The 90,830-nt window shown below is 73.0% G+C and carries 80 protein-coding genes, 2 rRNA genes and 1 pseudogene (1 of these 83 cut by a window edge); 59 read left to right on the top strand and 24 right to left on the bottom strand.

All coding sequences use genetic code 11. From position 1 onward, the window contains the following. The 4 genes from QC282_RS16445 to QC282_RS16430 all read left to right on the top strand — a co-directional run. Positions 1-105 (top strand): 23S ribosomal RNA (locus tag QC282_RS16445); the annotation flags it as partial. 106 nt (positions 106-211) lie between these two features. Next, positions 212-328: ribosomal RNA gene (rrf, locus tag QC282_RS16440) — 5S ribosomal RNA — on the top strand. A gap of 199 nt (positions 329-527) precedes the next feature. Next, positions 528-1,607, top strand: coding sequence for a hypothetical protein (locus tag QC282_RS16435; RefSeq protein WP_279550165.1), 1,080 nt, complete (start codon positions 528-530; stop codon positions 1,605-1,607). A gap of 23 nt (positions 1,608-1,630) precedes the next feature. Next, complete coding sequence (locus QC282_RS16430; RefSeq protein ID WP_279550168.1) at positions 1,631-2,395, top strand: tetratricopeptide repeat protein; 765 nt, start codon at positions 1,631-1,633, stop codon at positions 2,393-2,395. A gap of 130 nt (positions 2,396-2,525) precedes the next feature. Here the strand turns inward: QC282_RS16430 and QC282_RS16425 are convergent, their stop codons facing one another. Continuing rightward, on the bottom strand, positions 2,526-3,818 hold the full coding sequence (locus tag QC282_RS16425) for a DUF1015 domain-containing protein (protein WP_279550164.1): 1,293 nt from the start codon (positions 3,816-3,818) through the stop codon (positions 2,526-2,528). A 73-nt stretch (positions 3,819-3,891) separates the two neighbouring features. On the opposite strand from QC282_RS16425, the gene QC282_RS16420 reads away from it, so the two are divergent. The 4 genes from QC282_RS16420 (at position 3,892) to QC282_RS16405 (ending at position 8,020) form a co-directional block, all read left to right on the top strand. Next, positions 3,892-4,920 carry an HAD hydrolase-like protein gene (locus QC282_RS16420; RefSeq protein ID WP_279550163.1) on the top strand — a complete coding sequence of 343 codons (1,029 nt, stop codon included), beginning with the start codon at positions 3,892-3,894 and terminating at the stop codon, positions 4,918-4,920. 138 nt (positions 4,921-5,058) lie between these two features. Continuing rightward, on the top strand, positions 5,059-6,102 hold the full coding sequence (locus QC282_RS16415; RefSeq protein WP_279550162.1) for an iron ABC transporter permease: 1,044 nt from the start codon (positions 5,059-5,061) through the stop codon (positions 6,100-6,102). Next, positions 6,099-7,136: an iron chelate uptake ABC transporter family permease subunit gene (locus QC282_RS16410; RefSeq protein WP_279550161.1), complete on the top strand. Its 1,038-nt coding sequence runs from the start codon at positions 6,099-6,101 to the stop codon at positions 7,134-7,136. The genes QC282_RS16415 and QC282_RS16410 overlap by 4 nt, the downstream gene beginning before the upstream one ends. Next, positions 7,133-8,020: an ABC transporter ATP-binding protein gene (locus QC282_RS16405; protein ID WP_279550160.1), complete on the top strand. Its 888-nt coding sequence runs from the start codon at positions 7,133-7,135 to the stop codon at positions 8,018-8,020. The genes QC282_RS16410 and QC282_RS16405 overlap by 4 nt, the downstream gene beginning before the upstream one ends. Here the strand turns inward: QC282_RS16405 and QC282_RS16400 are convergent. Next, positions 8,004-8,351, bottom strand: a complete 348-nt coding sequence (locus QC282_RS16400; protein WP_279550159.1) for a sterol-binding protein — start codon at positions 8,349-8,351, stop codon at positions 8,004-8,006. The two genes, QC282_RS16405 and QC282_RS16400, sit on opposite strands and share 17 nt — an antisense overlap. A 42-nt stretch (positions 8,352-8,393) precedes the next feature. On the opposite strand from QC282_RS16400, the gene QC282_RS16395 reads away from it, so the two are divergent. The 6 genes from QC282_RS16395 to QC282_RS16370 all read left to right on the top strand — a co-directional run bounded on the left by QC282_RS16395 (position 8,394) and on the right by QC282_RS16370 (position 14,581). After that, positions 8,394-8,744: a hypothetical protein gene (locus QC282_RS16395; RefSeq protein WP_279550158.1), complete on the top strand. Its 351-nt coding sequence runs from the start codon at positions 8,394-8,396 to the stop codon at positions 8,742-8,744. Between the two features lie 7 nt (positions 8,745-8,751). Beyond that, entirely contained in the window at positions 8,752-9,567 is an 816-nt protein-coding gene (locus tag QC282_RS16390) for a TlyA family RNA methyltransferase (protein WP_279550157.1), read from the top strand. Next, positions 9,564-10,469 (top strand): NAD kinase, encoded by a 906-nt coding sequence (locus QC282_RS16385; protein ID WP_279550156.1) that lies wholly within the window; start codon positions 9,564-9,566, stop codon positions 10,467-10,469. The genes QC282_RS16390 and QC282_RS16385 overlap by 4 nt, the downstream gene beginning before the upstream one ends. 196 nt (positions 10,470-10,665) lie before the next feature. Next, a complete protein-coding gene (gene recN, locus QC282_RS16380) occupies positions 10,666-12,408 on the top strand; it encodes a DNA repair protein RecN (protein WP_279550155.1) in 1,743 nt (580 codons plus the stop codon). 85 nt (positions 12,409-12,493) lie between these two features. After that, complete coding sequence (locus tag QC282_RS16375; protein WP_279550154.1) at positions 12,494-13,273, top strand: hypothetical protein; 780 nt, start codon at positions 12,494-12,496, stop codon at positions 13,271-13,273. 171 nt (positions 13,274-13,444) lie between these two features. Next, positions 13,445-14,581, top strand: coding sequence for a glycosyltransferase family 4 protein (locus tag QC282_RS16370; protein WP_279550153.1), 1,137 nt, complete (start codon positions 13,445-13,447; stop codon positions 14,579-14,581). 25 nt (positions 14,582-14,606) lie between these two features. Here QC282_RS16370 and QC282_RS16365 read toward each other — a convergent pair whose 3' ends face one another. Together QC282_RS16365 and QC282_RS16360 are read right to left on the bottom strand one after the other, a co-directional pair. Continuing rightward, the gene (locus tag QC282_RS16365; protein ID WP_279550152.1) at positions 14,607-16,259 is read right to left on the bottom strand and encodes a PucR family transcriptional regulator; all 1,653 of its coding nucleotides are present in this window, start codon (positions 16,257-16,259) and stop codon (positions 14,607-14,609) included. Between the two features lie 163 nt (positions 16,260-16,422). After that, positions 16,423-18,225, bottom strand: coding sequence for a glycoside hydrolase family 15 protein (locus QC282_RS16360; RefSeq protein ID WP_279550167.1), 1,803 nt, complete (start codon positions 18,223-18,225; stop codon positions 16,423-16,425). Positions 18,226-18,684: 459 nt separating this feature from the next. Here QC282_RS16360 and QC282_RS16355 point away from each other — a divergent pair, with 459 nt between their 5' ends. The 12 genes from QC282_RS16355 to QC282_RS16300 all read left to right on the top strand — a co-directional run bounded on the left by QC282_RS16355 (position 18,685) and on the right by QC282_RS16300 (position 32,826). Continuing rightward, entirely contained in the window at positions 18,685-20,334 is a 1,650-nt protein-coding gene (locus QC282_RS16355) for a CTP synthase (protein ID WP_279550151.1), read from the top strand. 82 nt (positions 20,335-20,416) lie between these two features. Further along, positions 20,417-21,043: an NUDIX hydrolase gene (locus QC282_RS16350; RefSeq protein ID WP_279550150.1), complete on the top strand. Its 627-nt coding sequence runs from the start codon at positions 20,417-20,419 to the stop codon at positions 21,041-21,043. Positions 21,044-21,386: 343 nt separating this feature from the next. Then, positions 21,387-23,588, top strand: a complete 2,202-nt coding sequence (locus QC282_RS16345) for a tetratricopeptide repeat protein (protein ID WP_279550149.1) — start codon at positions 21,387-21,389, stop codon at positions 23,586-23,588. Between the two features lie 135 nt (positions 23,589-23,723). Next, on the top strand, positions 23,724-24,848 hold the full coding sequence (gene ald / locus QC282_RS16340; protein WP_279550148.1) for an alanine dehydrogenase: 1,125 nt from the start codon (positions 23,724-23,726) through the stop codon (positions 24,846-24,848). A 412-nt stretch (positions 24,849-25,260) separates the two neighbouring features. Then, positions 25,261-26,397, top strand: coding sequence for a ParA family protein (locus tag QC282_RS16335; RefSeq protein WP_279550147.1), 1,137 nt, complete (start codon positions 25,261-25,263; stop codon positions 26,395-26,397). Further along, on the top strand, positions 26,382-26,942 hold the full coding sequence (locus tag QC282_RS16330; protein WP_279550146.1) for a hypothetical protein: 561 nt from the start codon (positions 26,382-26,384) through the stop codon (positions 26,940-26,942). The genes QC282_RS16335 and QC282_RS16330 overlap by 16 nt, the downstream gene beginning before the upstream one ends. 18 nt (positions 26,943-26,960) lie before the next feature. Beyond that, positions 26,961-28,127, top strand: coding sequence for a ScpA family protein (locus QC282_RS16325; RefSeq protein WP_279550145.1), 1,167 nt, complete (start codon positions 26,961-26,963; stop codon positions 28,125-28,127). Further along, complete coding sequence (scpB, locus tag QC282_RS16320) at positions 28,124-28,798, top strand: SMC-Scp complex subunit ScpB (RefSeq protein ID WP_279550144.1); 675 nt, start codon at positions 28,124-28,126, stop codon at positions 28,796-28,798. The genes QC282_RS16325 and scpB overlap by 4 nt, the downstream gene beginning before the upstream one ends. Beyond that, complete coding sequence (locus QC282_RS16315) at positions 28,798-29,868, top strand: pseudouridine synthase (RefSeq protein ID WP_279550143.1); 1,071 nt, start codon at positions 28,798-28,800, stop codon at positions 29,866-29,868. The genes scpB and QC282_RS16315 overlap by 1 nt, the downstream gene beginning before the upstream one ends. Before the next feature lie 412 nt (positions 29,869-30,280). Next, positions 30,281-31,042 (top strand): NUDIX domain-containing protein, encoded by a 762-nt coding sequence (locus QC282_RS16310; RefSeq protein ID WP_279550142.1) that lies wholly within the window; start codon positions 30,281-30,283, stop codon positions 31,040-31,042. Further along, the gene (locus QC282_RS16305) at positions 31,039-32,061 is read left to right on the top strand and encodes an ADP-ribosylglycohydrolase family protein (protein WP_279550141.1); all 1,023 of its coding nucleotides are present in this window, start codon (positions 31,039-31,041) and stop codon (positions 32,059-32,061) included. The genes QC282_RS16310 and QC282_RS16305 overlap by 4 nt, the downstream gene beginning before the upstream one ends. Positions 32,062-32,064: 3 nt before the next feature. Next, positions 32,065-32,826 carry a nucleotidyltransferase domain-containing protein gene (locus QC282_RS16300; RefSeq protein ID WP_279550140.1) on the top strand — a complete coding sequence of 254 codons (762 nt, stop codon included), beginning with the start codon at positions 32,065-32,067 and terminating at the stop codon, positions 32,824-32,826. Here the strand turns inward: QC282_RS16300 and QC282_RS16295 are convergent. Together QC282_RS16295 and QC282_RS16290 are read right to left on the bottom strand one after the other, a co-directional pair. After that, on the bottom strand, positions 32,743-33,504 hold the full coding sequence (locus QC282_RS16295) for a nucleotidyltransferase domain-containing protein (protein ID WP_279550139.1): 762 nt from the start codon (positions 33,502-33,504) through the stop codon (positions 32,743-32,745). The two genes, QC282_RS16300 and QC282_RS16295, sit on opposite strands and share 84 nt — an antisense overlap. Positions 33,505-33,526: 22 nt before the next feature. Next, positions 33,527-33,940, bottom strand: a complete 414-nt coding sequence (locus tag QC282_RS16290) for a Rieske (2Fe-2S) protein (protein WP_279550137.1) — start codon at positions 33,938-33,940, stop codon at positions 33,527-33,529. A gap of 254 nt (positions 33,941-34,194) precedes the next feature. Between QC282_RS16290 and aroH the strand changes: the two genes are divergently transcribed. The 5 genes from aroH (at position 34,195) to der (ending at position 38,655) form a co-directional block, all read left to right on the top strand. Further along, positions 34,195-34,557, top strand: coding sequence for a chorismate mutase (gene aroH / locus QC282_RS16285; RefSeq protein WP_279550136.1), 363 nt, complete (start codon positions 34,195-34,197; stop codon positions 34,555-34,557). After that, entirely contained in the window at positions 34,554-35,639 is a 1,086-nt protein-coding gene (locus QC282_RS16280; RefSeq protein WP_279550135.1) for a prephenate dehydrogenase, read from the top strand. The genes aroH and QC282_RS16280 overlap by 4 nt, the downstream gene beginning before the upstream one ends. Positions 35,640-35,747: 108 nt before the next feature. After that, positions 35,748-36,425: a (d)CMP kinase gene (gene cmk / locus QC282_RS16275; protein ID WP_279550134.1), complete on the top strand. Its 678-nt coding sequence runs from the start codon at positions 35,748-35,750 to the stop codon at positions 36,423-36,425. Continuing rightward, positions 36,383-37,132, top strand: a complete 750-nt coding sequence (locus QC282_RS16270) for a lysophospholipid acyltransferase family protein (protein ID WP_279550133.1) — start codon at positions 36,383-36,385, stop codon at positions 37,130-37,132. The genes cmk and QC282_RS16270 overlap by 43 nt, the downstream gene beginning before the upstream one ends. A 47-nt stretch (positions 37,133-37,179) precedes the next feature. Continuing rightward, on the top strand, positions 37,180-38,655 hold the full coding sequence (gene der / locus QC282_RS16265; RefSeq protein ID WP_279550132.1) for a ribosome biogenesis GTPase Der: 1,476 nt from the start codon (positions 37,180-37,182) through the stop codon (positions 38,653-38,655). A gap of 73 nt (positions 38,656-38,728) precedes the next feature. Here the strand turns inward: der and QC282_RS16260 are convergent, their stop codons facing one another. Continuing rightward, on the bottom strand, positions 38,729-39,148 hold the full coding sequence (locus tag QC282_RS16260) for a hypothetical protein (protein WP_279550131.1): 420 nt from the start codon (positions 39,146-39,148) through the stop codon (positions 38,729-38,731). An 86-nt stretch (positions 39,149-39,234) separates the two neighbouring features. Further along, a complete protein-coding gene (locus QC282_RS16255; RefSeq protein WP_279550130.1) occupies positions 39,235-40,035 on the bottom strand; it encodes a hypothetical protein in 801 nt (266 codons plus the stop codon). 260 nt (positions 40,036-40,295) lie between these two features. Between QC282_RS16255 and QC282_RS16250 the strand changes: the two genes are divergently transcribed. Beyond that, positions 40,296-40,919: a transglycosylase family protein gene (locus tag QC282_RS16250; protein WP_279550129.1), complete on the top strand. Its 624-nt coding sequence runs from the start codon at positions 40,296-40,298 to the stop codon at positions 40,917-40,919. A gap of 84 nt (positions 40,920-41,003) precedes the next feature. On the opposite strand, the gene ctaD is transcribed toward QC282_RS16250, so the two are convergent. After that, the gene (ctaD, locus tag QC282_RS16245) at positions 41,004-42,695 is read right to left on the bottom strand and encodes a cytochrome c oxidase subunit I (protein ID WP_279550128.1); all 1,692 of its coding nucleotides are present in this window, start codon (positions 42,693-42,695) and stop codon (positions 41,004-41,006) included. A 437-nt stretch (positions 42,696-43,132) separates the two neighbouring features. On the opposite strand from ctaD, the gene QC282_RS16240 reads away from it, so the two are divergent. Beyond that, complete coding sequence (locus QC282_RS16240; protein ID WP_279550127.1) at positions 43,133-43,348, top strand: I78 family peptidase inhibitor; 216 nt, start codon at positions 43,133-43,135, stop codon at positions 43,346-43,348. Between the two features lie 99 nt (positions 43,349-43,447). On the opposite strand, the gene QC282_RS16235 is transcribed toward QC282_RS16240, so the two are convergent. Continuing rightward, positions 43,448-44,482 carry a phosphatase PAP2 family protein gene (locus tag QC282_RS16235; protein WP_279550126.1) on the bottom strand — a complete coding sequence of 345 codons (1,035 nt, stop codon included), beginning with the start codon at positions 44,480-44,482 and terminating at the stop codon, positions 43,448-43,450. Positions 44,483-45,159: 677 nt separating this feature from the next. On the opposite strand from QC282_RS16235, the gene QC282_RS16230 reads away from it, so the two are divergent. Next, the gene (locus tag QC282_RS16230; protein ID WP_279550125.1) at positions 45,160-46,773 is read left to right on the top strand and encodes an MFS transporter; all 1,614 of its coding nucleotides are present in this window, start codon (positions 45,160-45,162) and stop codon (positions 46,771-46,773) included. Positions 46,774-46,860: 87 nt separating this feature from the next. Beyond that, on the top strand, positions 46,861-48,051 hold the full coding sequence (locus tag QC282_RS16225) for an acyl-CoA dehydrogenase family protein (protein ID WP_279550124.1): 1,191 nt from the start codon (positions 46,861-46,863) through the stop codon (positions 48,049-48,051). A gap of 43 nt (positions 48,052-48,094) precedes the next feature. On the opposite strand, the gene QC282_RS16220 is transcribed toward QC282_RS16225, so the two are convergent. Continuing rightward, the gene (locus tag QC282_RS16220) at positions 48,095-48,532 is read right to left on the bottom strand and encodes a cell division protein SepF (protein WP_279550123.1); all 438 of its coding nucleotides are present in this window, start codon (positions 48,530-48,532) and stop codon (positions 48,095-48,097) included. Between the two features lie 290 nt (positions 48,533-48,822). Here QC282_RS16220 and QC282_RS16215 point away from each other — a divergent pair, with 290 nt between their 5' ends. From QC282_RS16215 to QC282_RS16205, 3 genes are all read left to right on the top strand, one after another. Then, complete coding sequence (locus QC282_RS16215) at positions 48,823-50,019, top strand: DUF5685 family protein (RefSeq protein ID WP_279550122.1); 1,197 nt, start codon at positions 48,823-48,825, stop codon at positions 50,017-50,019. A gap of 313 nt (positions 50,020-50,332) precedes the next feature. Beyond that, positions 50,333-51,241, top strand: coding sequence for a S1 family peptidase (locus QC282_RS16210; protein ID WP_279550121.1), 909 nt, complete (start codon positions 50,333-50,335; stop codon positions 51,239-51,241). Positions 51,242-51,822: 581 nt separating this feature from the next. Then, positions 51,823-52,905, top strand: a complete 1,083-nt coding sequence (locus tag QC282_RS16205) for a S1 family peptidase (protein ID WP_279550120.1) — start codon at positions 51,823-51,825, stop codon at positions 52,903-52,905. Between the two features lie 79 nt (positions 52,906-52,984). Here QC282_RS16205 and QC282_RS16200 read toward each other — a convergent pair whose 3' ends face one another. Further along, complete coding sequence (locus tag QC282_RS16200) at positions 52,985-54,019, bottom strand: DUF3533 domain-containing protein (protein WP_279550119.1); 1,035 nt, start codon at positions 54,017-54,019, stop codon at positions 52,985-52,987. A 165-nt stretch (positions 54,020-54,184) separates the two neighbouring features. Here QC282_RS16200 and QC282_RS16195 point away from each other — a divergent pair, with 165 nt between their 5' ends. The 3 genes from QC282_RS16195 (at position 54,185) to QC282_RS16185 (ending at position 59,743) form a co-directional block, all read left to right on the top strand. After that, positions 54,185-57,700, top strand: a complete 3,516-nt coding sequence (locus QC282_RS16195; protein ID WP_279550118.1) for a DNA polymerase III subunit alpha — start codon at positions 54,185-54,187, stop codon at positions 57,698-57,700. Next, positions 57,697-58,671 carry a hypothetical protein gene (locus tag QC282_RS16190; protein ID WP_279550117.1) on the top strand — a complete coding sequence of 325 codons (975 nt, stop codon included), beginning with the start codon at positions 57,697-57,699 and terminating at the stop codon, positions 58,669-58,671. Before QC282_RS16195 ends, QC282_RS16190 begins: the two co-directional genes overlap by 4 nt. Before the next feature lie 211 nt (positions 58,672-58,882). Next, complete coding sequence (locus QC282_RS16185) at positions 58,883-59,743, top strand: triacylglycerol lipase (RefSeq protein ID WP_279550116.1); 861 nt, start codon at positions 58,883-58,885, stop codon at positions 59,741-59,743. Between the two features lie 86 nt (positions 59,744-59,829). Here the strand turns inward: QC282_RS16185 and QC282_RS16180 are convergent, their stop codons facing one another. Next, positions 59,830-60,867: a lytic polysaccharide monooxygenase gene (locus QC282_RS16180; protein WP_279550115.1), complete on the bottom strand. Its 1,038-nt coding sequence runs from the start codon at positions 60,865-60,867 to the stop codon at positions 59,830-59,832. 199 nt (positions 60,868-61,066) lie between these two features. Here QC282_RS16180 and QC282_RS16175 point away from each other — a divergent pair, with 199 nt between their 5' ends. Then, a complete protein-coding gene (locus QC282_RS16175) occupies positions 61,067-61,612 on the top strand; it encodes a GNAT family N-acetyltransferase (RefSeq protein ID WP_279550114.1) in 546 nt (181 codons plus the stop codon). Between the two features lie 26 nt (positions 61,613-61,638). Here the strand turns inward: QC282_RS16175 and QC282_RS16170 are convergent, their stop codons facing one another. After that, on the bottom strand, positions 61,639-61,773 hold the full coding sequence (locus tag QC282_RS16170) for a hypothetical protein (protein ID WP_279550113.1): 135 nt from the start codon (positions 61,771-61,773) through the stop codon (positions 61,639-61,641). 139 nt (positions 61,774-61,912) lie between these two features. Between QC282_RS16170 and QC282_RS16165 the strand changes: the two genes are divergently transcribed. After that, positions 61,913-62,524 (top strand): class I SAM-dependent methyltransferase, encoded by a 612-nt coding sequence (locus tag QC282_RS16165; RefSeq protein WP_279550111.1) that lies wholly within the window; start codon positions 61,913-61,915, stop codon positions 62,522-62,524. A gap of 216 nt (positions 62,525-62,740) precedes the next feature. On the opposite strand, the gene QC282_RS16160 is transcribed toward QC282_RS16165, so the two are convergent. Together QC282_RS16160 and QC282_RS16155 are read right to left on the bottom strand one after the other, a co-directional pair. After that, a complete protein-coding gene (locus QC282_RS16160; protein ID WP_279550110.1) occupies positions 62,741-63,241 on the bottom strand; it encodes a DUF402 domain-containing protein in 501 nt (166 codons plus the stop codon). After that, positions 63,222-64,151 carry a GNAT family N-acetyltransferase gene (locus QC282_RS16155; RefSeq protein WP_279550108.1) on the bottom strand — a complete coding sequence of 310 codons (930 nt, stop codon included), beginning with the start codon at positions 64,149-64,151 and terminating at the stop codon, positions 63,222-63,224. Before QC282_RS16155 ends, QC282_RS16160 begins: the two co-directional genes overlap by 20 nt. A 70-nt stretch (positions 64,152-64,221) precedes the next feature. Between QC282_RS16155 and QC282_RS16150 the strand changes: the two genes are divergently transcribed. Further along, positions 64,222-64,590, top strand: coding sequence for a GntR family transcriptional regulator (locus QC282_RS16150; protein ID WP_279550107.1), 369 nt, complete (start codon positions 64,222-64,224; stop codon positions 64,588-64,590). A 189-nt stretch (positions 64,591-64,779) separates the two neighbouring features. On the opposite strand, the gene QC282_RS16145 is transcribed toward QC282_RS16150, so the two are convergent. The 3 genes from QC282_RS16145 to QC282_RS16135 form a co-directional block, all read right to left on the bottom strand. Next, positions 64,780-65,559 carry a DUF72 domain-containing protein gene (locus tag QC282_RS16145; RefSeq protein WP_279550105.1) on the bottom strand — a complete coding sequence of 260 codons (780 nt, stop codon included), beginning with the start codon at positions 65,557-65,559 and terminating at the stop codon, positions 64,780-64,782. A gap of 20 nt (positions 65,560-65,579) precedes the next feature. Next, positions 65,580-66,674: a DUF5925 domain-containing protein gene (locus QC282_RS16140; protein ID WP_279550103.1), complete on the bottom strand. Its 1,095-nt coding sequence runs from the start codon at positions 66,672-66,674 to the stop codon at positions 65,580-65,582. A 212-nt stretch (positions 66,675-66,886) separates the two neighbouring features. Then, positions 66,887-68,092, bottom strand: coding sequence for a S8 family peptidase (locus QC282_RS16135; protein ID WP_279550102.1), 1,206 nt, complete (start codon positions 68,090-68,092; stop codon positions 66,887-66,889). 327 nt (positions 68,093-68,419) lie between these two features. Here QC282_RS16135 and QC282_RS16130 point away from each other — a divergent pair, with 327 nt between their 5' ends. Beyond that, positions 68,420-69,226 carry an SGNH/GDSL hydrolase family protein gene (locus QC282_RS16130; RefSeq protein WP_279550100.1) on the top strand — a complete coding sequence of 269 codons (807 nt, stop codon included), beginning with the start codon at positions 68,420-68,422 and terminating at the stop codon, positions 69,224-69,226. Between the two features lie 4 nt (positions 69,227-69,230). Here QC282_RS16130 and QC282_RS16125 read toward each other — a convergent pair whose 3' ends face one another. Next, positions 69,231-70,847: a serine/threonine-protein kinase gene (locus tag QC282_RS16125; RefSeq protein ID WP_279550099.1), complete on the bottom strand. Its 1,617-nt coding sequence runs from the start codon at positions 70,845-70,847 to the stop codon at positions 69,231-69,233. Positions 70,848-71,309: 462 nt separating this feature from the next. Here QC282_RS16125 and QC282_RS16120 point away from each other — a divergent pair. After that, a pseudogene (locus tag QC282_RS16120) lies at positions 71,310-71,784 on the top strand (anti-sigma factor); the annotation flags it as partial. Between the two features lie 115 nt (positions 71,785-71,899). Then, entirely contained in the window at positions 71,900-72,169 is a 270-nt protein-coding gene (locus tag QC282_RS16115) for a hypothetical protein (protein ID WP_279550097.1), read from the top strand. A 420-nt stretch (positions 72,170-72,589) separates the two neighbouring features. On the opposite strand, the gene QC282_RS16110 is transcribed toward QC282_RS16115, so the two are convergent. The 3 genes from QC282_RS16110 to hmgA all read right to left on the bottom strand — a co-directional run bounded on the left by QC282_RS16110 (position 72,590) and on the right by hmgA (position 76,004). Next, entirely contained in the window at positions 72,590-73,756 is a 1,167-nt protein-coding gene (locus tag QC282_RS16110) for a type ISP restriction/modification enzyme (RefSeq protein ID WP_279550096.1), read from the bottom strand. Positions 73,757-73,874: 118 nt separating this feature from the next. Beyond that, positions 73,875-74,624, bottom strand: a complete 750-nt coding sequence (locus QC282_RS16105) for a GntR family transcriptional regulator (RefSeq protein ID WP_279550095.1) — start codon at positions 74,622-74,624, stop codon at positions 73,875-73,877. Positions 74,625-74,651: 27 nt separating this feature from the next. Further along, entirely contained in the window at positions 74,652-76,004 is a 1,353-nt protein-coding gene (gene hmgA, locus QC282_RS16100; RefSeq protein WP_279550094.1) for a homogentisate 1,2-dioxygenase, read from the bottom strand. Positions 76,005-76,213: 209 nt separating this feature from the next. Here hmgA and QC282_RS16095 point away from each other — a divergent pair, with 209 nt between their 5' ends. The 12 genes from QC282_RS16095 to QC282_RS16040 all read left to right on the top strand — a co-directional run bounded on the left by QC282_RS16095 (position 76,214) and on the right by QC282_RS16040 (position 90,426). After that, positions 76,214-76,753: a hypothetical protein gene (locus tag QC282_RS16095; protein WP_279550092.1), complete on the top strand. Its 540-nt coding sequence runs from the start codon at positions 76,214-76,216 to the stop codon at positions 76,751-76,753. Between the two features lie 81 nt (positions 76,754-76,834). Continuing rightward, a complete protein-coding gene (locus QC282_RS16090) occupies positions 76,835-77,452 on the top strand; it encodes a TetR/AcrR family transcriptional regulator (RefSeq protein ID WP_279550166.1) in 618 nt (205 codons plus the stop codon). A 145-nt stretch (positions 77,453-77,597) separates the two neighbouring features. After that, the gene (locus tag QC282_RS16085; RefSeq protein WP_279550091.1) at positions 77,598-79,850 is read left to right on the top strand and encodes a molybdopterin oxidoreductase family protein; all 2,253 of its coding nucleotides are present in this window, start codon (positions 77,598-77,600) and stop codon (positions 79,848-79,850) included. A gap of 135 nt (positions 79,851-79,985) precedes the next feature. Beyond that, the gene (locus tag QC282_RS16080; RefSeq protein WP_279550089.1) at positions 79,986-81,500 is read left to right on the top strand and encodes a citrate:proton symporter; all 1,515 of its coding nucleotides are present in this window, start codon (positions 79,986-79,988) and stop codon (positions 81,498-81,500) included. Positions 81,501-81,531: 31 nt separating this feature from the next. Continuing rightward, positions 81,532-82,773: an MFS transporter gene (locus QC282_RS16075; protein WP_279550088.1), complete on the top strand. Its 1,242-nt coding sequence runs from the start codon at positions 81,532-81,534 to the stop codon at positions 82,771-82,773. A gap of 99 nt (positions 82,774-82,872) precedes the next feature. Next, positions 82,873-83,445 carry a hypothetical protein gene (locus QC282_RS16070; protein ID WP_279550087.1) on the top strand — a complete coding sequence of 191 codons (573 nt, stop codon included), beginning with the start codon at positions 82,873-82,875 and terminating at the stop codon, positions 83,443-83,445. A 16-nt stretch (positions 83,446-83,461) separates the two neighbouring features. Beyond that, positions 83,462-84,214, top strand: a complete 753-nt coding sequence (locus QC282_RS16065; protein ID WP_279550085.1) for a class F sortase — start codon at positions 83,462-83,464, stop codon at positions 84,212-84,214. 171 nt (positions 84,215-84,385) lie between these two features. Further along, positions 84,386-85,720 (top strand): ABC transporter ATP-binding protein, encoded by a 1,335-nt coding sequence (locus QC282_RS16060; protein WP_279550084.1) that lies wholly within the window; start codon positions 84,386-84,388, stop codon positions 85,718-85,720. Positions 85,721-85,740: 20 nt separating this feature from the next. Beyond that, a complete protein-coding gene (locus QC282_RS16055) occupies positions 85,741-86,217 on the top strand; it encodes a DUF3574 domain-containing protein (protein WP_279550082.1) in 477 nt (158 codons plus the stop codon). Positions 86,218-86,325: 108 nt separating this feature from the next. Then, positions 86,326-87,714 (top strand): aldehyde dehydrogenase family protein, encoded by a 1,389-nt coding sequence (locus QC282_RS16050; protein WP_279550080.1) that lies wholly within the window; start codon positions 86,326-86,328, stop codon positions 87,712-87,714. A gap of 47 nt (positions 87,715-87,761) precedes the next feature. Next, positions 87,762-88,847 carry a Zn-dependent alcohol dehydrogenase gene (locus QC282_RS16045; RefSeq protein WP_279550079.1) on the top strand — a complete coding sequence of 362 codons (1,086 nt, stop codon included), beginning with the start codon at positions 87,762-87,764 and terminating at the stop codon, positions 88,845-88,847. 235 nt (positions 88,848-89,082) lie between these two features. Beyond that, a complete protein-coding gene (locus tag QC282_RS16040; protein ID WP_279550078.1) occupies positions 89,083-90,426 on the top strand; it encodes an MFS transporter in 1,344 nt (447 codons plus the stop codon). 252 nt (positions 90,427-90,678) lie between these two features. On the opposite strand, the gene QC282_RS16035 is transcribed toward QC282_RS16040, so the two are convergent. Continuing rightward, a protein-coding gene (locus QC282_RS16035) for a winged helix-turn-helix domain-containing protein (RefSeq protein ID WP_279550077.1) crosses the window boundary here: on the bottom strand, positions 90,679-90,830 show its 3' end. Its footprint extends 562 nt past the window's final position; 152 of the gene's 714 nt are visible here — the last part of the coding sequence; the start codon falls outside the window, past its right edge; it ends in the stop codon at positions 90,679-90,681.

Raw genomic sequence — 90,830 nt, 5'->3', positions numbered from 1 at the left:
TAGAGAGGGTAAGGCTCCCAGTAGACGACTGGGTTGATAGGCCGGATATGGAAGCCCAGTAATGGGTGGAGTTGACCGGTACTAATAGGCCGAGGGCTTGTCCTCAGTTGCTCGCGTCCACTGTGTTAGTTCTGAGACAACGAACAGTTGTCGGCTTTTGAGCTGAACTCACAATTGAAGAGTGTGCTTGTTCGCTCGAAACCATTAGGGTTTCGGTGGTCATAGCGTAGGGGAAACGCCCGGTTACATTCCGAACCCGGAAGCTAAGCCTTACAGCGCCGATGGTACTGCAGGGGGGACCCTGTGGGAGAGTAGGACACCGCCGAACAATCTTTGGAAAGGACCCCTGGTCACCAGCGTACAGCTGGGACCAGGGGTCCTTTTGTTGTTCTGAAACAAGCACAGCCCGGAGCGCGCCGGGTACCCGGCTGCGCGAGAATGACTTGCGGTACCGATGACAGGAGTCACCATGTCCACCAACTCTCCCGACGACCGACCGGAGCGCGACCAGCGGCGACGGGACAGTGGTGACCGCGGCGACCGCAACGACCGTGGAGGTCAGCGCGGAGACCGTGGCGGCTTCCGTCGCGACAACGACCGCCGTGACAATGACCGTGGTGGCTACGTCCGTCGGGAAGGCGACCGCGGCGGTTTCCGCCGTGACGACCGGCGTGACGACCGGCGCGGAGACGACCGTCGAAGCGATGACCGCCGTGGCGACGACCGTGGTGATCGGGGCGGCTTCCGGCGCGACGACAACCGTGGCGGGGGATTCGGCCGGCGTGACGACCGGGACCGTGGCCCGCGCCGCGACGACCGGGGCCCGCGCACCGGCTTCCGCCGCGATGACCGCCGTGACGACAGGCGAGACGATCGCCCCCACGAGAGGCGCGACGACCGTCGGGACGATCGCGGTGACCGCGGTGCGCGGGGCGACCGTCCCACCTTCCGGCGTGACGACAACCGTGGCGGGGGGAGCGGGGGTTACGGCCGCCGTGACGACCGCCGGGTGGACGACCGACGTGGCGACGATCGTGGGTCTCGCGGTGGCTTCCGCCGCGACGACCGCCGCGATGATCGGCGTGACGAGCGTCGTGATGACAGGCGGGACGTCCGTCGCGACGACCGACGTACCGACGACCGGCGCGATGACCGGGACCGTGGTTTCCGGCGCGACGACCGTGGCGGCTTCCGTCGCGATGACCGCCGTGACGACAGGCGTGACGACCGGCGTACCGACGACCGGCGCGATGACAGGCGTGACGACCGTCGCAGTGACGACCGCGGGCCTCGCGGTGGTTTCCGTCGTGACGACAACGGCGGTGAGCGTGGTGGTTTCCGTCGTGACGACGACCGCGGTGAGCGTGGTGGTTTCCGCCGTGACGACAACCGTGGCGAGCGCGGTGGGTTCCGGGGCCGGGACGACCGTGGTGGCCGTGGGCCCCGTCGGGACGACCGGGGTGGGCGTCCCGGTGGGTTCCGGGGCCGGGACGACCGGCGCGACGACCGTCGGGAAGACCGGCGTGGTGGCGGCGGTGGCCGGTTCCGTGACGAGCGGGACCGGGACCGCGAGCCGATCAAGCGGCTGCCGATCCCCGAGGACGTGACCGGCGACGAGATCGACAAGGACGTGCGGCAGGAGCTGCAAAGCCTGCCGAAGACGCTCGCGGAGGACGTCGCCAAGAACCTGGTGATGGTCGCCCGGCTCATCGACGAGGACCCCGAGGGCGCCTACGGCTACTCCAGGGTGGCCCTGCGTCTGGCCTCGCGGGTCGCCGCCGTACGGGAGGCGGCCGGGTTCGCGGCGTACGCCAACCAGAAGTACGGCGAGGCGCTCGCCGAGTTCCGGGCGGCGCGGCGGATGACGGGCAGCGTGGAGCTGTGGCCCGTCATGGCCGACTGCGAGCGTGGGCTCGGCCGGCCCGAGAAGGCGCTGGACATGGCCGGGGCTCCCGAGGTGCACAAGCTCGACAAGGCCGGGCAGGTCGAGATGCGGCTCGTCGCGGCCGGCGCCCGGCGTGACATGGGGCAGCTGGACGCGGCCATCGTGACGTTGCAGAGCCCCGAGCTGGCCTCCAACTCCGTTCAGCCGTGGACCGCGCGGCTGCGCTACGCGTACGCCGACGCCCTGCTCGCGGCCGGTCGCAGCGGTGAGGCGAGGGAGTGGTTCGCGAAGGCCGTGGAGTCCGACCGGGACGGCAGCACGGACGCCTCGGACCGGCTCGCCGAGCTGGACGGTGTCGAGTTCGTCGACGCCCTCGACGAGAACGAGGCGGAGAACGAGGCCGAGGACGAGATCGGCAACGAGGCCAAGGCCAAGGCCGAGGCTGAGGTCGAGGAAGAGGTCGAGGACGGCGGCACGGACGTCGCCGTTCAGCGTGGCGACGAGGACTGACGTCCGCGGCGCACTGGCCGGCACGGACGAGCGGTAACGCGTGAGCGAAGGGGCGGGAATCCGGCAGGGTTCCCGCCCCTTCGCGTTGGAGCCGTGTGCCGTGTGCCGTGTGTCCTTGTGTCGCCGGGTGTCAGACGTCCAGCGCCCGAAGGACCAGGCCCGAGGCCGGTTTCGGGCCGAACGACGTCGACTTGCGGGGCATCGTGACGCCCTGGCGGGCCAGGTCGCGGACGACGTCCTCGCGGACCGGGTGCATCAGGACGGCCGTACCACCGTCGTGTTCGGCCTTGCGGACCGTGGCGGCCGTGTCGTGGATGTACGCGATGTGGGCCGGGGAGTCCTCGGGGATGCGCCAGACGTGACCGAGGAGCGTGGCGTGCAGGACCGTCGCGTCGAGGGTGCGCCACGCCACCGGCCGGTCCACGGGGATCGTGCGGGCCAGCAGCTCCGGGTCGGGCCGGTCCACGAGGTGGAAGGCGCCGTCGCCCCCCAGCAGGAACGCGTTGCCGGTCTCCACCGCGTCGGCCAGGGCCGCCATGGCGTCGGACAACGGCACGTCCAGGCGGCGTACCCGGAACCGGCCGTCCAGGGCGGCCAGCGCGTCCGCGACCGGCAGGCCGTGCAGGAGCCGGTGGATGGCGCGGACGCGCAGCGGGTAGCGGGCCGTGTCGACCAGCAGGACCAGGCCGTGGTCCCAGGGGCTGGGGGAGGGCTGCTCGGCGCGCAGCCGGCGGTAGGTGGCCCAGCGGTGGTGGCCGTCGGCGATGAGGGCCTGGTGCTGGGCGAGGTCGGCCTGGACCTTCGCCACGTCGGCGGGGTCGGTGACCGACCAGAGGCGGTGGTGGTAGCCGTCCTCGGTGGTCGTGGCGAGCAGCGGGGGCCGGCCGGCGGCCTGCTCGATCAGCTGGGCCGTGGCGGAGTCCGGGCCGTTGCCGCGGTAGGTCAGGAGGAGCGGCTCCAGGTTCGCCGAGGTGGCCCGCATCAGGTCGGCACGGTCGGCGACGATGTGCGGCATGACGTCCTCGTGCGGCAGGACCACCTGGTCCGCCGGGTCGGACACGCGCAGCGTGCCGATGATGCCGCGCTGGACCAGGCCGTCGCCGTCGCTCTGCTCGTAGACGTACAGGCCGGGCTCGGGGTCCGTGGTCAGGATGCCCTCGGAGCGCCAGCGGCGCAGGGTGTCGGCGGCCTGTTCGTTGCGGGCGCCGGACGTGGCGGCCTGCGGGAGGATCAGCCGGACGATGTTGTGCGGGTCGGCGGACTGCAGGTGGTGCACGCCGTCGGGGCGGACGACGACGTCGTAGGGCGGGGACGTCACGGCGGCCAGACTGCCGACCCGGTCGGGGTCGTAGCGCAGGCCTCGGAACGGGGTGAGTTCCAGGCCCCGGCGCGTCGTTGCTTCCGAGTGACCTGCTGTGTCCATCCCGGCATCGTACGTGTGTCAGTGGCATGCGGGATGATCGGGGGAAAGGCGAGCGAACGAGGAGCGATGCGGGATGAGCCGGAGCGTCAGGACGAGGCCCGACGCCAGTGGGCAGGCCCTGAGCGTGGCGTACGACACGGCGCTGCTCGACCTGGACGGGGTGGTGTACGCGGGGGGCGACGCGATCGCGCACGCCGTCGGGTCGCTCGCGACGGCGCGGGCCGGCGGGATGCATCTCGCCTACGTCACCAACAACGCGCTGCGGACCCCGGAAACGGTCGCCGCGCATCTGACCGAGCTGGGCATACCGACGGGTGCCGCCGACGTCATCACGTCGGCGCAGGCGGTCGCCCGGCTGATCGCGGAGCAGGTGCCCGCGGGGGCGCGCGTGCTGGTGATCGGAGGTGAAGGGCTGCGGGTGGCGCTGCGCGAGCGCGGTCTGGAGCCCGTGGAGTCGGCGGACGACGATCCGGCGGCCGTGGTGCAGGGGTTCGGCGGCCCCGAGCTGCCGTGGGGGCGGTTCGCCGAGGCCTGTTACGCCATCGCGCGCGGGGTGCCGTGGTTCGCGTCCAACACCGACCTGACGATTCCGAGCGCGCGGGGCATCGCGCCGGGCAACGGCGCGGCGGTGGAGGTCGTGCGGATCGCCACGGGGGCCGAGCCGCAGGTGGCGGGCAAGCCGCTGCCTCCGATGCACCGGGAGAGCATCCTGCGCACGGGGGCGGAGCGGCCGCTGGTGGTCGGGGACCGGCTGGACACGGACATCGAGGGCGCGTTCAACGGGGGCGTCGACTCGCTGCTCGTGATGACCGGCGTGACGGACGGCGCGCAGTTGCTCGCCGCGCCGCCGCGGCACCGGCCGACGTACGTCGACGCCGATCTGCGGGGTCTGCTCACCGGGCAGCCGGAGGTGTCCGCCGTCGACGGGGGCTTCCGGTGCGGTGGCTGGACGGCGCGGGCCGGCGCCGAGCGGCTGGAACTGGACGGTGACGGCACCGCGCCGGACGGGCTGCGGGCGTTGTGCGCGGCGGCCTGGACGGCGGCCGGGGACGGTGTGTGCGGGCTCGACGCGGGCAAGGCGCTGGCGCGGCTGGGGATGTGAGCGGGCGTCGGGTCCCGAGGGCGGCGAAGGGCTGCGGGGTGTCCCTTGTGCGGGCTGAGCTGGGCGGTGGTGCCCGGGGCCGGAGATGACGGCGCCTCGGGATCGTGGTCACTTGCGAGGGTAGGCTAACCTAACTGCGTGTTGGTCGACAGTCCTCCCGAACAGCGCGCGGAGCCCGCCCCCGCGCCCCCAACCCGCCGGGCGATACGTTCCTTTGGGTTGCTCGTTTCCGTCCTGATCCTGTTGCTCGTCGCGGTGGCGAGCATCGCGGTCGGCGCGAAAGAGCTGTCCCTGGAACAGGTCTGGCACGGCCTGTTCGAGAGCTCGGGCACCTACGGCGACGTCGTCGTCGACGAGCGGCTGGCGCGCACGATCCTCGGCCTGCTCGCCGGTGCCGCGCTCGGCCTCGCCGGTGCGGTGCTCCAGGCGCTCACCCGCAACCCGCTGGCCGACCCCGGACTGCTCGGCATCAACGCCGGCGCCTCGGCCGCGGTGGTCACCGCCATCACGTACTTCGGCGTCACGAGCCTGAGCGGCTACGTGTGGTTCGCCTTCTTCGGTGCCGCCGCCGTGGGCGCGCTGGTGTGGTTCCTGGGCGGCAGCCGCGGTGCCACGCCCGTGCGGCTCGCGCTCGCGGGCACGGCGATCAGCGCCGCGCTGTACGGCTACCTCCAGGCCGTGATGATCATGGACAGTGCGGCGCTCGGCAAGATGCGCTTCTGGACGGTGGGTTCGCTGTCGTCCGCGACCGACTCGACCATCAGCCAGGTGCTGCCGTTCCTCATCGTCGGCACGGTCCTGGCCCTGTTCCTGGCCCGGCCGCTCAACGCCATGGCCATGGGCGACGACACCGCCAAGGCCCTCGGCGCCAACCTGAACCGGACCCGGGCGCTGTCCATGCTGGCCGCGACCGTACTGTGCGGGGCGGCGACCGCCGCGTGCGGGCCGATCGTGTTCGTCGGGCTGATGGTGCCGCACGTCGTGCGCTCCTTCACCGGCCCCGACCTGCGCTGGATCCTGCCGTACGCCACGATCCTGTCGCCCGTGCTGCTGCTCGGCGCCGACGTCCTCGGCCGGATCGTCGCCCGGCCCTCGGAACTGCAGGTCGGCATCGTGACCGCGATCCTCGGCGGACCGGTCTTCATTCTTCTGGTACGACGGCGGAGGGCGGCGCAGCTGTGAGGACCAACCGTGCGGTGCGCACCCCGGGTGGCCTGTCCCTCCGGCTCGACGTGCGCGCCCTGACCGTCGTCGCCCTGCTGCTGGTGACCGCGCTCGCCGTGAGCATCGTGCTGATCGGCACCGGCGACTTCCCCATCGGCGCCGCTGACGTGCTGAAGACGCTCGCCGGGCAGGGCAACGCGGGCCAGGAGTTCATCGTCAACGAACTGCGGCTGCCGCGGGTCCTGGTGGGACTGCTGGTCGGCGCCTCGCTCGGGCTGGGCGGCGCGCTGTTCCAGTCCATCTCCCGCAACCCGCTGGGCAGTCCGGACATCCTCGGCCTCGGCCAGGGCGCGACGGCCGGCGCCCTCGTGATGATCGTGCTGTTCTCCGGCAGCGCCGCCGAGGTCACGATCGGCGCGCTCGTCGGCGGTCTGGCGACCGGCCTCGCCATCTACCTGCTCGCCTGGAAGCAGGGCGTGCACGGCTACCGCCTCGTCCTGGTCGGCATCGGTGTGTCCGCGATCGTCACCGCCATCAACGGCTATCTGCTCACCAAGGCCGACCTGGTCGACGCGGCCCGCGCCGTCGTCTGGATGACCGGCTCCCTCAACGGCCGCGGCTGGGACCAGGTCTGGCCGCTGCTCGCGCTGTGCGCCGTCCTCGTGCCGTTCGTCCTCGCCAACGCGCGCGGGCTGCGGATGATGGAGATGGGCGACGACGTCTCGTACGCCCTCGGGGTGCGCGTCGAGCGGGTGCGGGCGCTGCTGATGGTCGCCGCCGTCCTGCTCACCGCGTCCGCCACCGCCGCCGCGGGCCCGGTCAGCTTCGTCGCGCTCACCGCGCCCCAGCTCGCCCGGCGCCTGACCCGCTCGCCCGGCCCGAACCTGCTGCCGGCCATGTGCATGGGCGCCACCCTCCTCGTCACCGCGGACTGGGCCTCGCAGCGGGCCTTCGGCGCGGACCAGCTGCCGGTCGGCGTGGTCACCGGCGTCCTCGGCGGCGTCTACCTGCTGTGGCTGCTGACCACCGAGCGCAAGGCCGGCCGGATATGAGCGCCGCCGGCACCACCGGCACCGGGCCGAACAACCCAAGGAGCACCGTGAACCGCCTGTCCGCCGAGAAGGTCACCCTCGCCTACGACCAGCGCGTCATCGCCGAGCAGCTGTCGGTGGAGATACCCGACAACTCCTTCACGGTGATCGTCGGCCCCAACGCCTGCGGCAAGTCCACCCTGCTGCGCGCGCTGTCGCGGATGCTCAGGCCCAGCGAGGGCCGGGTGCTGCTCGACGGGCAGGTCATCCAGTCGATGCCGGCGAAGAAGGTGGCCCGGACGCTCGGTCTGCTGCCCCAGTCCTCGATCGCACCCGACGGCATCACCGTCGCCGACCTCGTGGGCCGGGGCCGCTACCCGCACCAGGGCATCCTGCGGCAGTGGTCCACGGAGGACGAGCGCGTCGTACAGGAGTCGATGGCGCAGACCGGCGTCGCCGAGCTCGCCGACCGTTACGTGGACGAGCTGTCCGGCGGTCAGCGTCAGCGCGTGTGGATCGCCATGGCGCTCGCCCAGCAGACGCCGCTGCTGCTGCTGGACGAGCCGACGACGTATCTCGACATCCAGCACCAGATCGACGTCCTCGACCTGTGCGCCCAGCTGCACGAGGAGCAGGGCCGCACCCTGGTCGCCGTGCTGCACGACCTCAACCACGCCGCCCGGTACGCCACCCACCTCGTCGCGCTGCGCGGCGGGCAGGTCGTCGCCCAGGGCGCGCCGAACGACATCGTCACCGCCGAGCTGGTCGAGGAGGTGTTCGGGCTGCGCTGCCAGGTCATCGAGGACCCGGAGACGGGCACGCCGCTGGTGGTGCCCGCCGCGCGCAAGGCGCGGGCCGGGGACCGGCAGGACGCGCGGCAGTTCGCCGCTACAGAAGCTTCCTGAGGCGCAGCAGGTCCCGCAGACCCGCCTCCAGCCGCACCCGGCCCGAACCCCAGGCCCGGGCGAAGTGCAGCTCGCCGTCGACCAGCGCCACCAGGTCGTCCCCGGCCAGGGCGAGCCGGATCTGCGCCCGCTCGGGCGGCGGCCCCTGCACCGTGTCGTGCACGTCGATCCGGCCGCCGGTCAGCCTGCCGACGAAGGTGACGTCGAGGTCGGTGATCCGGCAGCTCACCGACCGGTCCAGGGCGGCCGCCGCGCGTACGTCGCCCTCGGCGTCCGCCATGTTGTCCGAAAGCTTCTCGAGTGCGGCGCGGCACTCCTCGATCGTCGCCATCGCGACCGACGGTACCCCAGCCCTTCGCGGTAGCGTCGGGGCATGAACGACGCTGTGCCCGAGGCCGGGACCCCGGCGGAGGACGGGGCCGCCCCGCGGACGCCGCCCGGGACCGACCACGACCCGGACGCCCCCGCACCCCTGCACGTCCCCCGCACGCCCACCGGCAACGCCGACGTGGACGCCCAGCTGGAGCGGCTGGCCGACGCCGACCACCTCGCCACCGACGGACACCTTGAGGTGTACGAGGATGTACACCGGGGGCTGCGTGACGCGCTCACCGCGCTCGACGCCCGCCCGGGGCCTGCGGCTCCCACCGGTCACCCGACCACCACCCCACACCAAGGCCCTTCGGGCCGCCCATCCGATTCGACGTACCGACAGGGGAGCTGAACCGAACGTGGCAGGAGTCGCACGCCGCCGTCTGGACGCGGAGCTGGTCCGCCGGAAGCTGGCGCGCTCGCGGGAGCACGCGAGCCAGCTGATCGCGGCCGGGCGCGTCACCGTCGGCAAGACCGTCGCGACCAAGCCCGCCACGCAGGTGGAGACCGCCGCCGCGATCGTCGTGTCCCAGGACGACAGCGATCCCGACTACGTCTCCCGCGGCGGCCACAAGCTCGCCGGCGCCCTCGCGGCGTTCGTGCCGCGCGGCCTGGTCGTCGAGGGCCGTCGCGCCCTGGACGCCGGCGCCTCCACCGGCGGCTTCACCGACGTCCTGCTGCGGGCGGGCGCCCGGCACGTCGTCGCCGTCGACGTCGGATACGGACAACTCGCCTGGTCCCTGCGGAGCGATGAACGCGTCACCGTCAAGGACCGTACGAACGTACGGGAGTTGACGCCTGAGGCGATCGACGGGGAGCCGGTGGATCTGGTCGTGGGGGATCTGTCCTTCATCCCCCTCGGACTGGTGCTGCCCGCCCTGGTGCGCTGCGTGACGCCGGACGCGGACCTGGTGATGATGGTCAAGCCGCAGTTCGAGGTGGGCAAGGAGCGGCTCGGCAGCGGTGGCGTCGTGCGCAGTCCGGAGCTGCGCGCCGAAGCCGTGCGCGGGGTCGCCGCGCGCGCCCGGGAACTGGGGCTCGGAGTGTGCGGGGTCACCGCCAGTCCGCTTCCCGGACCCTCGGGCAATGTCGAATACTTTCTGTGGCTGCGGGCCGGGGCTCCGGAACTGGACCCGGCCGACGTTGACCGTGCAGTGGCGGAGGGGCCGCGTTGACACAGAACCGGGCACGTACTGTTTTCCTGCTGGCCCACACCGGTCGGCCCGCGGCGATCCGCAGCGCCGAACTCGTGGTCAAGGGGCTGCTGCGCTCCGGGCTCGGGGTGCGGGTGCTGGAGGCCGAGGCGCTCGACCTGCCGCTGCCGGACGAGGTGGAGACCGTCAAGGAGGCCACCCCGCAGTGCCTGGACGACTGCGAGCTGCTGATCGTCCTGGGCGGTGACGGCACGCTGCTGCGCGGCGCCGAGTTCGCCCGCGCCTCCGGGGTGCCCATGCTCGGCGTCAACCTCGGACGGGTCGGATTCCTCGCCGAGGCCGAGCGGGACGACCTGGACAAGGTCGTCGACCGCGTGGTGAGCAAGGCGTACGAGGTCGAGGAGCGGATGACCGTCGACGTCGTCGTGCACCGCAACGGCGACATCGTCCACACCGACTGGGCGCTGAACGAGGCGGCCGTGCAGAAGGTGTCCGCCGAGCGGATGCTGGAGGTCGTGCTGGAGATCGACGGGCGGCCGGTGACCGGGTTCGGCTGCGACGGGATCGTGTGCGCCACGCCGACCGGGTCGACGGCGTACGCGTTCTCCGCGGGCGGGCCGGTGGTGTGGCCGGAGGTGGAGGCGCTGCTGATGGTGCCGATCTCGGCGCACGCGCTGTTCGCGAAGCCGCTGGTGACGTCGCCGGACTCGGTGCTGGCCGTGGAGGTGCTGCCGCACGTCCCGCCGGGGGTGCTGTGGTGCGACGGGCGGCGGACCGTGGAGTTGCCGCCGGGGGCGCGGGTGGAGGTGCGGCGGGGTGCCGTGCCGGTGCGGCTGGCCCGGCTGCACCACGCGTCGTTCACGGACCGGCTGGTGGCGAAGTTCGCGCTGCCGGTCTCCGGGTGGCGAGGGGCGCCGCACTAGCCGGCGCCCAGCACAGCGCCCCTCCCCGCGTCGGCGGGGAGCACCGCATCCGGGCCCCGTCCGGCACGGACACGACCGGACCGTCCCCGCAAGCGGGGGGAACATGCGTGCAACGGGGGACTCGCCGGGAGGTCACGAATCCGGCGGCGGCGCGGGAACGGCAGGGCGGCGTCGCACAGCACGGGTGAAACCTCGTATGGTCGGGTGCGTGTTGGAGGAGATGCGGATACGGTCGCTCGGAGTCATCGACGACGCTGTCGTCGAGCTGTCGCCCGGCTTCACCGCCGTCACCGGTGAGACGGGCGCGGGCAAGACCATGGTGGTCACCAGCCTCGGACTGCTGCTCGGTGGGCGCGCGGACCCGGCGCTCGTGCGGATCGGCGCCGGGAAGGCGGTCGTGGAGGGGCGGATCACCGTGCCCCCGGACGCCGCCGTCGCCGTACGGGCCGAGGAGGCCGGTGCCGAACTGGACGACGGGGCGCTGCTGGTCAGCCGTACCGTTTCCGCCGAGGGACGGTCGCGGGCCCACCTGGGCGGGCGCAGCGTGCCCGTGGGGGTGCTGGCGGAGATCGCCGACGAGCTGGTGGCCGTGCACGGGCAGACCGACCAGCAGGGGCTGCTGAAGCTGTCCCGGCAGCGGCAGGCGCTCGACCGGTACGCCGGGGACGCGGTCGCCGTGCCGCTCGCCAAGTACACCGAGGCCTACAAGCGGCTGCGGGCCGTCTCCGCCGAGCTCGAAGAGATCACCACGCGTGCGCGCGAGCGGGCCCAGGAGGCCGACATGCTGCGCTACGGGCTGGAGGAGATCTCGGCCGTCGAGCCGCGCGCCGGTGAGGACGTGGAGCTGGCGGAGGAGGCGGAGCGGCTCGGGCACGCGGAGGCGCTGGCGTCGGCCGCGACCGCCGCGCACGCCGCGCTCGCGGGCAACCCGGAGGACCCCGAGGGCGTCGACGCAGGCACGCTCGTCGCGGGCGCCCAGCGGGCCCTGGACGCCGTCCGGTCGCACGACCCGGCGCTGGCCGCGCTCGCCGACCGGATCAGTGAGGTCGGCATCCTGCTGCGGGACGTCGCCGGGGAGCTCGCCGGGTACTCCGACGACCTGGACGCCGACCCGCTGCGGCTGGCCGCCGTGGAGGAGCGGCGGGCCGCGCTCACCGGGCTCACGCGGAAGTACGGCGAGGACGTCGCCGCCGTGCTGGCGTGGGCCGAGCGCAGCGCCCAGCGGCTGACCGAGCTGGAGGGCGACGACGAGCGGATCGGCGAGCTGACCGCCGAGCGGGACGCGCTCCGTGCCGAACTGGGCGGTCTCGCGCAGGCGCTGACCGACGCGCGGACGGACGCCGCCGAGCGGTTCGCCGCCGCCGTGACCGCCGAGCTGGCCTCGCTCGCCATGCCGCACGCGCGCGTGTCCTTCGACATCCGGCAGACCGAGGACCCGGAGGGCGTCGAGGTCGGCGGTCGTACGGTCGCCTACGGCCCGGCGGGCGCCGACGAGGTCGAGCTGCTGCTCGCGCCGCACCCGGGGGCCCCGCCCCGGCCCATCGCCAAGGGCGCCTCGGGCGGTGAGCTGTCGCGCGTGATGCTCGCCGTCGAGGTGGTGTTCGCCGGGACCGATCCGGTACCGACGTATCTCTTCGACGAGGTCGACGCGGGTGTCGGCGGCAAGGCGGCCGTCGAGATCGGGCGGCGCCTCGCGCGGCTGGCGAAGACCGCGCAGGTCGTCGTCGTGACGCACCTGCCGCAGGTGGCGGCCTTCGCCGACCGGCAGCTGCTGGTGGAGAAGACCAACGACGGCTCCGTGACCCGCTCCGGCGTGAAGGTCCTCGAAGGGGAGGACCGCATCCGGGAGCTGTCCCGGATGCTGGCCGGCCAGGAGGACTCGGAGACGGCGCGCGCCCACGCGGAGGAACTCCTGGAGACGGCACGGGCGGACCTCTAGGCCGGGTCCGCACAGTGACGCCTGCCCTGCGACTGCCGCGCGACGCCCGGCACGGCCCAGTGGCCCGCGACCGGGGGGCGCCGCAGTGACCCGTCGGGGAGCCCCCTTCCTCTCCTTCTCCCGCAGCGCGGCCCTCACCCGGGCCGCCACCGCCGTCCTGCGGACCACCGCACCCGGCGGCCGGTCCCGGTGGGAGCGGACCAACTACGCGGGCCGGACCGTCGACTTGTACGCCGGTCCCGGCGCCGCCCTCGCCGCCGCGGTCGGCGCCGGGCGCGGCCGGCCGGGTGCCGCCCTCGCCGTCGCCGCCGCCGGACTGTGCGGCGCCTACGACGACGTGGCCGGTGCCCGGGACCCCAGGCGGGGATTCCGGGCGCATCTGGGCGCGCTGCGGGACGGCGAGGTCACCAGCGGGGCCGTGAAGCTGTTCGGGATCTCGGCGGCGGCGCTCGCCGCGGGCGCGGTCCTCAGGGAACGGCCGCTGGACAGGGTGCTCGCCGGTGTCGTGATCGCCGGGGCGGCGCACTTCGTCAATCTCGTGGACGTCCGCCCCGGCCGGGCCGCCGGCGTCGTCCTCGTCCTCGGGGCGCCGGGACTCCTGCGGCGCGGCGAGGCGGGCGAGTTGACGGCGGCCGCGCTGGGCGCCGCCGCTGCCGTGCTGCCCGGCGACCTGGGGGAGCGGGCGATGATCGGGGACACCGGCGCACACGCGCTGGGTGCGGCGCTCGGTGCCGCCGTCGCGGTCGGCAGCGGGCGGGCCGGGCTGGCCCTGCACGCCGCCGGGCTGGTGGCGGCGGCCGTCTGCGGGGACGGTGTGAGCCGACTGGCTCGGGCAGAGGTGCGGTTGAGTCACTCGTGCGAGTGAGCCGGGGCGGCGGAGCCGGCGGCCCCTCGCACCGCCGGAATTCCCGGAACACACGTGCGTACTGGCATCCTTGACGGTGTCACCGGACGCATCGCGCCGTGCACCCACCGTGCGCGATCCTTCTGTACTTTCTTCGTGACCGCCCGACGCCGAACCAGGAGCCCCGGCCACGTGACCCCCGTGAGCAGCCCTTCGCCGCACGGCCAGTCGCCGCTGCACACCGTGCAGGTGCTGGGCGGGGGCAACGCCGGCAGCAGCGCCCACGTGCGCTCCCTGGCCGCGGGTCTCGTCGCACGGGGCGTGAAAGTCACGGTGTGCGCCCCCCTTGAGGCCGCCCGCACCTACGACTTCGCCGGCGTCGGCGCCGACCACGTGCACGTGCCCCGCAGCAGCGACCCGGCCTCCGTGACCGCGCTGCGGGCCGCCTGCGCTGACGCCGACCTGGTGCACGCGCACGGGCTGCACGCCTCCTTCCGCACGGCGCTCGCGCTCAGCGGACGGCACGTCCCGTTCGTCGTCACCTGGCACAACCGCGCCCACGCCGAGGGGGCCCGCGCCCACCTGCTGCGCCTGCTGGAGCGGCGCGTCGCCAAGGCCGCCACCGTCGTCCTCGGGACCACCTCGTACCTGGTCGACCTGGCCCGCCGGACGGGCGCCCGGGACGCCCGGCTGGCCGCCGTCGCCCTGCCCCGGCCCCGCAGGACCGACGACCCGGACGGCCCGGAGGGGCGGCGCGCCAAGGTCCGCGCCGAAATCGGCGCCATGGACCGCCCGTTACTGATGGCCGCGGGCGCCCTCGACGGGCACCGCGGGTACGACGTCCTGCTGGACGCCTCGCACGCGTGGCGCCGGCTCGACCCGGCGCCGCTCGTCGCCGTCGCGGGGGAGGGGCCGCTGCGCGGCGACTTCCAGGGCCGCATCGAGCGCGAAGGGCTGCCGGTGCGGCTCCTCGGGCGGCGCGACGACCTCACCGACCTGCTCGCCGCCGCCGACCTCGCGCTGCTGCCCGGCAGCCGGGAGTCCCGGTCCGTGCTCGCGCAGGAGGCCCTCCACGCGCGCGTGCCGCTCGTCGCCGCCGACGCCGGCGGCATCCGCGAACTCGTCGGCGACGCCGCCGAACTCGTCCCGCACGGCGAACCGGAGGCGCTGGCGCGAGCCGTCGTCCGGCTGCTGGAAGACCCCGCGCGCCGGGAAGTGCTCAGCGCCAGGGCCGCCCGGCAGGCGGCCGAATGGCCGACCGAGGACGAGACGGTCGCCCAAGTGCTGAGCGTGTACGACGAGTTGACGCAGCCCAGGCCGCTGATCTGAGCCCGGCCCCGTGAGAGCCTCGGCCTCACGACCGCCGGGTCACGTGGCGCCGCGCCCGCAGGGCCAGGCTCAGGGCCAGGACCGTCTGGGGGTCCTCCAGGTCGGTGCCCAGCAGCTCACCGATGCGGGCCAGGCGGTTGTAGAGCGTCTGCCGGTTCAGGTGCAGCTCGCGCGCCGTCTCCGCCTTGCGCCCCGCGTGCGCGAGGTACGTCTCCAGGGTGGGCAGCAGCGGCGGTTTCGAGCGGCGGTCGTGCTCGCGGAGCGGGCCGATCGCACGGTCCACGAACGCCGCCAGGTCGGGATGGTCCCGCAGCCGCCACAGCAGCAGGTCGATGTCCAGCCGCCGGGCGTCGTACCACGGCCGGTCCGGCAGCCCCTGCGCCGCGGTCGCCGTCTCCGCCGCGTGCCGCAGCCCCGCCGACGCCGCCGCCCAGCCGCCGGCCACCCCGACGACCACGACGGGCGGCTGCGCCCCCGGCCGCCGCATCCCGGCGCGTTCCACACCGGCCCGCAGCGCCGCCGCGACCCGGTCCGCGAGCGCCGACCGGTCCGACTCCGACCGCATGCCCAGCAGCAGCGGCACCCGGCCCTCCACCGGCCGCACGCCCAGCAGTACGGGCACGCCCACCGAGGCCAGCTCCTCCGCCACCGCGCGGGCCAGCACCGCCCAGCCGCCGCCCGGGTGCAGCGCGTCGCCGAGCCGCATCACCACCGGCAGCAGGGGACTGTCGCCCGGCTTGAACCCCAGCACCCGGGCCTGCGCCGGCGCGTCCTGGGCCGGGACACGGCCCTCCGCGAGGTCGGTCAGGAAGTCGCCCCGCCCGCGCGCCGCCAGCTCCTCCTCCTGGCGGGCCTGCATCAGCACCACGGCGAGGATGCCCGCCGCCCGCTCGGCCGCCATCCGGTGCACCGGCGCGAGCGGCGACCGCACCGGCAGCAGCACCAGCCGCGCCCGCACCGCCCCGGCGCCCGGCCCGCCGCCCGGCACGTCCACCAGCACCGAACCCGCGGGCGGCGGCACGTCCTTGTGCTGGCCGCGCAGCCCCTCCCACACCTGCAACGGCTCCGCGCCCTCGGGCCCGGCCCCGGCGGCGTACAGGAGCTGACAGTCCGGCGTCTCCAGGAAGACCGGGTTGTCGCTGAAGTCGGCCAGGATGCCGAGCACCTGGGGCACCCCGCCGCCGCCGAGCAGCGCCTGGGTGCAGCGGCGGTGCACTTCCTCGGCGCGCTGGAGCAGCGCGTAGTGCCCGTTGACGATCTCGGTGTGGATCTCCTCCGTGACCGTCACGAACGGCACCTCGCGGTGCAGTTGGACGAGCGGCAGCCCGGTCGCCCGCGCCGTGTCGACCAGCGCGGCGGGCAGCCGGGTGAAACGAGGGCCGAGCTCCACCACGAGGGCGGCGATGCCGCGCTCGGCCAGCGTGCGCACGAACGCGCGCTGCTCGGCCGGGCGGGTGCCGAGCCCGTAGCCCGTGGTCAGCAGCAGTTCGCCGCCCTTCAGCAGCGACGCGATGTTGGGCACCTCGCCCGCGTGCACCCAGCGCACGGTCCTGCCCAGCCGCTCGGCGCCCGCGAGGATCTCGGGCAGCCCGCTGCGCAGTCCGGGCAGCTCCAGTGCCCGCTGCACGGTGATCCCGGCGCCGTGGGTGTCGAATGCGCTGTCCCTGCCGCTGTCCATGTGCCGGACGCTACCCGCGCGCCCGTCCCGACGGCATCTCACGGCGGTCGCGGCGACGATCACCGGCCCGGGCGACGACGGGGGCACCGGTCCCGACCGGGTCCGTCGGCGCACGGCAGAGGGCCCGCCGGGGCGGGCCCTCTGCCGTGCGGAGCAGGCTCTCTCAGCCTCCGTACGCGCCCGACGCCGTCAGCCGCAGTGCCGTGTCGATCAGCGGCACGTGGCTGAAGGCCTGCGGGAAGTTGCCGACCTGGCGCTTGAGGCGCGGGTCCCACTCCTCCGCCAGCAGACCGAGGTCGTTGCGCAGCGACAGCAGCTTCTCGAACAGCTTCCGCGCCTCGTCCACGCGGCCGATCATCGCCAGGTCGTCGGCCATCCAGAACGAGCAGGCCAGGAAGGCGCCCTCGTCGCCGGGCAGACCGTCGACGCCCGCGCTCTCGCCCTCGGTCGGGTAGCGCAGGATGAAGCCGTCCGCCGTGGACAGCTCCCGCTGGATCGCCTCGATGGTGCCGATGACGCGCTTGTCGTCCGGCGGCAGGAAGCCCATCTGCGGGATCAGCAGCAGCGAGGCGTCCAGCTCCCTGGAGCCGTACGACTGCGTGAACGTGTTGCGTTCCTTGTCGTAGCCCTTCTCGCACACGTCCCGGTGGATGTCGTCGCGCAGCTGCTTCCACTCCTCCAGCGGACCGTCGGCGTCGCCGGACTCGATCAGCTTGATGGTGCGGTCGACGGCGACCCAGGCCATCACCTTGGAGTGCACGAAGTGGCGGCGCGGACCGCGCACCTCCCAGATGCCCTCGTCCGGTTCCTGCCAGTGCTTCTCCAGGTAGCGGATCAGCTTCAGCTGGAGCAGCGAGGCGTAGTCGTTGCGGGCCAGGCCCGTCATGTGGGCCAGGTGCAGGGCCTCGGTGACCTCGCCGTACACGTCCAGCTGGAGCTGGTGCGCGGCGCCGTTGCCGACCCGGACCGGCGCGGAGTTCTCGTAGCCGGGCAGCCAGTCCAGCTCCGCCTCGCCGAGCTCGCGCTCACCGGCGATGCCGTACATGATCTGCAGGTTCTCCGGGTCGCCCGCCACCGCGCGCAGCAGCCACTCGCGCCAGGCACGGGCCTCCTCGCGGTAGCCGGTGCGCAGCAGCGACGACAGCGTGATCGCCGCGTCGCGCAGCCACGTGTAGCGGTAGTCCCAGTTGCGCACGCCGCCGATGTCCTCCGGCAGGGAGGTGGTGGGCGCGGCGACGATCCCGCCGGTCGGCGCGTACGTCAGCGCCTTGAGCGTGATCAGGGAGCGGACCACGGCCTCGCGGTAGGGGCCGTGGTACGTGCAGTGCTCGACCCACTCGCGCCAGAAGTCCTCCGTCGCCTCCAGCGACTGCTCCGGCTCCGGCAGCGGCGGCGGCTCCTTGTGCGAGGGCTGCCACGAGAGGGTGAACGTGATCCGGTCACCCGGCGCGACCGTGAAGTCCGAGTACGTCGTGAGCGACTTGCCGTAGGTCTCCGCGGGTGTGTCGAACCACACGGAGTCCGGGCCCGCCACGGCGACCGTGCGCCCCTCGTGCTTGTGCACCCACGGCACCACCCGCCCGTAGGAGAACCGCATCCGCAGCGCCGAGCGCATCTTCACCCGGCCCGAGATGCCCTCCACGATCCGGATCAGCTGCGGGGCGCCGTCACGCGGGGGCATGAAATCGGTCACGCGGACGGTGCCGCGCCCGGTGTCCCACTCCGACTCCAGGATCAGCGAGTCGCCGCGGTAGCTGCGCCGGGCGGCCGTGGGCGGCTCCTCGTCCGGCCCGTGCGCGGGCCCGAGGCGCCAGAACCCGTGCTCCTCGGTGCCCAGCAGACCGGCGAAGATGGCGTGCGAGTCGAAGCGGGGCAGGCACAGCCAGTCGACCGTGCCGTCCCGGCAGACCAGGGCAGCGGTCTGCATGTCTCCGATGAGTGCGTAGTCTTCGATGCGCCCGGCCACGTGCAACTCCAGTCGAACGGCCACGTCGCCCCACAGTGGGGCTGTCGCTGATGCGGTCAAGGGGTCGTTGTAAAGCGTCGTTGAGCGACGAAGCAAAGCAGTCGCCCCGCTGTGAGGCAAAACCACAATTCTCGCTCAACGAACTGACGAGCTCTCGTTGTTCCGGGGCTTACGGGCGGGGGGTGGTGCCGTTTTGCCGGCCGGGCTCGGCAGCGATGTCCGAGCAGGATACGACGCACGTAGATGATCCGTGTGCCGCTCTCGGCAACGCGACTCATCCGAACGGGTGAGCCACGGGTGAGAAATCGCCCGGTGAAACGCATACGTGTCGGACCGTGCGCGCAGCGTGGCCGGACGCCATCGGTGCCGGTCGCTGTTACCCTGGTAGCCCGTGGACCGGTGGGCGAGAAACCCCGGAACCGCAACCCAGACCGCGACCACGGGAGCCCCCTCTTGGCCATGCCGCCCAAATCCTCGACGACCAAGCACATCTTCGTCACTGGGGGTGTCGCCTCCTCTCTCGGCAAGGGTCTGACGGCCTCCAGCCTCGGCATGCTGCTCAAGGCCCGGGGCCTGCGCGTCGTCATGCAGAAGCTCGACCCGTATCTCAACGTCGATCCGGGCACGATGAACCCCTTCCAGCACGGTGAGGTGTTCGTCACGAACGACGGTGCCGAGACCGACCTCGACATCGGACACTACGAGCGCTTCCTCGACCGTGACTTGGACGGCACCGCCAATGTCACTACAGGACAGGTGTACTCGACGGTCATCGCCAAGGAGCGGCGCGGCGAGTACCTGGGCGACACGGTGCAGGTCATCCCGCACATCACCAACGAGATCAAGCACCGCATCCGCCGCATGGCGACCGACGAGGTCGACGTCGTGATCACGGAGGTCGGCGGCACGGTCGGCGACATCGAGTCGCTGCCCTTCCTCGAAACCGTCCGCCAGGTGCGGCACGAGGTCGGCCGGGACAACGTGTTCGTCGTCCACATCTCCCTCCTTCCCTACATCGGGCCGTCGGGAGAGCTGAAGACGAAGCCCACCCAGCACTCGGTCGCGGCACTGCGCAACATCGGTATCCAGCCGGACGCCATCGTGCTGCGCTGCGACCGCGAGGTCCCCACCGCCATCAAGCGCAAGATCTCGCTGATGTGCGACGTAGACGAGGCAGCCGTGGTCGCCTGTCCCGATGCCCGCTCGATCTACGACATCCCGAAGGTAGTGCACTCGGAGGGCCTGGACGCCTATGTCGTCCGCAAGCTGGACCTCTCCTTCCGCGACGTCGACTGGACCACGTGGGACGACCTGCTGGACCGTGTCCACAATCCGGACCACGAGATCACCCTGGCCCTGGTCGGCAAGTACATCGACCTGCCGGACGCCTACCTGTCGGTGACCGAGGCGCTGCGCGCCGGCGGTTTCGCCAACAAGGCCCGCGTGAAGATCAAGTGGGTCACCTCCGACGACTGCAAGACCCCGGCCGGCGCCAAGGCGCAGCTGGAGGACGTCGACGGCGTCTGCATCCCCGGCGGCTTCGGCGACCGCGGCGTGCTCGGCAAGGTCGGCGCGATCAAGTACGCCCGCGAGAACAAGATCCCGCTGCTCGGCCTGTGCCTCGGCCTGCAGTGCATCGTGATCGAGGCGGCCCGCAACCTGGTGGGCATCTCGGACGCCAACTCCACCGAGTTCGACCCGGCCACCGCCCACCCGGTCATCTCCACCATGGCCGAGCAGCTCGACATCGTGGCGGGCGAGGGCGACATGGGCGGCACCATGCGGCTCGGCATGTACCCGGCCAAGCTGGCCGAGGGCTCGATCGTGCGCGAGGTGTACGACGGCAAGGAGTACGTCGAGGAGCGCCACCGGCACCGCTACGAGGTGAACAACGCCTACCGCGCCGAGCTGGAGAAGCAGGCGGGCATCCTGTTCTCGGGCACCTCGCCGGACGGCAAGCTCGTCGAGTACGTGGAGTACCCGCGCGAGGTGCACCCGTACCTGGTCGCCACGCAGGCGCACCCCGAGCTGCGGTCCCGCCCGACGCGGCCGCACCCGCTGTTCGCCGGCCTGGTGAAGGCGGCGGTCCAGCGCCAGCAGGGCAACTAGCACGTCAGTTGTACGGTGGCCGGGGCGCGCGTGTTCACGGGGCGCACCCGGCCGCCGTACGTGTGGAAGGACATTTCCGGTCATGACGATCAAGGACATTCCCGAGGAGTGGGAGATCCGGGCGACGGAGACCCCCTTCGTGGGCAACAAGACCTCCGTCCGCACCGACGACGTGGTCATGCCCGACGGCACGGTCGTCACCCGCGACTACCAGGTCCACCCCGGCTCGGTCGCCGTCCTCGCCCTGGACGAGGCGGGCCGCGTCCTGGTCCTGCGCCAGTACCGCCACCCCGTCCGCCACAAGCTGTGGGAGATCCCGGCCGGGCTGCTGGACGTCCCCGGCGAGAACCCGCTGCACGCCGCCCAGCGCGAGCTGTACGAGGAGGCCCACGTCAAGGCCGAGGACTGGCGCGTCCTGACCGACGTGTACACCACCCCCGGCGGCTGCGACGAGGCCGTGCGGATCTTCCTCGCCCGCGGGCTGTCCGAGGCCGAGGGGGAGCGCTTCGAGGTCGAGGACGAAGAGGCCGACATGGAGCTGGCGCGGGTTCCGCTGGAGGAACTCGTGCGCGGCGTGCTGGCGGGCGAACTGCACAACAACTGCCTCGTCGTCGGCGTGCTGTCGCTGGTGGCCGCGCGGACCGGCGACGGACTCGACGCGCTGCGCCCGGCGGAGGCGCCCTGGCCGGCGCGCCCCTTCGAGGCCTGAGCCTCCGAGGCGTGAGCGTCCGGGCTCGCCTGACTGTCCGGGCTCGCGTGAGTGTCCGGGCGTGACGGGCCGGGGCGTGACGGGCCGGGGCGTGAGGGTGCGGGCTTGAACGTCCGAGGCCGTGGGCGAATGCCTGACGCGCCGCCGTGCGGGCGGCCCGTACACCGGGTCGCCCACGGCCGCATCCCCGCATGCCCTCGTGGTGTGACCATCGGCTGATCCGATCGGGGGACCTGTCCGCCGCGCTCCACACGGTTCGTCGCAGAGCGTGAACTAGGCTCTGGACAGGCCCGGTCCGGAGTCCCGGCGGGCGCCGGTGTGCGGTTGGACGGGAGTGTGGCCCGTGGCGGATCAGGCAGTGGACACAGGCGGCGCGCAGCTGTCCGGACACGCTGCTGCGGAGGCTCTGTTCCTTGGTCGCACACGGGAGTTGAAGGAGCTCCGCGCCGACATCGAGCGGGCCGGCCTCGACACCATCTCCGGCCGCAAGGCGCCACGCGCACGCGTGCTGCTCATCGCCGGCAAGCCCGGCTCGGGCCGTACGTCCCTCGCGGAGGAACTCGTCCGGCAGGTTGCGGAGCGTTACCCGGACGGGGTGCTGCGCGCCCGCCTCAGCGACCCCGACGGCACGCCCGTGCCCACCGGCCGCACCGCCCGCGAACTCCTCACCGCCCTCGACGTGACCGCGCCGCCCGGAGCGGACGACGACGACCTCTCGGCGGCCCTGCGCGACGCCCTGGCGGACCGGCGGGCACTGCTGCTCCTCGACGACGCGGCCGACGCCGAACAGGTCGACGCCCTGCTCCCGGACAGCCCCGACTGCCTGGTCGTCGCCGTCGCCCAGGGCCCGCTGACCGGGATCGCCGACGTCCGGCCCTGCACCCTGGGCGGCCTCGACACCAAGTCGGCCGTGGAACTGCTGTCCCGGCACACCGGCTCCGTCCGCATCACCGTCGACCCCCGCGCCGCCGAGGACCTGGTCGAGGTGTGCCAGGCCCAGCCCGCCGCGCTGACGCTGGCCGGCGGCTGGCTCGCCGCCCGCCCCAAGGCCGCCGTCGCCGACCTCGCCAAGCATCTGCACGCCGACGGCGACGAGGGCACCCCCCTCGCGCGCGTCTTCCGGCTCACCTACGGCGCGCTGCCCAGCCCCGCCGCCCGGATACTGCGACTGCTCTGTCTCGCCCCGGCCGGCCTGGTCGACCCGCACACCGCCTCCGCGCTGGCCGGCTGCTCCGTCGGCGGCGCCCGCACCACCCTGGACGACTTCGTCGCCCTCGGCATGCTGCGGGCCGTGGACGGGCCGGAGCCGCAGTACGAGGTGCCGGGCTGCCTGCACCCGCTGCTGAGCGCCCTCACCGAGGCCCACGACCGCCCGGCCGAGGTCCTGCTGGCCCGCGCCCGCATGCTGGAGCGGACCGTACGGCTGCTCCAGTCCTGCCGCGCCATCACCGAGACCGACAGCCCGCACGCCCGCGAGAAGCTGCTCGGCATGCCGCGCTCGCTGCGCTTTTCCACGCCCCGCGCGGCCGCCGACTGGCTGCGCCTGCGCCGCCCCGCGCTGCTCGCCTCGGCCCGCCTCGCGGTCGCCGACGGGGAGCTGGACACGCTGGCCCGCCGCCTGATGTCCCAGCTGGTCCGCGCGATGGTCGCGCACTTCGGCACCCAGGCCGCGGCGCCCGACCTGTACGGGGTGCACCGGCTGGTCCTCGACGTCGCCGAGCGCCGGAACCTGCCCCGCGAGAAGGCCGCCGCCCTGCTGAACCTCGGCGACCTCGACGCCCGCACCGGCCGTACCGCCGAGGCCCTCACGCGCTACCGGGCCGCCCTGGACGCCGGACGCGCCGCCGACGACCCGTACGCGACCGGGCGCGCCATGGAATCCGTCGGCGGCGCCCACCTGGAGCTCGGGGACTACGACCGGGCCGCCGACTGGTTCGGCCGCGCGCTGGCCCAGCGGCTCGCCCGGGACGAGCGCGGCGAGGCCGCCCGGCTGTACGGCCGTATCGGCACCGCGCACACCTACGCCGGCCGCTACGGCGAGGCCGTGCGGCACTGGCGGGCGGCCGTCGCCGGACACCGCAGGACCGGCGACCTGCCCGCGTACGCCCGGGCACTGAGCGAGCTGGCCCGCGTGCAGGAGTACGCCGGGCGCCTCGAAGAGTCGCTGGGGACCTGCCAGGAGGCGATCGAGTGGGCGCGCCGCGCCGAGGACGTGCGGTTGCAGGCCGCGCTGCACCTCCGGGTCGCCGACACCCTGGAGCGCCTCGGCGACCCCGCCGCCGCCCGGCTGCACCGCGGCGCCGCGGAGCGGATGCTGGGAGAGGAGCTCCAGGAGAGCGAGCCGGAGCCGGAGCGGGAGACGCCCCCGGCGGTGTCCGCGGTCCCCGAGGGCACCGTGGCCGACTCGGCCGCCGCGGCTTCCGCGGCCGTCGAGGAGGCCTCTGCCGCACCGGAATCACAGGCCTCCGGGCCGAAACAGCAGGCCCGGGAGCCGGAACAAGGACCTAACACCTGCGAAATCCGCAGTACATCCGCTGCAGATTGATGCAATGAAAGGCTAGACAGCGGGAACACCTTCATTAGACTGGCTCTGCCGCACGTTCTCCTGCGGTCTCTCCCGGTGTGCCCACGCGCGTCCGGGAATGTCATGCAGTACCCCGTATCCCCAGAGCCAAGGACCGTGATCGACGTGAAGGTCGGCATCCCCCGCGAGGTCAAGAACAACGAGTTCCGGGTGGCCATCACCCCCGCCGGTGTGCACGAGCTGGTGCGCCACGGCCATCAGGTCGTCGTCGAGCGCGGTGCGGGCACCGGCTCCTCGATCACGGACGACGAGTACGTCGCCGCCGGAGCGCAGATCCTCGGCACCGCCGACGAGGTCTGGGCCTCCGCCGACCTGCTGCTGAAGGTCAAGGAGCCCATCGCCGAGGAGTACCACCGCCTCCGCAAGGACCAGACCCTCTTCACCTACCTCCACCTGGCCGCCTCCAAGGAGTGCACCGACGCCCTGCTGGAGTCCGGCACCACCGCGATCGCCTACGAGACGGTCGAGCTGCCCAGCCGCGCGCTGCCCCTGCTCGCCCCGATGTCCGAGGTCGCCGGCCGGCTGGCCCCGCAGGTCGGCGCCTACCACCTGATGCGCGCCAACGGCGGCCGCGGCGTGCTGCCCGGCGGCGTCCCCGGCGTCACCCCGGCCAAGGCCGTCGTCATCGGCGGCGGCGTGTCCGGCTGGAACGCCACCCAGATCGCCGTCGGCATGGGCTTCGACGTGACCCTGCTCGACCGCGACATCAACAAGCTGCGCGAGGCCGACAAGATCTTCGGCACGAAGGTCAAGGCCGTCATGTCCAACTCCTTCGAGCTGGAGAAGGCCGTCCTCGACGCCGACCTCGTCATCGGCGCGGTGCTCATCCCGGGCGCCAAGGCCCCGAAGCTGGTCACCAACGAGATGGTGTCCCGCATGAAGCCGGGAAGTGTCCTTGTCGACATCGCGATCGACCAGGGCGGCTGCTTCGAGGACTCCCGCCCCACCACACACGCCGAGCCGACCTTCCCGGTCCACGGCTCGGTCTTCTACTGCGTCGCCAACATGCCCGGCGCGGTCCCCAACACCTCCACCAACGCCCTCACCAACGCCACGCTGCCGTACATCGTCTCGCTCGCGAACAACGGCTGGGTGGAGGCGCTGCGCCGCGACCCGGCGCTCGCCAAGGGTCTCAACACCCATGACGGCAAGGTCGTTTACAAGGAGGTCGCCGAGGCGCACGGCCTGGAGCACGTCGAGCTGGACTCCCTGCTCGGCTGACCGTCCGGCGGCTCGACGCGGTCAAGTCGTCAAGCGGTAAAGGCGATACGTCAACACGCGTCGTCAACCTCGTACACCCGGCCGGACCTTGCCCGACAAGGTCCGGCCGGATGTGTGTATGGTCACTTTGCGGCTCTCGGTCAACTCGCCTCGAACGTAACCCTTCAACCGATTCGTACACCGGTGAAACCTGCCGTGCGACGGCCGTACGCCCTTGACAGAGGGATGTTTCATTGCCGACACATCCGGCCGGGTCCGGCGGATTGTGTTGCTGCGGACGCCCGACACGCCATAGAGTCGCCAACCGTCGGCATGGTGCCACGCTGACCTGTCTAGAAGTTTCCTGGTCACCAAGGAGGTAAGACGACTTGTGAATGAGTCGACATTTACTCCCGGGGGTGGTCAACCAGGAATGCCTGCACGGGACCAGGGTCCCGCGGGGTTCGAGGCTGTCGGCTCCGTCGCAGTGCGCACCTTCGCAGCCCACCGGAGTCACCAGACGACAGGGGTGACTCAGCCAGCACACCAGAGCATGGATGGCCATCACGTGAACGCCATGGCCGGCGACGGAAGTGGCGCGCCCCACAACCATTTCGCCGCCTACGACGAACTGCCCGAGGGGCACTTCTACGACCCCGACGCCGAGTACGAGCCCGATCCCGAGTACGCGGCGACGCTCGCGCCCGACGCGGCCCGTCAGCGCCGTGAGCGCATCGGCCCGACCGGACGCCCGTTGCCGTACTTCCCGATCCCGGGCCCGCTGACCGACCACGGCCCCGCGAAGATCATCGCGATGTGCAACCAGAAGGGCGGCGTCGGCAAGACGACGTCGACCATCAACCTGGGTGCCGCGCTCGCGGAGTACGGACGCCGGGTGCTCCTCGTCGACTTCGACCCGCAGGGCGCACTGTCGGTCGGACTCGGCGTGAACCCGATGGAGCTCGACCTCACCGTCTACAACCTGCTCATGGAGCGGGGGATGGCGGCCGACGAGGTGCTGCTGAAGACGGCGGTCCCGAACATGGACCTGCTGCCCAGCAACATCGACCTGTCGGCGGCCGAGGTCCAGCTGGTCTCCGAGGTCGCCCGTGAGTCGACGCTGCAGCGGGCCCTGAAGCCGCTGCTGCCCGACTACGACTACATCGTGATCGACTGCCAGCCCTCGCTCGGCCTGCTCACGGTCAACGCCCTGACGGCCGCGCACAAGGTGATCGTGCCGCTGGAGTGCGAGTTCTTCGCGCTGCGCGGTGTCGCCCTGCTGACGGAGACCATCGAGAAGGTCCAGGAGCGGCTCAACCCGGAGCTGGAGCTCGACGGGATCCTCGCCACGATGTACGACTCGCGCACGGTGCACAGCCGTGAGGTCCTGGCGCGCGTCGTCGAGGCGTTCGACGACCACGTCTACCACACGGTCATCGGGCGTACGGTGCGCTTCCCGGAGACCACGGTCGCCGGTGAGCCGATCACCACGTACGCCTCCAACTCCGTCGGTGCCGCCGCCTACCGCCAGCTCGCCAGGGAGGTGCTCGCCCGGTGTCACGCCGAGTGAGTCTGCCGGGGGCCGACGAACTCTTCCGTACGACAGGGGGGATGGCGCTCCAGGCCTCCACCCCTCGGCGCCAGGCCAACGGTGAGCCCCGGGTGCCGCCTCCCGCGGGGGAGAGCGATCCGGCGGCGTCCGCCGAGGACGCGCCCCAGTCGGTGCCCGCCCAGGGCGGCGACGGCGCGGGCCCGGAGCATGTCGCGGCGGACGCGGAGCCCGCCGACGCCGAGTCCCGCAGCCGGTCCGGCGCCGCGGGGTCCGCGCGCCGGCAGGACGTGGCGGAAGGTTCTTCCGCCGCCGCGCCGCGCAAGCGGGGCCGGGCCGCCGCGCGGCGGCCCAGCGGCCGGGAGCGGCACGACGAGAAGATCACCGTGTACGTGTCCGCCGAGGAACTCATGGACCTGGAGCACGCGCGCCTGGTGCTGCGCGGCGAACACGGGCTGGCCGTGGACCGCGGGCGGATCGTGCGGGAGGCGGTCGCGGTGGTGCTCGCGGATCTGGAGACCCGCGGGGACGCCAGCATCCTCGTACGACGACTGCGCGGGCGGTAGCGGTAGCCTGCGGGGGCCATGACCTCGAACGACGTTCCCGCCTCCGCCTCCGGCACGCCCGCCGGCCGCCGGCGTGCGCTGGGGCGGGGGCCCGGGGTTTCGCCCGCCGGGTCCGGGACGACGGCGCCCGAGGCTCCCAGGGCGGCAGCGTCGCAGGCGGCCGGGGCGGCCGTGCCCGAGGCGTCGGGGGCGGTGGCGCCCGAGGCCGGGACGGCGGTGGAGGCAGCCCCGGCGGCAGCGTCCGAGGCGCTCGACCATCAGCACCCCCCGTCGCCCCGCGAAACGCCTGCCCAGGTCGGCGCCCGCGGTGACGACGGCGCGGCGTCTCCCGCTCAGCCCTCCGAGCCCCGGCCCTCCGCCGGCGAGGCGGCCGGGGACGACGGTGGCTTCAAGGTCCGGCTCGCGAACTTCGAGGGGCCGTTCGACCTGCTGCTCCAGCTGATCGCCAAGCACAAGCTGGACGTCACCGAGGTCGCCCTGTCCAAGGTGACCGACGAGTTCATGGCGTACATCCGGGCCATGGGACCGGACTGGGACCTGGACGAGACGACCGAGTTCCTGGTCGTGGCCGCCACGCTGCTCGACCTGAAGGCCGCCCGGCTGCTGCCCGCCGCCGAGGTGGAGGACGAGGCCGACCTGGCCCTGCTGGAGGCGCGGGACCTGCTGTTCGCGCGGCTGCTCCAGTACCGCGCGTACAAGCGGATCGCCGACATCTTCGGCGGGCGCCTGGACGCGGAGGCCCGGCGGTACCCCCGCACCGTCGGACTCGAACCGCACCACGCCGAGCTGCTGCCCGAGGTCGTCATCAGCATCGGCCCCGAGGGCTTCGCCCGGCTCGCCGTGAAGGCGATGCAGCCCAAGCCGAAGCCGCAGGTGTACGTCGACCACATCCACGCGCCGCTGGTCAGCGTGCAGGAGCAGGCCGGGATCGTCGTCGCCCGGCTGAAGGAGCTCGGCGAGGCGAGCTTCCGCGTGCTGGTCGAGGACACCGACGACACCCTGACCGTCGTGGCCCGCTTCCTCGCCCTGCTGGAGCTGTACCGCGAGAAGGCCGTCGCGCTGGAGCAGGAGACCGCCCTCGGCGATCTGCTCGTGCGCTGGACCGGCGGCGACGGGGAGGAGACACCGACCGTGACGGACGAGTTCGACCGACCGCCCGAGCTGCCCAAGGAGGACAAGGCGTGAGCGAGGAGACCAGCGAGCGGCCGGCGGGTTTGCGGACCGTCGCCGACCTCGATCTCAAGCCCGCCCTGGAGGCGGTCCTCATGGTCGTGGACGAGCCCGCGACCGAGGAGCACCTCGCGAAGATACTGGAGCGTCCCAGACGGCAGGTCGCGGACGCGCTGCGCGAGCTGGCCGACGAGTACACCGTGCAGGGCCGCGGCTTCGAGCTGCGGCTCATCGCGGGCGGCTGGCGCTTCTACACCCGGCCCGAGTACGCGCCGGCCGTCGAGGGCTTCGTCCTGGACGGCCAGCACGCCCGGCTGACGCAGGCCGCGCTGGAGACGCTCGCGGTCGTCGCCTACCGGCAGCCGGTCAGCCGCAGCCGGGTCTCCGCCGTGCGCGGAGTCAACTGCGACGGCGTCATGCGCACGCTCCTGCAGCGGGGTCTGGTCGAGGAGGCGGGCACGGAACCCGAAACAGGTGCGATCCTGTACAGGACGACGAACTACTTCCTGGAGCGGATGGGCCTGCGCGGTCTGGACGAGCTCCCGGAGCTCGCGCCCTTCCTCCCGGAGGCGGAGGCGATCGAGGCCGAGACCCAGGAAGGCGTGCCGTCGTTCGATCCGGACGCCCCGGAACCGGACGACGGTCTCACGACGAACGTGCCGACAACGACAACGACGGATATTTGATGCGAAGCAGCGGCAGCGGCAAGAGCGGCGGGCGCGGTAACCACCGCGGCGCCGGTAACGACAGGGACCAGAAGCAGGGGCAGGGCCGCCCCCGCAAGCCCCGCCCCGAGGAGCGCCGCTACGACGTGGGGCCCGGGGCCACGAAGGACGGGCCGAAGGCCGGGCGCGGCGGCGCGGCCCGCGGCGGCGCCAAGGGCGGCCCCAAGCAGCCCCAGCAGCAGAGCGGGCGCGGCCGTACCGCCCCGGCGCGCCCCCGCGAGTACGAGACTCGGATCGAGGAGCGCAACCGCGAGCGCTACGCCGGGAAGAAGGACGTCAAGCTCCCCAAGACGTTCCCCGGCGCCGAGCAGGAGGGCGAGCGCCTGCAGAAGGTGCTCGCGCGCGCGGGCTACGGCTCCCGGCGCGCCTGCGAGGAGCTGATCGAGCAGGCCCGCGTCGAGGTCAACGGCGAGATCGTGCTGGAGCAGGGCCGCCGGGTCGACCCGGAGACGGACGAGATCAAGGTCGACGGTCTGACCGTCGCCACGCAGAGCTACCAGTTCTTCGCGCTGAACAAGCCCGCCGGTGTCGTGTCGACCATGGAGGACCCCGAGGGCCGGCAGTGCCTCGGCGACTACGTCACCAACCGCGAGACGCGGCTGTTCCACGTCGGCCGGCTCGACACCGAGACCGAGGGCGTCATCCTGCTCACCAACCACGGCGAGCTGGCGCACCGGCTGACCCACCCCCGGTACGGCGTGAAGAAGACGTACCTCGCGCACATCGTGGGCCCGATCCCGCGCGACCTCGGCAAGCGCCTGAAGGACGGCATCCAGCTGGAGGACGGCTACGCGCGCGCGGACCACTTCCGGGTCGTGGAGCAGACCGGCAAGAACTACCTCGTCGAGGTCACGCTGCACGAGGGCCGCAAGCACATCGTGCGCCGCATGCTCGCGGAGGCCGGGTTCCCGGTCGACAAGCTGGTGCGGACCGCCTTCGGCCCGATCACGCTGGGCGACCAGAAGTCGGGCTGGCTGCGCCGCCTGTCGAACACGGAGGTCGGCATGCTGATGCAGGAAGTCGATCTGTAGAGACGCCGATTGGCGCGGGCCGCCGGTTCGCGCCGGGCCGCTGAGCCGCGCAGAGCATCAGTTCGCGCAGACCGCCGGTCCGCTCGCGTCCGCTCGCGTCTGATCCGCGCTCCGCCAGGTCCTGGGGCGGCGCGCTCCCAGCGCCGTGCCTCGGCCGGTTCCGGAGATCTCTCCGGGGCCGGCCGATTCCTTTGCGCACCCGCGCCGGTCCGTACCTCCGTGACGGGGGGAGCGGGGATGACCGTGACGACGACGGACCGCGAGGAGTTCGTGCGGCTGGCCGAGCCGTACCGCAGGGAACTGCGGGCCGCACCGGAACGCGGGGTGCGCCGACGGGTTGTGGGAGCCGCCCGGGGCCCTTTATAGTCGGCCTGACTATTAGTGGTGCCGACCTGGGAGGGGGTGGACGGCCGTGACCGCGCAGGACTACGACAAGTACGCCCACGAGCCCTTCGCCGTCACCGTCGACCTCGCCGTCCTCACCGTCCGCGCGGACACCCTGCACGTCCTCCTCGTGGAACGCGGGCAGGAGCCGTACGCCGGGCAGTGGGCGCTGCCCGGCGGGTTCGTGCGGCCCGACGAGTCGGCGGAGACCGCGGCCCGGCGCGAACTCGCCGAGGAGACCGGCCTCGCCGACGTCAGCGGGCTGCACCTGGAGCAGCTGCGCACGTACAGCGAACCGGGCCGCGACCCCCGCATGCGGGTCGTGTCGGTCGCCTTCGCCGCGCTGCTGCCCCCTCCCGCGCACCCCGGTCACCGCGATGCCCGCCCCGCTCCCCTCGAACCGCGCGGCGGCGGCGACGCGGCCCAGGCCCGCTGGGTGCCGTACGACGACGCCCGGCCGCTGGCCTTCGACCACGACCGGATCCTCGCCGACGCGCACGACCGCGTCGGTGCCGAGCTCGAACACACCTGCCTCGCCACCGCGTTCTGCCCGCCCGAGTTCACCCTCGGCGAGCTCCAGCGCGTGTACGAGACCGTGTGGGGCACCGCCCTCGACCGGCCCAACTTCCGCCGCAAGGTGCTCGCCACGCCCGGCTTCGTCGAACCGGTCCCGGGCGCCGCCCGGCTCACCGGCGGCCGCGGCAAACCGGCCGCGCTGTACCGCGCGGGCACCGCCACCACCCTGCACCCGCCCCTGCTCCGACCGTCCCGGGAAGGACGCCCCGCATGACCTCGACCACCGTTCGCAAGCGCGCCGCCACCGGAGCACTGACCGGCCTCGCCCTCGGGGACGCGCTCGGTTTCCCGACCGAGTTCAACGACGTGCCCTCGATCCTCGCCAAGTGCGGGCCCTGGCGCGAGATGGACCTGCCGACGCCCGCGATCGTCACCGACGACACCCAGATGACGCTCGCGCTCGGCAAGGGCCTGCGCACGGCGATGGACCGGGGCGTACTCGACCCGGAGAGCCTGGAGCGGCCGGTGCGCGAGGAGTTCGTGGTCTGGTACGAGTCGCCGGAGAACAACCGCGCCCCCGGCAACACCTGCCTGCGGGCCTGCTCCCTGCTCAAGGCCGAGGACCGGCCCTGGCAGGACGCCAGCCAGATCCACTCCAAGGGCTGCGGCGCCAACATGCGCGTCGCCCCCGTCGGCCTCGCCCCCGGCCTGAGCGACGAACAGCGCGCGGGCGCCGCCCAGTTGCAGTCGGCCCTCACCCACGGCCACCCGACGGCGCTCGCCGCGTCCGACCTCACCGCGCACGCCGTGCACCTCCTCGCGCAGGGCGCCGACCCCGCCGGCCTCGTCGGCCTGCTGCGCTCCTACGCCCTGGACAACCGCACCCGCTACCACCACGAGTGGCTCGGCGACCTGTGGACCCGCGGCCAGGACCCCGACCCGGAGCACTTCGCCGCCCGCGGCTGGGACGAGTGCCTGGCGGTCCTCGACCGGCTCCGGGACGCCGTGCGCACCACCTCACCCGAGACCGACCCGTGCCTGGCCACCGGCGCCGGCTGGATCGCCGAGGAGGCCCTGGCGACCGGGTTGCTGTGCTTCCTGATGTTCGTGGACGAGCCCCTCACCGCGCTGCGCCGCGCGGCCTGCTCCTCCGGCGACTCCGACTCCATCGCCTGCCTCGCCGGCGCCTTCGCGGGCGCCCACCTCGGCGCGGACGCCTGGCCCGCAGAATGGGCCGACCGCATCGAGTACCGGGGCGACCTGATCACGCTCGGAGCGCTCTGGGACGCTTGAGCCGTGACCGACGCCCTCGACACCGACCTCGGCCCGGTGGTGGCCGAACAGCCCGACCCGGTGCTGTTCGCCACCGTCTCCGGCGCCCACCTCTACGGCTTCCCGTCCCGCGACTCCGACGTCGACCTGCGCGGCGCGCACCTGCTGCCCGCCGCGGACCTCCTCGGGCTGCGCGAACCGGACGAGACCCGCTCCCGGACGTGGCTGCGGGACGGCGTCGAGCTGGATCTGGTCACGCACGACCTGCGCAAGTTCGTCCGGCTGATGCTGCGCCGCAACGGCTACGTCCTGGAGCAGCTGCTGTCGCCGCTGGTCGTGCACACCACCGACGCGCACCGCGAACTGGCCGCGCTGGTCCCGGACGTGCTCACCAGCCACCACGCCCACCACTACCGGGGCTTCGCGGTGACGCAGTGGCGGCTGTTCGAGAAGACCGGCGAGCTCAAGCCGCTGCTCTACACCTTCCGTGTACTGCTGACCGGCATCCACCTGATGCGCAGCGGCGAGGTGCAGGCCCATCTGCCCACCCTGCTCGGCGAGGTCGACGCCGCCCCCGCCTACCTGCCCGAGCTGATCGCGGCCAAGGCGGAGCGGGAGCACGGCGCCGCCGACACCGACCACGCGCGGGTGCGGGACGACATCGGGAAACTGCACGAGGCGCTGGACGAGGCGCAGGCCGCGTCAGCGCTGCCCGGTGCCCCGACCGCCCACGACGCGCTGCACGACCTCGTCGTGCGCGTCCGGCTGGCGGGCGCCGAGGGCTGAGGCGCGGCGCACCCGGACCAGGAAGTCCTCGACGCGGGGCCGGTCCGGTTCCGCCGGGAGGGGGCCGCGCCCGGCGGCCTCCTCGGCCTCCTCGGCCAGCCGGTTCATCCGGGCCTCCACCCGCGGCCAGGGGACCTCGCCGCGCTTCACGGCCAGCAACGGCTCGCGCGCGTCGCCGACGTCGAGGGTGAGCGTGCCCGTGCGCAGCAGGTCCCGGACGCCGATCAGCAGCCGCAGCAGGTGCATGGCGTGCTTCCAGCGGGGCGCGCCGTGCGCGCGGACGCCGGCCTCCAGCTTGCGGCGCTGGCCCAGCGCGTACCGGGTGAACGTCTCGTGGACCCGGCGGGACAGGAACGCCCCGCGCAGGTCCAGCAGCTCGCGGCCGGTGGCGTCGGCGTACTCCACGAGCGGGGAGTGCAGGCACTCCAGGATGTTCGGGTTCGCGCGCAGCGCCAGCTCGCAGAAGCGCTCCAGCTCCCAGCTGAACTGCTCCTCGGCCGGGCCCTCGACATGCGTCGGCGGCTTCTCGAAGCGCCAGAACAGCTCGGTGGGCGCCAGGAACACCCCGCGGCGGTCGGTGTCGCTGCCCTCCGTCGCCAGACCGAAGGCGCGCGACCCCATCACACAGGCGTAGACCGTGTGCTCGCGTACCAGCGTCTCGGGCGTCGTCGGGTGCATGCCCGGGAGCGTACGCGGGCCGTCACGCCAGGCGGATCGAATTTCCCTCCACCGTGATCCGCTCGGCGGGCAGCGCACGCGTCGCCGGGCCCTTCTCCACCGCGCCGTCGGCGACCCGGAACCTGCTGCCGTGGCAGGCGCAGTTGATGGTGCCGTCCGACACGCTCGCCACCGTGCAGGACTGGTGCGTGCAGATCGCCGAGAACGCCTTGAACTCGCCCTCCTCCGGCTGCGTCACCACCACCTTCTCGGCCTTGAAGATCCTGCCGCCGCCGACCGGGATGTCACTCGTGGCGGCGAGCTCCTGACCGCCGGTGGCCTCCACGGACCGGCCGGCGTCCCCCCTGCCCTCGCCGTCACCGCCGCCGCAGCCCGCGGTCAGGGCCGCCGCGCCCGCCGCCAGAAGAACCGTTCGCCGGGTCGCGTTCTCGGCCATGTCGTCACTCCAGGTGCGTAAGAAACGGGAGAACAGAAAGAGCAGAAAGAACAGAATGAGCGGGAGAACAGGAAAACGAGAAAAACGGGGTGGAAGCAGCATCCTGGCACCGAACGCGGTACGGAAGAAGCACCCCGCACGGGGCCGTCTCACGAATGGCCGTCTCACGCATTGGGCATCGCTCACCGGCGGTGAACGGATGACTAGGCTGGACGGACGCACAGCCGATACGCACGTCAGCGAGGAGCATCACCGTGGCGGTACGAGCGGTCCGGGGCGCCGTCCAGCTGGAGCGGGACGAGGCCGGCCACATGGACGAGCAGGTCGGAGCCCTGCTCACCGCCGTCCTCGAACGCAACGAGCTGAGCACGGACGACCTGATCAGCATCTGGTTCACGGCCACACCGGACCTGCACAGCGACTTCCCGGCCGCCGCCGCGCGCAAGCTCGGCATCGTCGAAGTCCCCCTGATCTGCGCCCAGGAACTCGACATCGAGGGGGCCATGCCCCGCGTCGTCCGCATCCTCGCGCACATCGAGTCCGACCGGCCCCGTGCCGAGATAGCGCACGTCTACCTCGGCGCCGCGGGAGCCCTGCGCAAGGACATCGCCCAGTGAGAACCGCACTCGTCATCGGCACCGGGCTCATCGGCACCTCCGCCGCCCTGGCCCTGTCCCAGCGCGGCGTCGTCGTCCACCTCGCCGACCACGACCCGGAACAGGCCCGCACGGCCGCGGCTCTCGGCGCCGGCACCGACGAGGCGCCGGACGGGCCCGTCGACCTCGCGATCGTCGCGGCACCGCCCGCCTACGTGGCGGATGTCCTCGCCGACGCCATGCGGCGCGGCCTGGCCCGCGGCTACCTCGACGTCGCCAGCGTGAAGGGCGGCCCGCGCCGCGAACTGGAGCAGCGCGGCCTCGACCTGTCCGTGTACATCGGCAGCCACCCCATGTCCGGCCGGGAGAAGTCCGGGCCGCTCGCCGCGACCGGGGAGCTCTTCGAGGGCCGCCCCTGGGTGCTGACCCCGACCCGGGACACCGACACCGAGGTGCTGAACCTCGCCCTGGAACTGGTCTCGCACTGCCGTGCCGTGCCCGTCGTGATGGACGCCGACGCCCACGACCGCGCCGTGGCCCTCGTGTCCCACATGCCCCACCTGGTGTCCAGCATGGTCGCCGCGCGGCTGGAGAACGCCGAGGAGGCCGCCGTACGGCTGTGCGGCCAGGGCATCCGCGACGTGACCCGGATCGCCGCCTCCGACCCCCGGATGTGGATCGACATCCTCTCGGCGAACCCGGGGCCGGTCGCCGACCTCCTCACGGACGTCGCCGGCGACCTGGAGGAGGCCGTGCGGGCGCTGCGCGCGCTGGAGTCCTCCGACGAGGACAAGCGCCGCGAGGGCGCCGCCGGCATAGCGGACGTGCTGCGGCGCGGCAACGCGGGCCAGGTCCGGGTGCCGGGCAAGCACGGCTCCGCCCCGCGCGTCTACGAGGTCGTTGCCGTGCTCATCGACGACCAGCCCGGACAGCTGGCCCGCATCTTCGCGGACGCCGGCGCGGCCGGGGTCAACATCGAGGACGTGCGCATCGAGCACGCGACGGGCCGGCAGGCCGGCCTGGTGCAGCTCATGGTGGAGCCGAAGGCGGCGCCCCTGCTGGCGGCGGCGCTGCGCGAGCGGGGCTGGGCACTGCGGCAGTAGGCGCCGGGGGCCGTGGGCGTGGACCGGGGGGCCACTCGTACGCAGTAACCTTGTCCGGGGCCCCTCCGCCCCCGCCCACCACCCAGGACCAGGAAAGGTGCCCCCACAGTGGAACGCGCCGCAGTGATTGTCGCCATCGACGGCCCCTCCGGCACGGGCAAGTCGAGCACGTCGAAGGCCGTGGCCGCGCAGCTCGGCCTGTCCTACCTGGACACCGGCGCCCAGTACCGGGCGATCACGTGGTGGATGGTCAACAACGGCGTCGACACCGACGACCCGGCCGCGATCGCCGCCGTCGCCGACAAGGCGGACATCGTCTCCGGCACCGACCCGGCGAACCCGACGATCACCGTCGACGGCACCGACGTGGCCGGCCCGATCCGCACCCAGGAGGTCACCTCCAGGGTCAGCGCGGTCAGCGCCGTGCCCGAGGTGCGCGCCCGGATCACCGAGCTGCAGCGCTCCATCGCCCGGTCCGCCGAGCGGGGCATCGTCGTGGAGGGCCGCGACATCGGTACGACCGTCCTGCCGGACGCCGACCTGAAGATCTTCCTCACCGCCTCCGCGGAGGCCCGCGCCGCCCGCCGCAGCGGCGAGCTGAAGGGCGCCGACGTCAACGCCACCCGCGAGGCCCTGATCAAGCGGGACGCGGCCGACTCCACCCGCAAGACCTCCCCGCTGGCCAAGGCGGACGACGCGGTCGAGGTGGACACCACCGAGCTCACGCTGCCGCAGGTCATCGAGTGCGTCGTCACGCTCGTCGAGGAGAAGCGGGCCGCGAAGTGACGGCGGCCTCCCCGGCCCCGTCCCCGGCCCCGTCCCCGGCCCCGTCCGTCAGGGGCGCCGAGGTCGGGCGGCGGATCGGCGTCGGCCTGATGTACGGGCTGTGGAAGCCGCGGGTGCTCGGGGCCTGGCGGGTGCCCGCGACGGGCCCGGCGATCCTCGCCGTCAACCACAGCCACCTGATCGACGGTCCGATGGTGATGGGTGTGGCGCCCCGGCCGACGCACTTCCTGATCAAGAAGGAGGCGTTCGTCGGCCCGCTCGACCCCTTCCTGCTCGGCGTCGGCCAGCTGAAGGTGGACCGCTCGACCGCCGACCGCGCCGCGGTCACCCGGGCGCTGCGCGTCCTGGACAACGGCGGCGTGCTGGGCATCTTCCCGGAGGGCACCCGCGGCGAGGGCGACTTCGCCGCGCTGCGCGCCGGGCTCGCGTACTTCGCCGTGCGCAGCGGGGCGCCGATCGTCCCGGTGGCCGTGCTGGGAAGCTCCGAGCGGCACGGACGGTTGCTCAGAAGGCTGCCGCCGCTGCGCTCGCGCATCGACGTCGTCTTCGGCGACCCGTTCGACGCGGGCGACGGAAGCGGGCGGCGCACCCGCGCGGCCCTGGACGCGGCGACCGAGCGCATCCAGAAGCAGCTCACCGCGCACCTGGAAAACGCCAGGCGGCTGACCGGCCGCCGGGCCACACTGAGTAGTGGATCAGACCGTTAGGAAACGGGCGGTCCACCGATCACCACGATGAACGAGGTACGGACTTCATGAACGACCACATCCACTCCGAGGGCTCGGGCGAGGAGCACGACCACGGGGCGCTTGGCGATGCCGAGTACGCGGAGTTCATGGAGCTCGCCGCGGAAGAGGGCTTCGACCTGGAGGACGTCGAGGGCGCGATCGAGGCGGCCGGCCACGGCCCGCTGCCCGTGCTCGCCGTCGTCGGCCGGCCCAATGTCGGCAAGTCGACCCTGGTGAACCGCATCATCGGCCGCCGCGAGGCCGTCGTGGAGGACAAGCCCGGCGTCACCCGCGACCGCGTCACCTACGAGGCCGAGTGGGCGGGCCGCCGCTTCAAGGTCGTGGACACCGGCGGCTGGGAGCAGGACGTCCTCGGCATCGACGCCTCCGTGGCCGCGCAGGCCGAGTACGCCATCGAGGCCGCCGACGCCGTGGTCTTCGTCGTGGACGCCAAGGTCGGCGCCACCGACACCGACGAGGCCGTCGTACGGCTGCTGCGCAAGGCCGGCAAGCCCGTCGTGCTGTGCGCCAACAAGGTGGACGGCCCGAGCGGCGAGGCCGACGCGGCCTACCTGTGGTCGCTGGGCCTCGGCGAGCCCTACCCGGTCTCCGCGCTGCACGGCCGCGGCACCGGCGACATGCTGGACAAGGTCCTGGAGGCCCTCCCGGAGGCCCCCGCGCAGACCTTCGGCACCGCCGTCGGCGGCCCGCGCCGCATCGCCCTGATCGGCCGCCCGAACGTCGGCAAGTCCTCCCTGCTGAACAAGGTGGCCGGCGAGGAGCGCGTCGTCGTCAACGAACTCGCCGGCACCACCCGCGACCCCGTCGACGAGCTGATCGAACTCGGCGGTGTCACCTGGAAGTTCGTGGACACGGCCGGCATCCGCAAGCGCGTCCACCTCCAGCAGGGCGCCGACTACTACGCCTCCCTGCGCACCGCCGCCGCCGTCGAGAAGGCCGAGGTGGCCGTCGTCCTCATCGACGCCTCCGAGTCCATCTCGGTGCAGGACCAGCGCATCCTCACCATGGCCGTCGAGGCGGGCCGCGCGCTCGTCCTCGCGTTCAACAAGTGGGACACCCTGGACGAGGAGCGCCGCTACTACCTGGAGCGGGAGATCGAGACCGAGCTCGGCCAGGTCGCGTGGGCGCCCCGGGTGAACGTCTCGGCGCGCACCGGCCGCCACATGGAGAAGCTCGTCCCGGCGATCGAGACGGCCCTGGCGGGCTGGGAGACCCGGGTCCCGACGGGCCGGCTGAACGCGTTCCTCGGCGAGCTCGTCGCCGCCCACCCGCACCCGGTGCGGGGCGGCAAGCAGCCGCGCATCCTGTTCGGCACGCAGGCCGGCACCAGGCCGCCGCGGTTCGTGCTGTTCGCCTCCGGCTTCATCGAGGCGGGCTACCGGCGCTTCATCGAGCGCCGGCTGCGCGAGGAGTTCGGCTTCGAGGGCACGCCGATCCACATCTCGGTGCGGGTGCGCGAGAAGCGCGGCAGGAAGAAGTGACCCGCTGAACACGCCGGAAGGGGCGGCCCCCACGAGGGGCCGCCCCTTCCGGCGTGCCGTGCCGTGCCGGGCGTCACAGGCCGCGGCGCGGACCGGGCGGCAGGGCGGCCGGCACGTGCTGCGTCCCGGAGGCCTGCCGCTCGATCCGCCCGACGCGCTGCCACGGAGTGAACTGGCCCGTGGTGTGGCGTGCGCTGTGCGCACCCGCGCTGTAGGCGCTGTAGGCGCTGTAGGCGCTGTACGAGCTGCCGTGCGACCCCTGGCCGAGGCCGCCGAGCGAGCCCGTACCGTACGGGTTGTTCCCGAAGGCGGTGAAGCCCAGGTCCTCCTCGCCGCTGCGGTCGCCCGGCAGCGTGCGGAAGGACTTGACGTACTCGGCGTAGAGCGCGTCGTAGATCGGCGTGGCCGATGGGCCGCCCTGGGAGTCCCGAACCGGTCGCCCGGGAGGCAGCGGCTGATAGGACTGGCGGCGGGGAACGTCGTATGTGTGCACGTATGTCCAAACGACCCCGCCCGCCAGGGGATGCGGCTCCGGGGCGGCTTTCGCAGGTCAACCACCGCCGGGGACACGGGACGTGCTCAGGTGCCCGTCAGCGGCAGCGCCGCGGCGACCAGCCTGCCGTTCGCCGCGGCCTTGTCCAGCGCGTCCCGCAGCAGGTCCTCGCGCGGCTGGCGGCCGATGGAACCGACGGACGCCGCGAACATCAGCACCTGCTGGTGCTTGTTGGCGGCCGCCCGCCAGCCGTCGGTGACCAGCAGCGGCTGGTGCGCCTGCCACCAGGCCACCGGCTGGCCGCCGTTCGGGCCCGGCTGGAGCACCGCGTGCAGCTGGCCCATGGCGAGCAGCACCGACCAGCCGTGCAGCACCGGCGGCACCGCCGACAGCTCGGTCACCGGCATGAAGCCCTGCTCGATGAGCAGCGGCAGGAAGTCGTCGCCGCTGCCCGTGGTGCCGGGCCGCACGATCGGCGTGGTCGGCTCGACCACCAGCGCCGGGTGCAACTCCCCGGCGATCAGCACCAGTCCGCTGGTCACCCCGAGGACGGCCTGCTCGGGCGTGGCCTGTTCGGGCATGTCCTGCTGGGTGGCGGGCGCGCCGGCGCTGTCGCCGGTGATGGACTTCACGGCCCCCTGGAGCTGCTCCTCGGTGACCTGGACGACCTGCGAGGGCAGGCAGGTGGCGTGGGCGAAGGCGAGGACGGCGGTCTCGTCCCCGATGAACAGGACGGTGCTGGTGCGCTCCTGCTCCGAGTCGCCCGGAGTGCGGCAGGAGGTGCAGTCGTAACTGCCCGGGGCGGTATCTCCGGCGAGCAGCCGGTCGGCTTCTTCGTCGCCGATCTCGGCGCGTACCTCGTCGCTGACGTCGAGCATGCGCGGCACGGGTGGCTCCCTCGGGATGCGGTACGTGACGAGGCCGGGTGGCTCCCGGCTCGTGGTCCGGGTGGGTCCCCGGCTCATGAAGAAGACAACGGGCGAGCCGTGGGGGGAGTCACGCATCGCGGCGAACGGATACGGACCGCACACGGCGCGGCGCGCACCGGGCCGGTGCGGAATCATCCCGTCCGCCGACCGGGTGGGCCGCCGTGCCGCACCGGACGAGCCTGGAGGGCCGTACGCCGGTGGCCGCCTAGCGTGTGGCGATGCACGCCAAGCCGATCACGCTCGCCCTGGCCGCGGCCCTGCTCGCCGCCCTCGCCCCCGGCGCCGCGCACGCGGCCGCACCCTCCGAGACCCCGCCCGCGGCGAACGCGCCGCGCCACTGCCCGAAGGACAAGTGGCCCTGGGACTGCGTCGCCGACTGCGAGAGCGACGGGCGCTGGGACGCCAACACCGGCAACGGCTTCTACGGCGGACTGCAGTTCTGGCAGCCCACCTGGCGGGAGTTCGGCGGCCTGGACTACGCCCCGCGCGCCGACCTCGCCACCCGCGCCGAGCAGATCGCGGTGGCCCAGGAGGTGTTGGCCGTGCAGGGCTGGGGCGCCTGGCCGGTCTGCTCGAAGCGGTACGGGCTCAAGGGCCGCATGCACACCGTGAAGCCCGGCGACACGCTCTCCTCGATCGCCCGCAAGTACGGCGTCAAGGGCGGCTGGCGCGGCATGTACGACGCCAACCGCGAGACCGTCGGGCCCCGTCCGGACCTGCTGCGCGTCGGCACCCTGCTGGTCATCCCGAAGGGCTCGGCCCGCGCCCAGGACGCGAACCGGGGTCCGGCGGTGTTCGGCCCGCCGCTGTCCGGCGAACCGTCTCCCGCGCCGCGCCACTGAACACGACGGCCCCGGCCCGCGGTTCGGACGGGCCGCGTGAACCACCCGTCGGCCCGGCGGGTGGTTCACGGTGATCGGGGGCGGTCACTGGCCGGCCTGATGCCGCTTCGGCTCGGGCTGCGGGATCTCCGCCGCGTACTGCGGGTGGTTCATGTCGAACGCCGGGGACTCCGAGCGGATCCGGGGGAGGGTCGTGAAGTTGTGCCGGGGCGGCGGGCAGGACGTCGCCCACTCCAGGGAGCGTCCGTAGCCCCACGGGTCGTCCGTGTCGACTTTCCTGCCGTACCTGGCGGTCTTCCAGACGTTGTAGAGGAACGGCAGTGTCGACATGCCGAGAAGGAACGAGCCGATCGTCGAGACCATGTTGAGCGCGGTGAAGCCGTCCGCCGCGAGGTAGTCGACATAGCGACGCGGCATGCCCTCCGCGCCCAGCCAGTGCTGCACCAGGAACGTGGTGTGGAAGCCGGTGAACAGCGTCCAGAACTGGATCTTGCCGAGCCGTTCGTCCAGCATCTTGCCGGTGAACTTCGGCCACCAGAAGTAGAAGCCGGCGAAGGTCGCGAAGACGACGGTGCCGAAGACGACGTAGTGGAAGTGCGCGACCACGAAGTACGTGTCCGTGACGTGGAAGTCCAGCGGCGGCGACGCGAGGATCACCCCGGTCAGCCCGCCGAACAGGAACGACACCAGGAAGCCGGCCGCCCACAGCATCGGCGTCTCGAAGGACAGCGAGCCCTTCATCATGGTGCCGGTCCAGTTGAAGAACTTCACGCCCGTCGGCACCGCGATCAGGAAACTCATGAAGGAGAAGAACGGCAGCAGCACCGCGCCCGTGGCGAACATGTGGTGCGCCCACACGACCATCGACAGACCGGTGATGGCCATCGTCGCGCCGACCAGCATCAGATAGCCGAAGATCGGCTTCCGGCTGAACACCGGGATGATCTCCGTGATGATGCCGAAGAACGGCAGCGCGATGATGTACACCTCGGGATGGCCGAAGAACCAGAACAGGTGCTGCCACAGCAGCGCCCCGCCGTTGGCCGCGTCGAAGACATGGCTGCCGAACCGCCGGTCGGCCTCCAGGCACAGCAGCGCCGCCGCGAGCACCGGGAACGCCATCAGGATCAGGATCGACGTGAACAGCGTGTTCCAGGTGAAGATCGGCATCCGGAACATCGTCATGCCGGGGGCGCGCATCCCGATGATGGTCGTGACGAAGTTGACCGCGCCGAGGATCGTGCCGAACCCGGCCAGCGCCAGGCCCATGATCCACAGGTCGGGTCCGACGCCCGGCGAGCGCTCCATGCTGTTGAGCGGCGCGTAGGCGAACCATCCGAAGGCGGCCGGACCGGTCGGCACCAGCAGTGAGCCGAGCACGATCAGCCCGCCGAACAGGAACAGCCAGTACGACAGCATGTTCAGCCGGGGGAAGGCCACGTCGGGCGCCCCGATCTGGAGCGGCATCAGCTCGTTCGCGAAGCCCGCGAAGCTCGGTGTCGCGAACAGCAGCAGCATGATCGTGCCGTGCAGCGTGAACAGCTGGTTGAACTGCTGGTTGTCCATGATCTGCAGTCCGGGCCGGGCGAGTTCGGCCCGCATCAGCAGCGCCATGACGCCACCGATCAGGAAGAACGCGAACGACGTGATCAGGTAGAGGTGCCCGATCTTCTTGTGGTCGGTGGTGGTCAGCCAGTCCACGACCACCCGGCCGTACCTGTTCCCGCGCGGTGTCCGGCCGGGTCGTGCCGCCGGTTCCACGGTCTGCGTCGCCATCGCTCGCTCGCCCCTTCGCTCATCGCGTTCCGGGCCCGCCGATGCCCGGGCCACGCGTGCCCCGGGCTCACGCCATCATGCGCGCGTCCCCACGCATTGCTCCAGGGGCCGTACCGACACGTTCCCGGAATCCGGCCAATTCCCGTGCCGCTCGGGACACCCCGCACGGCTCGGACAGCTCGGACGCCGGAATGAAAAGGAGCCCGGGGAACTTCTCACGGCACCTTTCCGCCCGGCTATTCCAACCGGCGGCAGGACACGCGGGAATTACGTTCGAATACCTGCGGAAGGCCTACGGAACCGCTCGTCCGTGTGAGCGAGTTCGCGCCGGGCGGCTGTCGTCGTCCTGTGACAGAAGCGTGACGGGGGAGGCACGCCCCGGCGAACGTTCCCGGCCCGGACTTCCCCGCTCGCCGGTCAGGGCATAGCGTGACGGCATGGCACCGATTCCGACTCCACCCGCCGAACCGCAGGACAGTCCGGACGCCTATGTCGGCCTCGCGTCCGAACGGGCCGAAGCCCTCGCGCGCGAGCGCGGCTGGTCGACGGTGCGGGCGCTGCCACCGGGCGCGATCATCACCATGGAGTACCGCGTGGGCCGGCTGAACTTCGAGGTCAAGGACGGTCTGGTGGCGCGGGCCTGGAAAGGCTGAGCGACCTGCGACAACCACCGCGGCCCCGGTTCCCGAGAGGGAGCCGGGGCCGTCGTCGTGCGGGGAGGGTGCGTACCGGCCCCGCGGACCTGCCGGTGGTCAGCCGCCCGTCACGGGGCGCGCCGGGGGCCCCGAGCCGCGCGTGGCGCGGTCCGGGTGCGTGGCGTGCGGGTGGGGGCGCCTGCTGCCCGCCGGGGTGACCGGGGTGCGCTCGGAGCGGGTGGTGTGCGGACCGGGGGCCAGATAGACCGGCGTCCGCGCCGAGCGGCCCGCGGGGACCGGCTCGCACGCCGGCGCCTCCTCCTCGGCGGACGTGGGGCACGACGTGACCGCGACCGGCACGCCGGCCGGGGCGGAGGCCGGTGCCGTACGGCGCAGGCGGGCGAACCAGCGGTCGCGCAGCTCCAGGATGCGGGCCTCGGCGCGGGCGATCAGCGGCTCGAACCAGGGCAGCGCCAGCAGGATCAGCAGGCCGGCGACCCAGCCCAGCAGCACGTCACTCAGCCAGTGCGTACCGAGGTAGACGGTGGCCATGCCGACGCCGAGCGAGGTCACCGCGGACAGCGCGGACAGCCAGCGCCGGGCCCACGGGGTGGAGGCCAGGTAGGCCAGGATGCCCCAGGTCACGACGGCGTTGGCGGTGTGGCCGCTGGGGAAGATGTCGCCGCCCAGCCACATCTCGTTGGAGCCGACCTCGGTCGCGTAGTGGGGTCCGAGCCGTCCCATGCCGTACTTCGCGGCGCCGACGGTGACGTTGAGCAGGAGCAGCGAGACGCCGAGGGCGAGCAGCGGGCGCAGCGTGTGCTGCCGCCAGGAACGCCAGCCCAGCCAGGCCGCGATCATCACGGCGGTGGGACCGCGCTGGCCGAGGACGACGTAGTAGTCGACGAAGGCGTGGAGCTCCTGCCACTGCTGGTACGGCCGGAAGAACATGACCTGCCAGTCGAGGCGGACGAGCCACGAGGTGATGACGACGGCCCACACGATCGCCACGTACACGGCCAGGGTCCCCGCCAGCAGCACGACCCGGTGCCGGCTCATGCGCGGCACGTCGATGTGGGCCGGCCGTTGCGGCTCACGGTCCAGCCTGGCGAACACCCGGTCCAGACGGGTGGGGCTCGTTTTGGTACGCACCCAATCGACGCTACATGGCCCCGGTAGGCGGATTGGCCAGACGGAAGGGTTTGTAATGCCTATGTGATGTGGTCTTCGCCTCAAACAGCACCTTCTCCCGTGTGCCAAATGGTTCCTTTGCCGCCGAAATCCGGGATCAAAGGCCCTGAACTTCATTTCGCGGTGGATCGGTGTTCCTCGGCGATTTACCGCCCCGCCACCTGGAAGTCCTGGCACGCGAACACGCGCAAGCCGTGGTGATTAACGGCCGGAAGAGGGGGGAAGGGCGCCGCCTATTCAACCGTTCAACCGCACGATACAACCCGCGAAATGCGGGCCCCCGGGCCCCTGTACGCGTGCACGCACGCCTCTGGCCAGCGACGATGCCTCGCGAGGCGGGCCCGGTCGGCGAGGCCGGAATTCACTGCGCCCAATTTGCCTGCTTTTACCACGCATTTTGGTGAATGCTCCTGTGGGTCCGGCGTCCGCGCGGGCGGGGAGTGGGAGTGGCGTACGCCACACTCCTGGGCGCGGGCTGTGAGAGGTCCGCCACTCGGCACCCGGACGAACTCGCGTACCCTGACGTGTCACTCGCTTCGATGCGCGGGCCGGGGACCACCGCTCCTCCCCGGCCGAGTCACGGGAGTCCCCACCCCGTGAGCCCGCCGACCGCGAGGGAGCTTCTGGGAGGTACGTACATGTCCGGGACGACCACGGCCGCCGCGCTGCGCCGTCGGGCGGCCGGGGCCGGTGCCAACCGCTGGGTGGTCCTCGTCGTCCTCTGCGTCAGCCTGCTGCTGGTCGCCGTCGACGCGACCGTGCTGCACGTCGCCGTCCCCGCCGTCACGGAGGACCTCAGGCCCGGCGCGATGGAGCTGCTCTGGATCGTCGACGCCTACCCGCTCGTCTGCGCGTCGCTGCTGATCCTCTTCGGCACGCTCGGCGACCGCGTCGGCCGCAGACGCGTCCTGCTCCTCGGCTACGCCCTGTTCGGCGTCGCCTCCGGCATGGCGGCCGTCGCGGACAGCGCCCAGGTGCTCATCGCGGCACGGGCGCTGCTCGGCGTCGGCGGCGCCATGATCATGCCCGCCACGCTGTCGATCCTGCGGCAGGTCTTCCCCGACCGGCGGGAGAGGGCCCTGGCCATCGGCATCTGGAGCGCCGTCGCCGCGGTGGGCGCCGCGGTCGGACCGCTGCTCGGCGGCTTCCTGCTGGAGCACTTCTGGTGGGGCTCGGTCTTCTTCGTCAACATCCCGCTGATGCTGGTCAGCCTGCCGGTGGGCCGGCTGCTGCTGCCCGAGTCGAAGGGCGACGGCGCGGGCCCCTGGGACGTGGTCGGCGCGCTGATGGCGGCGGCCGGGCTGTTCGGCGTGGTGCTGGGCGTGAAACGGCTCGGCGGCGGCGAGCCGCCCGGCAGCGTGTTGACCGTGCTGCCGCTGGTGGCGGGCGCGGCCCTGCTGGTCCTCTTCGTACGGCGGCAGCGGCGACGCCCGCAGCCCCTGGTGGACCTGCGCATGTTCGGACGGCCCGCGTTCAGCACGTCCGTCGGCTGCATCGTGCTGGCGATGCTCGCGCTGGTCGGTCTCGAGCTGATCGCCGCGCAGTATCTGCAACTGGTGCTGGGCCTGTCCCCGCTGGAGACGGGCCTGCGGCTGGTGCCGCTGACCTTCGCGGCGATGGCGGCCGGTCTTGCGGGCGCGCGGATGCTGCGCCGGTTCGGGCCGCGCCGCATGGTGTGCTTCGGGTTCTGCCTGACGGCGGGCGCGGTGGTGCTGCTGACGGCCATGGGTACCGCGGACAACTGCGCGCTGCTGCTGTCCGGCTTCGTCCTGCTCGGCTTCGGCCTGGAGACCACCCTGTTCGGTGCCTACGAGTCGATGCTGAGCGAGGCGCCGCCGGAGCAGGCGGGCGGGGCCGCGGCCATCGGCGAGACGTCCTACCAGCTCGGCGCCGGAATCGGCATCGCCCTGCTCGGCAGCGTGATGAACGCGGCCTACGCGCCCGGGCTCACGTCCGTGCCCGGGGTGCCGTCGTCGGCGTCGGCCGCCGCGTCGCACTCGCTGGGGGAGGCCTACGAGGTCGCCGCGCAGCTCGGCGGGCCCGTCGGCGGTGCCCTGCGGGTGGCGGCGCGGGACGCCTTCGTGCACGGGCTGCACGTGACGCTGCTGGTGAGCGCGGGGCTGTTGCTGCTGGGCGCGGTGATGGCACTGCGGCTGCCGCGGCTGATGCACTGCGACGCCCAGGCGGTGGGCCTGCCGGGACCGCGCGAGGCCGAGGCGCCCGCCCACGCGCCGCCGGTCACGGCCCGCTGAGGGAGTGGACGTGCGGGACACTGCGTCGTAACGTCGGAAGCCGTCGTGACTAGCGGTGCTAGTTTTTCGCTGCCGGAGGGTGCCCCCATGTCCAGGTCCTCGTCGTTGCCCCCGTTCGATCCCGCCGACCCCCTCGGCGTCGACGACCTGCTGGAGCCCGAGGACCTCGCCGTCCGGGACACCGTGCGGGCCTGGGCCGCCGACCGTGTGCTGCCGTACGTCGCCGACTGGTACGAGAAGGGCGAGCTGCCCGGCATCCGCGAACTCGCCCGCGAACTGGGCTCCGTCGGCGCGCTCGGCATGTCCCTGAAGGGATACGGCTGCGCGGGCGCGAGCGCCGTGCAGTACGGGCTCGCCTGTCTGGAACTGGAGGCCGCCGACTCCGGGATCCGCTCCCTGGTCTCCGTGCAGGGCTCGCTCGCCATGTACGCCGTCCACCGGTTCGGCAGCGAGGAGCAGAAGCAGCACTGGCTGCCGCGCATGGCCGCCGGTGAGGTCATCGGGTGCTTCGGACTGACCGAGCCCGACCACGGCTCCGACCCCGCGGCCATGCGGACGTACGCCAAGAAGGACGGCGGCGACTGGGTCCTCAACGGCCGCAAGATGTGGATCACCAACGGCTCGGTCGCCGGGGTCGCCGTGGTCTGGGCGCAGACCGACGACGGCATCCGCGGTTTCGTCGTCCCGACCGACAGCGCCGGGTTCTCCGCGCCCGAGATCAAGCACAAGTGGTCCCTGCGGGCGTCCGTCACCAGCGAACTCGTCATGGACGACGTGCGGTTGCCCGCCGATGCCGTCCTGCCGGAGGTGACCGGACTGCGCGGCCCGCTCAGCTGCCTGACCCACGCCCGCTACGGCATCGTGTGGGGCGCGATGGGTGCCGCCCGCTCCTGTTTCGAGGCCGCCGTCGACTACGCCAGGTCACGGGAGCAGTTCGGCCGGCCCATCGGCGGTTTCCAGCTGACGCAGGCCAAACTGGCCGACATGGCGGTCGAACTGCACAAGGGGATTCTGCTCGCCCACCATCTCGGGCGGCGCATGGACGCCGGCCGCCTGCGTCCGGAGCAGGTCAGCTTCGGCAAGCTCAACAATGTGCGAGAGGCCATCGACATCTGCCGTACGGCCCGGACCATTCTGGGTGCCAACGGGATCTCGCTCGAATATCCCGTGATGCGGCACGCGACCAACCTCGAATCGGTGCTCACCTACGAGGGCACCGTCGAAATGCACCAGCTCGTGCTGGGCAAGGCGCTCACCGGACTCGACGCGTTCCGGTAGACCGGCGGACCCCGCGAAGGCAGGGCCGGTGAGCGGCCCTGCCTCAGCTCTGGTTGAAAAAGCCGTCCGTGCGGTGCGCGGCGGGTTCGCCGCTGATGATCTCCGTGTCGGCGGGCGTCAGCAGGAACACCCGGTTGGAAACGCGGTCGATCGAACCGCGCAGGCCGAAGATGAGCCCGGCCGCGAAGTCGACGACGCGCTTGGCGTCGGCGGCCTCCATGGCCGTCAGGTTCATGATGACGGGGACCCCGTCCCGGAACAGCTCACCGATGGCACGCGCGTCCCGGAAGCTGTCCGGGGTGACCGTGCCGATCCGGCGGCCCTTCTCCTCGGCGGTGTCCGAGGCCACCTTCACGCGCGGGTCGGTGACCCAGGCGTCCCCGGATTCGGTCCCCTCGTAAGTGTCGTCGTCGTAGTAGCGCTCGTCATCGTTGTCGTCGACGAGGCCGAGCCACGCACTCGCCTTGCGCACCGATCCCATGGACGCCTCCTCTCACAGCGGTCTTATCTGCTTTCCGCACCCCTATGGTCGTCCATGATGCGGATGGCGCGCCAAGTGGATAGTCGCCGCGCGGGGGGTTTGTGACGGTACTGGTGCACGGCCGGTCCGTCGAGAGTCCATGTTTCCCAAGGGTCTTGCGGTAAACCGCTGCTGACTGTGAGTGAAATATGATTCTTCTCGGCGGACGGGTGACGGACGGCGCGTACGGGTGAACGAAGTGGCCGATACGATGCGGTCGATCACGCACGTCGATCAACGGGGGAAGCGTCGTGTTCGGAATAGTCAGGCCCTGTCGGCACAGGCTCGGTGAGGGTCTCGCGACCCAGTGGATGGCGCATTTGTGCGGGCTCTGCCTGGCACTGCGCGGAGATCACGGTCAGTTCGCGCGGGTCGTCACGAACTACGACGGGCTGCTCGTCTCGGTTCTGACGGAGGCTCAGGCCGAACGCTCGAAAGGATGGCGGCGCACGGCCGGGCCGTGTCCGCTGCGCGGCATGCGCACCGCGTCCGTCGCACAGGGTGAGGGCGCGCGGCTCGCGGCGGCCGTCTCGCTGGTGCTCGCCTCCGCCAAGGTGCGCGACCACGTCGCCGACGGCGACGGGCTGCTGGCCCGCCGCCCGGTGTCGCTCGCCGCGCGCCGGGTCGCCGCGAGCTGGGGCAGGGCGGGGGAGCGCGCCGGCTGCGCCGTCGGGTTCGACACCGCCGTCCTCGTCGACGCCGTGGACCGGCAGGCCGGCCTGGAGGCGCTCGCCGGGCCCGGGACGCCGCTCCTCGCCGTGACCGAACCGGCCGAGACCGCCACCGCGGCGGCCTTCGCGCACACCGCGGTGCTGGCGGGCCGGCCGTACAACGCCGGTCCGCTCGCCGAGGCCGGCCGTCTCTTCGGGCGGCTGGCGCATCTGCTGGACGCCGTCGAGGACCGCGAGTCCGACGCCGCGGCAGGCGCCTGGAACCCGCTCACGGCCACCGGCACCTCGCTCACCGAGGCCCGGCGGCTCGCGGACGACGCCGTGCACGGCATCCGGCTCGCGCTGCGCGAGGTCGAGTTCACCGAGGGCCGGCTCGCACACCGGCTGCTCGTGCACGAACTGCCCGCCTCCGTCGACCGGGCCTTCGGCACCGCCTCCTGCGCGCACGGCCGCCCCGGGCCGTACGGGCCGCCGCCGAGCGGGCCGTACGCGCCGCCCGGCGGACCCCACGGCCCCGGTGCGCCGCTGCCGCCGGAGCCGCCGCGCCGCGACCGGCGCGGGCTGCTCGCCGGCTGCGCCGTCTGGCTGGGGCTGGCCTGCACCTGCCAGTTCTGCTGCGGCGAGTTCGAGGGGCCCTGGTCGCGGCAGCGCCGGGAGGGGCTGTGCACCAACGGCGACTGCACCGGCTGCGGTGACTGCTGCAGCTGCTGCGAGTGCTGCAGTTGCTGCGGGGAGGACGGCTGCTGCGACGGGTGCGGGTGCGACTGCAGCTGCTGACGCCCTGTCAGGCGGGCGGGCCGCCGTCGCCGTGCGCGTCCGCCGACCGCCTCCCTTGCCTCTTCCCGCCGTCCGGCAGCGGAGGACGGGTCCGGGTGTGAAGGAGGTGTGGATGTCGAACGGTCATAGGTGGGTAAAAGGTTGACGTCCGAAAGGTCCTCTTGCGGCAACCGGCCGCTCGGCCGAATACTCCCTCCAGCGCTTGTCAGGGGCACGACGCGTTCGGAATCCGGACTCCGTCGTCGCCTCCGACTGCGCCTCACGGGCCCCAACCCCACGAGGGCCCCCGACTTCCCATGTGGAGGAACGACAAGTGAGGATCAAGCGCACCACCCCCCGCAGCGGCATCACGAGACGGACCCGGCTGATCGCCGTTTCCACCGGCATCGTGGCCGCGGCCGCCATCGCGATCCCCAGCGCGAACGCGTCGGAGACCCCGGCCACCTTCAGTGCCACCCAGCTCAAGAGCGCCAGCGCCGCGGTGCTGGACGCCGACGTCGCGGGCACCGCCTGGGCCGTCGACAGCAAGACCGGCCGGGTCGTCGTCACCGCCGACAGCACGGTCTCCCAGGCCGAGATAGCCAAGATCAAGGAGGAGGCCGGAGCCAACGCCGGCGCCCTCACGATCAAGCGCACCCCCGGCAAGTTCACCAAGCTGATCCAGGGCGGTGACGCCATCTACTCGGGCAGCGGGCGCTGCTCCCTCGGCTTCAACGTCCGCAACAGCGCGGGCACCCAGTACTTCCTGACGGCCGGCCACTGCACCAACGGCACGGGCACCTGGTACGCCAACTCGTCGCGCACCACGGTCCTCGGCTCGACCAGCGGATCCAGCTTCCCGGGTAACGACTACGGCATCGTCCGGTACACCAACACCTCGATCAGCAAGCCCGGCACCGCGAACGGCGTGGACATCACCCGTGCGGCCACGCCCGCCGTCGGCACCACCGTCATCCGTGACGGCTCCACCACCGGCACGCACAGCGGCCGGGTCACCGCCCTCAACGCGACCGTGAACTACGGCGGCGGCGACGTCGTCTACGGTCTGATCCAGACCAACGTCTGCGCCGAGCCCGGCGACTCCGGCGGCTCGCTCTACGGCAGCAACGGCACCGCGTACGGTCTGACCTCGGGCGGCAGCGGCAACTGCTCCTCCGGCGGCACGACCTTCTTCCAGCCGGTCACCGAGGCGCTCAGCGCCTACGGCGTCAGCGTCTACTGACCGGCGCCCCACCGGCACCACCGCACGGCCGATCCTGACGGCCCGTTCCACGGCCGGCAGCAGGTGAGCCCCCGCACAGCGATCGCTGTGCGGGGGCTCACCCTTGTGCGGGGGCTTCATGCGGCCGCAGGCGGATTCGTAGGGCCCGGTGCGGTTTTGTATGGACTTGTGCGGCTTCACGTGCCCCGTGGCGACGTCTCATCGTGGCGTGAGTCCCCTCCCTTCCGGCCGTACGGATTCGGACGACTGAGCGTCAACACGCGTTGATTCGGGCGCTGTAAGGGCGAAAACAAGACAGGACTAGACCTCACGGTCAGTGCACGGGTTACTCATGCGTAGTGTTTGCAATTGAATCGACCTGGGGTGACCGTGAACAGTCAAGAAGGTGGGGGCGTGTGACGCTCGACGCATGCGCGTCCTGAAGTCGACCTTGTGTGCGCCCTACAACCCTCGGAATAGTGGGCGCAGTTCAACCGGCACGGACGCGGCATTTTGTCGTGTGCCGCCTCCGTGTCCGTACGCCTTCCGGTCCGTGAGGTCCCCACAACCTCCCGGGCCGACCCCCCACAGGAGGACGCGAGTTGAAGCACCGACGCATACCCAGGCGGCGTGCAGCCGTGGTAGGTGCGGGAATCGCCGCACTGGTCGCCGCGGGAGTCACCTTCCAGACTGCGAACGCGAGTGAGACGCCCGAGACCGCCGCACCCAAGACCCTGTCGGTCGCGGCGGCCGGAAAGCTCGCCTCGGCTCTCGTGCAGGACCTCGGCGCCGACGCGGCGGGCACCTACTACGACGCCCAGGCCAAGAGCCTCGTCGTGAACGTGCTCGACGAGGCCGCCGCGCAGGACGTCCGGGAGGCCGGCGCCAAGGCCAGAATCGTCGAGAACTCCCTCGCCGAGCTCAAGAGCGCCCACGCCACGCTCAAGAAGGACGCGACCATTCCGGGCACCTCCTGGGTGACCGACGTGGCCGCCAACAAGGTCGTCGTCACCGCCGACCGCACGGTCTCCGAGGCCGAGCTGGCGAAGTTGAACGAGGTCGCAGGCGAGCTGGGGCAGACGGTCGAGGTCAAGCGCACCAAGGGCGAGTTCAGGCCCTTCGTCTCGGGCGGCGACGCCATCACCGGCAACGGCGGGCGCTGCTCGCTCGGCTTCAACGTCGTCAAGGGCGGCGAGCCGTACTTCCTGACCGCCGGTCACTGCACCGAGGGCATCTCCACCTGGTCGGACTCGTCCGGCAACGTCATCGGGGAGAACGAGGCCTCGAGCTTCCCCGACGACGACTACGGCCTGGTGAAGTACACCGCTCAGGTCGACCACCCGAGCGAGGTGAACCTCTACAACGGTTCCTCGCAGGCGATCAGCGGTGCCGCCGAGGCCACCGTCGGCATGGAGGTCACCCGCAGCGGCTCGACCACCCAGGTGCACGACGGCACGGTCACCGGCCTGGACGCCACCGTGAACTACGGCAACGGCGACATCGTCAACGGCCTCATCCAGACCGACGTGTGCGCCGAGCCCGGTGACAGCGGCGGCTCGCTGTTCTCCGGCGACAAGGCGATCGGCCTCACCTCCGGCGGCAGCGGCGACTGCACCTCCGGCGGCGAGACCTTCTTCCAGCCGGTGACCGAGGCGCTGTCCGCCACGGGCACCGAGATCGGCTGACGCTCGTTCCGGCCTGACGGCCACGGGAAGTCCCGCCTCGCGCGCGAGGGGCGGGACTTTCGCGTGCCCGGAGCGGGCGTCACGGCCGGGCGGTCCCGGGTGTCCGGCGCCGGGCCGCCAGCAGGGTGATGACGATGCCCGCGGCGGCCCACGCCGAGAGGACCAGCAGGGCCGGCGTGACGGCGTTGCCCCTGAAGTAGGCGACCGAGCGGGCCGCCCAGGTGCCCGCGCCCGGCGGGAGGGCCGGACCGATCGCCTTCCAGAACGGCGGCAGCATCGGCAGCGGGAAGGCGCCGCCCGCGCTCGGGTTGCCCGCCACCACGACGAGCAGAATCGCCAGCCCGATGCCGACGACGCCGAAGACGCCCTGGAGCGCGAGGGTGGCCGCCCCCACGGCGAAGGTGATCAGGGCGCCCAGCCCCCACAGCGCCGGCACGCTGCCGGGCAGCGCGTCCAGCACCGGGCCGACGATCACCGCTCCGCCGAGGCCCCCGACGACCGACACCAGGGCCATCGTGGCGAGGCGGATCGCCGCCCGGCGCGGGTTGGCGGGACGGGCGCCGGTGCTGATCGCCAGGATCGACGCGCACAGGTACCCGCCCACGCACCAGCCGACGACCAGGTAGAAGGACGACAGGCCGTCGAAGTCCTGCGGCGAGGCCGGGGCCACGTCGACCGTGCGCAGGGTCCGCCGCTGCGACTTCTCCAGCTCGGCGGTGAGGGACTCCAGCGTGGTGGCGAGGACCGTGCCGCCGCCGGAGGCGACCAGGAGGGTGTCGGTGGTGCCGGACGGGTCGATCACCAGGGCGCCGTCGAGGTCCCGGTTCATGATCTCTTCGCGGGCCGTCGCCTCGTCGGCCACCGGACGCGGGTCCAGCGGGGAGCCGGGCAGCCGCTCCAGCCGGGCCGTCGTGCGCTCGGCCGCCGCGCCGGGGGCGACCACGCCGAAGGGCACGTCCTTCGGCCGTGGATCGTGCAGCGCCCCCACGTAGGAGGCGACGAACAGCAGCTGGAGAGCGATCACCCCGATCACGAGCAGTGTGGCCCGTGGAGTGACGGCGTCCCGCACCTCGGTGAGGAAGGACACCGTGCCGTCGCCGGTGCTCTGTGCCATGCCCCCACGGTCCGGGGACGGGGGTGTTTGCGCAGGTGGGCCGGGGCCGAACGGATGTCGTACAGATGTTCGGGAATTGGTCTATGGTGGAGGTGGGGAGCTTGGGAACTGATGTTCGAAGGACCGAAGGGCCGATCCCCGGGTCCGTGAGTGCGGGAGGTGCGTGTGCCGGGTTTCCCGCATCTGCACACCGTCTCCGGGTTCTCCCTGCGCCATGGGGCCTCGCACCCGGAGCGGCTGGCCGAGCGTGCCGCCGAGCGGGGCATGGACGCGCTCGCCCTGACCGACCGCGACACCCTCGCGGGCGCGGTCCGCTTCACCAAGGCCTGCGCGGCGGCGGGTGTCCGTCCGTTGTTCGGCGCGGACCTCGCCGTCGAGGAGGCCGCGGCGGACGGGGAGACCTGGCGGGGCCGGCGTCGCGCGCCGGTGCGCGGCGGCGCCTTCGTCGACGAGCCGGCGTCCCGGGTCACCTTCCTCGCCCGGGACGGCGGCCGGGGCTGGGCCGACCTGTGCCGGATCGTCACGGCCGCGCACGAGGGCGGGCAGGGGCCGCCCCTGCTGTCCCGGGCCGCCTGCCACGGGGACGGGCTGACCGTGCTGCTCGGGCCCGGCTCCGACGTCGGCCGCGCCCTCGCCGCGGGCCGCCCCGACCGCGCGGCCCGGCTGCTCGCCGCGTGGCGCGAGGTGTACGGGGACGCCCTGCGGCTGGAGGCCGTCTGGCACGGGCGGGCGGGCACCGGACCCGGTTCGCTGCGGCTCGCCGCCCGCACCGTCGGCTTCGCCGCCGAGCAGCGGATCAGGCCCGTGCTCAGCAACGCCGTACGGTACGCCGATCCCGGCGCCGGCCCGGTGGCCGACGTGCTGGACGCCGCGCGTCGGCTGGTGCCGGTCGGTGCCCTCGGGGAGCTGGACTCGGGTGAGGCCTGGCTGAAGGGGCCGGACGCGATGGCCGAGGTGGCGGAGCGCGTCGTGACGGCCGCGGGGTTCCGGCGCGACACGGCCCACCGGCTGCTGGAGCAGACCCGGGCGACGGCCGCCGAGTGCCGCGTGGACCCCGAGGGCGACCTCGGCATCGGCACCGTCCACTTCCCCGAGCCGCATCTCGTCGGCGCCGGGCGGCGCACCGCGCAGCGCGCGCTCGCCTCCCGGGCGGCGGCGGGCATGGTGCTGCGCGGCTACGACCGGCGGCGGGAGTACTGGGAGCGGATGCACCAGGAACTGGACATCATCGCCCACCACGGCTTCGCCTCCTACTTCCTGACGGTCGCTCAGGTCGTGGACGACGTACGGGACATGGGCATCCGGGTCGCCGCGCGCGGCTCGGGCGCCGGGTCGCTGGTCAACCACCTGCTGGGCATCGCCCACGCCGATCCGGTGGAGCACGGGCTGCTGATGGAGCGGTTCCTGTCCAAGCGGCGGCTGGTGCTGCCCGACATCGACATCGACGTGGAGTCCGCCCGCCGCCTGGAGGTCTACCGGGCGATCATCGACCGGTTCGGCGCCGAGCGGGTCGCGACGGTCGCGATGCCGGAGACGTACCGGGTGCGGCACGCCATCCGTGACGTGGGCGCCGCCCTGTCGATGGACCCGGCCGACATCGACCGCATCGCCAAGTCCTTCCCGCACATCCGCGCCCGGGACGCCCGCGCGGCCCTGGAGGAGCTGCCCGAGCTGCGGCGGCTGGCGGGGGAGAAGGAGCGGTACGGGCGGCTGTGGGAGCTGGTCGAGGCGCTCGACGCCCTGCCGCGCGGCGTCGCCATGCACCCGTGCGGGGTGCTCCTCTCGGACGCCTCCCTGCTCGCCCGTACGCCGGTGGTGCCGACCAGCGGCGAGGGCCTGCCCATGTCGCAGTTCGACAAGGACGACGTGGAGGACCTCGGGCTGCTCAAGCTCGACGTGCTGGGCGTGCGGATGCAGTCGGCGATGGCGCACGCCGTCGCCGAGGTCGAGCGGGCCACCGGGGAGCGGGTCGACCTGGACGCGGTGCCGGAGGGCGATCCGGACACGTACGCGCTGATCCGCTCCACCGAGACGCTGGGCTGCTTCCAGATCGAGTCGCCCGGCCAGCGGGACCTGGTGGGGCGGCTCCAGCCGGCCACGTTCCACGACCTGGTCGTCGACATCTCCCTCTTCCGGCCCGGACCGGTCGCCGCCGACATGGTGCGGCCGTTCATCGAGGCGCGGCACGGGCGGGCGCCGGTGCGGTATCCGCACCCGGACCTGGAGGACGCGCTGAAGGAGACGTACGGGGTCGTCGTCTTCCACGAGCAGATCATCCAGATCGTCGACATCATGACCGGCTGCGGGCGCGACGAGGCCGACCGGGTGCGGCGCGGGCTGTCCGACCCCGAGTCGCAGGCGCGGATCCGGGTGTGGTTCGCGCAGTGGGCGGCGCAGCGGGGCTACGACGCAGAAACGATTCAGCGCACCTGGGAGATCGTCGAGGCCTTCGGCAGCTACGGCTTCTGCAAGGCGCACGCCGTGGCCTTCGCCGTGCCCACCTACCAGTCGGCGTGGCTGAAGGCCCATCACCCGGCCGCCTTCTACGCGGGACTGCTCACGCACGACCCCGGCATGTACCCGAAGCGGCTGCTGCTGGCGGACGCGCGGCGACGCGGGGTGCCGATCCTGCCGCTGGACGTGAACAAGTCGGGCGTCGCCCACCGTATCGAACTGGTGTCTGAATCGCCTACGTCGTCCGGGCGTTGGGGACTCCGGCTGGCCCTGTCCGACGTACACAACATCAGCGAGGCCGAGGCCGCGCGGATCGCCGGGGGACAGCCGTACGCCTCACTGCTCGACTTCTGGGAACGGGCCCGGCCGAGCCGCCCCCTCGCCGGACGCCTCGCGCAGGTCGGCGCGCTGGACGCCTTCGGCGCCAACCGGCGCGACCTGCAACTGCACCTGACCGAACTGCACCGGGGCGCGCGCAGCGGTGGCGGTGGCCAACTCCCGCTGTCCGGCGGACGGAAGACGGCCCCGGCCGGGCTGCCCGACCTCTCCCCGGCGGAGCGGCTCAGCGCCGAACTGGGCGTGCTGTCCATGGACGCCTCGCGCAATCTGATGGACGACCACCGGGCCTTCCTCGACGAGCTGGGCGTGCTGTCGGCGCGTCGGCTGCGCGAGGCGCGGCACGGCGAGACGGTGCTGGTCGCGGGCGCCAAGGCGGCCACCCAGACGCCGCCGATCCGGTCCGGCAAGCGGGTCATCTTCTCCACCCTGGACGACGGCACCGGCCTGGTCGACCTCGCCTTCTTCGACGACTCCCACGACGCCTGCGCCCACACCGTCTTCCACTCCTGGCTGCTGCTGGTGCGCGGCGTGGTGCAGCGCCGCGGCGCGCGCAGTTACAGCGTGGTCGGCTCCGCCGCCTGGAACCTCGCCGAACTGCTGGAGGTGCGCCGGGAGGAAGGGCTGGAGGGGGTCGCGGCCCGGCTGGCCGGTCCGGGCGGCGCCGAACCCGCGGACGGCGACGGCGACGGCGCGGCGCGCAGGCGGCTCGCCGGTTCGGACGGGCTGCCGGCGCCGGCCGGTTCCGCGGCCCCCGATCCGATGGAGGAGCGGAGGATCCGGATGCCCACGGGGTACGAGATGCACCCCTGGGCCGATCTGCGCCCCGCGGGCGAAGGGCCCGCGGTGGGAAGGAAGTTGTGGCACCAGAGTCCGGGGAGTGCGGGATGACCATCCTCTGCGTACGTTTCCAGCTGCCGGTGATGTACGAGGCGGCCCTGCCGGGGCTGCTCGGGCTGCTGGAGGAGTTCACGCCCGTGGTCGAGGCCCTGCCGCCCGACGGGGCGCTGGCCGATCTGCGGGGCGCCGAACGGTACTTCGGGCGCGACGCGGTCGCCCTGGCGTCGGTGATCCGCGTCCGGGCCCTCGCGCTGCACGGCGTCGACTGCGTGATCGGCGCCGGGCCCGGCCCGATGCTGGCCCGCATGGCGCTCGGTGACGCCCGGCCCGGGGTGACGTGCGCGGTGCCCGGCGCCCCGGAGGGCATCGCGGAGTTCCTCGCCGGCAAGCCCGTCACCGCGCTGCCCGGCGTCGGCACCGCGACCGCCCGGACCCTGTGCGAGTACGGCCTCGACACCCTCGGCCGGGTCGCCGCCGCGCCGCCGGCCACGCTGCAGCGCCTGGTCGGCGCGAAGGCGGGGCGCGAACTGCACGAGAAGGCGAACGGCGTCGATCGCGGCCGGGTCGTGCCCAACGCCGTCTCCCGGTCCCTGGCCACCGAGCGCCCCTTCGACCGCGACGAACTGGACCCCGGCCGGCACCGCCGTGCCCTGCTCTCGGCCGCCGGGGAACTGGGCGCCCGGCTGCGTGCCGTGGACAAGGTGTGCCGCACCCTGACCCTCACCGTGCGCTACGCCGACCGCTCCGCGACGACCCGCAGCCGCACGCTCCCGGAGCCGACCGCGCACTCCGCCGCGCTGACGAGGACCGCCTACGGCATGTACGAGGCGCTCGGCCTGCAGCGCGCCCGGGTCCGCGCGATCGCCCTGCGCGCCGAGGGCCTCGCGCCCGCCGAACAGGCCTCCCACCAGCTCACCTTCGACCCCGCGGACGAGAAGGCCCGCCGCATCGAGGAGGTCGCGGACCGCGCGCGGGCGAAGTTCGGCCCCCGCGCGGTGATGCCGGGGTCACTGGCGGCGTAGGCGGCGCAGGCGGGGCCGGGGGCCGGTCGGCCACCGCAGGCGTGTCATCAGGCGCAGCTGTCACCGGAATTTTTTTACTGACGCGTAACTTCACACTTGCACTACTCGCCCGTAACTTGACACGTGAACAGCATCCCGTGATCCGGATCACAGGGCACGAGCCGCAACTCCCTTGATTCGCCCTTCCCCTGAGCCGCGAGGAGATCACCCGATGCTGCCCTGGAAACGCCTGCTCGGACCGCTGGCGGCGGTCCTGCTGACCGCCGCCGCCCTGGTCGCCCCCGCCGGCGCCGCCCATGCCGCCGACCCGCCCGACCGTGGCTGGAACGACTACTCCTGCAGGCCGTCCGCCGCCCATCCCCGGCCCGTCGTCCTCGTCCACGGCACGCTCGGCAACTCCGTCGACAACTGGCTCGGTCTGGCGCCGTACCTGAAGAACCGCGGTTACTGCGTCTACTCCCTCGACTACGGCCGCATCGACGGCGTGCCGTTCTTCCACGGTCTCGGCCCGGTGGAGAAGTCGGCGGAGGAACTGTCCGCCTTCGTCGACAAGGTGCTCGCCGCGACCGGCACCGCCGAGGCCGACCTCGTCGGCCACTCGCAGGGCGGCATGATGCCCCGCTACTACCTCAAGTTCCTGGGCGGAGCGGGCAAGGTGAACGCCCTCGTCGGCATCGCGCCGAGCAACCACGGCACCACCATGCTCGGCCTGACGGCGCTCCTGCCGTACTTCCCGGGCGCCGAGGACCTGCTGCACGAGGCGACCCCGGCCCTCGCCGACCAGATCGCCGGGTCCGACCTGCTGACCAGGCTCAACGCGGGCGGCGACACCGTGCCCGGGGTCCGCTACACGGTCATCGCCACGAAGTACGACCAGGTCGTCACGCCGTACCGCAGCCAGTACCTGAGCGGGCCGGACGTGCGCAACGTCCTGCTCCAGGACCTGTGCCCGGTCGACCTGTCCGAGCACCTCGCGATCGGTCTGACCGACCGGATCACCTTCCACGAGGTGAACAACGCCCTCGATCCGGCGCATGCCACGCCGACCACGTGCGCGTCGGCCATGAAATGACATGTCCTTGACATCCTGACGGAGGGGTGTGCGTACGGGGCCTGTCCGGCCCGAGCCGCCGGACAGCCCCCGGGCTCCGGGGTGGTTCAGCGACCCCGGCGTCCGCCCGCCGCCGCGCGCCGCCGGACCGACGCGAACAGGGTGGCCGAGCCGATCGCCAGCGCGGCGGCGCCGCCCACCGCGAGGTACGGCGTACCGCTGTCGCCGCCCGTCTCGGCGAGGTTCTGTCCGGCACCGGCCGCCTTCGGCAGGTTCGGCGTGCCGTCGTCGTCCGCCGCCGCAGCGGCGGCGGCGGGCTCGGCCGAGGTCGCGGGGTCGTCGTCGCCGTGACCGTGGTTCTCCACGGTCGACTTGTCGGCACCGGCGGCTATCTGGTCGTCGGACGGCGCGGAGGCGGCGGGGGTGGGGGAGCCGGCGTCGGCGCCGTCATCGCTGCCGCTGCCGCTGTCGCCGCTTCCGGCCTCGGCGCCGCTGCCGCCGAACGTCACGTCGGAGCAGGAGTAGAACGCCTCCGGGCTGTCCGAACGCTGCCAGATCGCGTACAGCAACTGCTTGCCGGAGCGCTCCGGGAGCGTGCCGGAGAACGTGTAGAAACCGCCCGTCGCCGCCGGGTCGGTGGCCGTCGCGACCGGGTTCTCCAGGTCCAGGTCGTCCCAGCCCAGCGGCTTCGCCGGGTCGTAACCGGGCTTGGTGATGTACACGTTGAACGTGCCCTTGTGCGGGGCGGTCACACGGTACTTGAAGGTGTACGAGCCGCTGTTCACGCCCGTCGCCGGCCAGTCCGCGCGGGCCAGGTCCAGGCCCTTGAACGCCGCGTCGCCCGCGCTGCACAGCTTTCCGTCCGGGATCAACTGCTGGTGCTGTCCGGCCGCGTTGCCGATGCGGACGCCGTTCCAGTCGTACAGCGCCTGGGTGCCGCCCGTCTCCACGGCGGCCTTGCAGGCGGCGGACTTCGGGCTCTCGGGGCCTTCGGCGAAGCACTGCGAGACGCGGCTGACCGGGTCGCCCATCGAGCCGTGGGCCGCCGCGGGCGCGGCGGACAGCGCGGTGAGGGCGAGCGGGGCGATGCCGGCGGCGGCGACGGCGGCGGCCCCGCGGCGTGCGGGCTTGCGTCGTACGGGCATGCGGAACTCCTCGGAACGGTCCTGATGCGCGATCACATGGGGGGCTCCGGGGGTGAACCCCGGGCGTGATCCCGTGGGGGGTGATCCGAAACTAGCCCCGAGGACCCGCGAAATCGCCTGCTGGGGGCGGGTGGAGGCGATCCTTATGGCGGCGTTAAGGGAGTGCTCAGGCTGCGCTCAGACAGCTAGCGTTCGCGGCATGCGAGACGAGGAGATCCGGCCGGCCGTCCCGGCCGACGTACCCGCCGTGAAGGCCGTCACCGACGCCGCCTACGAGCACTACATCGAGCGCATCGGTGTGGTGCCCCAGCCCATGGAGGCCGACCACGCGGCGAACGTGGCCGCAGGCAAGGTGTTCGTCGCCGAGGAGCCGGGCGGCGAGGACCTGGGCGGCATGAAGCCGGGCGGCGAGGAGCCGGCCGGCAGGCAGTCGGCCGGGGAGGAGTTGAGGGAACCCGGCGGCGGGCGGGTCGTCGGGCTCGTCGTGGTCGAGGCGTTCCAGGACCATCTGTTCCTCGACAGCATCGCCGTTCACCCCGACGCCCACGGAAGAGGCGTGGGGCGACGGCTGCTGCGGTTCGTGGACGCACACGCGCGTGCGCTCGGCCTGCCCGAAGTCAGGCTCTACACCAACGCGATGATGTGGGAGAACCAGAAGATCTATCCGAGGTACGGCTACGAAGTCGTCGAGCGGCGTGTGGCGGGGCCGTACGACCGCATCCACTACCGCAAGAGGCTGACCTGACGCGTCTCACGGGTCGCGCCGCGTCGTCAGCAGTCCGGCCACCATGTGCGGGCGATGTCCTTGCGGACCTCGGGTCGCCCCGCGGGGCGCTCGTCCGCCTCCTCCAGGACTCGGCGGACGTCCGTCTTCTTCAGGGGCTTCTGCACGGTCACACGGCGCATGGCTGCCTCCTTCAGTGCTACCGGGTTCCGCGTTCTCACGGAGGTAGACACGTTCGGCGAGAGTTACTCATCGGCGCGGGTCTGTCAGTGGCGGCTGTCACGAATCGGACTGTCAGTGGCTGGTGTCACTCTGGGGTGCATGACCATGAACAGCGCTCCGCAAACCCCGCAGGACTGGGAAGCCGCGGCAGCCACCTTCGACGAGGCGCCCGATCACGGCCTGCGCGACCCGGCGACGCGCCGTGCCTGGGACGCCCGGCTGCGCTCCTGGCTGCCCGAGCGGGCGGGCGACGTCCTGGACCTCGGCTGCGGCACCGGCAGCCTGTCGCTCCTCGCCGCCGAGCAGGGACACCGCGTGACCGGTGTCGACCTGGCCCCGGCCATGGTGGCCCTGGCCCGCGGGAAACTCGCCGGACGTGACGCGGTGTTCCTCGTCGGTGACGCGGCGGCACCACCGGTCGGCGACCGGCGCTTCGACGCCGTGCTCGTACGGCACGTGCTGTGGACGCTGCCAGGCCCCGCGCGCGTGCTGCGGCGCTGGTGGTCGCTGCTGCGCCCCGGAGGGCGGCTGGTGCTGGTGGAGGGCGTGTGGGGGGAGACCGGCCCGGTCGGCATACCGGCCGACCGGCTCACCGCCCTGCTCGCGCCCCTCACCGGGCACGTGCGCGTGGAGCCGCTGTCCAACGACCCGCTGCTGTGGGGGAAGGCGGTGACCGACGAGCGGTACGCGGTGGTGGCGACGACGGGTTGAGCGGCCCGCGGCCCTGGGCCGTGTCCGCGAAGCGGCGCCTGCCGCGCGCCGTCCGGCACGCCCCTCTCGCCGCACCGCCCGAAAGCCCCAGTGCGCCCAGTACGAGCGCTTCCGGGCGGCACTCCCCAGCCTCCCGCCGGGGGGACCCCCGGGGCACCCACCGGACGCCGCGCGGCCGACCGCCCTCCGGGCGACGACGCCGCTTCGCGGACCCGCCTAGGCCGTCAGCGCCTCGAAACCGCCGCCGCGGGCGAGGTTCTCCAGCTCGTCCAGGGCGGCCATGGCGCGCGCGGCGGCCCCGGGGTCCCGCTCCGCGAGCCCGCTCGCGGCGAACTCGTCCTCGTCCAGCCGTCGTACGTCCGTGCCGTCCGCCGAGCGCCACAGGTCCAGGTCGAGGTCCTCGACGACCAGCTCGCCCCCGGTCAGGACCGCGGGGCGGGTGATGTCGCAGTACCAGCCCTTGAGGCCGCCCCCGGCGTCCCGGACCTCCTTCACGGAGTACCAGCGGTCCCGCCAGTAGTACTCCGTGAAGACGTCACCGGCCTCGAAGCGGACGAAGCCGAAGTCGCGGACGGCGTCGCCCGCCCACGGGGCACGCACGGCGACGCGCGTGCCGTCGTCCGAGAGCAGCTCGGCCGGGTAACGGATCTTCGTGCGGCCCGCCTTGACGAGCACGACCTCCACCCGGCGCGCGCCGTCAGGAGAGTTCGCGGACATGGCGCACCTCCGTCCCGGCCACCTCGTACCCGAACCACTTGTTGATCGCGAGCATCGGCCCGTTCCCCGCGTCGTTGCCCGTGAACGCCTCCCGGTACCCGGCGGCGCGGGCCCGGTGCAGGGAGTCGTTCTTGGCGAGCTTGGCCAGGCCCCGGCCGCGGTGGGCGCGGGCGGTACCGGTCATCGCCGTGCTGTAGCGGGTGCCGCCGTCGGTGTAGGCCGCGGTGAAGGCGGCGGGGCGGCCGTCCACCACGGCGACCGAGGTCAGGGCGAGATCGAGGAGGGGATGCCGCCAGGTCTCCGCCAGCCAGGCCTCGTAGTCGGTGAACTCGACGTCGATGTCGCTCGGTTCGTCCGACGTGGTCTCCGCGTCCAGCTCGAACATCGGGCGCGGATCGTCCGCGAAGTCGGCACCCGTGCGCAACTCGACGCCGGGCGGCGGGTCCTGGAGCGGTGGCAGCGTGCCGTTCACGAGATCCAGTCGGAGGAAGTGGGCCGAGCGGCTCGCCGTGTAGCCGCGCCGCTCGGCGAACGCGCGGTTGGCCGGCTCGTCCGGGACCCACGAGAAGACCTTCGTCACGCCGAGGGAGGCCAGCAGTTCCTCGGCGGTACGGGCCAGGAGCGATCCGGCGCCGCGCCCCGTCCGGTCCGGGCGGACGTAGACGTTGGCGGAACCCCGGCCGGGCTCCGGGCTCTCGTGGGCGAGGCTGACCTGGGCGGTGCCGATGATCTCGCCGTCCTCCTCGGCGACGAGCTGCGTGAAGTGGGCGTCCGGGTGGGAGTGCGTCAGGTTGTGCAGCACGGATTCCGGCGTGGACAGCATGAAGGGGACCGCCATGAGACGGACCAGGGAGAAGCCCTCCGCGTCGGCTCTGACGCCGGGACGGAGGTTGCGCACGATCACGGTCATGGAGGCGCACGCTACGGGGGGAGGCCGCCGGATGCCTCTCATTTTCCGTCGCGTGCGGGACAATCGGGCGGTGAACTTGAAGATCCACATCGACGACAGCGCTCCGCCGTACGAGCAGGTGCGGGCGCAGATCTCCGAACAGGCCCGGTCGGGCGCGCTGCCGGTGGGCTACCGGCTGCCGACCGTGCGCGGGCTGGCCGAGTCGCTGGGGCTCGCCGCGAACACGGTCGCCAAGGCCTACCGGGCGCTGGAGGCGGACGGGGTGATCGAGACGCGGGGGCGCAACGGCACGTTCGTGGCCGCCGCCGGTTCGGCGGCGGAGCGTGAACTGGCGTCGGCGGCACAGGCCTACGTCGAGCGGGCGCGCAGACTCGGGCACACGGAGTCCGACGCGCTGGCAGCCGTACGGGACGCCCTGCGCGCGGCTTACGGGGACTAGGCCGAGTCCGCGCGGCTTACGGGGACTGGGCCGAGTCCGCGCGGCTTACGGGGACTGGGCCGAGTCCGCGCGGCTTACGGGGACTGGGCCGAGTCCGCGAGGTGCCGGTGCCGCTCGGCGTCCGGTGCGGGCCGGGCGTCGCGCGGCAGCGCCGCCTCGCCGACACGGCCCCGGCCGGGCGGGAGCCGGTCACGGCGTGCGGGTGGGCCTGAGCCCCGCCGACCGCGCCGCCCTCGCGAACGTCGCCGCGTCGTGCACCGCCGCCCCGTTCGGGTCGTTGTTGAAGTACGCGTAGACGTCCGGCCCGTCCGCATCGTCCGGCCCCTCCCGCCCTTCCGGCCAGGTGTCGGCGATCCGCTCGGCCCACGTCCGCAGGGACTGTCTGCCGTAGCGCGGCCACGCCCTGGCGCGGCCCTGGTGGAAGCGGACGTAACCCCAGTCGGCGGTGCGCCACAGCGGTGTCACCGGGCGGGCCAGGACGTCCGCCCAGCACAGGGCGGCGCCCCGGGCGGTCAGGACGTCGCGGACCTCCCCGTTCCACCACGACGCGTGGCGCGGCTCGACCGCGACCCGCGTCGACGCGGGGAAGCGGGCCAGGCAGGCGTCCAGCAGGGCCGGGTCGCAGCGCAGCGTCGGCGGCAGCTGGAGCAGGACCGGACCGAGGCGGTCGCCCAGCCCGGCGGCGTGGCTCATCAGGCGCTCCACCGGCTCCTCGGGGTCCTTCAGCCGCTTGATGTGGGTGAGGTACCGGCTGGCCTTCACCGCGACGACGAAGTGTTCCGGCGTGCGCTCCCGCCAGGCCTGGAAGGTCTCCCGGGACGGCAGCCGGTAGAACGCGTTGTTGATCTCCACCGTGTCGAAGCGTGCCGCGTACTCCTCCAGCCACAGCCGCGTCGGACACCCGGCCGGGTAGAGCACGCCCCGCCAGTCCTTGTACTGCCACCCCGACGTCCCGACGAACAGGGTCATACGTCCATCAAAGCACCCCGCTACAGGTACAGCCCGGCGTCCGCGCCCTCCCGGGGTTCCGGCAGCGACGTCGGCGAGGTGCCCCGGCGCAGCGCGTACAGCTCGGCCAGCGTGGCGCCCTCGCGGCCGACGCCCTCCTCGGTGCCCAGCCAGTTCACCGCCTCCCGGCGGGTCAGCGGCCCCACCTCGATGCGGGCCAGGCAGCGGCCGGGCCGGACGACGGCCGGGTGCAGGCGTTCGAGGTCCTCGTTGGTGGTGACGCCGACCAGGACGTTGCGTCCCTGGCCGAGCAGGCCGTCCGTCAGGTTCAGCAGGCGGGACAGCGCCTGTCCGGCGGTGTGCTTGGCCTCGCCGCGGATCAGTTCGTCGCAGTCCTCCAGGAGCAGCAGCCGCCAGCGGGACTTGCCCGCGGTGTCCTCCTCGCCGATCGCGATGTCCATCAGATAGCCGACGTCGGAGAACAGCCGCTCCGGGTCCAGGACGCAGTCCACCTGGCACCAGTCACGCCAGGACCGGGCGAGCGTGCGCAGCGCCGACGTCTTGCCGGTGCCGGGCGGACCGTGCAGCAGGAGCAGCCGCCCGGCGATGTCCTTTGGGGTCGTCTTCATCAGGCGGTCCATCGCGTCGGCGACCGGCGCCGTGTAGTTGCCGCGCACCTCGTCCCAGGTGCCCGCGGAGATCTGCCGGGTCGTGCGGTGCGGGCCGCGCCGCGGTGAGACGTACCAGAACCCCATCGTCACGTTCTCCGGCTGGGGTTCGGGTTCGTCGGCCGCGCCCTCGGTGGCCTGGTCGAGGACCTTGGCGGCCAGTTCGGCGCTGGTCGCCGTCACCGTGACGTCGGCGCCCCGGTTCCAGCGGGAGACCAGCACGGTCCAGCCGTCGCCCTCCGCGAGGACGGCGCTGCGGTCGTCGTCGCGGGCGGCGCGCAGCACGCGGGCGCCGGGCGGCAGCAGGGTCGCGCCGGAGCGGACGCGCTCGATGTTCGCCGCGTGCGAGTACGGCTGCTCGCCCGTCGCGAAGCGGCCGAGGAACAGCGCGTCGACGACGTCGGACGGGGAGTCGGAGTCGTCGACGTTGAGCCGGATCGGCAGAGCGTCGTGTGGGTTCGCAGACATGCCGTCCATGATCCGGCACGCGGACGCCGCGTGCACCCGGTTTCCCGGGCGCGCGCCCTGTCCCCTTCGGTGGTTCGGCAACACCTGTGGCGGCCCCGCCGGTTCGGGCCGTGCGGGTGGGTTTCGCGGACGACGAAAGGTCCCCGGAGGCCGAAGTGCCTCCGGGGACCGGTGGTTCTGGTGGGGCGTCGCCGGCCGGGCCGGCGCCGTACTTACGGAACGAGCTTCAGCAGGCGGTTCGGGGAGCCGGTGCCCGCGCCGGTGACCTTGCCGGTGGTCGCGCCGTTGACCAGCGCCGAGGCGACCTGGGACGGCGTGGCCGAGGGGTGGCCCGCGAGGTAGACGGCGGCGGCGCCCGCGACGTGCGGGGTGGCCATCGACGTACCGGAGATGGTGTTCGTCGCGGTGTCACTGGTGTGCCAGCCGGCCGTGATGGAGGAGCCGGGGGCGAAGATGTCCAGCGCGGAGCCGTAGTTGGAGTAGCTGGCGCGGGCGTCCGTGCTGGTGGTGGCGCCGACCGTGATCGCCTCGGCGACGCGGGCCGGGGACGAGGAGGAGGCGCTGGTGTTGCTGTTGCCCGCGGCGACGGCGTAGGTCACGCCGCTGGCTATGGAGTTGCGGACCGCGCTGTCCAGCGTGCTGGAGACGCCGCCGCCGAGCGACATGTTGGCGACCGAGGGGCCGGAGTGGTTCCTCGTCACCCAGTCGACGCCCGCGATCACGCCGGCGGTGGTGCCGGAGCCGCTGTTGTTCAGCACCCGGACGGCCACGATCTTCGCCTTCTTGGCGACGCCGTACGTGCTGCCCGCGACCGTCGTGGCCACGTGGGTGCCGTGGCCGTTGCCGTCCTGGGCGACGTTGTCGCCGTCGACGGCGTCGTAGCCGTTGACCGCCCGGCCGCTGATCTGGCTGTGGGTGATGCGCACGCCGGTGTCGATGATGTACACGGTCACGCCGCTGCCCGCGGTGTCCGGGTAGGTGTAGGTGCCGTTCAGCGGCAGGGAGGTCTGGTCGATGCGGTCCAGACCCCAGGGGGCGTTGGTCTGGGTGGCGGCGACCCGCACGCGCTGGTCCTGCTCGACGGAGGCCACCGCCGGGTCGGCGGCGAGCCGCCGGGCCTCGTCGGCGGAGAGGGTGGCGGTGTAGCCGTTCAGCGCGGCGCCGAACGTCTTCTTGACCGTGCCGCCGTACTCCTTGATGAGGTTCTTGCCCGTGGTCGAGGAGGCCTTGAAGCCGGCCGCCTTCTTCAGCGTGACGATGTAGCTGTCCTTGACCGCGGAGGGGGAGCCGGCGGCCAGCACGGTCCCCTCGGCGGGGGCGGCCTGGGCGGGCAGTGCGGTGAGTCCGCCGACGAGGGCGGCGGTCGCCAGGGTGGTCGTGGCGGCGATCCGGAGTCTCTTGCTGCGCAGCTGTGCCATTACGAGGGAGTCCTCCTCTTAGGCGCGCGTGCCTGGGTGGGGCACGCGTCTGTGGGGGGTGCGGGCGCGTCGCACGCACGGCCGAGAGCGTCGCGTTCCGCTCACCGGCCGGAGTAAAGAGTGGATCTACTGGGCCCGTAGGACAAGAGGTTTGAACGCCCGTCAACAAATTTGTCGTGGGCACGTAACAAAACAGGCCCAACTGCGGCCGGAAAGCGGATGGGTGAACGCCGTACCGAAGGGGAATGACTTGGCATGGACACTGCTAGTCAACACGCGTAGCTGGTCCCGAAGTTGTATGCAGAGATCCTGCTATAGGGAGGTTCCATGAGACGTTCCCGCATTGCCGTCCTTGTGAGTTCGCTCCTCCTCGCCGTCGGCTCCGTCCTCACCGGGGCGACCACGGCGACGGCGGCACAACTCGCCGCGTCGGGGCCCTATGTGGCCCTGGGCGACTCCTACGCCTCGGGAGTCGGAGCCGGCAGTTACATCAGCTCCAGCGGCGACTGCAAGCGCAGCACGAAGGCCCACCCCTACCTCTGGGCGGCCGCCAACTCACCCTCGTCGTTCTCCTTCATGGCCTGCTCGGGCGCCCGTACGGGTGATGTCCTGTCAGGTCAGCTCGGCCCGCTCAACTCCTCGACCAGCCTTGTCTCCATCAGCATCGGCGGCAACGACGCCGGCTTCGCCGACGTCATGACGACCTGCGTGCTCCAGTCCGACAGCGCCTGCCTGTCCCGCATCGCCACCGCCCGCGCCTACGTCGACTCGACGCTGCCGGGCAACCTCAACAACGTCTACTCGGCGATCCGCAGCAAGGCTCCGTCGGCGAAGGTCGTCGTGCTGGGCTACCCCCGCTTCTACAAGCTCGGCACCTCCTGCCTCGGCCTGTCCGAGACCAAGCGCAAGGCGATCAACGACGCCTCCGACCACCTCAACAACAAGACCGCCGAGGTGGCCCGCAGCCGCGGCTTCCTGTTCGGGGACGTCCGCACCACCTTCAGCGGCCACGAGATCTGCTCCGGCAGCTCCTGGCTGCACAGTGTCAACTGGACCAACATCGGCGACTCGTACCACCCCACCGCCGCCGGCCAGTCCGGCGGTTACCTGCCGGTGCTGAACAACGTCGCCTGACCCGTCACGGGGAAGGCGTCGCGGAGGCGGAGGCCTCGTCCGTCGGGGTCTCCGCCACGCAGGTCACCGAGAACGGCACCGGGCCGGCCCCGGTGCGCACCGGGGACCGCACCTCCACGCTGACCGCGTTCTCGGACGTCCCGCTGTCGTCGTACGTCGTCACGAGCGCCGTCTCCTGCCTGCTGCGCCCGCCGCCCTCCGGGAACGACAGCGTCCGCCAGCCCGAGTCCAGGACCTCGCCGTCCCGCGACACCCACCGGTAGCTCACCCGCGCGGGCAGCCTGCCCACCGTGAACGTCGCCGTGAAGGCCGGGGCCCGCCCGTGCGGCGGCGGACAGCTCCCCGAGTACGCGGTGTTGGCGCCCGTCAGGCTCACCGTGACCGACTGCGGCGGCCGCGTGGTCGCCGGGCCGCTGCTCGGCGTCTCCGAAGGGGCCGCGCTGCTCGAACCGCCCGTCTGCCGCGTGCTCTTGCCCGTCTCCGCGGGCGAACTCACGCCCGCGCTCGGCACGTTCGTACCGGTGCCGCCCCCGCCGTCACCCCCGTCGCCGTCGTCCAGCAGCGCGTAGGTCAGCCCGCCCAGCGCCAGGACCGCGGCGAGCGCGCCCGCGACCAGCACGGCGGCGGCACGGCGGTTGCGTGCCGGGGGCCCCGCGTCCGTCGTGGTGGTGTCCGGGCCGGGACCGGGCCGGACGGGCACCGGCGGGGTCGGCGCCGGCCGCGGATGACCCGCCACCGTCGGCGCGGACGGGGAGGCCTCCACCGCGCCCGCGCGCGGTGTGCCGCCCGCGCCCACGAGCCGCAGCTCCCGCTCGGCCGGCTCGGCCGGCATCCGCTCGGCCGGGTCCTTGCGCAGCAGCCCTTCGATGACCGCGGCGAGCGGCCCCGCCCGGAGCGGCGGCGGCAACTCCTCGTCGACGATCGCCCGCAGGGTGCTCAGCGGCGTGTCCTGACGGAACGGGGAGTGGCCCTCGACCGCCGCGTACAGCAGCACGCCCAGCGACCACAGGTCGGACTCGGGCCCGGGGGTGCGCCCCAGCGCGCGCTCCGGGGCGAGGAACTCCGGTGAGCCGAGGACCTCACCGGTCATGGTCAGCGCGGAGCTGCCCTCGACCGTGGCGATCCCGAAGTCCGTGAGGACGATCCGGCCGTCGTTCGCGATGAGCACGTTGGCCGGTTTCACGTCCCGGTGCAGCACCCCCGCGCCGTGCGCGGCGCGCAGCGCGGCGAGGACCTCGGCGCCGATCGCCGCCGCGCGCCGCGGCGGCACCGGCCCTTCGGCGTCCAGGACCTCGGCCAGGGTCAGGCCGCGCACCAGCTCCATGACGATCCAGGGGCGGCCCTCGTCGGTCGCCACGTCGTACACGGTCACCACGTTCCGGTGGGCGACTCGGGCCGCCGCCCACGCCTCCCGCTCCAGACGGGCGTACAGCCGCTGCACGTCGGAGGCCGGCAGCCCCGCCGGGGCGCGCACCTCCTTGACGGCGACCTCGCGGCGCAGGACCTCGTCACGGGCGCGCCACACCGTCCCCATGCCGCCCTCGCCGAGCGGCGACAGCAGTCGGTAACGGCCGGCGATCACTCGCTCACTGCCCGGTTCTTCGGACACGGGCGCCCCCATTCGCAGCCGGGCGAATCATCCGCTTGTTGTGCGCTTCCCCACGAACGTAACTCAGCCGAGTGCGGATGCGGCCCTCCTGAACACCAGTCCGGCTCCCGGGGCCACGCCGACGAAGCCGGAGCCCGGCGGCGCGGCGCACCAGGGAGCCGGGCGGCCCGGAACTCCTCCGAGGGCCGGTGAGTCCCCCGCGTCCCGGCCCGCTCCTGGCCGTCGTACGCGCGACGCCGCAGGAACCGGCACCGCGGCAGGCGCCACGCGCGCACCGTACGGCCGCCCTCGCGCGTGTGGGGGCCGCGGATGCCGGTGCGAGCGATGACACTGAGCACCCGGTCGCCCGCGCGTGTGTGTGTGGGGCCGCGCCGCTGCCGCAACTCGGCCACCAGGCGCTGGCGGTCGCCCTCGCGCGTGTGGGCCGAGCCGCTCCCGGCGCGCACGCCTGCGCCCCGCATGCGCCCCCTGCTCATTCCGTTGCTCATTCCGTTCGCCACGGCGACCGCCGCCGGGGCCCTCGTCGTCGCCGCTCTCTTCGTCGTCCAGGCCGCCCGGACACAGGACGAACGGACCGCCGAACGGGACCGGGCACGTGAGATCGCCCACGTTCTCGCCGCGTCCGGACACGCGCGCCGCGACCGGCCGGGACGCCCGGGGGCGCAGTATCGGAGTAATCGCTTCCGCTTCCGTGGGGCGCGCGGTCGTCACCGCAGCCGGACACGACGAGCCGCCGGACGGCCGGGAGCACCGGCTGTGGCTCATGCGCCCGGGCGCCCGACCGCGCTCCCTCGGCCTCCTTGACGGCGACACGCCCCTCGTGGCGACCGGTGTCGAGCGGTCCGCGACGTCACTCGCCGTGACCGTCGAACCGGACGGGGGATCGGCGCAACCCACCGGCCAGCCCGTTGTCCAACTCTCCCTGAAATCGGTCGGATTCGGAGAGTAATCGTCAACCGCCTTGCGGGGAAGGTGAATCCTGTGACCGCGATACACGAGTGCCCCATGAGGGCGATAGGGTTACTCTGCCCGGGCCGGGTGGACTCGTACGGGTGGGGAGTGACATGGAACAGATAACAGTGCGCAGCAGGGCGAGGGTCCCTGCGATCACCTGTGGGAGCAGCGCGACCAGTTCGCGCCTCGACCGCCACCTCGCGGTGCTGGGCGGCCCCGCCGTCCCGCAGCGGGAGACGATCGAGGCGACCTCGCTGATGCGTGAGCTGACCGCGCGTGACACCACGCACGGCCGCAGCGGCAGGGGTGCGCGCGTCAGGCGCGTTTCGCTCTTCGCTCCGCTGCGCCGGCTGCGTCGCACGCTCTTCGGCAGCAGGTAGGCCCGCGCTCGTCGGCCGCACCGCCCCGGCACGGCGCTGCGCTCGCGCCGTCCGTCATCCCCACGGCGCGTGGCAGCGCCCCAGGTGCGCTCCGAGCGCGGGTACCACCCCTTCGTCCCGCCGCCGTCCCGCCCGCACTGACGACGGTGGCGCCCGCGATCCCGTTCAACCCGCGCGGCAGGCAGGCCCGTCCACCACTCTCCGGCCGCCGCGCACGTCCCTCGTCACCGCGCCGGCCGGCCTCCCCTCGGGGAGCGTCGCGGGCCACCCGGCAGCCCGTCAGTCCGTCGGTCCCGTCGGCTCGGACGTCCGAGCCGCCCCGGCGCCGTCACCCCGCTCCGCGAGGCCTCGCGACCCGGCAGGCCGCGACCGGGCGCACGGCAGGCCACGGACCCGGGCGCACCACCGGCCGCGCACCCGTCAGATCAACGCCAGCTGGCCCTCCGGGCCCTCCTCGTGCGCGTCGAGCACCGAGGCCGGCCTGCGGGCCGATTCCGGAACCGGCAGCACGCCCGCACTGCGCAGGTCCGACGCCGTGAGGGGCGCGGTGATCGTCAACTCCGCCCGCTGCGGGCGCAGTTCGGCGAGCAGCGTCAGAACCGTGATCAGTTCGAGGAGTTCCGAGGTCCAGGTCTGCGGCCAGGTGGCCGGGCGGATCGCCGCGAGCGTGCCCGGCTCGGCCGGCGCCGTGCGGGCCGCGAACCACTGCTCCAGCACCCGGGCGCCGTTCACCTCGTAGTCCCAGGCCTCCGGCGGCACCGGCGAGATACGGCCCTCGTCCAGGCGCAGCGCCTCCTCGTCCCGGTCGTAGTCCACCGTCACCGGGCGGGTGGGGAGCGGGGCGCGCACATAAGGGCGCCGCCCGCCCGGCAGCTTGGGCCGCTCGCCGTCCCGGCGCATCAGCCACAGCATGCGGTGCCCCAACGCCACGCCCCGCGACCACAGTTCGGGGTCACGGGTCAGGGGCACCGCGCCGCCGGGCCGGATCACCGCCAGCGTCCACGCCAGCACGTCCACCGGCGCGGGGGAGTGGCCCAGCCGCTCGGCCAGGTGCTCCAGCAGGCCCGGCGCGAGGTTCGGTTCGCCGCCGCCCGGCCGCCGGTACAGCGGGCGCACCCGGCCCGGCCGCGCCAACGGCAGCAGGGACGTCGCCAGCAGGACCGGCCCGGCCGGCTCGGGGCCCGCCGCCGTCTCCACCGTGAAGATCTGGTGACCGTCCGCCACCCGCCACAGCTCGGGCCGCGCCGCGTCGATCAGCCGGTGGTCGGGGATCAGCCACTGCTCGTCGAACGGTGCGCACAGCACCCGCACCGGCTCCGGGCAGGGGCCCGAGGCGCGCGCCAGCCGTTCCGTGCCGCCGGTGCGGCCCGGCAGTTGCCCCACCGCCGTGTGCAGTGTGCGGGAGCGGGTCGGCTCCAACAGGGCCCCGCGGTCGGCCCCTTCGGCCTTGACCAGCGCCTCCCAGCGGGCCCTCAGGGACGCCGGGTCGGGTGCCGCCGGCCACCCCCGGCCGATGCGCGGCGGTGCGACGGACCACGGCATGAGGTCCGCCAGCGGCGGAGCGTCGTCGTGCGTCACGCCCGGCATCGTACGACGGCCGCCCCGGACGGCGGCCGGGGACCGCCCGGCACACGGCCGCCCGCGCGCACCCGGCGCCTCCCAGGCGTCCGCGCAGGCGTCCGGGGCGAGGCGCGCCGAGCCGGGCCTACGTGGCGTCCAGCGTCACCGTGAAGGAGAAGCAGTCCCCGCGGTAATGGATCACCGCCGCGTCCAGCGCCCGGCCCCGCGCGTCGTACGTCACGCCCGTGTAGTGCAGGATCGGGCTCAGCAGCGGCACCTGGAGCAGGCGTGCCGTCTCCGGGTCCGCGAGCCGCGCCGACACGGTGTCCGTGATGCGGCTGATGTCCGCGCCGACGACGTCCCGCAGCACCTTCGTCATCGGCCAGCGGACCAGGTCCTCCAGGTCGATGCGGTCGGCCAGCTCCGGACGCACGTAGTTGCGCGCGTGGTTGGTCGGCTCACCGGTCTTCTCGTCGCTGCGCAGCCGGTGATACGTGGCGACCTCGCCGAGATCCGGGAAGTGCTCGGCGAGTTCGGCCGGGACCGGGGCCCTGCCGTGGTCCAGCAGTTCGGTCGTCATGCCGGACTGCTGGGCCACGATCGCGTCCACCGAGCCGAGCAGCCGGACCGGGGCGCCCCGCCGGGCGTGCGGCTCGATGAACGTGCCGCGCCGGCGGTGCCGCGTGATGAGCCCTTCCTCCTCCAGCTCCTTGAGCGCCTGCCGCATGGTCAGCACGCTCACGCCGTAGTGCCCGGCCAGCTGCTCCTCGGTGGGCAGGCGCAGCGGGTCCCGGGGCGAGCGGCCGAGGATCGAGGCGCGCAGCGACTGCGACACCTGGTACCAGAGCGGCAGCTTGCGGTTCAGGACGATCGAGTCCGGGGCGAAGGAGGTCACGGGCTCATCCGTACCGGTCGGCCATGCTCAGTGCAAGGGGCGGAAGTGCCGCTCAAGGCCCTGCCAGACGTCGTCGTAGCCCTGCTGCAGGTGCTCCGCGCGGGCCGCGTGCGGCGTCAGCGTCACCGGCCAGCGCGTCTCGAACATGAACGCCAGGCCGTCGTCCACCTTCTGCGGCTTCAGCTCGGCCGCGCTCGCCCGGTCGAACGTCTCCCGGTCCGGGCCGTGCGCCGACATCATGTTGTGCAGCGAGCCCCCGCCGGGCACGAAGCCCTCGGCCTTCGCGTCGTAGGCGCCCTCCACCAGGCCCATGTACTCGCTCATCACGTTCCGGTGGAAGTACGGCGGACGGAAGGTGTCCTCGCCCACCAGCCAGCGCGGGGCGAACACCACGAAGTCCACGCCCGCGAGGCCCGGCGTGTCCGACGGCGAGGTCAGCACCGTGAAGATCGAGGGGTCGGGGTGGTCGTAGGAGACGGACCCGATGACGTTGAAGCGGCGCAGGTCGTACACGTACGGCACGTGGTTGCCGTGCCAGGCGACGACGTCGAGCGGCGAGTGGTCGTAGCGCGCGGACCAGAGGTTGCCGCAGTACTTGTTGACCACCTCCACCGGCCCCTCCACGTCCTCGTACGCGGCGACCGGGGCGCGGAAGTCCCGCGGGTTCGCGAGTCCGTTGGCGCCGATCGGGCCGAGGTCGGGGAGGCGGAAGGGGGCGCCGTAGTTCTCGCAGACGTAGCCGCGGGCGGTGTCGTCGAGGAGCTCCACGCGGAAGCGCACGCCGCGCGGGACCAGCGCCACGTCGCCCGGCTCGGCGTGCAGCAGGCCGAACTCCGTGCGCAGCAGCAGTCCGCCGCTCTCCGGCACGATCAGCAGCTCGCCGTCGGAGTCGCCGAAGACGCGCTCCATCGAGGAGTTCGCGTGGTAGAGGTGCACGGCCATGCCGGTGCGCTGGGTGACGTCGCCGTTGCCGCCGAGGGTCCACAGGCCCGCCAGGAAGTCCGTCCCGGCGGGCGGCTCGGGCAGCGGGTTCCAGCGCAGCCGGTTCGGGTCGGGGACCGTCTGCGTGAAGGGCGCCGTGCGCAGCGCGCCGTTGCCCGTGCGGGTGAACGCCGGATGCGCGGCCGACGGGCGGATGCGGTACAGCCACGAACGCCGGTTGTGCGCCCGGGGCTCGGTGAACGCCGAGCCGCTCAGCTGCTCCGCGTACAGCCCGAGCGGGGCCCGCTGCGGCGAGTTGCGGCCCTGCGGCAGCGCGCCCGGCACGGCCTCGGAACTGTGCTCGTTGCCGAAGCCGGACAGATAGGACAGCCCCTCGGCGGTCTTCCGCGCTTCGCCGCGCTCGAACGCGCTCACCCGGGCGGTGCCCCCATCGCTCATGATCGCTCCCTCGCCGTCCCACGCCTGCCCGAACCGGGTCTCGATTCCTATGCCTAACCATAGGATTACGCTTTCCCTCGCGCAAGAGGTCGCCGGTCCCCGCGGACGGGCCTCCTCCTCAAGGTCCCCACCGCATCCTCATCAGGAACGACGAGAACCAGACTTCAGGGGGATCCGGCCGGTCGCACCCGTGTTCTACGCTCCCCGGCATGTCGTGGACGCGGGGCATCCTCGCCGTGCTCGCGGTCTGTGTCACGCTGTCGGCCGGATCCGCGGGCTGCGGCTCCGGTGATGCGCGAGAGACGGGGAACGGGGAGTCGCCGGCGGCGGTCGGCCGACTCCTCGACGAGACCGACGAGGAGGGCCGGCGCTATCGCGAGATCGGCGGGGAGCACGCCCCGCGCATCGGCATCGAGGTGCAGCCCGAGGACGACGGCAGCTGGGACGTACGCCTGAGACTGCGCGACTTCCGCCTCTCGCCGCCCGGCGAACGGGCGCGCGCGGTCCCGGGGCAGGGGCTCGCGCACCTCTACGTGGACGGCCGGCTCGTCACCCGGCTGCACACCCGCGAGCACCGGCTGCCAGCCGTCCCGCGCGGCACCCACCACGTCACCGCCCGGCTCTACGCCGACGACGGCACCGTGTGGGCGGTCGACGGAGAGCCGGTGGAGAGCACCGCGGCCATCACCGTGTCCCGGCCGGGGCCCGCGCCCGGCGCCCGCGGGGCGGACGCCGGACCCGGCGGGTGAGCCCGGACCCCGGACGTCCGGGGTGAGTTCGGGCTCCGGACCTCAGGGGTGAGGTTCACCGGAGGGCCCGCAAACGGCATGATGAGCCTCGTGCCCCACCCGACATCGCTACGGCGCGCTCCCGTACAGCGGCGCAGTGCCGAACGGCTGGCCCGGATCCTCGACGCCTGCGCCGACCTGCTCGACGAGGTCGGCTACGACGCCCTGAGCACCCGGTACGTCGCGCAGCGCGCCGGTGTGCCCATCGGCTCGGTCTACCGGTTCTTCGGCAACAAGCGGGAGATGGTCGACGCGCTCGCCCAGCGCAACCTGGAGCGCTACACCGACCGGATCACCGAGCGCCTGCGGCAGTCCGGGGGCGAGGGCTGGCGCGCGGCCGTGGACACCGTCCTGGACGAGTACCTGGAGATGAAGCGCACCGCGCCGGGCTTCTCCCTGGTCGACTTCGGCAACCAGATCCCGGTCGGCGCGCGCGACGGCGAGCCGAACACCCGGGTCGCCGACCGCTTCACCGAACTGCTCGCCGGCCATCTGCGCCGCGAGCCGGACGAGGAACTGCGGCGCACCTTCCTCGTCGCCGTGGAGACCGCGGACACGCTGGTCCACCTCGCCTTCCGGATGGCTCCCGGGGGCGACCCGAAGATCATCGCGGAGACGCGCGAGATCCTGCGGGCGTATCTGGCGCGGGTGCTGGACTGACCCGGCGGCGCCCGGCAGGGAGCCCTCCCCGGGAAGGGCCTCGACGCGACAGACCGCGCCCGCAAGGGCCTCCCCACCATGCCTACCGGTCGGTATGCTCGCGGACGTCGGGCGTCACCGCCGCCGCCACCCCCCGGGAGGACCCGTGTCCCGCACCGCCCTGCGAATCTGCCCGTTGTGCGAGGCCACCTGCGGGCTGACCCTCACCGTCGAGGGCACCCGTGTCACCTCCGCCCGCGGCGACCGCGACGACGTCTTCAGCAAGGGGTTCATCTGCCCCAAGGGCGCCGCCTTCGGGGCCGTCGACGCCGACCCCGACCGGCTGCGCGGCCCGCTGGTCCGCCGCGACGGCGAACTGCGCGAGGCCACCTGGGAGGAGGCCTTCGACGCCGTCGCCGCGGGCATCCGCCCCGTCGTGGAGCGCCACGGCCCGAACGCCGTGGGAGTCGTCCTCGGCAACCCCAACGTGCACACCATGGCCGGCGGCCTCTACCCCCCGCTCCTGATCGGCGGACTCGGCACCCGGAGCGTCTTCAGCGCCTCCACGGTCGACCAGATGCCCAAGCACGTGTCCTGCGGCCTGCTGTACGGCGACGCCAACCTGATCCCCGTGCCCGACCTGGACCGCACCGACCACCTGCTCCTCATCGGCGCCAACCCGCTGGAGTCCAACGGCAGTCTGTGCACCGCCCCCGACTTCCCCGGCAGGCTCAAGGCCCTCAGGGCCCGCGGCGGCACGCTCACCGTGATCGACCCGCGCCGCACCCGCACCGCCCGGCTCGCCGACCGGCACATCGCGATCCGTCCCGGCGCCGACGCGCTGCTCCTCGCGGCCATGGCGCACGTCCTCGTCGAGGAGGACCTGGCCGATCCGGGCGACCTGGCCCCGCACCTCCAGGGCCTCGAAGAAGTGGCCGACGCCGTACGGGACTTCACACCCGAGGCCGTCGCCGGCGCCTGCGACGTCGACGCCGGCACGATCCGCACCCTCGCCCGCGAACTCGCCGCCGCGCCCACCGCCGCCGTCTACGCCCGCATCGGCACCTGCACCGTCCCGCACGGCACCCTCGCGAGCTGGCTCGTGGACGTCCTCAACATCCTCACCGGCAACCTCGACCGGCCCGGCGGCGCCCTCTTCCCGCAGGCCGCCACGGACCGGACGCCGCGCCCCGCCGGACCCGGGCGCGGATTCGCGCTGGGGCGCTGGCACTCCCGGGTGAGCGGGCATCCGGAGGCGAAGGGCGAGGTGCCGCTGTCCGCGCTCGCCGAGGAGATCGACACCGCCACCGCCGACGGGGCAGCGGTCCGCGCCGTGCTCACCGTCGCCGCCAACCCGGTGCTGTCCGCACCCGACGGCGACCGTCTCGACAAGGCCCTGGGCGGCCTGGACTTCATGGTCAGCGTCGACCCGTACCTCAACGAGACCTCGCGCCACGCCGACGTCGTACTGCCGCCGCCCCCGCCCGCCCAGAGCCCGCACCACGACTTCGCGTTCAACACGCTCGCCGTGCGCAACCAGGTCCGCTACACCCGCCCCGCCGTCCCGCTGGAACCCGGCCGCATGGCCGAGACGGAGATCCTGGCCCGCCTGATCCTCGCGGTGACCGGGATGCACGGCGCCGACCCGGCCGCCGTCGACGCCATGGTGATCGAGCAGACCCTCGGCAAGGCGGTGACCGAGGCCCACTCCCCGGTGCACGGCCGGGACCCGCGCGAACTCGCCGCGCGACTGACCGGCGTCGACGGCCCCGAGCGGCGGCTCGACATGATGCTCCGCCTCGGCCCGTACGGCGACGGCTTCGGTGCCCGTCCCGACGGGCTGTCCCTGGCGAAGCTGCTCGACCACCCGCACGGCATCGACCTCGGCCCGCTCGCGCCCCGGCTGCCGCAGCCGCTCAAGACCCGCAGCGGCAAGGTCGAACTGCTGCCGGGGCCCGTCGCCGACGACCTGCCGCGCCTGCGCCGGGCCATGACCGAACGCGCCGCAGGGCTCGTCCTCGTCGGCCGCCGCCATCTGCGCTCCAACAACAGCTGGATGCACAACGTGCCCGCCCTGACCGGCGGCACCAACCGCTGCACCCTCCACATCCACCCGGACGACGCCGCCCGCCTCGGCGTGACCGACGGCGCCCCGGTGCGGGTGACGGGCGCCGGGGGAGAGGTCACCGCCCCCGCCGAGGTCACCGACGCCGTCCGGCCCGGCGTGGTGAGCCTGCCGCACGGCTGGGGACACGACCGCCCCGGCACCCGGCTGCGGCACGCCGCGACCGATCCCGGCGTCAACGTCAACCAGCTCCTCGACGGCAGCCTGCTCGACCCGCTGTCCGGCAACGCGGTCCTCAACGGCGTGCCCGTCGAACTCGCGCCCGCGGCCGAAAAGCCCGGCCCGGTGACCTGAGCAAAGCTGTGACCTGGAGTTTTGCGCTTATTGCTCGCAGGTCAACATCTTGTTAACGCCGCTCGACGGGACCTAACGTCGCTCGCACCGCCGGCCCTGGTGGGATGTTCAAGGGCGAACGTTAGGTATCCATTCATGCTGACCATCCTCGGCTTCGCCATGATCGCGACCTTCCTGGTCCTGATCATGATGAAGAAGATGTCGCCGATCGCGGCGCTCGTGCTGATCCCCGCGCTGTTCTGCGTGTTCGTCGGCAAGGGCGCCCATCTCGGGGACTACGTCATCGACGGCGTGACCGACCTCGCCCCCACCGCGGCGATGCTCATGTTCGCGATCGTCTACTTCGGCGTGATGATCGACGTCGGGCTGTTCGACCCGATCGTCCGGGGGATTCTGAAATTCTGCCGGGCCGACCCGATGCGCATCGTCGTCGGCACCGCGCTCCTCGCCGCGATCGTCTCCCTGGACGGCGACGGCTCGACCACCTTCATGATCACCGTCTCGGCGATGTACCCGCTGTACAAGCGCCTGAAGATGAGCCTGGTCGTGATGACCGGCGTCGCCGCCATGGCCAACGGCGTGATGAACACCCTGCCCTGGGGCGGCCCGACCGCCCGCGCCGCCACCGCCCTCAAGCTGGACGCCAGCGACATCTTCGTCCCGATGATCCCGGCCCTCGCCGTCGGCCTGCTCGCCGTCCTCGGCCTCTCGTACGTCCTCGGCCTGCGCGAGCGCAAGCGGCTCGGCGTGCTGACGCTGGACGACGTGCTCGTCGAGGAGCCGGAGACCATCCTGGTCGGCACCGGCGGCACCGGCGGCACCGGCGGCACCGGCGGCACCGGCGGCACCGGCGGCACCGGCGGCACCGGCGGCACCGGCGGCACCGGCGGCACCGGCGGCACCGGCGGCACCGGCGGCACCGGCAAGGGCAAGGCCCCCGCCCGCACCGGCGGTTCGGGCTCCGGCACCGACGCCGCGCCCGGGGAGCCGGCCGACGAGGACGCCGACCTCCAGGGCCTGGACCCGAACCGGCCCACTCTGCGGCCCAAGCTGTACTGGTTCAACGCGCTGCTCACGGTCGGCCTGCTCACCGCCATGATCATGGAGTGGCTGCCGATCCCGGTGCTGTTCCTGCTCGGCGCCGCGCTCGCGCTCACCGTCAACTTCCCCCACGTCCCGGACCAGAAGGCCCGGCTCGCCGCCCACGCCGACAACGTCCTGAACGTCTCCGGCATGGTCTTCGCCGCCGCCGTCTTCACCGGCGTCCTGCAGGGCACCGGCATGGTCGACCACATGGCCCGCTGGCTGGTCGACGTCATCCCCGACGGCATGGGCCCGCACATGGCCCTCGTCACGGGCCTGCTGAGCCTGCCGCTCACCTACTTCATGTCCAACGACGGCTTCTACTTCGGCGTCCTGCCGGTCCTCGCCGAGGCGGGCGCCGCGCACGGGGTGTCGCCGGTGGAGATCGCCCGCGCCTCGATCGTCGGCCAGCCGCTGCACATGTCCAGCCCGCTCGTCCCGGCCGTCTACGTCCTGGTCGGCATGGCCAGGGTCGAGTTCGGCGACCACACCCGCTTCGTCGTGAAGTGGGCCGTCCTCACCTGTCTGGTCGTCCTCGGCGCGGGCATCCTGTTCGGCATCATCTGACCCTCGACCCGCCTCCAGGGAGGACACGACCATGGGGCCCGGTGGGAACCGCGGCTGGCTGCTCCGCCTCGTCATCGCCTTCGGCTTCGCGCAGGGGGCGGTGTCGATGGCCCGGCCCGCCGTCTCCTACCGGGCCCTCGCGCTGGGCGCCGACGAGCGGGCGGTGGGCGTCATCGCGGGCGTCTACGCCCTGCTGCCGCTGTTCGCGGCCGTCCCCCTCGGCCGCCGCACCGACCACGGACGCTGCGCGCCGCTGCTGCCGGCCGGCGTCGTCCTGATCGCCGGGGGCTGCGCCCTGAGCGGCGTCGCCGGCTCCCTGTGGGCGATGGCGCTGTGGAGCGGCGTGATGGGGCTCGGGCACCTCTGCTTCGTCATCGGCGCCCAGTCGCTCGTCGCCCGCCAGTCGGCCCCGCACGAACAGGACCGCAACTTCGGCCACTTCACGATCGGCGCCTCCCTCGGCCAGCTCGTCGGCCCGGTCGCCGCGGGCGCGCTGATCGGCGGCCACGACATGGCGCGCAGCAGCGCCCTCGCGCTCCTCGTGGCGGGGGCGGGAGCCGCGGTCGCCTGCACGTCGCTGTGGCGCATCGAGCACCGTACGACGGCCAAGTCCCGTGCCCGGCGGGCAGATCGCGTGCCCGTGCGGGGCATCCTGCGCGCGCGGGGCGTGCCCGGCGGCATCCTCATCAGCCTCTCGGTGCTGTCCGCGACCGACGTCCTCACCGCCTACCTCCCGGTGGTCGGCGAGCACCGCGGCATCGCGCCCTCGGTCGTCGGCGTGCTGCTCAGCCTGCGCGCGGCGGCCACCATCGCCTGCCGCCTGGTGCTCACGCCCCTGCTGCGGCTGCTCGGCCGCACCCTGCTGCTGACCGTGACCTGCCTGCTGGCCGCCGTGCTGTGCGCCGGGATCGCGCTGCCGGTGCCGGTGTGGGCGCTCGGCGTGATGCTCGCGGTGCTCGGCTTCTGCCTCGGCGTGGGCCAGCCGCTGTCCATGACGACCGTCGTGCAGGCCGCCCCCGACACCGCCCGCTCCACGGCGCTCGCCCTGCGGCTGACCGGCAACCGGCTCGGCCAGGTGGCCGCGCCCGCCGCCGCGGGTCTGGTGGCCGGGGTCGCGGGCGTCGCCGCGCCGTTCGTGATGCTCGGCGCGCTGCTGCTGCTCTCCTCGGGCGTCGCGCTGCGCTCACCGGCCCGGCCTGCCGCCGATCCGGAGCCCGCGGCCCCCGGGGCGCGTGAATCCGGCCCCTCTCTGAGCCGAAAGGGCGACATCTGACGGTTCGTACGGCGTGGTCACCGCATTCCGTGACGGAGGTGACTAAGAGTCAGGTGAAGAGTGATTTGTATGAAAATCACCTGACTCGGAGGAAAGTACATGACCACCTCGGTCCGTCCGCGCCGCGCCGCCGCGCTCGCGGTTCTCGCCGCCGCGGGATCCACGCTCCTCGTGGCCCCCACGGCCGTCGCCGCCCCCGGCGACAACGGAGACATCAAGGTCCACTCCGTCGGTACCGCGTCCGACGACCCCGTCAACGAGCCGAAGGTGTGCAATTTCTACCTCGCCGCCTTCAACTTCGACCCGGGCCAGACCGTGACCTGGACCGTCGAGACCCAGCCGAAGGTCCCGGGCGGCCCCAGCGAGAGCGGCGTCCTCGCGCTGCCGACCGGTGCCGGCAAGACCAAGAACATGAAGCTGCCGGACGGCACGTACAAGGTCACCTGGAAGATCGTCGGCGGCCTGGGCGACGACAAGCACAAGGTGTTCAAGGTCGACTGCCCCGACGACCCGGCCAGCCCGCCCAACGGCGGTCCCCCGGCGGGCGGCGGCGGCCTGGCCCGCGACGACGCCTTCACCCCGGTCGCCGGAGCCGCGGGCGTCGGCCTGGCCGCGATCGGCGGAGTTGCCTGGCTCCGGTTCCGTCGTCGCGCCGATGGCACGGCCTCCTGAGCGCAGGGGCCGGCCCATGAGCCGGACGCGCGCCTACCGCCTGACGCGGACGGTCCTCGTGACCGGCTGCCTGGTGGCGGGCGGCGTCTGGTGGGCCCAGGACGACGAGCCCGGAGCGGTCGCCGCCGCTCCGGGCCCCGCGGCGACCCGCCCGGACGGCACGTCCCACGCCGCCGAGCGGGTTCCCGCACGGACGGCGGCCCCGGCCGCCCCGCCCGGCGCCGGACCGAAACCCCCGGCCGCCCCGTCCGCGAGGCCGCGTCCCCCGGCCGCGCCCCGGCCGCTGCCGCCGTCCCGTGCCACCCGCCTCTGGGTCCCGCACATCGGGGTCGACGCCCCGGTCATGGGCCTGGAACTCGACGCGCAGCGCCGGATGACGGCCCCGCCCGACGACGACCCCAACCTGGTCGGCTGGTACGAGGGCGGGCCGACACCCGGCGAGAACGGCACCGCCGTCGCCGTCGGACACCTCGACACCATGAAGGGCCCCGCCGTCTTCGCCGGCCTCGGCGAACTCACGCCCGGCCGCCGCATCGAGGTCCGGCGGGCCGACGAACGGACCGCCGTGTACACGGTCGACGCCGTGAAGTCGTACGAGAAGGACGACTTCCCCGACGAGGAGGTGTACGGCCACCGGGGCCGCCCCGAACTGCGGCTGATCACCTGCGGCGGCACCTACGACCGGCGCGAGGGCTACTCGGGCAACGTGGTCGTCTTCGCCCACCTCACGCAGGTCCGCGACCCGGGCCGGGCCCACCCGGCCGACTGAATCTGGGCATCCGCTTTCTCACCTGCTGAGCCGGACCCCCCGATCCCGCCCTGTCTCTTCCCTCGGGTGCGCACATTCCGTTAACTTCCGTGACCCACAGCCCCGTACGTCCTGTACGGGGCGTCCGACCGCGGAGCACCAGCGCCCAGTGAGCCCTCGGGGGCACCTCTCATGACACGCGCCATCTCCCTGCACGACGTGAGCAAGTCCTACACCCGCGGTGTCCGCGTGGTCGACCGGCTGTCCCTGGACATATCGCCCGGCGAGTTCCTCGTGCTGCTCGGCCCGTCCGGGTGCGGCAAGTCGACGGTGCTCCGGATGATCGCCGGCCTGGAGGAGATCGACGAGGGCCGGCTGTTCCTCGACGGCGAGCTGTCCAACGAACTGGCGCCGGCCGAGCGGGACATGGCGATGGTGTTCCAGAACTTCGCCCTCTACCCGAGCATGACCAGCCGCGACAACATCGGCTTCCCGCTGCGCATCGAGAACCCCGGCGCCGACCCCCGCCCGCGCGTGGACGCCACCGCCCGCATGCTCGGCATCGAGGACCTCCTCGACCGCTTCCCGAGCCAGCTGTCCGGCGGTGAACGCCAGCGCGTCGCCATGGGCCGGGCCATCGCGCGCCACCCCTCGGCCTTCCTGATGGACGAGCCGCTGTCCAACCTCGACGCCAAGCTCCGCAACCACCTGCGCGCCGAGATCTCCCAACTCACCCGCGACCTGGGCGTCACCACCGTCTACGTCACCCACGACCAGTCGGAGGCCATGTCGCTCGGCGACCGGGTCGCCGTCCTGCGCGGCGGGCTCCTCCAGCAGGTCGACACCCCGCGCGCGGTCTACGCGCTGCCCGCCAACGTCTTCGTCGCCGCCTTCATCGGCACCCCGCGCATCAACCTGCTGCGCGGCCTGGTCCGGGCGCCCCTCGACGGCGCGATGACCATCAGCCTCGGCAAGCAGTTCCTGCGGCTGCCCGAACCGCTGTCCCTGGACCACCAGTTGCTCCGCGTCCAGCAGGGCCGCGAGGTCATCGTGGGCCTGCGCTCGGAGGCCGTGCGGATCGCCAAGCCGGCCGCCGCCCGGGCCGGCGAGGTGGCGATCACCGGCCTCGTGGAGCACGTGGAGTACCAGGGCCACGAGAACCTCGTCCACTTCAACACCGGCTCGCGCCCCGCCGTCGTCCCCGACCTGGAGGCGCCGCGTCCCGCGCGCCCGGTCCGCAGGCGGCGCCGGGAGGGCACCGTCCTGGACCGGCTCAGGGAGAAGGCGGGCGGCCTGCGCGCCGGACCGGTGGTCGTCCTGGACCACCCCGCCGACGACGAGCCCGAGCCCGCGCGCGCCGAACCCCGGGTGCCCGGCGACCTCATCGTCCGCACCACCCCGGACATCGCCCTGCGGCACGGCATGCAGGTCCCGCTCCTCGTCGACCTCGCCCACATGTTCGTCTTCGACCACAACGGCGAACGGATCTGCCCCACCCCGGCACGGCTGCCGGACCTCGGAACATGACCCCCCACAGGGACGAGCCCATGAATCTCCGGTTCACCCGGGGCCGCACGGCCCTCGCGACGGCCGGCCTGGTGCTGGCCGTCGCCGCGCCCGCCGCCTACGCCGGCCTCGACGACGCCGGCACCACACCGGCCGCCGCCGTGTCGGACGCCGTGCCCGCCCGCGGCGCGCCGTACGTCGAGACCCAGCTGTTCTTCGGCACCGAGCGGCCCGACGGCGGCCCGGCCGTCACCGACGAGGAGTTCACGGCCTTCGTGGATCAGGAGGTCACACCCGACTTCCCGGCCGGGCTGACCGTGCAGACCGGGCGCGGGCAGTGGCGGGACGCGCACGGCCGGATCGAGAAGGAGCGGTCGTACGAACTGGTCCTGCTCTACCCGGTGGCGCAGGCCCGGGCGAGCGACCGGAAGATCGAGGAGATCCGCCGGGCGTACGAGAAGACGTTCGGGCAGGAGTCCGTGGCCCGGGTCGACATCCGGACGAGGGTCGACTTCTGAGCCACCGCCGGGCAGGGTGAGCCGCGCCATGCGGACCGCCCCTGGTGCCGGAAAACTAACGGCGCTAGTTTGGGGTCCGGACGACGAGGCCCGCCCGGAGGGAACGCCATGAAGGCACACGACGGCATGTACATCGACGGCGCCTGGCGCCCGGCCGCCGGCCAGGACGTGATCGAGGTCGTGAATCCGGCCGACGAGCAGGTCATCGGCCAGGTCCCGGCAGGCACCGCCCTGGACGTCGACACCGCCGTACGGGCCGCGCGCGCCGCCCTCGCCGGGTGGGCCGCCACCCCGCCCGCCGAGCGGGCCGCGCGTATCGCCGCCCTGCGGGACGTGCTGGTCGCCCGCAAGGACGAGATCGCCGAGACCGTCACCGCCGAACTCGGCTCGCCGCTGAAGTTCTCGCAGAACGTGCACGTGGGCGCCCCGATCGCGGTGGCGGGCTCGTACGCCGAACTCGCGGCGGCGTACCCCTTCGAGGAGAAGGTCGGCAACTCGACCGTCTACCAGGAGCCGATCGGCGTCGTCGCCGCCATCACGCCCTGGAACTACCCGCTGCACCAGATCGTCGCCAAGGTCGCCCCGGCGCTCGCCGCGGGCTGCACGATCGTCCTCAAGCCGGCGGAGGACACCCCGCTGACCGCCCAGCTGTTCGCGGAGGCGGTGCACGAGGCCGGCGTCCCGGCGGGCGTGTTCAACCTGGTGACCGGCCTCGGCCCGGTGGCGGGACAGGCCCTCGCCGAGCACCCGGGCGTCGACCTGGTGTCCTTCACCGGCTCCACCGCCGTCGGCCGGCGGATCGCCGCCACGGCGGGCGCCGCCGTGAAGAAGGTCGCCCTCGAACTCGGCGGCAAGTCCGCCAACGTCATCCTGCCCAGCGCCGACCTCGCCAAGGCGGTCAACGTCGGCGTCGCCAACGTCATGTCCAACTCCGGCCAGACGTGCAGCGCATGGACCCGGATGCTGGTGCACTCCGCGCAGTACGACGAGGCCGTGGAACTGGCCGCCGCCGCGGCCGCCAAGTACGGCGACCGCATCGGCCCGGTCGTCAACGCCAAGCAGCGGCAACGGGTGCGCGGGTACATCGAGAAGGGCGTCGCCGAGGGCGCCCGCCTGGTCGCCGGCGGACCCGAGGCGCCGCGCGAGAAGGGCTACTACGTCAGCCCGACCGTCTTCGCCGACGTCACACCCGGCATGACCATCGCGCAGGAGGAGATCTTCGGCCCGGTCCTGTCCGTCCTGCGCTACGAGGACGAGGACGACGCCCTGGACATCGCCAACGGCACGGTCTACGGCCTCGCCGGCGCCGTGTGGGCGGGCGACGAGGCGGAGGCGGCGGCCTTCGCGCGCCGCATGGAGACCGGCCAGGTCGACATCAACGGCGGACGCTTCAACCCGCTGGCGCCGTTCGGCGGTTACAAGCAGTCCGGCGTCGGCCGCGAGCTGGGCGCGCACGGGCTGGCCGAGTACCTCCAGACCAAGTCGCTCCAGTTCTGACCCCCTCCTTCGTCCCGTCTCCCTCCCCCCAGGAGAGTTGCCCCGCCATGGCTGTTCGCGCCGCCGTCCTGCCCGCCGTCGGCTCCCCGCTGGAGATCGCCGAGATCGACCTGCCGGACCCCGGACCCGGCCAGGTCCGCGTCCGGCTCGCCGCCGCCGGCGTGTGCCACTCCGACCTGTCCCTGACCAACGGCACCATGAAACTCCCGGTCCCGGCCGTCCTCGGCCACGAGGGCGCGGGCACCGTCGTCGCCGTCGGTGAGGGCGTGGGGCATCTCGCGCCCGGTGACGGCGTCGTCCTCAACTGGGCGCCCGCCTGCGGAAACTGCCACGCCTGCGCGCTCGGCGAGGTCTGGCTGTGCGCCAACGCCCTGGCCGGCGCCGCCGAGGTGCACGCCCGCCGCACCTGCGACGGCACCGAACTCCACCCCGGCCTGAACGTCGCCGCGTTCGCCGAGGAGACCGTGGTGCACGAGTCCTGCGTGCTGCCCGCGCCGGACGGCGTCCCGCTCACCGACGCCGCCCTGCTCGGCTGCGCCGTCCTCACCGGCTACGGTGCCGTCCACCACTCCGCCAAGGTCCGCCCCGGCGAGACGGTGGCCGTGTTCGGCGTCGGGGGAGTGGGCCTGGCCACCCTCCAGGCCGCGCGGATCGCGGGCGCCTCGAAGATCGTCGCGGTCGACGTCTCCCCGGAGAAGGAGGAACTCGCGCGCGGCGCAGGCGCCACCGACTACGTCGTCGCCTCCGACACCACCGCCCGCGAGATCCGCGCCCTCACCGGCAAGCAGGGCGTCGACGTGGCCGTCGAGTGCGTGGGCCGCGCGGTCACCATCCGCACCGCCTGGGAGTCCACCCGGCGCGGCGGACGCACCACGGTCGTCGGCATCGGCGGCAAGGACCAGCAGGTCACCTTCAACGCCCTGGAGATCTTCCACTGGGGCCGCACCCTGTCCGGCTGCGTCTACGGCAACTCCAACCCGGCGCAGGACCTCCCGGTGCTCGCCGACCACGTCCGCACCGGACGCCTGGACCTCGGCGCCCTGGTCACCGAGCGGATCGCCCTGGAGGGCATCCCGGCGGCCTTCGAGAACATGCTCGCGGGCAAGGGCGGGCGGGCGCTGGTGATCTTCTAGGGTCCGCCGCGCCCTCGTCGCGAGACCTGCCCGCACGCGCCCCGGCCTCCCACGGGCGGCCGGGGCCGCAGGCGTGCCCGCGTGCCGTACGGGCCCCTCCGCCCGTGCCGTGGGCGGGCGGAAAACTCCTGCCGCACGACCCGTTGACGTCCATACCGTCCGGTCAGTACGTTCCCGGAAACCCCGAGCCGCCCCCCACCGTTCCGTCCCCCGCAACTCCCCGGAGCGTGCACTCATGGACACGGCCCCTTCCGCTCAACCGCTCACCACCCCCACCCCCGCCGCACCGAACCGGCGCCGCGTCGCCGGCGCCGCCGCCCTCGCCTCCGCCGTCGAGTGGTACGACTACTTCGTCTTCGGCATCGCCGCCGCACTCGTCCTCGGCGACCTGTACTTCCCGGCCGGCAGCTCCACCGCCGGCGTCCTGGCCGCCTTCGCCACCTTCGCCGTCGGCTTCCTGGCCCGCCCGATCGGCGGCATCGTCGCCGGCCAGCTCGGCGACAAACGGGGCCGCAAGCCCATGCTCGTCCTCGCCCTGACCCTGATGGGCGTCGCCACCACCGGCATCGGCCTGCTGCCCACGTACGAGACCATCGGCGTCGCCGCGCCGATCCTGCTGGTCCTGCTGCGCGTCGCGCAGGGCGTCGCCGTCGGCGCGCAGTGGGGCGGCGCGATGCTGCTGGCCACCGAGTACGCCCCCGAGGGCAAGCGCGGCATCTACGGCAGCGTCGTCCAGCTCGGCGTCCCCATCGGCGTCGTCACCGCCAACACCGTCTTCCTGCTGGCCGGCGCGCTCACCACGGAGTCCGCGTTCACCGCCTGGGGCTGGCGGGTGCCGTTCCTGGTGGGCCTGCTCGTCCTCGGACTGGCCTGGTACATCCACACCCGCGTCGAGGAGACGCCCGAGTTCCGGGCCGCCGAACGGGCGCTGGCCGAGAAGGAGCAGGCACAGGCGGCGCGCACCTCGCCGCTGCGCACCATCGTGCGCGGCCACCTGGGCACGGTGTTGCTGGCCGGCGGCTCCTTCGCCGTGAACACCGCGACGTTCTACATCCTCATCACCGGCGTCCTCGACTACACCACCCGCGAACTCGACATGGAGCGCGGCCCGGTGCTCACCGTCTCGCTCTGCGTCAGCCTCACCCAACTGGTGCTGATCCCGGCCTCCGCCGCCCTGTCCGACCGCATCGGCCGCATCCGGATCTACGCGATCGGCGCGGCCGGCATCGGCCTGTGGGCGGTGCCGCTGTTCCTGCTGATCGACACCGGCTCGCTGCTGTGGCTGGCCGTCGGCACGTTCGTCGCGAGCTGTTTCCTCAGCATCATGTACGGCCCTCAGGCCGCCCTGTTCGCCGAGTTGTTCACGCCGGAGATGCGCTACACCGGCGCCTCCCTCGGCTACCAGATCGCGGCCGTCTGCGGCGGCGGGCTCGCGCCGTTCGTGATGGTCCTGCTGCTGGAGGCCACGGGCACCTCGATGGCCGTGTCCGGCTACATCGTCGCGCTCGCCGTGGTCGCCCTGCTGTCCATCAAGGTCCTGGCGGACCGGGCCCGTGCCCAGTCCGGCTCGGCGGGCTGAGTCCGGGGCCCCGCTCGGGCCGCCGCTCCGGAACCCCCCGGGGCAGCGGCCCGGCCCGCCGCCCACGACCGGGACACGGCGCCGCCCGCCGGCTGCCCGGCGCACGGCACGCAGGCCACCGACCCGATCGGACAGCCGTACGTCGCCACCTGAAGCGGGCCGGCCGCACCCGGCGCGGTTTCTGCGGGCGGGCCGGGCCGCTGGGCGGGGGTCGCGCGCGGGCGGGTCAGGTCGGCCGGCCGCCCCCGACGCTCAGCGCAGTGACGTCGGGTCGATGCCCAGCAGCCCGGACAGCGCCGTCTCGCCTGCCGCCGTCACCTTCACCGCCCGTTCCGAGCCGATGCGCACGCACCAGCCCGCGTCCAGGGCGTGGCGGCACAGGGCCGCGCCCGCGACGCCGGCGA

Source organism: Streptomyces sp. DH24 (genome assembly GCF_029813775.1).
Lineage (GTDB): Bacteria > Actinomycetota > Actinomycetes > Streptomycetales > Streptomycetaceae > Streptomyces.
This window is presented reverse-complemented; position numbering and strand designations above follow the sequence as displayed.

Bases quoted from the DNA above. Each gene is read 5' to 3' on its own strand.
- QC282_RS16425 (WP_279550164.1), bottom strand. From the start codon at position 3,818: ATGGACACAGCAGGTCACTCGGAAGCAACGACGCGCCGGGGCCTGGAA.
- QC282_RS16420 (WP_279550163.1), top strand. From the start codon at position 3,892: ATGAGCCGGAGCGTCAGGACGAGGCCCGACGCCAGTGGGCAGGCCCTG.
- QC282_RS16405 (WP_279550160.1), top strand. From the start codon at position 7,133: ATGAGCGCCGCCGGCACCACCGGCACCGGGCCGAACAACCCAAGGAGC.
- QC282_RS16400 (WP_279550159.1), bottom strand. From the start codon at position 8,351: ATGGCGACGATCGAGGAGTGCCGCGCCGCACTCGAGAAGCTTTCGGAC.
- QC282_RS16395 (WP_279550158.1), top strand. From the start codon at position 8,394: ATGAACGACGCTGTGCCCGAGGCCGGGACCCCGGCGGAGGACGGGGCC.
- recN (WP_279550155.1), top strand. From the start codon at position 10,666: ATGGTCGGGTGCGTGTTGGAGGAGATGCGGATACGGTCGCTCGGAGTC.
- QC282_RS16365 (WP_279550152.1), bottom strand. From the start codon at position 16,259: ATGGACAGCGGCAGGGACAGCGCATTCGACACCCACGGCGCCGGGATC.
- QC282_RS16355 (WP_279550151.1), top strand. From the start codon at position 18,685: ATGCCGCCCAAATCCTCGACGACCAAGCACATCTTCGTCACTGGGGGT.
- QC282_RS16350 (WP_279550150.1), top strand. From the start codon at position 20,417: ATGACGATCAAGGACATTCCCGAGGAGTGGGAGATCCGGGCGACGGAG.
- QC282_RS16335 (WP_279550147.1), top strand. From the start codon at position 25,261: ATGCCTGCACGGGACCAGGGTCCCGCGGGGTTCGAGGCTGTCGGCTCC.
- QC282_RS16325 (WP_279550145.1), top strand. From the start codon at position 26,961: ATGACCTCGAACGACGTTCCCGCCTCCGCCTCCGGCACGCCCGCCGGC.
- QC282_RS16315 (WP_279550143.1), top strand. From the start codon at position 28,798: ATGCGAAGCAGCGGCAGCGGCAAGAGCGGCGGGCGCGGTAACCACCGC.
- QC282_RS16305 (WP_279550141.1), top strand. From the start codon at position 31,039: ATGACCTCGACCACCGTTCGCAAGCGCGCCGCCACCGGAGCACTGACC.
- QC282_RS16295 (WP_279550139.1), bottom strand. From the start codon at position 33,504: ATGCACCCGACGACGCCCGAGACGCTGGTACGCGAGCACACGGTCTAC.
- QC282_RS16290 (WP_279550137.1), bottom strand. From the start codon at position 33,940: ATGGCCGAGAACGCGACCCGGCGAACGGTTCTTCTGGCGGCGGGCGCG.
- der (WP_279550132.1), top strand. From the start codon at position 37,180: ATGAACGACCACATCCACTCCGAGGGCTCGGGCGAGGAGCACGACCAC.
- QC282_RS16250 (WP_279550129.1), top strand. From the start codon at position 40,296: ATGCACGCCAAGCCGATCACGCTCGCCCTGGCCGCGGCCCTGCTCGCC.
- ctaD (WP_279550128.1), bottom strand. From the start codon at position 42,695: ATGGCGACGCAGACCGTGGAACCGGCGGCACGACCCGGCCGGACACCG.
- QC282_RS16240 (WP_279550127.1), top strand. From the start codon at position 43,133: ATGGCACCGATTCCGACTCCACCCGCCGAACCGCAGGACAGTCCGGAC.
- QC282_RS16230 (WP_279550125.1), top strand. From the start codon at position 45,160: ATGTCCGGGACGACCACGGCCGCCGCGCTGCGCCGTCGGGCGGCCGGG.
- QC282_RS16225 (WP_279550124.1), top strand. From the start codon at position 46,861: ATGTCCAGGTCCTCGTCGTTGCCCCCGTTCGATCCCGCCGACCCCCTC.
- QC282_RS16220 (WP_279550123.1), bottom strand. From the start codon at position 48,532: ATGGGATCGGTGCGCAAGGCGAGTGCGTGGCTCGGCCTCGTCGACGAC.
- QC282_RS16200 (WP_279550119.1), bottom strand. From the start codon at position 54,019: ATGGCACAGAGCACCGGCGACGGCACGGTGTCCTTCCTCACCGAGGTG.
- QC282_RS16190 (WP_279550117.1), top strand. From the start codon at position 57,697: ATGACCATCCTCTGCGTACGTTTCCAGCTGCCGGTGATGTACGAGGCG.
- QC282_RS16185 (WP_279550116.1), top strand. From the start codon at position 58,883: ATGCTGCCCTGGAAACGCCTGCTCGGACCGCTGGCGGCGGTCCTGCTG.
- QC282_RS16180 (WP_279550115.1), bottom strand. From the start codon at position 60,867: ATGCCCGTACGACGCAAGCCCGCACGCCGCGGGGCCGCCGCCGTCGCC.
- QC282_RS16175 (WP_279550114.1), top strand. From the start codon at position 61,067: ATGCGAGACGAGGAGATCCGGCCGGCCGTCCCGGCCGACGTACCCGCC.
- QC282_RS16170 (WP_279550113.1), bottom strand. From the start codon at position 61,773: ATGCGCCGTGTGACCGTGCAGAAGCCCCTGAAGAAGACGGACGTCCGC.
- QC282_RS16165 (WP_279550111.1), top strand. From the start codon at position 61,913: ATGACCATGAACAGCGCTCCGCAAACCCCGCAGGACTGGGAAGCCGCG.
- QC282_RS16160 (WP_279550110.1), bottom strand. From the start codon at position 63,241: ATGTCCGCGAACTCTCCTGACGGCGCGCGCCGGGTGGAGGTCGTGCTC.
- QC282_RS16155 (WP_279550108.1), bottom strand. From the start codon at position 64,151: ATGACCGTGATCGTGCGCAACCTCCGTCCCGGCGTCAGAGCCGACGCG.
- QC282_RS16145 (WP_279550105.1), bottom strand. From the start codon at position 65,559: ATGACCCTGTTCGTCGGGACGTCGGGGTGGCAGTACAAGGACTGGCGG.
- QC282_RS16140 (WP_279550103.1), bottom strand. From the start codon at position 66,674: ATGTCTGCGAACCCACACGACGCTCTGCCGATCCGGCTCAACGTCGAC.
- QC282_RS16135 (WP_279550102.1), bottom strand. From the start codon at position 68,092: ATGGCACAGCTGCGCAGCAAGAGACTCCGGATCGCCGCCACGACCACC.
- QC282_RS16130 (WP_279550100.1), top strand. From the start codon at position 68,420: ATGAGACGTTCCCGCATTGCCGTCCTTGTGAGTTCGCTCCTCCTCGCC.
- QC282_RS16125 (WP_279550099.1), bottom strand. From the start codon at position 70,847: ATGGGGGCGCCCGTGTCCGAAGAACCGGGCAGTGAGCGAGTGATCGCC.
- QC282_RS16115 (WP_279550097.1), top strand. From the start codon at position 71,900: ATGGAACAGATAACAGTGCGCAGCAGGGCGAGGGTCCCTGCGATCACC.
- QC282_RS16110 (WP_279550096.1), bottom strand. From the start codon at position 73,756: ATGCCGGGCGTGACGCACGACGACGCTCCGCCGCTGGCGGACCTCATG.
- hmgA (WP_279550094.1), bottom strand. From the start codon at position 76,004: ATGAGCGATGGGGGCACCGCCCGGGTGAGCGCGTTCGAGCGCGGCGAA.
- QC282_RS16095 (WP_279550092.1), top strand. From the start codon at position 76,214: ATGTCGTGGACGCGGGGCATCCTCGCCGTGCTCGCGGTCTGTGTCACG.
- QC282_RS16090 (WP_279550166.1), top strand. From the start codon at position 76,835: ATGAGCCTCGTGCCCCACCCGACATCGCTACGGCGCGCTCCCGTACAG.
- QC282_RS16080 (WP_279550089.1), top strand. From the start codon at position 79,986: ATGCTGACCATCCTCGGCTTCGCCATGATCGCGACCTTCCTGGTCCTG.
- QC282_RS16075 (WP_279550088.1), top strand. From the start codon at position 81,532: ATGGGGCCCGGTGGGAACCGCGGCTGGCTGCTCCGCCTCGTCATCGCC.
- QC282_RS16070 (WP_279550087.1), top strand. From the start codon at position 82,873: ATGACCACCTCGGTCCGTCCGCGCCGCGCCGCCGCGCTCGCGGTTCTC.
- QC282_RS16065 (WP_279550085.1), top strand. From the start codon at position 83,462: ATGAGCCGGACGCGCGCCTACCGCCTGACGCGGACGGTCCTCGTGACC.
- QC282_RS16060 (WP_279550084.1), top strand. From the start codon at position 84,386: ATGACACGCGCCATCTCCCTGCACGACGTGAGCAAGTCCTACACCCGC.
- QC282_RS16055 (WP_279550082.1), top strand. From the start codon at position 85,741: ATGAATCTCCGGTTCACCCGGGGCCGCACGGCCCTCGCGACGGCCGGC.
- QC282_RS16050 (WP_279550080.1), top strand. From the start codon at position 86,326: ATGAAGGCACACGACGGCATGTACATCGACGGCGCCTGGCGCCCGGCC.
- QC282_RS16045 (WP_279550079.1), top strand. From the start codon at position 87,762: ATGGCTGTTCGCGCCGCCGTCCTGCCCGCCGTCGGCTCCCCGCTGGAG.
- QC282_RS16040 (WP_279550078.1), top strand. From the start codon at position 89,083: ATGGACACGGCCCCTTCCGCTCAACCGCTCACCACCCCCACCCCCGCC.